The 113567-nt window shown below is 65.8% G+C and carries 99 protein-coding genes, 2 tRNA genes, 2 pseudogenes and 1 riboswitch (1 of these 104 only partly in view); of the genes and pseudogenes, 42 read left to right on the plus strand and 61 right to left on the minus strand.

Going from position 1 to position 113567, the window contains the following annotated elements:
• Positions 1-103: 103 nt before the first annotated feature.
• From AWJ14_RS18875 to AWJ14_RS18955, 16 genes are all read right to left on the minus strand, one after another.
• On the minus strand, positions 104-1453 hold the full coding sequence (locus tag AWJ14_RS18875) for a DUF3631 domain-containing protein (RefSeq protein WP_210183570.1): 1350 nt from the start codon (positions 1451-1453) through the stop codon (positions 104-106).
• Positions 1450-1626: a helix-turn-helix domain-containing protein gene (locus tag AWJ14_RS18880; protein WP_066183033.1), complete on the minus strand. Its 177-nt coding sequence runs from the start codon at positions 1624-1626 to the stop codon at positions 1450-1452. The genes AWJ14_RS18875 and AWJ14_RS18880 overlap by 4 nt, the downstream gene beginning before the upstream one ends.
• A gap of 109 nt (positions 1627-1735) precedes the next feature.
• Positions 1736-2386: a hypothetical protein gene (locus tag AWJ14_RS18885; RefSeq protein ID WP_210183571.1), complete on the minus strand. Its 651-nt coding sequence runs from the start codon at positions 2384-2386 to the stop codon at positions 1736-1738.
• A 715-nt stretch (positions 2387-3101) separates the two neighbouring features.
• Positions 3102-4079 carry an acrylyl-CoA reductase (NADPH) gene (gene acuI, locus AWJ14_RS18890; RefSeq protein ID WP_066183037.1) on the minus strand — a complete coding sequence of 326 codons (978 nt, stop codon included), beginning with the start codon at positions 4077-4079 and terminating at the stop codon, positions 3102-3104.
• A gap of 5 nt (positions 4080-4084) precedes the next feature.
• On the minus strand, positions 4085-5314 hold the full coding sequence (locus tag AWJ14_RS18895) for an NADH:flavin oxidoreductase/NADH oxidase (RefSeq protein ID WP_066183040.1): 1230 nt from the start codon (positions 5312-5314) through the stop codon (positions 4085-4087).
• Positions 5304-6128, minus strand: coding sequence for an enoyl-CoA hydratase/isomerase family protein (locus AWJ14_RS18900; RefSeq protein ID WP_066183045.1), 825 nt, complete (start codon positions 6126-6128; stop codon positions 5304-5306). Before AWJ14_RS18900 ends, AWJ14_RS18895 begins: the two co-directional genes overlap by 11 nt.
• Positions 6129-6165: 37 nt before the next feature.
• Entirely contained in the window at positions 6166-7392 is a 1227-nt protein-coding gene (locus tag AWJ14_RS18905) for an MFS transporter (protein ID WP_066183047.1), read from the minus strand.
• A 5-nt stretch (positions 7393-7397) separates the two neighbouring features.
• Complete coding sequence (locus AWJ14_RS18910; protein WP_083220369.1) at positions 7398-8621, minus strand: ABC transporter substrate-binding protein; 1224 nt, start codon at positions 8619-8621, stop codon at positions 7398-7400.
• A gap of 136 nt (positions 8622-8757) precedes the next feature.
• A complete protein-coding gene (locus tag AWJ14_RS18915; protein ID WP_066183050.1) occupies positions 8758-9492 on the minus strand; it encodes a GntR family transcriptional regulator in 735 nt (244 codons plus the stop codon).
• On the minus strand, positions 9489-11612 hold the full coding sequence (locus AWJ14_RS18920) for an acetate--CoA ligase family protein (RefSeq protein ID WP_066183558.1): 2124 nt from the start codon (positions 11610-11612) through the stop codon (positions 9489-9491). The genes AWJ14_RS18915 and AWJ14_RS18920 overlap by 4 nt, the downstream gene beginning before the upstream one ends.
• 19 nt (positions 11613-11631) lie before the next feature.
• Positions 11632-12393, minus strand: a complete 762-nt coding sequence (locus AWJ14_RS18925) for an enoyl-CoA hydratase/isomerase family protein (protein ID WP_066183053.1) — start codon at positions 12391-12393, stop codon at positions 11632-11634.
• A gap of 4 nt (positions 12394-12397) precedes the next feature.
• Positions 12398-13132: an ABC transporter ATP-binding protein gene (locus tag AWJ14_RS18930; protein WP_066183056.1), complete on the minus strand. Its 735-nt coding sequence runs from the start codon at positions 13130-13132 to the stop codon at positions 12398-12400.
• On the minus strand, positions 13129-13881 hold the full coding sequence (locus AWJ14_RS18935; protein WP_066183058.1) for an ABC transporter ATP-binding protein: 753 nt from the start codon (positions 13879-13881) through the stop codon (positions 13129-13131). Before AWJ14_RS18935 ends, AWJ14_RS18930 begins: the two co-directional genes overlap by 4 nt.
• Positions 13878-14888, minus strand: a complete 1011-nt coding sequence (locus tag AWJ14_RS18940; protein ID WP_083220370.1) for a branched-chain amino acid ABC transporter permease — start codon at positions 14886-14888, stop codon at positions 13878-13880. Before AWJ14_RS18940 ends, AWJ14_RS18935 begins: the two co-directional genes overlap by 4 nt.
• On the minus strand, positions 14885-15751 hold the full coding sequence (locus tag AWJ14_RS18945; RefSeq protein WP_066183061.1) for a branched-chain amino acid ABC transporter permease: 867 nt from the start codon (positions 15749-15751) through the stop codon (positions 14885-14887). Before AWJ14_RS18945 ends, AWJ14_RS18940 begins: the two co-directional genes overlap by 4 nt.
• A 594-nt stretch (positions 15752-16345) precedes the next feature.
• A complete protein-coding gene (locus tag AWJ14_RS18955; protein WP_066183065.1) occupies positions 16346-16984 on the minus strand; it encodes a TetR family transcriptional regulator C-terminal domain-containing protein in 639 nt (212 codons plus the stop codon).
• Positions 16985-17149: 165 nt separating this feature from the next.
• On the opposite strand from AWJ14_RS18955, the gene AWJ14_RS18960 reads away from it, so the two are divergent.
• From AWJ14_RS18960 to AWJ14_RS18995, 8 genes are read left to right on the plus strand one after another with little or no spacing between them, the layout of a single operon-like run.
• Positions 17150-17998 (plus strand): uracil-DNA glycosylase family protein, encoded by an 849-nt coding sequence (locus AWJ14_RS18960; RefSeq protein ID WP_139112703.1) that lies wholly within the window; start codon positions 17150-17152, stop codon positions 17996-17998.
• Between the two features lie 5 nt (positions 17999-18003).
• On the plus strand, positions 18004-19638 hold the full coding sequence (locus AWJ14_RS18965) for a GMC family oxidoreductase (RefSeq protein ID WP_066183568.1): 1635 nt from the start codon (positions 18004-18006) through the stop codon (positions 19636-19638).
• Positions 19635-19994 (plus strand): NIPSNAP family protein, encoded by a 360-nt coding sequence (locus AWJ14_RS18970; protein ID WP_066183068.1) that lies wholly within the window; start codon positions 19635-19637, stop codon positions 19992-19994. The genes AWJ14_RS18965 and AWJ14_RS18970 overlap by 4 nt, the downstream gene beginning before the upstream one ends.
• Complete coding sequence (locus AWJ14_RS18975; protein ID WP_245304368.1) at positions 19991-21037, plus strand: BMP family ABC transporter substrate-binding protein; 1047 nt, start codon at positions 19991-19993, stop codon at positions 21035-21037. The genes AWJ14_RS18970 and AWJ14_RS18975 overlap by 4 nt, the downstream gene beginning before the upstream one ends.
• Positions 21038-21045: 8 nt before the next feature.
• Positions 21046-22647: an ABC transporter ATP-binding protein gene (locus tag AWJ14_RS18980; RefSeq protein ID WP_066183071.1), complete on the plus strand. Its 1602-nt coding sequence runs from the start codon at positions 21046-21048 to the stop codon at positions 22645-22647.
• Positions 22644-23675 (plus strand): ABC transporter permease, encoded by a 1032-nt coding sequence (locus AWJ14_RS18985; protein ID WP_066183074.1) that lies wholly within the window; start codon positions 22644-22646, stop codon positions 23673-23675. The genes AWJ14_RS18980 and AWJ14_RS18985 overlap by 4 nt, the downstream gene beginning before the upstream one ends.
• 3 nt (positions 23676-23678) lie before the next feature.
• A complete protein-coding gene (locus tag AWJ14_RS18990) occupies positions 23679-24566 on the plus strand; it encodes an ABC transporter permease (protein ID WP_066183077.1) in 888 nt (295 codons plus the stop codon).
• Positions 24563-26089, plus strand: coding sequence for an amidohydrolase family protein (locus AWJ14_RS18995; protein ID WP_066183082.1), 1527 nt, complete (start codon positions 24563-24565; stop codon positions 26087-26089). Before AWJ14_RS18990 ends, AWJ14_RS18995 begins: the two co-directional genes overlap by 4 nt.
• A gap of 52 nt (positions 26090-26141) precedes the next feature.
• Here the strand turns inward: AWJ14_RS18995 and AWJ14_RS19000 are convergent, their stop codons facing one another.
• Genes AWJ14_RS19000 through AWJ14_RS19015 form a run of 4 tightly spaced genes read right to left on the minus strand, consistent with a single transcriptional unit; the run spans position 26142 to position 30758 of the window.
• Positions 26142-26921, minus strand: a complete 780-nt coding sequence (locus AWJ14_RS19000; RefSeq protein WP_066183087.1) for an ABC transporter ATP-binding protein — start codon at positions 26919-26921, stop codon at positions 26142-26144.
• On the minus strand, positions 26918-27919 hold the full coding sequence (locus AWJ14_RS19005) for a FecCD family ABC transporter permease (protein WP_066183090.1): 1002 nt from the start codon (positions 27917-27919) through the stop codon (positions 26918-26920). Before AWJ14_RS19005 ends, AWJ14_RS19000 begins: the two co-directional genes overlap by 4 nt.
• Complete coding sequence (locus AWJ14_RS19010; RefSeq protein WP_066183093.1) at positions 27916-28773, minus strand: ABC transporter substrate-binding protein; 858 nt, start codon at positions 28771-28773, stop codon at positions 27916-27918. The genes AWJ14_RS19005 and AWJ14_RS19010 overlap by 4 nt, the downstream gene beginning before the upstream one ends.
• 2 nt (positions 28774-28775) lie before the next feature.
• On the minus strand, positions 28776-30758 hold the full coding sequence (locus AWJ14_RS19015; RefSeq protein WP_066183095.1) for a TonB-dependent receptor plug domain-containing protein: 1983 nt from the start codon (positions 30756-30758) through the stop codon (positions 28776-28778).
• 186 nt (positions 30759-30944) lie between these two features.
• A riboswitch (cobalamin riboswitch) is annotated at positions 30945-31149 on the minus strand.
• A 368-nt stretch (positions 31150-31517) separates the two neighbouring features.
• Between AWJ14_RS19015 and AWJ14_RS19020 the strand changes: the two genes are divergently transcribed.
• Positions 31518-32939 carry an amidohydrolase gene (locus AWJ14_RS19020; protein ID WP_066183097.1) on the plus strand — a complete coding sequence of 474 codons (1422 nt, stop codon included), beginning with the start codon at positions 31518-31520 and terminating at the stop codon, positions 32937-32939.
• A 64-nt stretch (positions 32940-33003) separates the two neighbouring features.
• Here the strand turns inward: AWJ14_RS19020 and AWJ14_RS19025 are convergent, their stop codons facing one another.
• Genes AWJ14_RS19025 through AWJ14_RS19035 form a run of 3 tightly spaced genes read right to left on the minus strand, consistent with a single transcriptional unit; the run spans position 33004 to position 35700 of the window.
• On the minus strand, positions 33004-33774 hold the full coding sequence (locus tag AWJ14_RS19025; protein WP_066183100.1) for an aldolase/citrate lyase family protein: 771 nt from the start codon (positions 33772-33774) through the stop codon (positions 33004-33006).
• A 52-nt stretch (positions 33775-33826) separates the two neighbouring features.
• Positions 33827-34657, minus strand: coding sequence for a shikimate dehydrogenase family protein (locus AWJ14_RS19030; RefSeq protein ID WP_066183103.1), 831 nt, complete (start codon positions 34655-34657; stop codon positions 33827-33829).
• A complete protein-coding gene (locus tag AWJ14_RS19035; RefSeq protein ID WP_066183574.1) occupies positions 34654-35700 on the minus strand; it encodes a Gfo/Idh/MocA family protein in 1047 nt (348 codons plus the stop codon). The genes AWJ14_RS19030 and AWJ14_RS19035 overlap by 4 nt, the downstream gene beginning before the upstream one ends.
• Before the next feature lie 152 nt (positions 35701-35852).
• Between AWJ14_RS19035 and AWJ14_RS19040 the strand changes: the two genes are divergently transcribed.
• From AWJ14_RS19040 to AWJ14_RS19055, 4 genes are all read left to right on the plus strand, one after another.
• The gene (locus AWJ14_RS19040; protein WP_139112704.1) at positions 35853-36563 is read left to right on the plus strand and encodes a GntR family transcriptional regulator; all 711 of its coding nucleotides are present in this window, start codon (positions 35853-35855) and stop codon (positions 36561-36563) included.
• A 98-nt stretch (positions 36564-36661) separates the two neighbouring features.
• Positions 36662-37666 carry a TRAP transporter substrate-binding protein DctP gene (dctP, locus tag AWJ14_RS19045; RefSeq protein WP_066183105.1) on the plus strand — a complete coding sequence of 335 codons (1005 nt, stop codon included), beginning with the start codon at positions 36662-36664 and terminating at the stop codon, positions 37664-37666.
• 190 nt (positions 37667-37856) lie between these two features.
• Entirely contained in the window at positions 37857-38399 is a 543-nt protein-coding gene (locus tag AWJ14_RS19050; RefSeq protein ID WP_066183580.1) for a TRAP transporter small permease, read from the plus strand.
• Entirely contained in the window at positions 38396-39691 is a 1296-nt protein-coding gene (locus AWJ14_RS19055; RefSeq protein ID WP_066183107.1) for a TRAP transporter large permease, read from the plus strand. Before AWJ14_RS19050 ends, AWJ14_RS19055 begins: the two co-directional genes overlap by 4 nt.
• A 4-nt stretch (positions 39692-39695) precedes the next feature.
• Here AWJ14_RS19055 and AWJ14_RS19060 read toward each other — a convergent pair whose 3' ends face one another.
• The 7 genes from AWJ14_RS19060 to AWJ14_RS19090 form a co-directional block, all read right to left on the minus strand.
• On the minus strand, positions 39696-41123 hold the full coding sequence (locus tag AWJ14_RS19060) for a phosphohexomutase domain-containing protein (RefSeq protein WP_066183113.1): 1428 nt from the start codon (positions 41121-41123) through the stop codon (positions 39696-39698).
• Between the two features lie 53 nt (positions 41124-41176).
• Positions 41177-43432 carry an AGE family epimerase/isomerase gene (locus AWJ14_RS19065; protein ID WP_066183116.1) on the minus strand — a complete coding sequence of 752 codons (2256 nt, stop codon included), beginning with the start codon at positions 43430-43432 and terminating at the stop codon, positions 41177-41179.
• Positions 43433-43574: 142 nt separating this feature from the next.
• Positions 43575-44579, minus strand: coding sequence for an NAD(P)H-dependent glycerol-3-phosphate dehydrogenase (locus AWJ14_RS19070; RefSeq protein ID WP_066183119.1), 1005 nt, complete (start codon positions 44577-44579; stop codon positions 43575-43577).
• Between the two features lie 117 nt (positions 44580-44696).
• The gene (locus AWJ14_RS19075) at positions 44697-46055 is read right to left on the minus strand and encodes an FAD-binding protein (RefSeq protein WP_066183122.1); all 1359 of its coding nucleotides are present in this window, start codon (positions 46053-46055) and stop codon (positions 44697-44699) included.
• On the minus strand, positions 46043-47482 hold the full coding sequence (locus AWJ14_RS19080; RefSeq protein WP_066183125.1) for a UbiA family prenyltransferase: 1440 nt from the start codon (positions 47480-47482) through the stop codon (positions 46043-46045). Before AWJ14_RS19080 ends, AWJ14_RS19075 begins: the two co-directional genes overlap by 13 nt.
• Positions 47483-47650: 168 nt before the next feature.
• Positions 47651-47726 (minus strand) — tRNA-Ala (locus tag AWJ14_RS19085).
• Between the two features lie 168 nt (positions 47727-47894).
• A complete protein-coding gene (locus AWJ14_RS19090) occupies positions 47895-48299 on the minus strand; it encodes a TIGR02300 family protein (RefSeq protein WP_066183131.1) in 405 nt (134 codons plus the stop codon).
• 219 nt (positions 48300-48518) lie between these two features.
• Between AWJ14_RS19090 and aroA the strand changes: the two genes are divergently transcribed.
• The 5 genes from aroA to rpsA all read left to right on the plus strand — a co-directional run bounded on the left by aroA (position 48519) and on the right by rpsA (position 53735).
• Positions 48519-49877, plus strand: coding sequence for a 3-phosphoshikimate 1-carboxyvinyltransferase (gene aroA / locus AWJ14_RS19095; protein ID WP_066183134.1), 1359 nt, complete (start codon positions 48519-48521; stop codon positions 49875-49877).
• Positions 49874-50515, plus strand: a complete 642-nt coding sequence (locus AWJ14_RS19100) for a 2-hydroxychromene-2-carboxylate isomerase (protein WP_066183136.1) — start codon at positions 49874-49876, stop codon at positions 50513-50515. The genes aroA and AWJ14_RS19100 overlap by 4 nt, the downstream gene beginning before the upstream one ends.
• 87 nt (positions 50516-50602) lie before the next feature.
• The gene (locus tag AWJ14_RS19105) at positions 50603-51238 is read left to right on the plus strand and encodes an FMN-binding negative transcriptional regulator (protein ID WP_066183139.1); all 636 of its coding nucleotides are present in this window, start codon (positions 50603-50605) and stop codon (positions 51236-51238) included.
• A 10-nt stretch (positions 51239-51248) separates the two neighbouring features.
• A complete protein-coding gene (cmk, locus tag AWJ14_RS19110) occupies positions 51249-51893 on the plus strand; it encodes a (d)CMP kinase (RefSeq protein ID WP_066183142.1) in 645 nt (214 codons plus the stop codon).
• A 135-nt stretch (positions 51894-52028) separates the two neighbouring features.
• Positions 52029-53735 (plus strand): 30S ribosomal protein S1, encoded by a 1707-nt coding sequence (rpsA, locus tag AWJ14_RS19115; protein WP_066183145.1) that lies wholly within the window; start codon positions 52029-52031, stop codon positions 53733-53735.
• Between the two features lie 61 nt (positions 53736-53796).
• On the opposite strand, the gene AWJ14_RS19120 is transcribed toward rpsA, so the two are convergent.
• Both AWJ14_RS19120 and AWJ14_RS19125 read right to left on the minus strand, forming a co-directional pair.
• Entirely contained in the window at positions 53797-54765 is a 969-nt protein-coding gene (locus AWJ14_RS19120) for an SDR family oxidoreductase (protein WP_066183148.1), read from the minus strand.
• Positions 54766-54947: 182 nt separating this feature from the next.
• Positions 54948-55370: a DUF7282 domain-containing protein gene (locus AWJ14_RS19125; RefSeq protein ID WP_066183151.1), complete on the minus strand. Its 423-nt coding sequence runs from the start codon at positions 55368-55370 to the stop codon at positions 54948-54950.
• 59 nt (positions 55371-55429) lie between these two features.
• Here AWJ14_RS19125 and AWJ14_RS19130 point away from each other — a divergent pair, with 59 nt between their 5' ends.
• Complete coding sequence (locus tag AWJ14_RS19130; RefSeq protein WP_245304369.1) at positions 55430-55906, plus strand: DUF6665 family protein; 477 nt, start codon at positions 55430-55432, stop codon at positions 55904-55906.
• A 118-nt stretch (positions 55907-56024) separates the two neighbouring features.
• On the opposite strand, the gene AWJ14_RS19135 is transcribed toward AWJ14_RS19130, so the two are convergent.
• The 4 genes from AWJ14_RS19135 to AWJ14_RS19150 form a co-directional block, all read right to left on the minus strand.
• A complete protein-coding gene (locus AWJ14_RS19135) occupies positions 56025-56648 on the minus strand; it encodes a ribonuclease D (RefSeq protein WP_066183154.1) in 624 nt (207 codons plus the stop codon).
• A 126-nt stretch (positions 56649-56774) separates the two neighbouring features.
• Positions 56775-57767, minus strand: coding sequence for a BMP family lipoprotein (locus tag AWJ14_RS19140; protein WP_066183157.1), 993 nt, complete (start codon positions 57765-57767; stop codon positions 56775-56777).
• A 204-nt stretch (positions 57768-57971) separates the two neighbouring features.
• Positions 57972-58625 (minus strand): peptide-methionine (S)-S-oxide reductase MsrA, encoded by a 654-nt coding sequence (gene msrA, locus AWJ14_RS19145; RefSeq protein WP_066183159.1) that lies wholly within the window; start codon positions 58623-58625, stop codon positions 57972-57974.
• Positions 58626-58698: 73 nt separating this feature from the next.
• Positions 58699-59016, minus strand: a complete 318-nt coding sequence (locus AWJ14_RS19150; RefSeq protein WP_066183160.1) for a hypothetical protein — start codon at positions 59014-59016, stop codon at positions 58699-58701.
• 329 nt (positions 59017-59345) lie between these two features.
• On the opposite strand from AWJ14_RS19150, the gene AWJ14_RS19155 reads away from it, so the two are divergent.
• Positions 59346-59435: transfer RNA gene (locus AWJ14_RS19155), tRNA-Ser, on the plus strand.
• A 23-nt stretch (positions 59436-59458) separates the two neighbouring features.
• Here AWJ14_RS19155 and AWJ14_RS19160 read toward each other — a convergent pair.
• The 4 genes from AWJ14_RS19160 to AWJ14_RS19175 form a co-directional block, all read right to left on the minus strand.
• Positions 59459-59686: a hypothetical protein gene (locus AWJ14_RS19160; protein ID WP_066183163.1), complete on the minus strand. Its 228-nt coding sequence runs from the start codon at positions 59684-59686 to the stop codon at positions 59459-59461.
• A 200-nt stretch (positions 59687-59886) separates the two neighbouring features.
• The gene (locus AWJ14_RS19165) at positions 59887-60672 is read right to left on the minus strand and encodes a DNA alkylation repair protein (RefSeq protein ID WP_066183165.1); all 786 of its coding nucleotides are present in this window, start codon (positions 60670-60672) and stop codon (positions 59887-59889) included.
• Complete coding sequence (locus tag AWJ14_RS19170; protein WP_066183168.1) at positions 60669-61199, minus strand: MarR family winged helix-turn-helix transcriptional regulator; 531 nt, start codon at positions 61197-61199, stop codon at positions 60669-60671. The genes AWJ14_RS19165 and AWJ14_RS19170 overlap by 4 nt, the downstream gene beginning before the upstream one ends.
• Positions 61200-61382: 183 nt before the next feature.
• Complete coding sequence (locus AWJ14_RS19175; protein WP_066183171.1) at positions 61383-62615, minus strand: benzoate/H(+) symporter BenE family transporter; 1233 nt, start codon at positions 62613-62615, stop codon at positions 61383-61385.
• Between the two features lie 108 nt (positions 62616-62723).
• Here AWJ14_RS19175 and pdxR point away from each other — a divergent pair, with 108 nt between their 5' ends.
• From pdxR to AWJ14_RS19190, 3 genes and pseudogenes are all read left to right on the plus strand, one after another.
• Positions 62724-64217 carry a MocR-like pyridoxine biosynthesis transcription factor PdxR gene (gene pdxR / locus AWJ14_RS19180; RefSeq protein ID WP_066183173.1) on the plus strand — a complete coding sequence of 498 codons (1494 nt, stop codon included), beginning with the start codon at positions 62724-62726 and terminating at the stop codon, positions 64215-64217.
• A 235-nt stretch (positions 64218-64452) separates the two neighbouring features.
• Positions 64453-65673: pseudogene (gene glyA, locus AWJ14_RS19185) on the plus strand (serine hydroxymethyltransferase); the annotation flags it as partial.
• A 26-nt stretch (positions 65674-65699) separates the two neighbouring features.
• Positions 65700-66485, plus strand: a complete 786-nt coding sequence (locus AWJ14_RS19190) for a YggS family pyridoxal phosphate-dependent enzyme (RefSeq protein WP_066183179.1) — start codon at positions 65700-65702, stop codon at positions 66483-66485.
• 106 nt (positions 66486-66591) lie between these two features.
• Here the strand turns inward: AWJ14_RS19190 and AWJ14_RS19195 are convergent, their stop codons facing one another.
• Positions 66592-67395, minus strand: a complete 804-nt coding sequence (locus tag AWJ14_RS19195; RefSeq protein WP_066183182.1) for a DeoR/GlpR family DNA-binding transcription regulator — start codon at positions 67393-67395, stop codon at positions 66592-66594.
• Between the two features lie 405 nt (positions 67396-67800).
• Between AWJ14_RS19195 and lsrF the strand changes: the two genes are divergently transcribed.
• From lsrF to AWJ14_RS19235, 8 genes and pseudogenes are all read left to right on the plus strand, one after another.
• The gene (gene lsrF / locus AWJ14_RS19200) at positions 67801-68688 is read left to right on the plus strand and encodes a 3-hydroxy-5-phosphonooxypentane-2,4-dione thiolase (RefSeq protein WP_066183185.1); all 888 of its coding nucleotides are present in this window, start codon (positions 67801-67803) and stop codon (positions 68686-68688) included.
• Positions 68689-68757: 69 nt separating this feature from the next.
• Positions 68758-70710 (plus strand): SDR family oxidoreductase, encoded by a 1953-nt coding sequence (locus AWJ14_RS19205; protein ID WP_066183188.1) that lies wholly within the window; start codon positions 68758-68760, stop codon positions 70708-70710.
• Positions 70711-70829: 119 nt separating this feature from the next.
• Positions 70830-71330, plus strand: a pseudogene (locus AWJ14_RS23145) (sugar ABC transporter substrate-binding protein); the annotation flags it as partial.
• Between the two features lie 118 nt (positions 71331-71448).
• On the plus strand, positions 71449-71991 hold the full coding sequence (locus tag AWJ14_RS23030; RefSeq protein ID WP_066183197.1) for a substrate-binding domain-containing protein: 543 nt from the start codon (positions 71449-71451) through the stop codon (positions 71989-71991).
• Positions 71992-72048: 57 nt separating this feature from the next.
• On the plus strand, positions 72049-73587 hold the full coding sequence (locus tag AWJ14_RS19220; RefSeq protein WP_066183199.1) for a sugar ABC transporter ATP-binding protein: 1539 nt from the start codon (positions 72049-72051) through the stop codon (positions 73585-73587).
• Positions 73584-74558: an ABC transporter permease gene (locus AWJ14_RS19225; RefSeq protein ID WP_066183202.1), complete on the plus strand. Its 975-nt coding sequence runs from the start codon at positions 73584-73586 to the stop codon at positions 74556-74558. The genes AWJ14_RS19220 and AWJ14_RS19225 overlap by 4 nt, the downstream gene beginning before the upstream one ends.
• A 1-nt stretch (position 74559) precedes the next feature.
• Positions 74560-76071: an FGGY-family carbohydrate kinase gene (locus AWJ14_RS19230; protein WP_066183205.1), complete on the plus strand. Its 1512-nt coding sequence runs from the start codon at positions 74560-74562 to the stop codon at positions 76069-76071.
• On the plus strand, positions 76058-77791 hold the full coding sequence (locus tag AWJ14_RS19235; protein WP_066183208.1) for a glycerol-3-phosphate dehydrogenase/oxidase: 1734 nt from the start codon (positions 76058-76060) through the stop codon (positions 77789-77791). Before AWJ14_RS19230 ends, AWJ14_RS19235 begins: the two co-directional genes overlap by 14 nt.
• Positions 77792-77829: 38 nt before the next feature.
• Here the strand turns inward: AWJ14_RS19235 and AWJ14_RS19240 are convergent, their stop codons facing one another.
• Together AWJ14_RS19240 and AWJ14_RS19245 are read right to left on the minus strand one after the other, a co-directional pair.
• Entirely contained in the window at positions 77830-78567 is a 738-nt protein-coding gene (locus AWJ14_RS19240; RefSeq protein WP_066183210.1) for an IclR family transcriptional regulator, read from the minus strand.
• An 85-nt stretch (positions 78568-78652) separates the two neighbouring features.
• Positions 78653-79411: an SDR family NAD(P)-dependent oxidoreductase gene (locus tag AWJ14_RS19245; protein WP_066183213.1), complete on the minus strand. Its 759-nt coding sequence runs from the start codon at positions 79409-79411 to the stop codon at positions 78653-78655.
• Between the two features lie 153 nt (positions 79412-79564).
• On the opposite strand from AWJ14_RS19245, the gene AWJ14_RS19250 reads away from it, so the two are divergent.
• From AWJ14_RS19250 to AWJ14_RS19280, 7 genes are all read left to right on the plus strand, one after another.
• Positions 79565-80815, plus strand: coding sequence for a sugar ABC transporter substrate-binding protein (locus tag AWJ14_RS19250; protein WP_083220374.1), 1251 nt, complete (start codon positions 79565-79567; stop codon positions 80813-80815).
• A gap of 18 nt (positions 80816-80833) precedes the next feature.
• A complete protein-coding gene (locus AWJ14_RS19255; RefSeq protein ID WP_066183223.1) occupies positions 80834-82363 on the plus strand; it encodes a sugar ABC transporter ATP-binding protein in 1530 nt (509 codons plus the stop codon).
• Positions 82364-82378: 15 nt separating this feature from the next.
• A complete protein-coding gene (locus AWJ14_RS19260) occupies positions 82379-83368 on the plus strand; it encodes an ABC transporter permease (RefSeq protein ID WP_083220375.1) in 990 nt (329 codons plus the stop codon).
• 27 nt (positions 83369-83395) lie between these two features.
• On the plus strand, positions 83396-83821 hold the full coding sequence (locus AWJ14_RS19265; RefSeq protein ID WP_066183226.1) for a cupin domain-containing protein: 426 nt from the start codon (positions 83396-83398) through the stop codon (positions 83819-83821).
• Positions 83822-83859: 38 nt separating this feature from the next.
• Complete coding sequence (attM, locus tag AWJ14_RS19270; RefSeq protein WP_245304371.1) at positions 83860-84648, plus strand: AttM family quorum-quenching N-acyl homoserine lactonase; 789 nt, start codon at positions 83860-83862, stop codon at positions 84646-84648.
• A gap of 119 nt (positions 84649-84767) precedes the next feature.
• Complete coding sequence (locus AWJ14_RS19275; RefSeq protein WP_066183229.1) at positions 84768-85622, plus strand: fumarylacetoacetate hydrolase family protein; 855 nt, start codon at positions 84768-84770, stop codon at positions 85620-85622.
• An 11-nt stretch (positions 85623-85633) separates the two neighbouring features.
• Complete coding sequence (locus tag AWJ14_RS19280; RefSeq protein WP_066183233.1) at positions 85634-86413, plus strand: SDR family NAD(P)-dependent oxidoreductase; 780 nt, start codon at positions 85634-85636, stop codon at positions 86411-86413.
• Positions 86414-86537: 124 nt separating this feature from the next.
• Here AWJ14_RS19280 and AWJ14_RS19285 read toward each other — a convergent pair whose 3' ends face one another.
• The 8 genes from AWJ14_RS19285 to AWJ14_RS19320 form a co-directional block, all read right to left on the minus strand.
• Entirely contained in the window at positions 86538-87506 is a 969-nt protein-coding gene (locus AWJ14_RS19285; protein WP_066183236.1) for an ABC transporter ATP-binding protein, read from the minus strand.
• Entirely contained in the window at positions 87503-88558 is a 1056-nt protein-coding gene (locus AWJ14_RS19290; RefSeq protein WP_245304374.1) for an ABC transporter ATP-binding protein, read from the minus strand. Before AWJ14_RS19290 ends, AWJ14_RS19285 begins: the two co-directional genes overlap by 4 nt.
• 1 nt (position 88559) lies before the next feature.
• Positions 88560-89441, minus strand: a complete 882-nt coding sequence (locus AWJ14_RS19295; RefSeq protein WP_139112706.1) for an ABC transporter permease — start codon at positions 89439-89441, stop codon at positions 88560-88562.
• Between the two features lies 1 nt (position 89442).
• Positions 89443-90402, minus strand: a complete 960-nt coding sequence (locus tag AWJ14_RS19300; RefSeq protein WP_066183241.1) for an ABC transporter permease — start codon at positions 90400-90402, stop codon at positions 89443-89445.
• Positions 90403-90419: 17 nt separating this feature from the next.
• A complete protein-coding gene (locus tag AWJ14_RS19305) occupies positions 90420-92009 on the minus strand; it encodes an ABC transporter substrate-binding protein (RefSeq protein WP_066183243.1) in 1590 nt (529 codons plus the stop codon).
• Between the two features lie 44 nt (positions 92010-92053).
• Complete coding sequence (locus tag AWJ14_RS19310; protein ID WP_066183246.1) at positions 92054-92992, minus strand: 2-hydroxyacid dehydrogenase; 939 nt, start codon at positions 92990-92992, stop codon at positions 92054-92056.
• Between the two features lie 135 nt (positions 92993-93127).
• Complete coding sequence (locus AWJ14_RS19315) at positions 93128-93520, minus strand: rhodanese-like domain-containing protein (RefSeq protein ID WP_066183250.1); 393 nt, start codon at positions 93518-93520, stop codon at positions 93128-93130.
• Between the two features lie 62 nt (positions 93521-93582).
• Positions 93583-94770, minus strand: a complete 1188-nt coding sequence (locus tag AWJ14_RS19320; protein ID WP_066183254.1) for a mandelate racemase/muconate lactonizing enzyme family protein — start codon at positions 94768-94770, stop codon at positions 93583-93585.
• Between the two features lie 202 nt (positions 94771-94972).
• Between AWJ14_RS19320 and AWJ14_RS19325 the strand changes: the two genes are divergently transcribed.
• Entirely contained in the window at positions 94973-95707 is a 735-nt protein-coding gene (locus tag AWJ14_RS19325) for a FadR/GntR family transcriptional regulator (RefSeq protein ID WP_066183257.1), read from the plus strand.
• A 71-nt stretch (positions 95708-95778) separates the two neighbouring features.
• A complete protein-coding gene (locus tag AWJ14_RS19330) occupies positions 95779-97686 on the plus strand; it encodes a propionyl-CoA synthetase (protein WP_066183260.1) in 1908 nt (635 codons plus the stop codon).
• Between the two features lie 55 nt (positions 97687-97741).
• Here the strand turns inward: AWJ14_RS19330 and AWJ14_RS19335 are convergent, their stop codons facing one another.
• The 10 genes from AWJ14_RS19335 to AWJ14_RS19385 all read right to left on the minus strand — a co-directional run bounded on the left by AWJ14_RS19335 (position 97742) and on the right by AWJ14_RS19385 (position 110900).
• On the minus strand, positions 97742-98929 hold the full coding sequence (locus AWJ14_RS19335) for an aminotransferase-like domain-containing protein (protein ID WP_066183263.1): 1188 nt from the start codon (positions 98927-98929) through the stop codon (positions 97742-97744).
• A gap of 4 nt (positions 98930-98933) precedes the next feature.
• Positions 98934-100220, minus strand: a complete 1287-nt coding sequence (locus AWJ14_RS19340) for a TRAP transporter large permease (RefSeq protein ID WP_066183266.1) — start codon at positions 100218-100220, stop codon at positions 98934-98936.
• Between the two features lie 17 nt (positions 100221-100237).
• Positions 100238-100777 (minus strand): TRAP transporter small permease, encoded by a 540-nt coding sequence (locus tag AWJ14_RS19345; protein WP_171904907.1) that lies wholly within the window; start codon positions 100775-100777, stop codon positions 100238-100240.
• Positions 100778-100903: 126 nt separating this feature from the next.
• Complete coding sequence (locus AWJ14_RS19350) at positions 100904-101941, minus strand: TRAP transporter substrate-binding protein (protein ID WP_066183272.1); 1038 nt, start codon at positions 101939-101941, stop codon at positions 100904-100906.
• Positions 101942-102251: 310 nt separating this feature from the next.
• Positions 102252-103712 (minus strand): FAD-binding oxidoreductase, encoded by a 1461-nt coding sequence (locus AWJ14_RS19355; RefSeq protein WP_210183572.1) that lies wholly within the window; start codon positions 103710-103712, stop codon positions 102252-102254.
• Positions 103709-104935, minus strand: a complete 1227-nt coding sequence (locus tag AWJ14_RS19360; RefSeq protein WP_066183275.1) for a trans-sulfuration enzyme family protein — start codon at positions 104933-104935, stop codon at positions 103709-103711. Before AWJ14_RS19360 ends, AWJ14_RS19355 begins: the two co-directional genes overlap by 4 nt.
• 97 nt (positions 104936-105032) lie before the next feature.
• Complete coding sequence (locus AWJ14_RS19365) at positions 105033-107426, minus strand: 1-deoxy-D-xylulose-5-phosphate synthase N-terminal domain-containing protein (RefSeq protein ID WP_066183278.1); 2394 nt, start codon at positions 107424-107426, stop codon at positions 105033-105035.
• Positions 107427-107648: 222 nt separating this feature from the next.
• Positions 107649-109157 (minus strand): FGGY family carbohydrate kinase, encoded by a 1509-nt coding sequence (locus AWJ14_RS19375; RefSeq protein ID WP_066183284.1) that lies wholly within the window; start codon positions 109155-109157, stop codon positions 107649-107651.
• 11 nt (positions 109158-109168) lie between these two features.
• Positions 109169-109843 (minus strand): class II aldolase/adducin family protein, encoded by a 675-nt coding sequence (locus AWJ14_RS19380; RefSeq protein WP_066183287.1) that lies wholly within the window; start codon positions 109841-109843, stop codon positions 109169-109171.
• 4 nt (positions 109844-109847) lie between these two features.
• A complete protein-coding gene (locus AWJ14_RS19385; RefSeq protein WP_066183290.1) occupies positions 109848-110900 on the minus strand; it encodes a 2-hydroxyacid dehydrogenase in 1053 nt (350 codons plus the stop codon).
• Positions 110901-111157: 257 nt separating this feature from the next.
• On the opposite strand from AWJ14_RS19385, the gene AWJ14_RS19390 reads away from it, so the two are divergent.
• Both AWJ14_RS19390 and AWJ14_RS19395 read left to right on the plus strand, forming a co-directional pair.
• Positions 111158-112609: an NAD-dependent succinate-semialdehyde dehydrogenase gene (locus AWJ14_RS19390; protein WP_066183293.1), complete on the plus strand. Its 1452-nt coding sequence runs from the start codon at positions 111158-111160 to the stop codon at positions 112607-112609.
• 63 nt (positions 112610-112672) lie between these two features.
• On the plus strand, positions 112673-113567 hold the 5' portion of the coding sequence (locus AWJ14_RS19395) for a molybdopterin-dependent oxidoreductase (protein WP_066183296.1). The gene runs 1430 nt beyond the window's last position; 895 of the gene's 2325 nt are visible here — the first part of the coding sequence; it begins with the start codon at positions 112673-112675; the stop codon falls past the right edge of the window.

Consider the following 113567-nt stretch of genomic DNA (forward strand, 5'->3'; position numbering starts at 1 on the left):
TTGGTTCAAGACTATCAGAAGGGGCAAAGTTGAACTTCTCCCGCCCCTTCCGAAATTGCCGCCACAAGCGCCACACCGCAACAGTGGCTAAAATATTGGGCTTTCAGTCTTCCTGTCCGGCAACATCTTCGTCAGTGCCGCCACACGGCTGCGATGCAGTTTCGTCCGCCACATCGGAAGCCACTGTTTTATCAAGGCTTTCCTGATTTGTGGCGTCTGTTGCGCTTGTTGCATCTGTTTCAAGAGGGGGCAGGTAGCATGTCCATGCATCATGGAATGCTGCACGCTTGTAACCTTTCGGTGTCGAGCCACCCGGCATTCTGATCGTGGTTGATTTGATGCCGTATTCGCCCAGCATTTCAGCCAATATGCGCGGCGTAATTTTCCTGCCTCTGAGATCGCCCCAAGGGGCCTCTTCATCTTCGAGAAGCTTGTCCAGCAGATCGGCGGTTGGTAGTCGATCCTCGCCACCAAAGCAGCCCCGAATATCAGCCAGCAACCGAACGCCGAGCGAAGGCCTGATATTGGACTTTGCTTTCTGCATTGTCTCTATTGCTGCTTTCCGAACCAACGCAGGCCATTCACCACCGGCAAGGTCTGCGACTATGAATAGCGGTTCCCAGACATCCGCATCTCTGTCGGCAATGCCCTCCGGGAAAACGGGTTGGGCTGTCTCTGCGATATCGAACACGCTTGTCGACCATGTCGCCAGTTCATTACACAAGGCGCTGGCAGGCGGCTCATGAAGGTAGGGCCGGAAAGGTTCGACTTCCTCGCCCGGTCCCCTTTTCCTCATCCTGATAATGACCGACCGACCCATGATCGTATCGGGCAAATTGCCGAGACCGCCCAAGGCAACGGCGGCATAGGTCGCCAGTTGCTCCGTCAATACCTTGCCCTTTTCCATGTAGCAGCGACCAATCACAGCCCCACGTCGATAACCTGCATTGATCATCGACCGCAGGTCTTCATTGCCCCGAGCGTTGGGGCCAAAGATCGCATCAATTTCATCATACAGCACGGTGGGCCGGTTCTCTTGATCCGCTATCATCCGCAAGATGAATGAAGCCGACGAGTTCACCGACAGCAACGAATTAGGCACGAGCAGCGCCGTGATTTCCAGCACCCTCGATTTTCCACTACCTGGCTCTGGTGACAGGACCGCAAGGCGTGGGGTGGAAAACCACGCATCCATGAGGTGGGTATGGGCAATCCATAGCGTATGCACGATGCTTGCCGTTTCAGACGGGTAGCAGATGAAGCGGCTTGCAAAGTCCCTGACGCGGTTCAGCAGTTTTGCACCGTCGATGCCAATCACGCCGGAAGTGTCTATTTCTGGCGTTGGTTCTTCATTCATGGTAGGTGGAAATGCCGGGCCGGAAGCTTTGGCATCATCAAGGCCGGTGGCTGTTGGCGCAGCACCGGCTTTTTCGTTCAGGTCCACATCGCTCATGCTGCATCACCGCGTTCGATCAGCGCCTTGATGCTGTCCATCTTGACCAACCGTCTTGACCCGATCCGCATGGATAGGATTTGGCCCTTGGCGAGCATGTCATAGATTTTCGTTCGTCCGACGCCGAGCAGTTTTGCTGCTTCGGAGACAGAGCAAAGATATTGATCGTTCATCGCTTTTCATCCTCTGCTCCCGTTCAGCGCGGTCTACGCTGGCTTATGGCGGGGGCGGATAAATCACTACGAACTTTGGGCCGAGGTTTCGGCTGGTAATGGTTGGAAACTAGTTTCCGGCCTTTTCGTCTCTGGAAATGGCCTTCATGATCGCACTTGCGCGTTTCCGTATTTCGCTTGGAGCCGGTGAATTGCCGGTCTTCTGCATGAACCACTCGCTGATCATTTTCTCGATTTGCGCTTGCGCTCCTCGCTCCGTCGGAAGGCCATCCGGCAAGTTTGCTTTGGCGATGAGATGAATCAACACGTCTTCCCATTTCCATTCGGATGGCCGACCGCCTTTGTTTTTGGAACCAGAGAAGGAAGAGCGGTGGTTTTCAAGGCTCTGATATAAGCGCTGTCGAGCTGCATCAAACCGCGTGCTGACCACTTTGAGCGTGGCGGGAGACAGGGCAAGCCCGCTGCCTTTTTCTACGGTTCTCTCCAAGTCTAGCAGGTGGGCTGCTACAGCATCATGAACCAGAGGGAATGCGTCCGGTGCTTTTGAAATGGATAAAGACCCCGAAACGGCATTCCCGAGCAGGCGGCCAGCATTTTCTTCGGCCAATCTGACTGCTTCGTTCACGATGCTGTCCGGTATGTATCTCGGGTCATCAGCAGAGGCATAGATTTTCATCACCTGCATTTTAAAGGCTTTCAGAGCGTCCGCCCTCAATGCGGCCAACAGGGTTATGATGCTATCGGTTGTCTTTGTGTCCATGCTGCACAGATGACCTTGGCAGTGATTTGCGGAGGAATTTTTGATTGCTTGAGTTCCATCTCTGCCGCAAAATGGCAACATAGGGTGTGGATAAATCGACGCGTATAAGAAAATTATCGCCCATGCTGTTCGTTCATTGACGTTCGCCGTTGAGCCGGAGCAGCCGCAGATTTTGTTGGTATATCTGTTGGTATGTTGTCGTTTTTCTGAAATTTTAATACTTAAAAATCAATAACTTAATTGTTTGAATCGATGCCTCTTCTGGCACCAATTTCTTTTTCGGCTCTGTCCGGAATCAAGAACCCCGCGGAAGCGGGGTTTTTTGTTGGGTTTCTTTCGGTCCGCTTGACGAGCCTTTCCGCCGGCCGCTCCGGCTGGCGCCAGCGCGCTTGACGGCTGCATCGATCGCGTCACCGGGCGGCCGCGCCACGGCTCCGGGCCGGACGCCTGCCCATGCCCTTCCTGACTTCAACCTTCCGACGACCGAAGCGGGCCAGACTTCGGATCGAGGCGCTGGGACTGACCGGTTGGTGGGCGCATGGCCGCCCCGCCGGGGCGGCCATTGACGAGAAGCGGCGGATCGACAGGTCCGGACCATCCGCGTTCCGCCAGCGCCCCCAGGCTGTCGCATCCGCTCAAACGGCTGGATCACCGGGCAGTCAGGGGCACATTTCTCCGCCCTTGGCAAAGCGGGCGCGCGCGCCCGGCGGCTGCCTTACAGGGAAACCACGATACGGCCGCGGACCTTGCCGGCGATCAGGTCCTCCGCCGCATCGCACACATCCTCGAGCGCGATCTGGCGGGAGACGTCCGCATAGAAACGCTCCGGCAGTTCTTCGGAAAGGCGATCCCATGCCTGCTGGCGCAACGGCTTGGGACACATGACGCTGTCGATGCCGACCAGCGTTACGCCCCGGAGAATGAACGGCGCCACGGTCGCGGGAAATCCCATGTCCTCGGCAAGGCCGCAGGCGGCAACGGTGCCGAGATAACGGGTCGCCGCACAGACATTCGCCAGGGTGTTGCCTCCCGCAGTGTCCACCGCGCCGGCCCACCGTTCCGCCGCCAGCGGCTTGCCGGGCGCCGACAATTCGGAGCGGTCGATGATGTCGCTGGCGCCGAGTGCCAGAAGATAATCGCGTTCGCTTGCCTTGCCGGTCGATGCGATCACCTCGAAGCCACGCCCCGCCAGCAGCTTGACCGCGACGCTGCCCACCCCGCCGGTCGCACCGGTCACCAGCACCGGTCCGTCCGCGGGCTTGACGCCCTGTCGCTCAAGGGCGAGCACGCAGAGCATGGCGGTAAGGCCTGCCGTTCCGAGAGCCATGGAGCCGCGCAGGCTCATCTTTTCCGGCAACTTGACCAGCATGTCGCCCTCGACGCGTCCACGCTGCGCGTATCCGCCCCACCGCGTTTCGCCCATGCCCCAGCCGGTCATCACCACCTGGTCGCCCGGCCGGTAGCGGCTGTCGCCGGATTCATGAACCCGACCGGCGAAATCGATACCCGGCACCATGGGGAAGCGTCGCACGACGCGGCCCTTGCCCGTGAGCGCCAGCGCATCCTTGTAGTTCAAGGTCGACCATTCGATGTCGACGGTCACGTTGCCGTCCGGCAACTGTGATTCGTCGACCTCAGTGAGATTTGCGGTGTATCCGTTGTCACCGTTTTCGATCAGCATCGCCTTGATCATGGGTCTTACTCCTTTTTGGGTTTTGCAGCGGAAGTGTTCCCGGGCACGCCCGCGCCGGTGAGGCCGATCGCTTCCAGTCCCGGCCGTCTTTTCGCAAGCCACCACCCGGCGGGGAGATCCCAGCGGTCGAAATCCGGATCCACGCCCAGCTGCTGCGCCGCATGGTGCACAAAATAGGGATCGTAGAGCGCCTGCCTGCCGATGATGACGAGATCTGCGGAGCCGGCCTGGAGGATCGCCTCGGCCTGTCGCCCATCGAGGATGAGGCCCACCGCAGCGGTCGCCACGCCCGCCTCGCGCCGGATCGTGCGCGCATACTCGACCTGATAGCCGGGAAAGCGGCTCGCGTTTTCGATCGCGGTCGAACCGCGAAGGCCACCCGAGGAACAGTCGACGAGGTCGACACCGCGCGCTTTGAGCTCTCGCGCCAGCGCGACCGAATCCCCGAGGCTCCAGCCGTCGGGATGACCGTCGACGCTGGACATGCGAAAGAACAGCGGCTTGGTCCGCGGCCAGCGCTCCCGGACGGCCGCCGCCACCTCAAGCGCAAGCCGCATCCGTCCGGCAAGGTCACCCCCATAGAGGTCGCGCCGCCTGTTGATGACGGGCGTGAGAAAGCTCGCGATCAGGTAGCCGTGGCCGCCGTGGATCTCGAGAATGTCGAAACCTGCCGCTTCCGCACGTCCCGCGGCATCGGCAAATTCGCAAAGGATCTTCGGGATGTCCTGCGCATCGAGCGCGTGAGGCACGACATGGCCCTCGCCGAGGGCCTCGCTCGTGGGTCCCACCAGCGGCCAGGGCAGGTCACCGCGCGCGGCGTCCGCGTCGGCAAGCGCGCCAAAGCCGTCCCACGGGCGCTGGGTGGAGCCTTTTCGGCCGGAATGCCCGAGCTGCATGGCGCTGGCGGCGCCACGGCTCCTGAGATAGGAGGTCACCCGCTTCAGCCCGGCAATGTGATCGTCCGACCAGATGCCGAGATCGCCCGGGCCGATGCGGGCCGAGAGGGAAACGGCGGTCGCCTCGGTCGTCACGATCCCGAAACCGCCCAGGGCGAATTTGCCCAGATGGACCAGCAGGCCATCGTCGGCATGGCCGTCGATGGCGCTGTGCTGGTTCATGGGAGCGAGCATCAGCCTGTTGCGCATGGTCACGCCGCGCAGGGTGAGCGGCGTGAAAAGCAGCGGCCCGTCCCGCGGTCTGTCGTTGTCTCGGCTTGCCGGTCCGTCAGCGGGCATCGTCGCCCATCCGGCTTTCCCGCCACGCAAGCGCGGAACCGAGCCCCTGCTCCCGCAGCACCTTGAGGAAGCCCCGCTTGAGGTCGGTGCCTTCACCCTCGATCAGGATATCCGCGTCGAGCGCGGCACGAAGCGCATTCTGCATCCCCATCAACTCATAGGTGCGATGCATGGTTTCCTTGGTCCGGCGCATGACCATAGGATCCAGGCGGGCGAGCTTGGCCGCCAGCGCCATCGCCTCGTCCATCAAGCTGTCGGGCTCGACAATGCGGTTGATCAGCCCCCAGTCGAGCGCCTGGGCCGCGGTAATGCCGTCCTCGCCGGTGAAGATCACCCCCTTGGCGATCTTCGGCGTGACGTACCAGGGCAACAACATGGCCACGATCCCGGCGCCGAATTTCAGCTCCGGCTCCCCGAATGTGGCACTGGGGACCGAAAGCGCCAGGTCACAGCCCATCATCAGTTCGAAGCCACCCGCAAGGGCGGGGCCATTGACCGCCGCGATCGTCGGGATCGGCAGGTTCCAGAACGACATGATGCCCTCGAAATCGGCTTCGAGCACCGGCGTCCACTCCTTGACGCCCTGCGGCATGGCCGCCGCCTGCGCCTTCAGGTCGAACCCGGAACTGAAGACCTTGCCGGCACCGGTGACGACAACCGCACGCAACCCGGCATCGCCCCGGATCTCCCCGCAGACCTCCCTGAGCTCCGCGAGCATGTGCTGGTTCATGGCATTGGCGGCCTTGGGGCGGTTGAAGGTGACGAGCCCGATCCGCGGTTCCGGTCGTTCGAAAGTCAGGGTTTCCCAGGTCATGACGGGTGCTTCCTTTGTGGTTGAGAAGGGGGGCAGGTCACCGGCGGCCGTGGGCCAGGCGAACGGATTCGGGGTCAAGCCTCAGCCGCCACATGGCGACGACGCCGAGCATCGGGCCGATCGCCAGCACGATGAAGGCATGGCTCCAGCCCACCGCGTCGATGACGAGGGGCATGCCCTGGATGACGAGGAAGGTCAGGAGAAAGCCCATCGAGGTCTGCAGCGTCAGCATGGTTCCCACCAGATGCGGCTCGGCGAGTTCGGCGACGCTGGCCGAGAACTGGGCCGAATCGGCGACCACCGCGAACCCCCAGACCAGCGCCACGGCGATCACCGCAAACCCGCCGACATGCGGAAGAAATCCGATCGTCGCGGCACAGCTGCCGCTGACGACCATGGCGGCGATGGTGACCGTGGTCCGGCCGATGCGATCGGCGAGCAGGCCGGCGAGGACCGAGCCGGCAGCCCCCACGGCGATCACCGCGAAGGTGATCAGGCCGCTCTTCTGGGCGAGAGGCGAGCCGGCCTGGTCCAGCGCCCATTCGAGAAACAGGCCGATCCACGCCCACATGGCATAGAGCTCCCACATGTGTCCGAGATAGCCTGCATTGGCGAGCAGCATGGAGCGGCGGCGGAGTGCCCCCAACGCTTCGGTCAACCGAAAGCGGGCGGCCTGCCTGTGCCCCGGCCCAAGCCGGGAAAGCGAGATCGACAAGACCGAAAGCACCGCGCAGCCCGTCGACAGGACAATGGTCGACTGCCATTCGAGACCGGTCACGGCATTGAAGAGATAGGGCAGCGAAGAGCCGAGCGTCAGCGCCCCGACGAGCGTGCCGATCATCAGGCCGACGGCTTTCTCGGTCCAGGCCGCCGCCATCTTCATCCCCACCGGATAAACCCCGGCCAGCATGGCGCCGGTGACGAAGCGCAACAGTACCGTCAGCGCCGTGTCAAAGCCGGTTGCCAGCAGCAGTGCGTTGGCAAGCGCGCCGGTCAGGGCGCAGGCGGCGAAGAGCCGGCGCGGATCGAACCGGTCGGAAAGCCCCCAGCCTGCGCTGACGAGAGTGCCGGTCACGAACCCCAGCTGCACGGCGCCGGTCAGCAGGCCGGCCTGTTGACCTGACAGGGCTCCCGCCGCGACCAGGGAGGTCGCGGCGGCAGTGCCCGAGAACCACAGCGCCATCGCCGCGATCTGGCTGAAGACGATCAGCGAGATCGAGACGGCTTTGGAAGCGGTCAGATGCTGCGGTTGCACGCGGGCCATGGTGATCAGAGGCCCTTGCAGCCGCTTTCCGCGGGCTCGACATTGACCTGCTCCCAATCAAGGTGAGACAGCGTCTTCCAGCCGACGGTGGCGCCGAACCTGGGCTCGTCCAGCTTGACGGCCTCCGCCACGTAGGAGCCCTGCATCCCCTGATGATCCTCTGGCCGGATCTTCAGGGTTCCGACCACCGTGTCAGCGGCTGTCGTCTCGAGCGCCTTGATCAGGCTTTCCGGCGACAGGTCATCGGCCGCTTCCATGGCCGCCAGCGTGAACTGCAGTCCGGCATAGGCCTGTATCGCCTGATACCCGGGCACGATGCCATAGGCGTCATGGTAGTCCTTCACCAGCTGGGCAATCTTTGGATTGTCGGCCTCCTGCATCCAGGATGCCGTGAGACCGCCCGCCATCATGCCGACGCCGTTGTCGCCCAGGGCCTGCAGCATCGTGTCGGGAATGCCCACCGGGGTGAGCACCGGAAAGGTGATGCCGTAACCGCGCAGCTGGTTGACGAATGCGGTGAGGTCGTCGCCGACGGCAAGCGCGATATAGACGCCGTCCGCATCCGACGACTGGATCTGCGAAATGGCGCTCGACCAGTCGGCGGTCCCGACCGGACGACCCGCCTCGCCGACGATATTGATACCCGGGATCTTGGCGAACTCGGCCTTGTTGGACAGCCCGTAGGCGAAATCGTGATAGACCACGAACCATTTCTTCTCGAGCATGTCCTTGCGCTCGGAGAACATGGCGGCGCTGGCCTTGGCGGAATTCCCGTCATGGGGAACGGTGCGGAACAGGAACTTGCCGCACTGATCGCCGGTGATGGCCACCGCCTGACCGTTGGTGGTGATGATCGGAACGTTCAGCCGTGCGGCCTGCGCGCCGATGCCGAGAGTGACCGCACTGCTCGCCCCGCCGATGAGCAGCTTGACCTGGTCCTCGAGAACCAGCTTCTGCGCCTTGCGCAAGCCGTTGGCCGGGTTGGCGGCGGTATCCTCGATGATCAGCCTGACCGGCTCGCCCTTGACCGTCGCTCCCCTCGCGGCAAGCTCGAAACCGTTCTTCATGTCGTTGCCGAGCGGGGCCAGCACCCCGGTCGTCGGGACGAACACACCGATCCTGACGTCTTCGGCCTGCGCCGTACCCATGCCCAGTCCGGCGGTGAGCAGACCCGCTGTCAGGGTCGCGGCAAGGCGACCAAAGCTCCGGAACGCTGAATGTTCTGACATATCACTCCTCCAACTTCACGGTATGATCTGCCGGCGCATGGCTCCTCCAGAACCGCCGGCAATTGCCCTCCCCCGTGGCAGGAGAACCAACCCTTCAGCGCATCGGTGCCCGCGGCAGCGCGCCGCCACACGCGCGCTACTCGTAAATCGCGACCGCCGCCTTGCTGGTGTCGTCGAGAAGCCGCCGCACCGACTGGCGGGCGCGGACCGGATCCTCGGCCCGGATGGCTTCGGCGATTTCCTTCCAGTCGGTCGCCCACATCAACCGGTGTTCGGGGACTTCGAAGACACGCCGCGTGATCGAAAGCGTCTGCCGGCCGAGCGAGAACAGGATCGACTTGGCGATCTCGTTGCCGGAGGCTTCGGCGACATACATGCTGACCTGGTAGACCACGACGAGGAAGCCTGCGACGTCCCCTGCCTCATGGGCGACGAACAGGGCCCGCGTCCCCTCATCCAGAGTCGATTGCACCTCCGCGGATTGATGCCTGGCCAGTTCCTCCGCGCAGATGCCCATCAGGGCCGAGCGCACGGAGAAGATATCCCGCAGGTTCTTGCTCGTCAGTTGGGTCACCGCCGCTCCCTTGCGCGAGGCCATGGTGACCAGGCCCTCGCGCTCGAGCAGGCGAAGCGCCTCGCGGACGGGCCCCCGGCTGACCGAGAATTGTTCGGCGAGACCGACCTCGTGCAGCCTCTGGCCCGGTTCGAAGACGCCATTGATGATCAGTTCGACGAGTTTCTCCGCCAGTTGCTCCGGCAAGGTCTTGATGACATTGGGGCCGGAGGCGAAGGAATTCGAAAAGGTTCCCGCGACATCGATGCGGACACCGAAGCGCTCGTTCGTCGTCACCGGCTGCTGTGCGTGTTTCATTGCTCCACCTGCGCGTTCTCGTTGCACACGAGACGTGCTTGTGCACGAACGGCACGGGTTGTCGAGGGGTAGACGGAAATGCCCTTTTCGAGGAAACGCAGCCGCTGGTCGCGGAGGAAATCGTCCTGCCAGCGGTCTCCCGATGTCCGCAATGCCAGCGACACCGGCACACCGCCGGCCTCGGCGCGCGCGATGGAATCACAGATGCTCTCAAGCACCTTGAGGCCTTCCTCGTCGCTTTCGGCGAAATCCATCACCCAGCCCATCTCGACGAAAACCACGATGCGGTCGACATGGGCATCGGTCTTCAGAAGGTTGATGATTTCCTCGAATATGTAGCGGTCGCCGTCCTTCAGGCCCCAGACCGGGATGTCGATCGGGTTGGCGACGCTGGTTCCCGGAATTCCGAAGCGGCGCAGCCTTTCTCCGGTCTGCTCCGTCAGTTCCAGGATGGAGAGCCCGACCCGTTCCGCGGTATCCGACGTGGTCACGCTGACGCCGCCGCCCGATCCGAACAGGGCAAGCCGGTTGCCGGGGCCGCGGCCATGCAGCGACAATGCAAGCAGGGTGTCCATGAGTTCCTCGGTGCTCGACACCTGGATCACGCCGGAATGCGCCAACCCCGCCTGCCAGAGGAGCCGGTCCGTGGCCAGGGCTGCCGTGTGGCTGGAGGCGGCGACCTGTCCCTGCTCCGTTTGCGCGCCACGCAACATCACCACCGGCTTGCTCATCTGCCGCGCGACACGGAAGAACAGGCCCGGATCGCGCAACGATTCGACATAGAACGCGACGATCTCCGTGTCGGGATCGTTCTCCGCGAAAAGCAGGTAATCGAGCATGTCGAGATCGAGGCAGTTGCCGCAAGACAAGGCCCTGCCGAGCGGGAGCCCCATGACCTGGGCGCGCCGGACCACGTCCCCCGCATAGGTGCCGCTTTGCGAGAAGAAGGTGATGGACCCGCCTTCCGCCGGATTGTAGCGCGCCGCGCCGACAGGCATGCGCGTGCTTGCCGAGAAGGTGCCGATGCAGTTGGGACCGATCATCCGCATCCCGCCGGCGCCGATCTTGTCCATCAGTTGCCGCTCGAGATCGGCGCTGTCATCGGAGAATTCCGAAAAGCCGGCGGTGAGCACCTGCGCCACCTTGACGCCCTTTGCGGAGCACTGCTCCAGGATCGCCGGCACCTGACCGCTGCCGACCGCGATATAGGCGCGATCGACAGGCCCGGGAATGGCCTCGACAGAGGGATAGACCTTCAACCCGCAGATCTCGTCGGCCTTCGGATGGATCGGGTAGATCTCTCCCGTAAAGCCGAATTCCAGCATGTTGCTGATCAGCTGATAGCCGAGCTTCTCCTTGGCGTTGGAGGCCCCGATGAAGGCGACCGCCTCCGGATCGAAGACGGCGCGCATGCCGCCGAGACGGCCGCGGCGGCCGGCGATGGCGGCATCCATCTCGTCCTGATTGCGATAGGTCTCGCCCTCTCCGGCCTCGCCGACGACCGCGTCGACCGCGATGAGCCGGTCTCCGGCGAGGATGAGCGGATTGATATCGAGTTCCCCAATATCCTCCTGCATCAACAGGCCGTCGGGACCGCCGACGGCCATCAGGCAGTGCGCGAGCCGGTCGCGACCGGAGCCGCCGCCGTTACGAAAGTGCTTCGGAAACACAGCATCCACCATCGCAAGCGCGGTCGCCGTGTCGAGCGGCGCCAGCGCCGCCACGGGTTCGCTGCCCTGTTCGACGCCCGAGCCGCCCGGCCCGAACAGGACCACCGGCCCGTAATGCGGATCAAGCCGCGCGCCGATGAAGATTTCGAGGCCGGCGGGCACCATCTCCTCCACCAGAACCCCGTCGAGCCGCGCGGCGGGGTGGGACCGGCGACAGGCCGCCAGAATGGCCTCGAAGGCGGCGCCGGCGTCCTTTTCCGAGACCGAAAGCCGGACGCCGCCGGCATCGACCTTGTGGACGATGTCCGGCGATACGATCTTGAGCGCGCAGGCCCCGCCGGCCTCGGCAACGAGGGCGCGGGCGCGTTCCGCACTGTCGGCCAGCCGCGGCAGCGTCGTGGCAATTCCGTAGCGGGCAATCAGGCTCTTGGATTCGATCTCGGTCTTCATCATCAATCGCTTTGTTCAGTTACTGGAAAACGGGGCTGCGCTTTTCGAGGAATGCGCGCACGCCCTCGTCGGCATCGGGTTCCGACTGCATCCTGCCGCCCTCGGCCCATTCGAACCGGGTGGCCGCCGCCTCGCCTTCGGCGATGCGCAGGTTGAGACCGCGCTTGATGGCGGCGACCACTCTGGGGGAGTTCGAGGCGATCTGGCGGCCGATGGCGAGGCCGTCCTGCATCGCGCATCCGGGGGCGGAGAGGAGATTGACGAGCCCGAAGCGGCACGCCTCCGCGGCGCTGACACGCCGGCCGGTCGCCAGCATCTCATAGGCAAAGCCGAAAGGCACCAGCGCCGGCAGACGGCTGATCTGCCCGCCGATCGGCAGAAGGCCGATCCGGGCGCCGGGCGCGGCAAAATTGGCAGTCTCGGCGCAGACGCGCAGATCGCAGGACAAGGCAAGGATGAAGCCGCCCGCATGCGCTGCCCCGTTGACGACGGCGATGGTCGGCGTGGTCATCGTCCTGGGACGGCAGAAGGGCGCGTTCAGCGCTTCATCGGCGGCATGATCCCTGTCGGAGAGCAGTTCGGAGAGATCGTGACCGCTGGAAAACGCCTTGTCGCCGGCCCCCGTCAGCAGCACGCAGCGGACTTCCGGATCGGCCTCGGCCTCCTCCAAGACAGACCCGAGCGCTTGCGTCATCGCATGCGTGAACGCGTTTCTCTTCGCCTCGTTGGCGATGGTCACGATCAGCAGCGAACCGTCGCGGCGGGAGTGGATCTCGGCCATGGTCTCACTCCACCGTCAGCGCTTTTTCGATGCGTTGCGCATCGGCCAGCGCTTCTTCGCGTCCCAGCGACTGGATGATCTGGCCGTTCTCGATGATATGGAACCAGTCCCCGACCGCAAGCGCCAATGGCAGGCTCTGCTCCACGAGAATGATGCCGATTCCGCGATCACGCGCAGCCCTGATCGAGGTCGCGATCGCCTCGACATAATTGGGCGCAAGACCTTCGGTCGGTTCGTCCAGCATCATGTAGGCGGGGTTGGCGAGCATGGCGCGGGCGACGACGAGCATCTGCTGTTCGCCGCCCGACAGGGTTCCCGACTTCTGGTTCATCCGCTCGCCGAGACGCGGAAAGATCCTAACCGCATCCTCGAACGTGAAATCGTCCGCCGCCCCCGTCGGCCGCCGCGCGACCTCCAGGTTTTCCGCGACGGTGAGATTGGCGAAGACCTTGCGATCCTCGGGGACCAGCGTCACCCCCATCTGCGAGCGCTTGAATGTCGGCCCCCTGACCTCCCGGCCGTTGAGCGTGATCCGTCCTTCGGTCCGGTCCACCAGGCCCATGGTCGCCCGCAGCGTGGTGGTCTTGCCCATGCCGTTGAGACCGAGCAGGCAGACGACCGAGGCCGCGGGCACATCGAAGGACAGACCGTGAAGGATCTGGCTCGTGCCATAATAGGCATTGAGGTTTTCGTAGCGCAGCACCGCATCGGCGCCTGCGGGAAGGGCGTGGGCGTTCATTGTGCGAAATTCCCGTGCAGATAGGCATTGCGAACCGCTTCGTTTCCGCGGATTTCGGCCGGCGGCGCATCGGCGATCACGGTCCCGTGCTGCATCACCGTGATGCGGTCCGACAGGCGCATGACCATGCCGACATCATGCTCGACCACGACGACGGTCAGCCCGAGCGTGTCGCGCAGCATGGTAATCAGGCTGGCCACCGTTTCGCGGTCGCCACGCGACATGCCTGCCAGGGGTTCGTCCATCAGGATCAGGGCGGGGTTCAGGGCAAGGCCGATGGCGATATCGAGCGAACGCTGGTAGCCATGGGCCAGATTGCCGGCGAGCACGGCTTCGCGCCCCCGCAACCCGACCTTGGCGAGAATGTCGGTGGCCTCGTCCCTGACCCTGCGCTCCGCTGAGGCCGGTTGCCAGACCGATGTCGTCATTCCCTCCCGGGAGCGGATGGCAAGCGCCACGTTTTCGAGCACATCCAGCCGGGCATAGATGCTGGTCCGCTGGAAGGTCCGGGCCACGCCGAGCTTGGCAAGCCGCTGCGGAGACCAGCCGGTGATGTCGCGATCCCGAAACCGGACCGAGCCGTCGACCGGTTTGATCGACCCGGTGATCAGGTTGAAGAGCGTCGTCTTTCCTGCGCCGTTCGGGCCGATGATCGAATGGATCGTTGCCGGCGCGATGGCGAGGTCGACCTTGTTGACGGCCCTGAGCCCGCCGAAATTCTTGGTGAGTTGGCTGACACTGAGGATCATTGCGCGGCCTCCCGGCTTGCTGCGCCACGGGTCCAGATGCCGCTGAGCGCACCGAAGATGCCGCCGGGGGCGACGATCACCATGAGGACGAAGAGCCCGCCGAAATAGATCAGCCAGGCATCGGTGAAGCTGGAGACGTAGTGCTCGGCCACGGTGAAGGCGATCGCACCGAGTATGGGGCCGACAAGGGTGCCGACACCGCCCAGCACCACATACATCAGGATCTTGCCCGACTCGAACCAGCTCAGCAGATCCGGCGACGCGGCACCGTTGAAGAGCACGAACAGCGCACCCGCCACCGCGGCAAGCGTCGCCGACGAGGAATACGCTATCAGCTTGAGGCGATTGACGTTCATGCCAATGAAGCTCGCGCGTTCGGCATTGTCACGGATCGCCAGCCATGCCTTGCCGAGCGGCGAACGGCGCACATGGAGCGCGAAGGCGAGCGATATGACGAGCACCCCGTAGAAGATCCAGAACCAGACCTCCGGCTTGAAAACCTGCAGACCGAAGAAGGTCGGGACCGGGATACCCTGAAGCCCGTCCTCTCCGCCGGTCAGGCCTGAAAAGACGAACACGATCGCGAAGATGATCTGGCTGAAGGCGAGCGTCAGGATGGCGAAGGTCTTGCCGATCTGACGCACCAGCACGGCACCGATCAGGGTCGCGATCACGGCCGTTGCCAGCATCGTCATCAGCACGAGCAGGACGATGTCGGACGTCACCGTTTTCGACAGAAGGCCCGCCGCATAGGCACCGAAACCGTACCAGGCGGCATGGCCGAACGACAACAGGCCGGTGTTTCCCGTCAGCAGGTCGAGACTGAGCGCAACGATCGCCGCGGTGAGCGCGTAGGAGGCGAGCATCAGCAGAAACGGCTCTCCGGCCAGCAGGAAGGGAAACACTGCGCCGACGGCGGCAACGGCGGCGATGACGAGAATGGCCTTGCCACGGCGGGGCGGCTGGCCGGCAATCACGCCGGCATCCGCGGTCAATTGCTCTCTCATTCGACTCTCCCTTCGCCGAAAAATCCGCGCGGCCAGTTGATGAGCATTGCCATCACCATGGAAAACAGCGCCATCAGCGCGGCCTGGCCACCGAAATACCCCTCTCCGAAGACGATGATCATGCCGACGACATAGGCCGCGACCACCGCACCCCGCAGGCTTCCCAGCCCGCCCAGAATGACCGTCATGAATGCAAGAATGAGGATCTTGTCGCCAACCGTCGCATAGGCGGTGAAGATCGGCGCTCCGGCCACGCCTGCAGCGGCGGCAAGGCCCGCACTGACCCCGACGACCGAGTGCATCAGGCGTTCGCGGTCGATTCCGAGGCAGGCTCCCATTTCCGGGTTGTCGTTGGCCGCCCGGACCCGCAGGCCCCAGCGCGAATTCTGCAGGAACAGGATCAGCGCGACCGTGAGCACGATGGCGACGACAGACACGAAGATCCGGTAGACCGGAAGCGAGAGCCCGCCGACCGCGGCCACGCCGCCAAGGGCCCCGGGGACGGGCATGATCTGCACCGTCCGGCCGCCGAATTCGTAGAGAATGCCCGTGATCAGCAATGCCAGCCCGAAGGTCAGCAGCAGGCTGTCGACCATCGGCCGATCGCGGATGCGGGCAAGGATCGCCCAGTCGATGAAGACGCCGACGAGACCGACGGCAATGGGGGCGACGATCAGGGTCAGCCAGAAGGGGAGCCCCAGTTGGGTGCACCAGACGCCGGTCATGGCGCCAAGGCTGAACAGGGCGCCGTGGGCGAAGTTGACAACCCTGCCGACACCGTAAATCAGCGTCAGCCCGAGACTGAAAAGCAGCAGTATCGACCCCAGAACCACGCCGTTCAGGGCAAGTGACATAGCTAGCATTGCGGCTCCTCCTCCGAACGCTATCAGGATGGCTCGATCATCAATTGTAGATTATCTTAATGTCAACAATCTAATTTTTTAAAAAATATCAAATTTTTAATAGACTGAAATAAATGGACTTTATGTGTTTCTCGCCCCATCACCTGGCGACGAAGGAGCCGGGACAAGCCGGCTCGCTGCTCAAGCAGCACCGCGTTCAGCGGCTGACCATCTCAGGCAGCGAGGCAGCCGAAGGTCTGCCGACTGGCAGGCTCCGGCTGCGCATTCGGCCATTCTCCGGGACCGGGCAGCGCGGCTCAGGGCCGAGATGAGCCCGGACCTGCAGCCGCCAAACCAGATATCCGCTGACCCCATCGCCGGATTGCCTGCTTTGAGTGATGGCGCCGGCGGAAGCGCCTGAGGCATGATCCCGCTGAAAGCCATCCGCATGGATGAACCCGAGCGGGCAAATGTCCATCACCTCCAAGCCGGCGTCCCCCGCACGAAAGTGCCGACAACCCCGGGTTGGCGGAGGCGGTTTTGAGGCTGCACTTGAAACGGCTCAACAAGGAAGCCGCCCGCCGTGCCGTCGCCGGACGGGGGCCGCGCCGCGGCTCAGAAATGAATGGCCTTGAGGATCTGCTCGGCGGCGTCATCGAAGTCGGCCTTGCGCAGGCGCGGCACTTCCAGCGTGGCGGCGACGACCGGCGCGAAGTCGGCATAAAACTGGGTCGTGGCCCAGATCATGATGAAGAAGTGCCGCGGATCGAGCGCCGGAAACCGGCCTTCGGCAATCCATTGCTCGACCGCCGCGCAGGCTTCGCGGGTGACGTCGCGCATGTGCTGCCGCTGGCCGCGCGAGAGAAACCTGCCGCCGCGCAGCAATTCGCCGGCGAAGAAGCGCGACTGCGCGGCGTTGCGGCGCGAGCTCTCGAGCTTCTCGCGGACATAGTCGCCAATGGCCTCTCGCGGCTCCCGCTCGGGTCGGATATGGCGCAGCGCCGCGTCCCAGTCGTCAAAGACCTCCGCGATCAGCCGCTCGTAGATCGCGGCCTTGGTCTGGAAATAATAGTAGACATTGGCCTTGGGCAGACCCGATTCCTCGGCGATTTCCGAAATCGTGGTGCCGTCGAAGCCCTTGGTGGAAAAAAGCCGGACCGAGACTTCGAGGATCTTTGCCTCGTTGCGGGCGCGAATCCGGCCCTCGTTGTCTCCTCCCGACTTCCTGCGTTCGTCGCCAGATTGCCGTGCCATGCTGAACCGTCCGCTTTCGATGCCCTGTCCGCTTCTCATATCACCTTCGCGTGCAGGGGCAAGAACGACCCGTACAAAACCTGACGATGCCGTCAGGTTCTCGAAAAATAAAACTTGACGAAAACGTCAGGATTCGCTTCCTTTTCGGCCAACACGGAGGAGACGATGGCAACGACGTTGCGCGATGCGCTGTGCGAGACGACCGCAGGCTGGAAGGAAGATCTCGCCCCCGACTGGCGCGCGGTGATGGCCGATGTCGCGCTCGGCACCGCCGCTGTCGCCCCCGATCTCGAGCTCGAGGCCTGGGAGCCGATCTTCCCCGCACGCCGCGGCCGGACCTTTCCCGGTGCACCCGCGGGCGCACACATGCTGCGCGCCTTCGATGAGGTGCGGGCCCGCGACGTGCGCGTCGTCCTGCTGGGGCAGGATCCCTATCCCGAGCCGGCGGCGGCGACCGGCCGGGCCTTCGAGATCGGCAATGCGCTGGTCTGGCGCGACCTCGACCGGATGTTCTCGAAGTCGATCCGGGCCTGGACGCAGATGCTGATGGCCGCGCGCCATGGGCGGCCCGAGCTTTCGCAAAGCTTCGACGCCTGGCCAAAGATGCTCGCCGAAATCGAGAGCGGTGCCCTTGCCATCGAGGCGCCGTCCGACCTTGCCGGCCGGCAGGAAGCGGAGGGCGTGCTCCTGCTCAATTCCTCCCTCACGCTCAGCCGCTTCCGTCGCGATATCGATCCGCACCAGTCGCAGGGTCACGTGCGCTTCTGGGCGCCGGTGATCCAGGCGGCGCTGCGCCATGTCGCAGGCCAGGGCCGCCCGGTTGTGTTCATCGCGCTGGGGCAGGCCGCCGCAGACAATCTCGAGGCGGCAGGCCTCCTGCCCGCCACGGATCCGCACCTCTCGCTGGTCCTTCCTCACCCCGCCTATGCAGACGATTTTCTCGCCTGCGCCAATCCCTTTCTTGCTGCGAACGCCCATTTCGAACGCCTGGGCGCGCAGCCGATCAACTGGTAGACATGATGGCAAAGACCTACGATTTCATAGTGGTGGGTGCCGGTTCCGCGGGCGCGGTGCTGGCCAACCGGCTGAGCGCCGACGGACGCCACCAGGTGCTGCTTCTCGAAGCCGGCGCCAAGGACCGCAACCCGCTGGTGCGGCTGCCGATGCTGATGGGCAAGCTGTTTCACTCAGGGCTCTACAACTGGCACTACCACACCGAGGCCGAGCCGCATCTCAACGGGCGCAAGCTCTACTGGCCCCGCGGCAAGGTGCTGGGCGGAACCTCCACCATCAACGGCATGATCTATGTGCGCGGCAACCGGCATGACTACGACCGGTGGGCGCAGCTGGGCCTGCCGGAATGGAGTTACGACAAGGTGCTGCCGGCCTTCCGGCGCTCCGAGAGCAACCCGCAGCGCGGCGACACCGCCTACCATTCCACCAAGGGTGAAATGACGGTGTGCCGCGCCCGCTCGGACAACCCGCTGTTCGACACCTTCATCGAGGCCGGGCGGCAGGCCGGGCTTGCGTTCAACGACGATTTCAACGGCGAAAGCCAGGATGGCGTCGGCCGCTACGACTTCACCATCCGCAACGGCCGCCGCTGGTCGACGGCGTCGGCCTTTCTCAAGCCGGCCGCCAGGCGCCCCAACCTGACTATCCTGACCGGCGCCCACGCGACCGGCCTGGTCTGGGAAGGCAATCGCGTCACCGGCGTCGAGTGGGTGCGCGCGGGCCGCCCGGAAAAGGCGAGCGCGGCGCGCGAGGTCATCATTTCCGGCGGCACCGTCAACTCGCCGCAGCTGCTCATGCTTTCGGGCATCGGCCCCGAGGCGCATCTGCGCGACCATGGCATCACGGTGCGCCGGAACCTGCCGGGGGTCGGCCAGAACGTTCAGGATCACGTGGACTGCGTGATGAGCTGGGAATGCCGGCAGCCGGTCACGCTCTACAGCGACCTGCGCTTCGACCGCCTGACCCTGTCGATGATACAGGCGATGCTGTTCGGAACCGGCGTGGTCACGACCTTTCCCTATGAGGGCGGTGCGTTCCTGCGCACGCGGGAAGGCCTGGAAGCGCCGGACGTGCAGCTGCATTTCATGCCGGCGCTCGAGAAGACGGCGAACCTTCATTTCCCCAACCCGTTCCGCAGGCAGCGCGTCGAAGCCAATCATGGCCTCACGCTGCGCGTCGGCCCGGTCAATCCCGCAAGCCGCGGCGCCATAGCGCTTGCATCGGCCGACCCCTTCGCCGCGCCGAGCATCCGGCCGAACTATCTCGCCGACGATTTTGACATCCGCACCATGATCGACGCCATCCGCAAGACCCGGGATATCATGTCCCAGGCGGCATTCGGACCGTTCAAGGGCATGGAACTGGCACCCGGAGAGGCGGTCGACAGCGACGAGGACCTGACGGCTTGGCTGCGGGCCACGGCCATGACCACGTTCCACCCGGTCGGAAGCTGCAAGATGGGGCCTGAGGGCGATCCGATGGCCGTCGTCGACGGACGGCTCAAGGTCCACGGCGTCGACGGGCTGCGTATCGCCGACGCCTCCATCATGCCGATCATCTCATCCGGAAACACCAATGCACCCGCCATCATGATCGGCGAGAGGGCTTCCGATTTCATTCTCGAGGACGCACGCACATGATTGTTGAACACCGCACCTATACGTTCCGGCCGGGAACCGTGAACGGCTGGATGGAAAAATACCGCAAGGAAGGCCTGCCGATCCAGTTGCGGCATCTCAACACCTTCGTGGGGCTCTGGCAGGCCGAGCTGGGCCGGCTGCACACCACGGTGCTGGTCTGGGCCTATGACAGTCTCGCCGACCGGGAAGCGCGTCGCGCCGCGATGTATGCCGACCCGGACTGGCAAGAATTTATCGCATCGATCTGGGCACTCGATGTGATTACCTCGCAGGATGTCATGATCATGACGCCTGCGGACTTCTCCCCCACGCCAACGAAAAATACGCCCACCACGAGAGAGGAACAACTCACATGACGCACATGACCAGCCATCCATCCTGCATCAGCCGACGCCAACTCCTGCGCGGAGCGGCCGGCGCCGTTGCGGCCGGCGCTCTCCTCGCAGCCCTGCCGGCCAACGCCGCCGGCGGACTTGTCGCCCTCGTCCACACCCAGGCGGCGGGCGATGCGGGTCCGGTGGACTCGATGATCGCCAAGCTCAACCAGTTCGCCCAGGAACACGACATGAGGGCCCGCGCCATCTATGCGGAAGATCCGTCGACCTACGAGACCATCTTCACCTCGCTGGGCGAGGCCGGCGCGGCCATTGTCGTCTCAACCTTCAACGAGGTGGCCGAACCCTTCAAGGCGGTCGCCCCGAAATTCCCCGACACCAAGTTCATCCAGCTTTTCGCGGATCCGTTCGAACCGACGATGCCGAACGTCATGACCGTGTCCTACGACTATTATCTGGGCTGCTACCTCTCGGGGATTTTTGCCGCCAGGGTGTCCCGCTCGGGCAAGCTCGGCTTCATCGGTGGCATCTCGATTCCGCCGATCAACGCGGACTACAACGCGTTCAAGGCCGGCGCGCTTTCCGTCAATCCGGACCTGAAGGTCTCGGTGGCCTTCGCCGGCAGCTTCCAGGACCCGGCCAAGGGCCAGGAAATCGCGACGCAGATGTTCTCGGACGGCATCGACTATATCCAGACCGATGCCGCGGCCACCGATTTCGGCATCATCGCCGCAGCCGGGGAGAACGAAGGCCGCGTGGTCTCCACCCTCGACCCCGCCCAGTTCCCGCTCGATCCGACATCCGTGATCTCCATCGTCGGCCTCGATTTCGGCACCTCGCTCTACAACGAGGCCACCAAGGCGCTTGATGCCGGATGGGCCGGCGGGCACGAGGCCACGGGTCTCGGCACCGGCGTGATCGATTTCATCCCCTCGCCGCTGTTTGCGGAAAAGGGACCGGAAGAGATCAGGAAGCTGGCGGAAGAGGCGCTTCCGGCTGTAAACGAGGCCAGAAGCAAGATCCTCGATGGCTCGCTCACCGTGCCTTTCGACACCAATCTCTGAGGCAGAGAATGAACCCTGATCACCTTCAGCAGGGGGCGGGCGCTTCGGCGCCTGCCCTGGCCGCCGACGCCGTGACGGTCCGGTATGGGGACGTAACCGCGCTTTCGGCGGTCCGTGCCCGGTTCGAGGCCGGTCGCATTCACGCCGTGCTCGGCCAGAACGGCGCCGGCAAGACCACGTTCGCCCGCGTCGCCGCCGGGCTCGTGCAACCTGCCGAAGGATCGATTTCAGTGTTCGGCCGGCACCTGGCGGGCGGCGACGTGGTCGCGGCCCGCCGCGCCGGCGTGGAACTGGTCCACCAGAGCTTCGCCTTGCCGCCCTCGTTTACGGTGGCCGAAGTGCTCCAGTTCGTCGGCCCGAAACCGGGCCTGTTTACAAGGCGCGGCATCGAACGCCACTGGCAGGGCTGGCTCGACGGGCTCGGACTGGGCCTCGATGCCGGCGCCCGCATCCGCGATCTTCCGATCGAGATGCAGCAATCCGCCGAGATCGCGCGGGCGATGGTGTCCGATGCCCGCCTGCTGATTCTCGACGAACCGACCGCCGTCCTGTCGCCGGAAGGAACCGAGCGGCTGTTCGCCAGGGTGCGCGAACTCAAGCGCCAGGGCGTGACCGTGATGCTGGTGCTGCACAAGATCCGCGAAGTGCTGGCGATTGCCGACACCGTGACGGTCCTGCGCGGCGGGGAACTCGTCGCCGGCCCGCTCGAGGCACAGGACCTGACCTCGGAAGCCCTTGCCGAACTCATCATCGGCGACGGTGCCGCGCGCCTTGACGCCGGCGACCGCGCCGCACTTGTCGGCGCGGCAGCCGAGCAGCATGAAAGCCATTCCCTGCCGGACGCGCCACCGGCGCTGGTGCTCAAGCGCGTGTCGACCGCCCCCGAGGCCGGTGGCAAGGGACTGAGCGAGGTCGACCTGACCATCCGCGCCGGCGAGATCGTCGGCATCGCCGGCGTCGAAGGCAATGGCCAGCGCGAGCTGGTCGCGGCCATCGCCGGTCTCGACCCGCTCACCTCCGGCGAGATTTTCCTGGCCGACCGGCGCATGGACAAGGCGTCCCTGGCGGCCCGTCGCGACGCCGGCCTGCGGGTCATTCCGTTCGAGCGCAATGTCGAGGGCCTGTCGCTTTCAAGCCCGCTGTGGGAAAACTGGAGTGCGGCGCAGCTCGTCGGGGGCTCGCTTCTTGCGCAGGTCAGCCCGCGCGCGCTCCGGTCGGCGGCGGAACAGGCCTTTCAGGACTGGGATGTCCGCTTCAACGATGTCGCGCAGAGGGCGGGCTCGCTCTCCGGCGGCAATGCGCAGAAGGTGATCCTGTCGCGCGAAATGGATTCCGGCGCGCGGCTGATCCTTGCCGCACAGCCGACGCGCGGTCTCGACATCGGCGCGACGATGGCCGTCTGGAAGGCCTTGCGGCAGGCGCGAAGCAACCATGCCGGCATCTTGCTGGTTTCCTCGGACCTCGACGAGCTGTTCGACATCTGCGACCGCATCGTCGTCATGGTTTCCGGGCAGGCGGTGGCGACATTCACCACGCCCTGGGACATTCAGGCCGTCGGACGGGCAATGACAGCCGCCCACAAAAATCGTGCCGAGGAGGCGACCCGATGACTTCACGGCTTTACCCCGTCCTCCAGACGGGCGCCTTCATCCTTCTCGCGCTGGTCCTGTGCAGCCTGATCTTCGCCGCGGTCGGCCTCTCGGCCACCGAAACGCTGGGCGCCATCGTGGACGGGGCCTTCTTCCGCCCCAATGCCCTCGCCCATGTCCTGCGCTGGGGCCTGCCGCTGCTGATCACCGCCGTCGGCGTGGTGATCAGCTTTCGCGCCGGCTATTTCAACATCGGCGCGCAGGGGCAGTTCTATCTGGGCGCGATCTGCGCGGCCTTCGCCGCCGAATGGATGAGAGGCAGTCCCGCCCTCGTCGCGGTTCCGGTCTGCATGCTGGCCGGCATGGCCGGCGGAGCCCTGTGGGCGCTCTGGCCCGCATTGCTTCGCGTCAAGGCGGGGGCGGACGAGGTGATCACCACGATGATGGGAAATTTCATCGCCGCACAGCTTCTCGTCCACGTCACCTCCGGCCCGCTCAAGGACCCCTCCGGATCGGGCCAGCAGGCGTCCTCGCGCCCGGTCGAGGCGGCCTGGCGCATTTCGGAATCGAGCGGAAGCTCGCCGGTCATCATCGCCATCGCCGCACTCGTGGTGCTGCTCGGATGGTGGCTCGTCAACCGGACCTCCTTCGGCATCCTGTCGGGACTGGCCGGGCGCAACCCGGTGATGGTGACCTGGCAGGGCGCAAAGGTGCAGCGCATCGCCATCAGCGCCTTCGTGCTTTCGGGCGCGCTTGCCGGCCTTGCCGGATCGGTCGAACTGATGGGGCCGAACGGCCGGCTGGCGAGCGGCTTCCTGCCCGATCACGGCTTCACGGCCATCCTGATCGCGCTGGTGGCGGGCATGTCGGTGATTGCCGCGGCCTTCATCGCGCTGTTTTTCGGCGCGCTCACCTCGGCCGGCCTGTGGCTGCCGGTGATGACAGGCCTGCCCTCCTCGGCGATCGACATCATCCACGCCTCGATCGCTCTCTTCATCACGGCGAAGGCTGGTGTCTTTCGCGGTCTTTTGGCCCGCTTCGGGAGATAGAACATGGAAGACCTGATCGTCGCCTTCCTCCGCTCGGGAACGCCCCTCGTCTATGTCACGCTCGCCGGCGTGATCGCCCAGCGCGCCGGTATCTGGCATCTCGGTCTCGAAGGCATGATGATTACCGGCGCCTGCGCCACGATCCTCGGCATCGTGCTCGCGCAATCGGTCGTGGTCGGCCTGCTTGCCGGCGCGGTGTTCTGCTGCCTTCTGGCGCTGCTGTTCTGGTTCGTGGTGGAAGTGCTCAAGGCAAACCAGATCATCGCCGGCCTCGGACTGACGGGCCTTGGCCTGGGTGGCACCGCGCTGGCGCTCACCGCCATCTTCGGCAGCGAAGGCGCAGTCAGCGCGTCCTTCGGGCTGCCGCGCCTCGGCCCCGCCTTTGGTGCCTTCGGCGGATTGTCGGTCCTGGTCGCGGCCATGCCCTTCGTGGTGTTCGCCTGCTGGCTGCTGCTCTGCCGGACCCGCTTCGGCCTGCGCCTTGCAGCCTGCGGCGAGCATCCGTTCGCCGCGCGCGCGACCGGTGTCAATCCCGGCACGATGCGGCTGGTGGCGCTGTTGCTCGGCGGGCCGCTCTGCGCCCTCGGCGGCGCCGAACTGGCGGCCGGAAGCCTGCAGATCTTCTCGGTCAACATGACCGCCGGCCGCGGCTTCATGAGCTTCGCCGCGGTGATCTTCGGGGCAGGCCATCCGCTCGGAGCGACGCTTGCCTCCTTCTTCTTCGCACTGGTGGGCGCGCTCGGCATCCGCGCGCAGCTGAGCTATGGCGACCGGATCCCGAGCAGCCTCCTGCTGGCGCTTCCCTATGTCGCCACGGTGGCGGGACTCTGGCTGTCGGCGCGCATGCGCGGCGGCAATGCAGCCTCGAGCCGGGAGCTGGGACAGCAATGAGCGCCCCCCGTCCGGAGACGATCCTGATCCGCGGCGCGGATGTGCTGACCATGGCGGCGGGGGACAACCCGGTTCCGCGCCGCGCCGACCTCCTGATCGAAGACGGACGGATCGCCGGACTGGGGGAGGTGCTGCCGGTCCCCGACGGCGCGCAGATCGTTGAGGCGGCCGGCCGGCTGGTGATGCCGGGGCTCGTCAACGCCCACCTGCATTCCAGCGAGATGTTCTACCGCGGGCGCTACGAGCGGATGCCGCTCGAAAGCTGGCTGTGCTGGTCCTATCCGTTCCTGGGCTCCTCCCCCGTCGACCTCGAGATGCTGCGCCTGCGCAGCCTGCTGGTCGCGATCGAATCGCTGCGCTCGGGCGTGACGATGATCTCGGACGATTTCTTCGATCCGCCGACCCAGGACATCGAACGCCTGGGCACGGTGTTCAAGGCCTATGAGGATGCCGGCATCCGCGCCAATGTCTCGAGCGGGCTGATGAACCTGCCCTATCTCGACACGCTCGCCCATGCCCGCGACGTCTTTCCCGAAGAGGTCCAGGCGCAGCTCGATTTCCCGCTGACCGGCGCGGCCGACTATGCCGCGTTCTGCAACGAGGTCTTTCAGAGCCTGCACGGACGTGGCAATGGCCGGCTGCGCTTCATGCTGGCCCCGTCAGGCCCTCAACGGTGCAGCATCGACCTGATGCAGGCCTGCCGCGATTTCGCCCGCCGGTGGCAGGTTCCCTATCACACCCACGTGCTGGAAACCCGCACACAGGCGGTCACGGCCGACAAACTCTTCGGCGGCTCGATTGTCCGCTTCATGCGGGATCACGATCTGCTCGGCCCGGAAGTGCTGATGGCCCATGCCGTCTGGGTCAGCGACGAGGATATCGCGCTGATGGCCGAGGCCGGGGTGTCGGTGTCCTGGAACGCGCTCGCCAATCTCAAGCTGGGCTCGGGGCTCGCGCCGGTGCGGCGCATGCTGGATGCCGGCATCAATCTCTCGCTCGGCACCGACGGCGCCTCCTCCAACGACACCATGCGCCTGTTCGATGTCATTCGCGTCGCCGGATTGATCTCCACCGCCACCCGCGCGGGACCGGCCCAAGGGCTGTCAGCCGGTGAGATCCTGCAGGCCGCGACGCTGGGTGGCGCCAGGGCCGCGATGCTCTCAGAGACCACCGGGTCGCTCGAAATCGGCAAGCAGGCCGATCTGATCCTGCTCGATCCGTCAGGCGGCACCGCCTTTACGCCCAGCTCGGACACCGCCCGGCAGCTGGTCTATGGCGAGAACGGCAGTTCCGTCGAAAGCGTCATGGTGGACGGGCGGTTCGTGATCCGGGACGGTGTGTTTGTCACGCTCGACGAAGCGGCGATCCTCGCCGAGATCCGGGACAGGATGCCGGCATTCCTCAAGATGCATGAGACGGTCGAGGCCGCGAACGCATTCCTCGTTCCCCTGTTCGAGGAGGTCATCGGCCGGTGCGACGGGGACCGCCTGTCCACCGAAGGCGAACGCCGCCTGCCTTGCTGATCCGGCCTCCGCACCGATGGCCTCGCGATGACGCCGCATCGGAGCGCCCGGGTCAGATGGGCGCCGACAGTCCCACGGGAAGCACGACCATGCCGCCTTCCGCCTCGCCGAAATAGGCGTTCACCCCGTAGACCGCGCGCAGGGTTTCCGGCGTGAGCACCTCTTCCGGCATGCCATCTGCGACCAGGCGGCCGCGGTCGAGCAGGATCAGCCGCGTGCAGCTTCGCGCCGCAAGGCCGAGATCGTGGGTCGAGACCAGCACACTGCGCCCTTCGTCGGCCAGGGTCCGGAAGGTCTGCATCAGGCCGATCTGGTGGGCCGGATCGAGGCCCGCGGCCGGCTCGTCGGCCAGAAGCAGCGGCGTGTCCTGGGCCAGCGCGCGGGCGGCCAGCACCCGCGCGAGTTCGCCGCCCGAGAGGGCGGTGGCCTCGCGCTGCCGATAGGCCGTGACATCCATCAGCTGCATCGCCCTGTCCACCGCCGCCTGGTCGCTTGCACGCATCGGCGACAGCCGCTCGAGATGCGGCAGCCGGCCGAGCGCCACCAGCGCCTCGACCGACATCGCCCAGGCCACCTCCCGCCTCTGCGCCATATAGGCGACCTTTCGGGCACGACCGCGCGACCCGAGGCTCTCGGCCCGCACCCCGTCCAGCCGGATCTCGCCCTTGCTCCGCAGCAAGCCCATGATGGAGCGCAGCAGCGTGGACTTGCCCGCGCCGTTGGGTCCGATCAATCCGACCAGTTCCCCGGCGCCGACCCCGAAGCTGACGTCATCGAGCACCTGCCTTTTGCCGAGCGATGCCGACAGATGCGAAACGGCGAGACGCGTCATGCCGCCTTCCTCCGCTCGCGCCAGACCAGCCAGAGGAAGAAGGGGGCGCCGACGGTGGCGGTGAGCACGCCAAGTTTCAGGTCGCGCCCGGGCGCGAGCACGCGCACCAGGATATCGGCCGCGAGCACGACCGAGGCACCGCCGAGCGCGCTCGCCGGCAGGAGCCGCGACGGCCGGCCTCCCGCGAGCGGCCTGAGCAGATGCGGCACCACCAGGCCGACAAAGCCGATGGCCCCGGCCACGGCGGTGGCGGCGCCCACGGAGGCGGCCGTTCCGAAGATCGCCAGCGCCTGTACCCGGCGCATGTCGATGCCGAGGCTCGCGGCGGTCTCGCCGCCGAGCGTCAGCGCGTCGAGCGCCCGCCCGAGCATCATGAGCGCGCCCCATCCCGCCAGCATGAACGGCAGCGCCAGCCACACATGCGTCATCGACCGATCGCTCAGCGAGCCCATCATCCAGAAGATGATCTCGAGCGCGGCGAAGGGATTGGAGGACAGGTTGAGCGCCAGCGACGTCATCGCCGCGGCGAAGCTCGACACGGCGACGCCGGCAAGGATCAGCGTCAGGGTGCTGCCCTGCGCGCCCGCCATCGCCTGCACGATCACCACCGCCACGCCCGCCGCCGCAAGCGCCGACAGCGGAAGGGCAAGCGGAAAGAGCGCGCTCAGCCCGGTATAGATCGCGATCACCGCACCGAGCGACGCCGAGGCGCTGACACCGATCAGTGCCGGCTCGGCCAGCGGGTTGCGCAGATAGCCCTGCAGAACCGCGCCGGAAAGCCCGAGCGTGATCCCGATCATCAGCCCGAGCAGGGCCCGCGGCAAGCGGATCTGCTGCATGACGAGAGCGACCGCATCGCCGCGCTCCGACACCAGGGCCGCGAGACTGTCGGCAAAGCCGATGCCGGCCGGCCCCACCATCAGCGACAGACAGAACAGCACCAGCGTCGCCAGGCCGAGACCCGCGAGCGTGAAGCGGTAGAGGCGCGCCTCGCTCATCGGGTTGGCGCCCCGCGGGCATCCGCGCCCCCGGCCAGCGCCCGCACCGCCTCCGCCGTAAACGGCGCGCCGCAGACCGTGTAGCGCGAGGCGATGTCGACCAGACCGCTGAGCCGGGCCTGGGCCCGGAAGGCGGGATGGTCGAAGCCCTGCTGCGCGAGCGCCGGCGCCATATAGCCGCGGTCGGCGGTCACCAGAAGGTCGGGCGCGGACATCAGCAGGAGTTCGAGCGGCAGCCGCGCCATGCCGGCATAACCGAGCCGGTCGGCGATGTTGGTCAGCCCCGCCCGTTCGATGACGGCGTCGACCAGCGTGCCGCTGCCGGACGTGTAGCTGTTGGCGTACCAGGCAGCGACCGTCATGCCCTCATGCCCGTCGGTCGCGATCGCGGCCAGACGCCGGTCGAGCTCGGCCATCCGCGCGGCTGCCCGTTGCGGCTGCCCCAGGATTTCGCCCATGCGTTGGAAATTCTCGCGGATGTCGTCGAAGGAGCTTTCCGGCGCGAACTCCTCGACCCGGATTCCGAGTTGCCGGAGAAGCGCGACGGTGGACCGGGTCGTATAGGTCCCGGCCAGCACCAGGTCGGGACGCATCAGGAAGATCTCCTCCGCCGATCCGCGATTGGCGACAAAGGCGCCCGCCTCGGCGGCAAGTGCGGAGGAATTCGGGTCCGACGCCACGTGCGAGACCGAGTGGAGCTGGCCGGGCGCCGCCACGAGCATCGCCATCTGGTCGGTGCAGACATTCATCGACACCACGCGCCGCGGCGGCCCGGCGGCATCGGCGGCGGAACCCGCGCCCGCCAGCAGCACGAGCGCCAGGCCGATCCGCACGGGAAGCGCCGCCGCGGCCATGGTCAGAAGCTTCCCTTCAGGCCGAGATAGGCCGTACGGCCGGGCGTGTTGTAGCCGAACACTTCCTCGTAATCCTCGTCGAACAGGTTCTCGATGCGGACATAGCCTTCGAGATGCTCGGTGAACCGGAAGCTGCCGCCGACATTGACGACGGTGAAGCCGTCGAGCGTCACCCGCGAGGGCAATGACGGCACGAAGGCGTTGTCGATCATCTCGCCGTTGAACGTGGCCTCGCCGAAGATGCGGGCGCGCTCGTCGAGGAAGCTGTAGGCCGCGTTGAGCGAACCCGCGTGCTTGGGGCGCCGGGCTTCCCGGATCCGGGGACCACCAATGGCGGCCTGCTCGGTGGAATCCGTGTAGGTGTAGCTCGCACCGGCCGTAAACCCGTTCTGCAGGTCGAACCGCACCGACACTTCCACCCCCTGCCGCTTGCTCACGCCATCGAGATTGACGGAAGACGTATAGGCGGCGTCATAGGCAATCTCATTGGTCAGGTCCTGATTGAAATAGGTCACGTCGAGCACCAGTCTCCGGTCGAGGAAGCCCTGCTCGATGCCAATGTCCCAGCCCTTGCTTTCCTCGGGCTTGAGATCGGGATTTCCGATGAAATAGCCCGGATTGTAGCCGAACTGCTCGTAGAAGGTGGGATTGGTGACGCCCTTGCCGTAGGAGGCATGCAGCCGGGTCTCCGAGCCGGGGATCCGCCACGAACCGCTCAGGCTGTAGGTGGTGGCATCGTCGAAGCGGTCGTTGAAGTCCTGCCGCAGCGCCGCATTGATATTGAACTGGTCCAGAAACTCGCCCCGGTATTCGCCGACCACCGCATCGGTCCGCCGGGTGTAGTTGACGCCGTTGTGGGAGGGCTTGAAGCTTTCCTTTTCCCACTCGTAGCCGCCGGTGATCCGGTGGCGGGCGTCGAAGAGGCCCGGCGTGTCGAAGCTGTAGCTCGCCTGGTAGGTGGCGGTGTAGCGGTCGCCGTCATCCGAAGTGTAGGCCGGATCGAACGCGCCGGGCACGTCATTGGCGCTGGCGTAGCTGTCGCGGTGGGCGGTTCTGGCGGCAAAACGCATCTTCTGCGTGAGCGCTCCGTCGAGCGATGTCAGCGTGGCCCCCACCGACCCCGTCAGCTCGCGGCTCTTGGTCCAGTCGGGCGCGTCGATGATGCGCCCGTAATTCGGCCCCGGCAGATAGTCCGGGAAGCCCGATGTCGAGAAATCCTGCGGGTCGGTCTCGTTCTTGCGGTTGACGTAGCGCAGCGTGCCGTCAAGCGTCAGGCTGTCGGTCACATCGATATTGAAGCGCCCGTTCAGGGTGGCGTTGCGGTCGCCGTCTTTTTCGGTGCCGAAATCGGAGATGTTGTAGCCTTCGTTCTGTCGGACCACGCCCGACAGCGCCACATCATAGTTCTCGGCGCCGCCGGACAGGGAGACGCCGCCGAGAAACGTGCCGTCGGTGCCGGTCTCGGAGCGGGCCTTGACGCGCCAGCCGTCGCGGCTGCCCCGCTTGGTGATGATATTGACCACGCCGGCGGTTGCATTGGAGCCCCAGAAGGCGCTCTGCGGCCCACGCAGGATCTCGATGCGGTCGATGTCGTCAACCAGGAGACCGCCGAAATCGAACTCGCTGCTCCAGGTGTCGCCGGCCTCGACCCCGTCAATCATCACCAGAAGATGGTTGGCTTCCGCCCCGCGCACGCGCACCTGGGTGAAGCTGCCATTGGGTCCGCTTCGCGAGACGGCGAAGCCCGGAACCTGCCTCAGCGCATCGGTGACATAGCGCACCTGATCCTTCTCGAGTTGCGCGCCGCTGATGACCGTGAACGCCCGGCCGGATTTTTCCTGTTCGATCGGGGTCAGGCCATCGGTGACGAGGATCGTCTCGAGCTGTGTCGGCTGGTCCCGATCCTGCGCAAGCGCCTGCCGTTCAAAGACAAGGGTGGTCGTTGCCAGCGCAGCCGCGCCGGCCAGATAAATCGTTCGGTGCATAAAAATCACGTTTCCCGTTTCAGGGAGCGGCGCAAAACCGCTCCATTGCCTCTTCAACCGCGAAGAGGGGAGAAACCGGGTTCGAATCACAAGACACGATGCACCCTTGGCTCTTCCCGCACGCGGCAACACTCTTCCTGTGTCACCGCAACGGACTGCCGCGCCTGACCACCCCTCGTGGCTAGGCATGGGTGACTGGAACTGGCAGGTCTCCTGACTTCCGTGTCGTCACCCCCATCCGCCTTCCCGAACAGCGACGCTGGCCAGTGGCATGTGGATGGAGGCTCTACGGTTACAGTTGCGGGGGCAGTCGCGGATTTGGCTGACACCCAGCCTCACCGCGTTCCCTTTTCATCCGTCTCGCGACGGAACCGGCTCCGGCGCGGACATTACCGGGCGATCAAAAGACCTGTCAACAGCATGCCGTTGGGCCCGCGCGCCCGGGGGCCGGCAAGCCAGGCCCGCAGCCACCGGCGCAAAGGCGCAGAGTTGGTCCTCCGACGGCCCGGACAAGGGCGAAACGGGCCGCCCCGCCCCGGCAACGGCACCTCGCCGGGCGGCACCCGCCCCGCGTCGCGACACCGTCGCGGCACTATGGCGCAGCTTGCCGGCGCAGATCGTCCGCCCCCCCACGCCTTCCGGCCAAATACCGTGAGCCGCGTCCCCGGAGACGCGTCAGGCAGCCCAAATCAAGCTCTTGCCAAGCCCCCGGCGATCGGCTCATCTGGCAACCTGCATCATCCTTCAGAGACCTCCTCCATGCGCAACACCCACACCGTCGTCGACCTTGTCGACCATCACCGCTCCGATCTCACCGCACTTGCCGACCGCGTCTGGGGCATGCCCGAAACGCTCTATGCCGAGTACCGCTCCTGCGCCGAGCACACGGCCATGCTGCGCGAGAAGGGCTTTGCCGTGACCGAAAACGTCGCTGGCATTCCGACGGCGGTGATGGGCGAAGCCGGCGAAGGCGGGCCGGTGATCGCGATTCTCGGCGAATACGACGCCCTGCCGGGACTGAGCCAGGTCGCGGGCATCGCCGAGCCGATGCCGCTGGAGCCGGGCGGGAACGGCCACGGCTGCGGCCACAACCTGCTCGGCAGCGCGGCGCTGCTTGCTGCCTGCGCGCTCAAGGATTGGCTCGCCGAGACCGGTACGCCGGGCCGCGTGCGCTATTACGGTTGCCCGGCCGAAGAGGGAGGGGCGGCCAAGACCTTCATGGTGCGTGACGGCGCGTTCGCCGATGTCGATGCCGCGATCACCTGGCATCCCGACTGCATGACCCGCGTCGACGATCCCGAGAGCCTTGCCAACACGCGCATGGATTTCAGCTTCTCCGGCCGGGCGAGCCATGCCGCAGCCTCGCCGCATCTCGGCCGGTCGGCACTCGATGCGGTGGAACTGATGTCGGTGGGGGTCAACTATCTGCGCGAACACGCCGTGCAGGACGCGCGCATCCACTACGCCTATCTCGATGCCGGCGGCACTGCGCCGAACGTGGTGCAGGCGCAGGCGAAAGTGCGCTACTCGATCCGCGCGCTCAAACTCGCCGACATGCTGGCGCTGGTCGAGCGGGTCAAGAACGTGGCGCGCGGCGCGGCGCTGATGACCGACACCCAGGTGGAAATGCAGGTGTTTTCGGCGGTCTCGAACAATCTCGTCAACGAGACCATGGACCGGGCCATGCACCGGGCGCTCGAAGAACTCGGCGGCGTGCCGTTCGACGAGGAGGACCGGGCCTATGCGCGCGCGATCCAGGCGACGCTGTCCGAACACGACATCGCAGCCCCTTACCGGATCGTGGCGATGCCGCCGCGCAAGGGCGAGGTGCTGTGCGACTACATCGTCCCGCTCCGCCCCGGCGGCGAGAAGATGGTAGGCTCCACCGACGTGGCCGACGTGACCTGGGCGGTGCCCACCACCGAGGTTCTGGTGGCGACCCATGCGATCGGCACGCCGGCGCACAGCTGGCAGATCACCGCGCAGGGCAAGTCGCCGGCCGCCCACAAGGGCATGACCCATGCGGCCAAGGCGATGGCCCGCTGCGCCGAGATGCTGTTTGCCGAGCCGGGCCTGCTGGCCGAAGCCAAGGCGGAGCACGCCGCCCGCCTTGCCGAAACGCCCTATACCTGCCCGCTGCCGCAGGACCTCAAGCCGCCGCTGGTTCCGCGCCCGGTCTGAGGCGGACACGGCTCAGGCCGGGTCCCCGATGTCTCACGCCCGCGTCCGACATCAAGCCACGGAGTCAGTCCTCTGACTTGTATCTGCGCGCAATCTCCGTCGCGCCCTTCAGCAGGATGTTGGCGTCGACATCGACGGCAGTGAAGGTGGTTCCCAGCCCGATGCAGCGTTCGACGAATCCCGGGTCGAGCGAGAGGATGCCGGCGGGCTTGCCCGCGGCGCGGATGCGCGCGATCGCATCCTCGATGGCGGCGACGACGTCGGGATGGGCAGGATTGCCCGGATGCCCCATCGAGGCGGCGAGGTCGGCGGGGCCGATGAAGATGCCATCGACGCCATCGACGGCGGCGATCGCCTCGATTTCGCCGAGCGCATCGGCGGTTTCGACCTGGACCAGCAGGCACAGCTCTTCCTCGACGCGGGTGGCGTAATCCTCGACCGTGCCGTAGCGGGTGGCGCGGGTCAGCCCCGCAAAGCCGCGCAGGCCGCGCGGACCGTAGCGCATCGCCTCGACCGCGGCGCGAGCCTCGGCCGCATTCTGGACATAGGGGATCAGCAGCGTCTGCGCGCCGGCATCGAGCAGACGCTTGATCACCGCGATGTCGTTGCTCACCGGCCGGACCACGGCGCTGACCGGATGCGGCGCCACCGCCTGCAACTGCTCGAACACGGTCATCGGATCGCCCACCGAATGCTCGGTGTCGAGCAGCAGCCAGTCATAGCCGCAGGTCGCGAGCGCCTCGGCGGTAAATCCGGACGGCAGCGTGACCCAGAGGCCGATCTGCTGGCGGCCTTCGGCGATGGCATGCTTGAAGTCATTGCGGGGCAGTTTCATTCATTTGCCTTTCCGGACAGGCGCGGCGCTCAAGCCGCCCTTTCCTGGGTTGCTAGGTCAGTCGCGCGACGCGGCGCAGCTCATCTGCCGTCGCCGCCGGGTAGCCGAAGAATTCGAGATAGGCCGGAATCTGCTCGAACAGCATGTCGGTGCCGATCTGCGTCAGGCAGCCGCGCCGGCGCGCGGCAGCGACGAACGGGGTTTCGTCCTGTTTCATCACCACCTCGCCGACAAAGGCCGCGGGGTCGATCCGGTTCACGTCCACCGGCAGCGGGTCGCCGTCGGTCATGCCGAGCGGGGTGGCGTTGACGACGATGTCCCAGCCGGCCGGATCGCGCACACCGGTGGACAGGGCGATGTGCGGGTAATGGTCGCGGAGCCGGTCGCCGAGCCGTTCGGCCGCGCCCGGGCGGGTATCGGCCAGGCCGAGTTCAGCGGAACCGGCGGCCGCGAGCGAAGCGGCGATCGCCGAGCCGACACCGCCGCTGCCGATCACCAGGGCCCGAGCGCCCTGCGCCCTGCGCCCCTTGCGCTGCATGCCGCGCACAAAACCCTCGCCATCGAACATGTCGCCGACAAGCCGACCCTGTTCGTCGCGGCGGACGGCGTTGCAGGCGCCGCAGATCCGGACGGCAGCGCTCGCCCGGTCGAGCAGAGCCACCGTCGAGACCTTGTGCGGCATCGTCACCAGCGCGCCGCGGATGTTGCGCAGCCGGAACAGGAGCGGCAGGAACGCGGCGTAATCCTCGGCTTCGCAACCCATCGGCACCACCCGGGCATCGATGGCTTTCGCTTCGAACCACGGATTGTAGATCAGCGGCGCGCGAAAGGACTCCGTCGGCACGCCGAGATGGGCGATCAGCTCGGTGGTTCCGGAAATCACAGCGTCACCGCCTGGTCGGTCGCTGCCGAACGCCTGAGCGCATCGATCACGCGCAAGGTCGCAAGCCCTTCGCGCGCGGAGACCAGCGGCGCTTCGACGCCCCTGACGACACGGGCGAACTGGGCGATCTGGCGGACCAGCGGGTCTTCGCGCCCGACCGGATGCGTGGTGGTTGACAGGGGTGCTTCCCAGCTCGCCGCGCCGGGATGGGACCAGACCCGCCCGTCCGGAAGCTGCAGCGAAGCCTTGGTGCCGCCGATGAAATAGCAGGACTGGCCGGTGGGCGGATAGGCGGGATTTTCCGCCGCGGTCAGCTCCCAGCTCCAGGGCGCCACGACCGTGTCGGAGAGGCTGAAGCTGCCGAGCGCGCCGCTTTCGAAGCGGAGCAGCATTGCCGCCGTGTCCTCCACCGCCCCGCCGCGCACGGCATTGGAGGCGAGCGCCCGCACCCAGACGATCTCGCCCACGAGATGGCGCAGGAGATCGATGTCGTGGATCAGGTTGATCATCAGCGGCCCGGCGCCCGGCTCGCGGCGCCAGGCGGTGTCGAAATAGTCTTGCGGCTTCATCACCCAGAACATGCCGTGCACCGCGACGATCGTGCCGAGGTCGCCTGCCGCAAGCCGTTGTCGCGCAGCCTCGATCAGCGGATTGTGGCGGCGATGGTGACCGACGGCCAGGGGCACGCCCGCGCGCTCGCCGGCGGCGACGAGCGTCTCGGCAGTCTCGAGGTCGCTTGCGAGCGGCTTTTCGATCAGCGCCGGAATCCCGGCCGCCACGCAGGCGAGCCCGTTCTCGACATGCAGCCGGTTCGGGGTGGCGACGATCACGCAGTCGGGCCGCACAGCCGGATCACCATGCTCCAGCATATGCCCGAGCGACGCGTACCAGGGCGCGCCGATCTCACGCGCAAAGGCCCGCCCGGCGTCCGAAGGGTCGACAATCGCCTGCAGCACCACCCCCGGGACCGCGGAGATGGCGGCCGCATGGCGCCGGCCGATCAGGCCCGCGCCGGCAATTGCCAGTCGCACGGGCTGCGTCATGGCCGCGCCCAACCTGTCGTCCGGCGGGTTCCGGCAGTGCGTGGAGGCAAGGGAGACATCAAGACGGTTGCCCTTTTGATAAAATTGCCTATGATTTGCCTTATGTCCTATATTCATGAAAACAGTCAAGCTGAAGCAACGGAGACCATGCGGTGATTTCGGCGGCAGAGCATGACACGATCGGCGACAATGCCTATCGCACCATCCGCAATGACATCATCTTCGGGCAGTTGCGCCCGAGCGAGAAGCTGCGGCTGGAAAACCTGCGCAAGCGCTACAATGTCAGCGTGACGACCCTGCGCGAAATTCTCAACCGGCTGACCTCGGACGGGCTGGTCGTGGCCGAAGGCCAAAAGGGGTTCGAGGTCGCCAGCATCTCGGATGCCAATCTGCGGGAAGTCGCTGAACTGCGGTTGCTGGTCGAGGGACACGCCGTCACCCGCTCTTTCGCGGCAGGCGATCTCGACTGGGAATCCCAGGTGGTGGCGGCGCATCACAAGCTCAAGCGGCTCGAAGCCCGCATGATTGCCGGCGACGCGTCGGCGCGGGACGACTGGAAGCGCGCCGACTGGGGGTTTCATCACGCGCTCATCATGGCCTGCGGGTCGGAAACGCTGATGGAGTTGCATGAGCAGCTGTTCGACAAATATCTGCGCTACCAGATCCTCACGCTCGCGTTCCGGGGAGAGAACGCGGCAAGTGAACACGCGGACCTGCTGCAGGCCGCCTTCGACCGCGACAGCGAGAAGGCAAAGGAAATCCTCGCCCGCCACATTCTCGGCGGCGTGGAATTCATCATCAGTTCGCGCAAAACGACGCAGGCCGAGGAAGCTGCGCGCGAGCCGGGACCAAATGCCCTATAGAACGAAGAACATATGTTGAAGTAACTGGGGCTTTGTGACAGTTTTTCTGCATCCGGCGGCCCGAAAACCGCCGGATCAACATTGGGAGGACACAATCTATGACACGTTTCACACGCCGCATGGTGCTTGCTTGCGCCGTTTCGGCCAGCGCGCTGTGCCTGGCACCCGCCGCCTTCGCGCAGGACAAGCTGACCTTGCGCATGTCGACGCCGGCTTCCGACTCCGACCAGCGCTCCGTCGCGCTGGCCACCGTTTTCGCCCCTGCCGTCGCCGAGTTCGCCAGCTATGAGCCGCATTACAACGGCTCGCTGATCGCCCAGGGCGCAGAACTCGAGGCCATCGCCTCGGGCGACCTGGAGATGTCGATCGCCTCGGCCCAGGAACTGGCGACCTTCTTCCCCGAATTCTCGATCTTCGCCACCGGCTATGTGCACCAGAGCGCGGCCCACCAGGTCAAGGTGTTCAACGACCCGCTGATGGACCCGTTCAAGAAGAAGGCCGAGGACGAACTCGGGGTCAAGCTTCTCGCGGTGATGTATCTCGGCCGCCGCAACGTGAACCTGCGCCAGAGCAAGGAAGAGCTCACGGTGATGACGCCCGAGGACCTGGCGGGCGTGAACCTGCGCATGCCCGGCACCGACGCCTGGCAGTTCCTCGGCAAGGCGCTCGGCGCCAACCCGACGCCGATGGCCTTCACCGAGATCTACACGGCGCTGTCGACCGGATCGGTCGATGGCCAGGACAACCCGCTGCCGACCGTGGTCGACGCCAAGTTCTACGAGGTCACCAAGCAGGTGGTCCTCACCTCGCACCTGGTCGACCTCAACTATATCGCCTTTTCCAAGGCCACATGGGACAAGCTGACCCCCGAACAGCAGGCCACGGTGCAGAAGGCCGCCGATGACGCCGCCGAAAGCGGCCGCCAGGCGCAGCTGAAGAAGGAGGAGGATCTGGTCTCCTTCCTGCGCGACCAGGGGCTCGACGTCTACGAGCCCGACCTCGCGGCGTTCCGCACCCACGTCCAGGCCCAGTATACCGGCTCGGAATTCGCACAAAGCTGGCCCGAGGGTGTCCTCGAAAAGATCAACGCGCTCGGCGACTGACCGTCCCGCCGTCCCTGCGGCGCCGCGCGTTTCAAAGCAAGTGCGACGGCGCCGCAATTTTCCTGGAGGCATCCATGCGCGCGTTCCCGTGCCGGAAACGATATGAGGGCGGCTGCAGCAAGGCCGCGCCGGCGCCGTGATTCGCGGTCTGGCCCAAGGACTGCGGCGCGCAGGCGAATTCGTGGCGGCCATGATGATGGCCGCCATGTTCCTGACCTTCATCTTGCAGATCGCCATCCGCTACTCCGCCAAGCTCGACTGGATCGCCGAGGCGGTGCCGATGCTGGAACCCAGCCGCTATGGCTGGACGCTGGAATTCTGCCTGGCGCTGTGGGTATGGATCGTGTTCTGGGGCGCCGCCTTCGTGGTGCGCGAGCGCGATCACGTGACCTTCGACATCCTCTACAGCCATGTGAACCCGCGCCAGCGCCGCTGGTTCGCGGTGATCGGCGGGCTCGCCGTGTGCGCCGGGCTGTTGTGGTCGCTGGAGCCGACCTGGTCGAAATTCTACATCCTGCGGCTCAAGAAGACGGCCACGCTGTCGGGCCTGCTCGGTGACTGGGTCAGGATGCGTGACCTCTATGTGATCTATGTGGTGTTTCTGGTGGTGGTCGCCGCGCGCTACGGCTGGCGGGCGCTCGAAGCGCTGCGCCACGGCGCCGATCTCGATCGCCCGGACGCCAAGCTCGACGCCAACCTCGACGCCGACCTTGGGGAGGGCGCCAGCAAATGAGTCTTGCCTTTGCGCTGTGCCTGCTCGCGCTGTTCGTGCTGGCGGGGATCGGGGTTCCGGTAGCCTATTCGATCCTGGTGGCGTCCTTCGTCTATCTGGGCCTGAACGGCCAGGGCGTGGGCATCGCCGGCAAGGTGCTGATGGACGGCCTCTACCAGAGCTTCATCCTGCTCGCGGTGCCGCTGTTCATCATTGCCGCCAACATCATGAATGCCGGCACCATCTCGGAGCGGTTGCTGCAGTTCTGCGTGGCGGCCGTGGGCCGGTTCCGCGGCGGGCTCGGCCACGTCAACATCGTCGCCTCGCTGATCTTTTCGGGCATGTCGGGCTCGGCGGTGGCCGATGCCGCGGGCATCGGCAAGATCATCATCGGCATGATGACCAAGAGCGGCCATTACACCCGCGGCTATGCCGCCGCCATCACCGCGGCCTCGGCCACCATCGGGCCGATCATCCCGCCCTCGATCCCGATGGTGCTTTACGCGCTCGTCTCCAACACCTCGATCGGCTTCCTGTTTCTGGGCGGCATCGTGCCGGGCCTGTTCATGGGCGTGGTGCTGATGGCGATGAATGGCTGGATCTCGGTGCGGCGCAATTTCGCGCTCGAAGAACCGGTGCCGCTCAGGGACCTGCCGCGCCACACCGCCAACGCGTTTCCGGCGCTGTTGATGCCGGCGATCCTGCTCTACGGCATCTATGGCGGCGTCACCACGCCGACGGAGGCCGCCGCGGTGGCCGCGGCCTATGCCCTGCTGCTCGCAAGCCTGTTCTACCGCGCCCTGTCGTTGCGGGCGCTCTATTCGATCCTCATCGAAAGCGCGCGGTCCTCGGCCGCCGTGGGCCTGGTGATCGGCGGCGCGCTGATCCTCAACTACGTGGTGGCCTCCGAGAACATCCCGAACCTCGTCGCCCAGGCGCTGGTCGGCCTCGACGTCTCGCCGCTCACCTTCCTGATCGGGGTCAACATCCTGTTTCTGCTCCTGGGCTGCGTGCTTGATGCCACCACCATCATCCTGGTGATCATTCCGCTGTTCCTGCCGAGCTGCCAGCAGCTCGGGATCGACCTGGTGCATTTCGGCGTTGTGGCGGTGGTCAATTGCATGATCGGCCTGATCACGCCGCCCTACGGTATCCTGCTGTTCGTCATCAACGCCGTCACCCAGATCCCGCTGCGCGAGATCATCGCCGAGATCTGGGCGTTTCTGGCGGTGCTGGTGGCGGCACTGGCGGCGCTGATCCTGTTCCCGGGCCTGGTGCTGTGGCTGCCCCGGATGTTCGGCTATCCGGGATAGGCCGCTATCCGGGATAGTCCGGGGCGACTTCGCAAACCCTTGCCGCCGTGCGAGCGATCAGGTCCAGCGCCAGCTCTTCGCTCGGCGCCTCCGAATAGATCCGCAGTTCCGGCGCATTGCCGGACGGACGCAGATGCACGATCGCGCCGCTGTCGAGCGTGACCCTGAGACCATCGGTCAGATCGGCGTTCACGGGCCGACCAAGCGGTTCAAAGAACCTGAGACGTCGATCCTCGTCGCCCGACAGATCCGCGACCAGCGCCTGGCCGGTGGCGGTCGGGAAATGCTCGATCCGGTCGCTCGCGGCCACGGGCAGCGCGAGCTCGGCGACATGGGCCGACAGCGTCTCGCCGGCCGCGCGGGCCGCGGCGAAGGCGCAGAGGATCGGCAGCACGCTGTCGCGCGTCGGCAGGGCCGCAAGCCGGGCCGAACCGACCGCCACCGGGTTTGCGGTCAACACGCCGCCATTGGCCTCGAAGCCGATGACGCGCTGGCGGCCTTTCTGCAGAGCTTCGGTCATGCCCGAAATCACATAGGGCGAGCCGACCCGGGTGCGGATGGCATCGGCGGTGCAGCCGGCTTCGATGCCGGAATTGGAGGTGATGGGCGTGACCACTGCGTCGGCGTCGAGATGGCGCGCGACGATCAGGCCCAGCGCGTCGCCGCGGATCACGCGGCCGGTCTCGTCGACCACCATCGGCCGGTCGCCGTCGCCGTCGGCGGAGACAAGGCCATCGAGCGAAAGCTCGGCCACCCAGTCCCCGGCAAGACGCCGGGTTTCCTCCGACACGGCCTCGGTGTCGACCGGAATGAAGACGCTGGAAGGCCCGAGCCCAATCACCTCGGCGCCGGCTTCGCCGAGAATGGCGGCAAGCGCGGCACTTGCCGCGGAACTGTGCTCGTAGAGCCCGATGCGCAAGCCGGCGAAAAGGCCTTCTGGCACGAAGCCGCGATAGCGGGCGACAAAGCCCGCCAGGGCTGCGGCGGAGTCGTCACGCAGGATCGCGGCAGGCGTCGGCGCGTCCGAAACCAGTCCGGGCGCGAGCCCGGCGATCGCCGCCTCGTCGTGTTTGTCGATCTCGCCGTCGGGGCGGTAGAACTTGACGCCGTTGCGGTCGTCGGGAATGTGCGAGCCGGTGATCATCAGCGCCGCAGCGCCCCGGCCCATGGCATGCAGCGCAAGCGCCGGCGTCGGCAGCACGCCGCACTCGACCGGCTTGAGGCCCTCGGCCACCAGCGCCGCCGCGCACTGGCGCGCAATCTCCGGGCTCGAGGCGCGCCTGTCGCGGCCGAGATAGATTTGCGCCCCGCGGGCGGCCTGTCCGGTTTCGATCAGGTGACGGGCAAAGGCGCGCGCATGGGCGGCGGCCGTGCCGTCCGTCAACTCTCCGACCAGGCCGCGCAGTCCGCTGGTGCCGAATTTCGCTGCCATCTGTCCGTTTCTCCAGTCTGTCCGGGCGTGCCGACCTTGCTTCCGGCGACGGCTCAGCCGTGCGCGGGCAACATGTCTTCCTGCCTGAGATATTCCACCAGTGCACAGAACACATGGTAGAAGGTGCTGGCCGGCATGTCCTTGGAAATCACCCGGCCCTTGGGATCGATCTGATCGTACCAGCCGCCGGCCGCGGGCGTTGTGAGATACCGGTTGAAGATCACGTCGAGCATGCGGATGAACAGGGTTTCGTCCCCCGGCAGCCCTTCGGCGCGGGCGAGCAACCCGGCCTTCAAGGCTTCGGTCTGGCACCAGAGCCGCGCCGTTCCGAGCATCGCCGAGCCGTCGGGCGCCATCGAATCGCAGACCGCATCGGTGCCGCGGGCGTGGCCGAAGGCATGGCTTGTGGCATAGAGCTTGCGGCAATATTCCTTGAGTTCCGGCTGATCGGCAAAGCGCGCCTGCCGGAGCAGCAGCCACACCCATTCATAATGGTGGCCGGGTTCGACCCGGGCGGGACGGTCGGTGCGCACCGACCAGTCGCGCTCGAAATGCTCGGTCACGCTCCAGGTTTCGGGATCGAAGAACACCGATTTGAACAGCTCGACCGCCGTCTGCGCCCGGTCGAGGAAGGCCTGCTCGCCGGTCACTTCATACCAGGCCTGCATCGCCTCGAGATAATGCATGTGCGGATTGGCGCGCCTGTAATCGAGCCGCAGGCTCGATTCGTAGAAGCCGCCCTTGGCGTGGTCGATCAGATGCGCGTCCATATAGGCGATGGTGCGGTCGGCCCATGCCCGCGCCTCGGGCCACTTGGTCGCCTGCCACAGCCAGGCCAGCGCCAGGAGCACGAAGCACTGGTCGTAGGTGTCGCGCTGCGGGTCCTTCACCGTGCCGTCGGTGTTCCACAGATGGATCCAGCCGCCGTCCGCGTGCCAGCCGGTCGAGGTGAGCGTGTCGAAGCAATGGGTCAGCACCTCGCGCGCGTTCCCCTCCCAGCCCAGGAGCTCCGCATTGGCAAAGCAATAGATCTGCCGGGCGAGCACCCGCAGCCGCTTGAAGCCCAGATCCGCCGGAGAGCCGTCATGCTGCAGCGCCTCGTGGACGCCGCCATGCACCCGGTCGACGCCCGCGCCGGCCCAGAGCGGCAGCGCGGTGTCGAACAGCCAGTTGCGGATCGCCCGCGGCGAGGGCACCGGGCGGCCGGAATGGGCGACGGCCAGCGGCGGCCATTCGCCGGTGGCCTTGACCCGGCCGGCGATGTCCTTGACCAGATGCGACTTGTCGCGATGGACGATCAAGAGCGCGTCGGGCTGCGAGACGACGATGATATTGTCGAGCCCCGCGACGGCGAGCAGCCGGTCCTCGGACCTCAGATAGCTGTCGGCAACATCGATGGTGAGCACGTCGCCGAAGCGGGCATTGCCGGCCTCGTCGAGCGGCGAGCCGTCATGCAGCTGGTTCCAGGAGCCGAGATCGTTCCAGTCGAACCGCGCCGGCACCACGCCGATACGGCGCGCGTTTTCCATCACCGCATAATCGATCGAGACCTTGGGGCTCGCGGCAAAGGCCTCGGCATCGAGCCGGTGGCATTTGCCGATCACTTCAGCACGGGCGACGGCGAGCTTCGCCTGCGCCCAGACCTCAGGCTGCTGGCGCGCAAGCTCGGCGCCCATTTCACCGGCGCGAAACATGAAGATGCCGCCGTTCCAGAAGAACCGGCCGGAGGCGAGAAATTCCTTGGCCGTCTCCAGATCCGGCTTTTCGCGAAACCGGGAGACATCGAACACGGCGCCGTCTGCCGCCCCGCGCTCGATATAGCCGTACTGGGTTTCGGGCCGGGTCGGCGCAATGCCGATGGTCATGATGCCGCCGCGCCGGGCGAGCGCCTCGGCACCGGTGCGAATCACGTCGAAAAAGGCCGGCACGTCGGAGATCTGGTGATCCGACGGCAGCACCAGCACCATCCGCTCCGGCTCGCTCTCGGCAAGGTCGGCGATGGCGGCGGCAATCGCCGCGGCCGTGTCGCGGATCAGCGGTTCGAGCACATAGCGCTCGACCTCGACGCCGCCGGTCTCGCCCTGTTCGACCAGCAGCGATTCGAACTCGATGCCGCCGACGATCCGGGTCGGCAGATAGCGCAGGCCTTCGCCACGGAAATCGACGCGTTCGAGCGTGTTGGCGAGCAGGGTCTTATCGTTGACCAGCTTATGGAACTGCTTGGGCTTGGACTCCCGCGACATCGGCCAGAGCCGGGAGCCGGCGCCGCCGCACAGGATGACGGGCGTGATGGTGTGCTGTGTGTCCATGACGTCTTCCGATTTGCGCCTATTGCCGGCCAGGGGTGTGCAACCCGTCGCCGCACCGGGAAACCATCAATTGGTCAGTGCGGCAACTCATGCGATGCATCCGTGACAGTCCGGACATTCGGATTCCTGTTTCTGCGCAGGCTCAGGCCCGCGCGTTGGTTTGGTGTTGCAGGCTTTCCGCCTTGACCGGACGCGACATCAGCGCGATGCGCGCTTCCTCCGCCGACATCCTGCCCGACAGGACCAGCCCGGCGGTCTGCATCACCGGGCAGGAAATGGCGTGCTTCTGCGCAATCTCGTTGGCGATGGTGACGGTGTGCACCCCTTCCGCCAGCTTCATGCCCGAGACATCCTGGCCCTTCCCCACGGCAATGCCGTAGGCGAAATTGCGCGACAGCTCCGACGAGCAGGTCAGCACCAGATCCCCCAGGCCCGACAGTCCCATCAGGGTTTCGGGCCGGGCGCCCATCGCCACGCTGAGCCGGGCAAGTTCGGCATAGCCCCGGGTGATCAGCGCCGCCTCGGCGCTCGCCCCCATGCCGCCGCCCCGGCAGATGCCGACGGCGATCGCCATCACATTCTTGAGCGCCCCGCCGATCTGCACCCCGAGCACATCGTCGGATGCGTAGAGCCTGACGGCATCGCCCGACATCGATTCGGCGAGCGACTGCGCCTCTTGCAGCTGCGGCATCGCCAGCGTGACGGCGGTGGGCAGGCCGCGCACCACGTCGGCGGCAAAACTCGGGCCCGACAGCACGCCCACGCGGTGGTCGGGCAGCGCCGCCGCAATCACCTCGGTTTGCATCCGGCCGGAGCGGTTGTCGATGCCCTTGGCGCAGGCAATCAGCACCGCATCAGCCGCAAGAGCTTTTGCCGCCCGGGCGGCAACATCGCCCGTCGTCTGGGCCGGAACCACGAACAGCACGGTCGTAGCCCCCTCGAGCGCTTCGACCATGTCGGCGGTGGCGCGAAGCGCGTCGGGCAGCCGGGCCTCGCCCAGATAGGCGCGATTGGTGCGCGCGGTGTTGATTTCCGCGCAGGCGGCAGCGTCGCGGCCCCAGATCGTGACCTCATGTCCCTGGCGAACAAAGGCTGCGGCCAGGGCGGTGCCCCAGGCGCCGGCGCCGAGAATGGAGATGCGGGACATGCGATGGCGGCCCTTCGTGCGTGTGGAGCGGCCGGATCCGGCCCCTGAAATCAAGTCTCATCCCTTACCGGCAGCCATCCGGGGTGGCAAGCGCCGGCCCCGCTCGACCTCGCCCTCTCACCGCATCCCGGCAGCGCGGCGTGCGGCCTTTTCGGACGTATCGAGCGCGCCCGCGGTGCGACGCCAGAAATCGGACATCAGCGCCGGATCGCGATTGGCCTCCAGGGCGCGCCACTGCGGGAACGACGCCTCGAACAGGCACGGCGACATGCGCTGGTCCTTGTAGGGATTGAGCGCGCCGCCGGCAGCAAGCACGATCTCGTCGAGCGCGTCGAGCATCTTGAGCGTCTGCGCGCCGGAATTGGCGAAATCGAGCGTCAGCGTGAAGCCGGGCCGCGGAAACGACATCAGGCCTGGCGAGCGCACGGTACCAAACCGCTTGAGCACGGTCAGGAACGAGGCCGCCCCGTGGGACTGGGCACATTCCAGCAGCGCGATCGTGGTCTCCCGGGCACGGTCGGCCGGATAGACGCTCTGGTGCTGGTAGAGGCCGCGCGGTCCGTACAGCCGGTTCCAGCCGGTCACCGCGTCGAGCGGGTGGAAATAGGAGGCCCAGGAGACGATGCCCGTCGCCTCCCGCTTCGGCGCGCGCAGGTAATAGGCGGCGTTGAAGGCGGAGAGCGTGAGCCGGTTCAGGAGATTGACCGGCGGCGCGAACGGCACCGCAAGCTTCGGCGGCGATGGCGCCCGCGCCGGGCCGCCGTCCTCGGCATGGTCGCCGGCGAGCATCACGCCGCGCCCGAGGCGCGCGCCACGGGCCAACTGGTCGATCCAGGCGACCGAATATTCATGGGCGGCGTCGATCGCGTCGATGCGATCGAAATAGCCATCGATGGAGCCGAAGCGGAACACGGTCTGGCGCACATTGGCGGAGGGCACCCGCATCAGCCGGATGGTGGCCGATTCGATCACGCCAGTAAGCCCCATGCCGCCGATGGTGGCCTCAAACAGCGCATGGTTCGCATCGGATGAGCAGAGCCTGGCCTGCCCGTCGCTGGTCATGAGCAGAAAGGAGATCACGGAGCAACCGAAGGTGCCGCGGCGGTGGTGGTTCTTGCCGTGAACGTCGTTGGCGATGGCCCCACCAAGGGTGACCTGCGCCGTTCCAGGCGTGACCTCCAGGAAATAGCCATGCGGCATCACCAGCGCCAGGATCTCGGAGAGGAGCACGCCGGCATCGGCGGTCAGAACCCCGGTTTCGGGATCGAAGCTGCGGATGGCGGCGCCAGGCCGCAACGGGATCAGACGGCCGCCATCATTGTGGCAACTGTCGCCATAGGAGCGTCCGTTGCCGAAGGGCAGGAGCCCGCCGGGGGCCGCCCCCTTCAGGGCCTCGAGCGACGCCGCCTGGCGCGGGTGGCGGACCACCCGGCCCCAGCTTTCATATCGACCCGCACCCGCCATCACATTTGCCATGCGGCCATGAGCACCAGCACAGCGCCGGCGACAGTGGTGATCTGGCTGCGCCAGTCGCGCATGATGAACACCACCGGATCATCATGCATCTGCGAGCGGCGGGCGAGGATCCAGATCCTCAAGAGCATGTAGAGGATCAACGGGCAGAGCGGCCACAGCAACGCCGGTTGCGCGTACATCGAGGCCACTTCCTTGCTGTCGACATAGAGCGCCAGAACCATCGCCGCCGAAAACGCGGAGGCCACGCCGGCCTGGCCGATCATGTCCTTGTCGGAGCCGACATAAGAGCGGCCCTTGAGCCGGGTGCCGTCATCCTCGGCGAGTTCGTCGAGCTCAACATAGCGCTTGACGAGGGCCAGGCTGAGGAAAAAGAAGATCGAGAACGCCAGCAGCCAGAACGACAGGTCCACACCGGTTGCCGCAGCGCCTGCGACGATGCGCACCGTGTAAAGCGTGGCGAGCGTGAACACGTCCACCAGCAGCTTGCGCTTGAAAATGAAGGTGTAGAGCGTGGTGATCACCGCGTAGAACACCAGCACGATCCAGAAATCCGGCGGCAGCAGGCTCGACAGCCCGACCGAACCCATCAGCAGTGCCGCCGCCGTAGCGCAGGCCACCGGGATCGACACGGCGCCGCTTGCAAGCGGCCTCAACCGCTTGCGCGGATGCTGCCGGTCGTTGGCGAGATCCGAGATGTCGTTGACCACATAGACCGCGGAAGCCAGGAAGCTGAAGGCGAAGAAGGCTGCGACCGCCGCCAGCACCAGGCCCATATCGGCATATTCGTGGTTGAGAACCAGCGGCACCGCGATCAGCACGTTCTTGAGCCACTGGTGCACGCGGATGGACTTGAGAATGGCCAGCGGCGAGACCCTGGCCACCGGCAGGACTTCGGCACCATGGCGCGCGCCCCAGCGCCGGGCCGCGGAATCGGGCGCGACGATGATGGCACGCCGGGCCGCATCGAACACCTTGAGGTCGTCGCGGCTGTTGCCGGCATAATCGAAGCCGCCGTCGCCGCAGAGCGCCACCAGCCGGTCGCGCTTGCGCCCGGAAGTCAGGTTTTCGCTTTCGGAGGAATGCAGCACGCGGTCGAACAGGCCGAGATGGGAGGCGATGGCCTGGGCGGTCGATTCGGCTGCGCCGGTCACGAGCCAGACCGGCTGGCCCTGTTCGCGCGCGATCCGGATGCGTTCGATCACCTCGGCGCGGTAGGGCCAGTCTCCTCCAGCGCTCTGATAGCGCGCGGCGACTTCGCGCTTGAGCACCGCCTTGCCGGCGATCGCCCAGCCAATCGCCGCAAAGATCAGCCAGGGCCGCCGGATCAGGATCGACGCCAGCCCTTCCCACAGCGTGTCGGTGGCAATCAGCGTCCCGTCCAGATCGATACAAAGCGGCACATGCCGGTTGTCGCTCACAGCGTCCATGATTGTGTCCCTGCCTCTGTCTGCACCGACATGTGGCGGAAAACACTTCACTTCCGGTAAAATCTTGCCTGAGCGGAGAGAAAACGGCACTCAATGGCACCGGTTTTACCCGATGTGGTTAGCAAAACCTTGCGCATTGCGGCGATGGGTTTTCAAAGAGAAAAAAGTTGGTGGAGCCAAGCGGGATCGAACCGCTGACCTCCTGCATGCCATGCAGGCGCTCTCCCAGCTGAGCTATGGCCCCGGGACGCGAAAGAAAGATGCGAGCGCATCACCTTCCGCGAGGCGCCGGACCCGAATTCTGTCCGGCAGGTGCGGCTTCATACTTCTGCAGCCGCACAAGATCAAGATGAAAATTCAATCCTTTTGCAGTTTTGCAAAGCGGGCGGTTTTTCCCCGCCCATGAATTTTCCTACTGGTCGTCGTCGTCGTCATTGACGCCGATGATGTCGCTCACATCGTCGTCATCGTCATCGTCGTCATCAGCCAGGAACGTGTCATCGTCGTCGTCGTCGATTTCCACGTCGTCGTCATCGATATCGGGAAGATCGTCGGACTTGCCGGTGCTGGAGGCATCGTCATCCGCCTCTTCCAGCGAGACCATTTCCACGTCAGCGGATTCGCCATCGACTTCCGCGACTTCTTCCTCTTCCTCTTTCACCTTCTCGATCACGGCAACCTTGGCCGTCTCCTCGAAATAGGAAATCGGATATTCCTTGCCCGTGTAGGGCGATACGATGGGATCTTTGTTCAGATCGTAGAATTTGCGCCCGGTTTCGGGGCAAACGCGTTTTGTTCCAAGTTCCGGTTTTGCCACTGTCGAAGCCTCATGAACTGGCGGGAAGGTTGAAAGCTCAAGCGCCCCTCCTCCCGTTTCGGCGGTTCGGTCCCCATAATGATGTTGAACGCGGCTGTCAAAGCCATTCTCACGGAAAATCGGCCCAATCCGGATGACGCGCCCCCCGAGCCTGTGATAGTCACCCGAACGTATCAGAAAGGGCGGATCCCCCGCCCCGACCAGCCGGAACCCCTTTGGATGGGACACGCCAAACATTCGCCCCGACCCGCCACGGCCTCGGCAAGTCCGGGGCTCAGGGGCGAGATCCGCGTGCCAGGCGACAAGTCGATTTGCCACAGCGCGCTGCTGATCGGCGCGGTGGCCGACGGCGAGACGCGGATCACCGGCCTGCCCGAGACTTCCGATGTGCGCGCAACCCAATTGGCCGTGGAGGCGGTGGGCGCTTCGCTCCTCTCCCAAGGCGATGCGCTGATCGTCCACGGCACCGGCAATGGCTGCCTGCTCGCCCCTGATGCGCCGCTCGATTTCGGCGATGCCGGCCCCGCCTGCGCGCTTTCGATGGGGCTGCTGGCGCCTTACGATTTTCCGTCGACATTTACGGGCGGTGCCAGGCTGTCGCGCCGGCCGATGGACCGGGTGCTCGATCCGCTGCGGCAGATGGGCGTCCAGGTCGAGGCCCAGGCCGGGGATCTGCTGCCGGTGACCCTGCGCGGTCCGCGCTGGCCCGCGCCGATCGGCTGCCGCCTGCCTGTCGCCTCGGCGCAGGTGAAATCGGCGCTGCTGCTTGCCGGTCTCAACATTCCCGGCATCACCACGGTGACAGAACCGGTTGCGACGAGAGACCACACGGAACGAATGCTGGCCGGCTTCGGCGCCACCCTCGACATCGAAACCGCGGCCAATGGCGGCCGCACCATCAGGCTCGAGGGGCGCGGCCGGCTCCGGGGCCAAACCGTCACGGTGCCGGCCGATCCTTCTTTGGCGGCATTTCCGCTGGTGGCCGCGCTGATCGTGCCGGGGTCGGACATCCTGATCCGCAACGTGCTGATCAATCCCGACCGCGCCGGCTTGGTCCGGACGCTTCAGGAGATGGGCGCCGACATCGAAATCCTCGACCCGCGCCGGTCCACAGGCGAAGAGATCGCGGACCTCAGGGCAAGAAGCTCGGACCTGACCGGGGTCACGGTGCCGGCGGAACGCGCCGCCTCCCTGGTCGACGACTATCCGGCGCTGGCGATTGCGGCAAGCTTCGCCTCGGGCGAGACGGTGATGCAGGGCCTTGGCGCAGTCAGAGCGGAACAAGGAGAGCGCATCGCCGCGATCGCGCAGGGGCTCACGCTCAACGGCGTCGATTGCAGCCAAGGCGAAGGCTGGCTTTCGGTCCGGGGCCGGCCCGGGGGCAAGGGGCTGGGCGCGAGAAAGCGCGACGCGGTGGTCGCAACCCGCCTTGATCATCGCATTGCCATGAGCTTTCTTGTCATGGGACTTGCGAGCGAACATCCGGTGCATGTCGATGACTGCGCGATGATCGCCACCGGCTTCCCGGATTTCATCGGCCTGATGACGGGCCTCGGTGCGGAGATGGAAGAAAGATGAGCGAGCGGACCGTCGAATTTCACTATGACATTCTCTCGCCGTTTGCGCATGTGGCGCTCAAACGCATGGAGACGCTGCCCCCGCACGTGAAGGTGCGGCCGGTGCCGGTGCTGCTCGGGGCGATTCTCGCGCATTGGGGGCAGCGCGGGCCGGCGGAGATTTCCGCCAAGCGGCTCCACACCTACCGGCTTTCGGTGTTCCTGGGCCAGCGCCAGGGGCTCGCCATGCGCTTTCCGCCGCGCCATCCTTTCCATCCGCTGAAGGCGCTCAGGCTGCTCGCCGGCGCGGATGCGGATCTCGCCACCGTGCGGCGCGCCTTCGATTTCGTCTTTTCCGAGGGCCGGGCGCCCGACACCGACGACGGGATTGCCGCCTTTGCCGAGGCAACAGGCATCCCGCTCGCGCTTGCCAGTGACGAAGGCGCCAAGGCCGCGCTCAGGGCCAATACCGACCGGGCGATCGCCTGCGGCGTGTTCGGGGTTCCGAGCTTCGTCGCGGCCACCGCAACCGGGCACGAGGTGTTCTGGGGCGTGGACGCCTTCGACATGCTGATGGCCTGGCTTGCCGACGAAACCCTGTTCGCGCACGAGCCCTATTCGCATCTCGGCGGCGTGACCATCGGGATAGAACGCGCATGAGCGCGTACCGCCGCCCTGGCTGCCGGAAATGCCAGCGGCGGCAGGACGCAAGCCAGTCCCCTTAACCCCAGTCCAGGACCCAGGCCGATGTATTTGCCCCCGCATTTCGCAGAAACCGACGAAACCGTCCTGCGCGCCCTGATCAGGGCGCATCCGCTCGGCCTTCTGGTGTCCTCGTCGGACACGGAGCTGCTGGCAAACCCGGTGCCGTTCCTGCTCAGCGAGCGGGACGGCGCAACCCTGTTGCGCGCGCATCTGTCGAAAGCCAATCCGCAATGGCGCCACATCAAGGACGGCGCCCGGGTGCTGGTGGCATTCCAGGGCGGCGACACCTATGTGACGCCCTCCTGGTATGCCGGCAAGGCCGAGCACGGCAAGGTGGTACCGACCTGGAACTATGCGATGGTGCAGGCGCGGGGCGAGGCGCGCGTGCATGAAGGCGCCGACTGGCTGCACCCGCAGGTGAGCGAACTCACCGACACGCACGAGGCCGCGCGGCCGGCGCCCTGGGCCGTGAGCGACGCGCCGGAGACCTTCGTGGCAGCCCAGCTGCGCGGGATCGTCGGCATCGAGATCGAGGTCAGTGAGTTGACCGGCAAATGGAAAGTCAGCCAGAACCGGCAGGAAGCCGACCGCCGCGGGGTCGAGGGCGGCCTGCGCCACGAAGGGCAGGAGGCGATGGCCGACATGGTCGCGCGTCATGGCGGGCTTGCAGATACATGAGGCATAGGAAATGAACACGCAGACACATTTCGTCATCGCGGTCGACGGGCCGGCGGCTGCGGGCAAGGGCACGCTCTCGCGCAAGCTCGCGCATCACTACGGGCTCGGCCACCTCGACACGGGGCTGACCTATCGCGCCACTGCCAAGGCGCTTGTCGACCGGGGCCTGCCCTTCGATGACGAGGCTGTCGCCGCTGCGGTCGCCGCCGAACTCGACCTTGGCCATCTCGACCGGTCGGTGCTTTCGGCCCACGAGATCGGCGAGGCCGCGTCCAGGATCGCGGTGATGCCGGGCGTGCGCAGGGCGCTGGTGGAGGCGCAGCGGCGCTTCGCGCTCACCCCGCCGGGCGCCGTGCTCGACGGCCGCGACATCGGCACCGTCGTCTGCCCCGACGCGCCCGTCAAACTCTACGTGACCGCGAGCCCCGAGAGCCGGGCACGCCGGCGCTATGACGAAATCATCGCCGGCGGCGGCACGGCCGACCTGGGGGCGATCCTCGCAGACATCGAAAAACGCGACCAACGCGACAGTTCGCGTGCCGATTCGCCACTCAGACCGGCAGCGGATGCGCACTTGCTAGATACAACCGAAATGGGTATAGAGGCCGCGTTCGAAGCCGCGCGCGTTCTCGTGGATGCTGCGCTCGAACGCTGAACCAAGCCAGCGAGCCTGTCCCGCGCCATCTTGTCCCGCCCCGATCCGAGGCCAGGGACAGACAGGCATCGCCGGTACGATCAACACCAGCCAGGCGCACCCGGCCGCGGGACCAAGCGGCCTCCAGGAGAATTCATGTCACAAACCCAAACCATGACAGAGGATTTCGCATCCCTGTTCGCCGAGTCCATTGCCACGCAGGACCTCGCCGAAGGCTATGTCGCCAAGGGCATCGTCATCGCCATCGAGAAGGACGTCGCCATCATCGACGTCGGGCTCAAGGTCGAAGGCCGCGTTCCGCTGAAGGAATTTGGCGCGAAGGCCAAGGACGGCACGCTCAAGGTCGGCGATGAAGTCGAAGTCTATGTCGAGCGGATCGAGAACGCACTCGGCGAAGCCATGCTGTCGCGCGAGAAGGCTCGCCGCGAGGAAAGCTGGGTCCGCCTCGAAGAGAAGTTCAACGCGCAGGAACGCGTCGAAGGCGTCATCTTCAATCAGGTCAAGGGTGGCTTCACCGTCGATCTCGACGGCGCCGTGGCCTTCCTGCCGCGCAGCCAGGTCGATATCCGCCCGATCCGCGACGTCTCCCCGCTGATGCACATCCCGCAGCCCTTCGAAATCCTCAAGATGGACAAGCGCCGCGGCAACATCGTGGTTTCGCGCCGCACCGTGCTGGAAGAAAGCCGCGCCGAACAGCGCTCGGAAATCGTCCAGAACCTGGAAGAAGGCCAGACCGTCGAAGGCATGGTCAAGAACATCACCGACTACGGTGCGTTCGTTGACTTGGGCGGCATCGACGGCCTGCTGCACGTCACCGACATGGCTTGGCGCCGCGTCAACCATCCGTCGGAAATCCTGTCGATCGGCCAGACCGTCAAGGTCCAGATCATCCGCATCAACCAGGAAACCCACCGCATTTCGCTCGGCATGAAGCAGCTCGAAAGCGATCCGTGGGATGGCATCGGCGTGAAGTATCCGGCCGGCAAGCGCATAACCGGCACCGTGACCAACATCACCGACTACGGCGCGTTCGTCGAACTGGAGCCGGGCATCGAAGGCCTGATCCACGTCTCGGAAATGTCCTGGACCAAGAAGAACGTGCATCCCGGCAAGATCCTGTCGACCTCGCAGGAAGTCGACGTGGTCGTGCTCGAAGTCGACCCCAACAAGCGCCGCATTTCGCTCGGCCTCAAGCAGACGCTCGAGAATCCGTGGGAAGTGTTCGCCCAGAGCCATCCCGCCGGCACCGAAGTCGAAGGCGAAGTCAAGAACAAGACCGAATTCGGCCTGTTCATCGGCCTCGAAGGCGATGTCGACGGCATGGTTCACCTCTCCGACCTCGACTGGAACCGGCCGGGCGAGCAGGTCATCGAGGAGTTCAACAAGGGCGACGTCGTCAAGGCTGTCGTGCTGGACGTCGATGTCGACAAGGAACGCATCTCGCTCGGCATCAAGCAGCTTGGCAAGGACTCGATCGGCGAAGCCGCCGCTTCGGGCGAACTGCGCAAGAACGCCGTCGTCACCGTCAAGGTGACCGCAGTGACCGATGGCGGCCTGGAAGTGGCGCTGGTCGATCACGAAGACTTGTCGTCGTTCATCCGCCGCTCGGACCTGTCGCGTGACCGCGACGAGCAGCGCCCCGAGCGCTTCTCGGTCGGCCAGGTGCTCGACGCCCGCGTGACCAACTTCTCCAAGAAGGACCGCAAGGTCGGCCTGTCGATCAAGGCCCTGGAAATCGCGGAAGAAAAGGAAGCCGTGGCACAGTTCGGCTCGTCCGACTCGGGCGCCTCGCTCGGCGACATCCTCGGCGCAGCTCTCAAGAAGCAGAGCGGCGACGAATAAGTCGCGCTTCCTTCGAAGCCAGACAATCAGACCCGCCGGAGCGATCCGGCGGGTTTTTTCGTCAATAGCCGCCGATCACCGGCAGGATCTCACCGGTGATGTAGCTCGAAGTCTGCGGCGAGGCGAGGAAGACGAAGGCAGGCGCGATTTCCTCGGGCTGCGCCGGACGCTTCATCGGCGCCTGCTTGCCAAAATTCCGGACCTGCTCATTTGGCCTGTCGGACGGATTGAGCGGCGTCCAGACCGGACCGGGCGCCACGCAATTGACGCGGATGCCCTTGGGCATCAGGTTCGATGACAGCGCGCGCGTGAAGGCGTGGATGCCACCCTTGGTCATGGAATAGTCGACCAGTTCGCCCGAGCCGTCGATGCCGGTGGTCGAGCCGGTGTTGATGATCGCAGAGCCGGTGCCGAGATGCGGCACCGCTGCCTTGGCCATGTTGAAATAGCCGTAGAGATTGGTCTTCAGCGTCTCGTCGAAATGCTCATGCGTCAGGTCGTCGAAATCGAAGGCGTGGTACTGGAAGGCGGCATTGTTGACGAGGATGTCGAGCTTGCCGAAGGCCTCGACGGTGCTTGCGACCGCGGCCTCGCACTGGGCGCGGTCGCGGACGTCGCCGGACAGCAGGATGCAGCGGCGGCCCTCCTTCTCGACCATCGCCCGTGTCGCCTCCGCGTCCTCGCGTTCGTCCAGATACAGGATCGCGACATCGGCGCCTTCGCGGGCGAACAGCACCGCCACCGACCGGCCGATACCCGAATCGCCGCCGGTGACGATCGCCGACAAGCCTTCGAGCTTCCCCGACCCGCGGTAGAACGGCGCATCGTACAGGGGGGCGGGGTCGAGCGCATGCTCGGCGCCGGGCTTGCTCTGGTGGCCTTGGGGGAACGGCGGCACAGGATAGGTCCGTGCACCAGCCTGCATGGGGCCCGGTTCCGGCGCTTCCGATCGCGCATCCACCGCGTCGACCTGGTCCTGGATGGCGCGCTGTGCCTCGACGGCATCTTCAACGGATCTGTTCTCGGTCATGGCTGTCTCCGTGGGTTTGTCGTGAAAGGGGATTTCCAGGACAACAGGACAGCCGGGACTTTGGTTCCGATCAAGAACGGCCAGACCGGGACACGCGCCAGGCCGGTGGAAGGCCACCCGCCGCAGCGGCCCGGCGGGTGGCTTGCGCGGGACGCGCGCTCTCTCGCGTCCTGCAACCTTGATTACTTGGCGGTGATGACCGTCATGACCAGCTTGTCGTCGACCCGGACAGGTCCGTCTTCCTTGGCGCCGAGCGTGTATTCGAAAACACCGGTCTGGCTGCCGCCTTCCTCGCCATGCAGCATCAACATGAGCATCTCGCCGCTCTTGACCGGTTCCGTCAGGATCGCGGTGACATCGCTGTTCGCGCCCGCCTTGAGCGGCGCATAGCCGACCACCGGGCCGGGCTTCATGTCGGCATCGGTGCGATGCACCACCATCCAGCCGTTGGCGCCGGCGGTGATGCTGGAGGCGGTAACGGTGCCGCCCGAGACGTCCTGGTCGTCCCCCATGACAGCCAGCTTGCCGTCACTCATGGCAAAGGCCTGGGAGGCGAACAGCACGGCGGCGAACAGGGTGGATGCGGTCGCAATTCTAGTTTTCATCTCGGAATGTTCCTCTCTTTTTCATGATGACGCGGATGCGCCGGCATCATGGGAGACGGATGCCTGGCAAGGAGAGTTTCAGCGAGCGCCGGTTTTTTTCGCTCCGGCAACGGCTTTGCGACACGCAGGCACTGCGCAAGGCGGCGCAGCTTGTCCGGCTTGCGCCATTGACGCAGCGCCCTGCCGGGGCCACATCCTGGAACATGGACATTTCGGACCGGCTGCGCCTGACGCTGAGACAGGGAAACGACCCGATCGACGCCTTCGCCTACGAGGCGCGGCAGGAGGCGGCGTCTGCGCTCGGCCGGATCGGCAGGCAGCTGGAGGAAGCGCTCGCCGCGCTCAAGCGCCATGACGAGACGCCGAACTCCAATCGCGACCGCGAGGACCTGCTGCAGGACGCCGCCGACCGGGTGCAGGCGCTGATCATCCAGCGCGAGGCTTTCGGGCTCTATGCCTCGCGCGACATCCAGAACTTCTACGGCGTACCCCGCGAGGTAATGCTGCGCATCGGCATCGTCAGGCTGAAGCGGTAACCGCCTTTGACGAGCCGGGGCGCATCATACTGAGTCAGTCCGCTGATGCGCGATCCCCTGCGGACTCATGTCAAGGCAAACACTTTCGGACAGCCTGCCCCGCTTGCCGCGCGCCAGCCTAGCTGTGGGCGAAGATGTCGGTCTCGTCCCAGCCCAGGAGATCGAGCTTGGCGCGGGTCGGCAGAAACTCGAAACAGGCCCTGGCATGGGCCTCGCGGCCGTCGCGAACCAGCCGCTCCGTCAGTTTCTCCGTCAAGGCATGCAGGTGCAGCACATCGGAGGCGGCATAATCGAGCTGGGCCTGGGTCAGGGTCTCGGCGGCCCAGTCCGAGGACTGCTGCTGCTTGGACAGGTCGATCTCGAGCAGCTCCCGCGTCACGTCCTTGAGCCCGTGCCGGTCGGTATAGGTACGGGTCAGTCGCGAGGCGATCTTGGTGCAGAACACCGGCGCGGCAGTCACGCCGAAGGTGTGATAGAGCACGGCGATGTCGAAGCGGCCATAGTGGAACAGCTTGCGCCGCTTGCGGTCCTTCAGAAGCTTGACCAGGTTAGGCGCACGGGTCTGGCCCGCGGCGATCTGGATCACGTCGGCGGATCCGTCACCGGGCGACAGCTGCACCACGCAAAGCCGGTCGCGGCGCGGCACCAGGCCCAGCGTCTCGGTGTCGATGGCGATGTCGCCCGTGTAAAGCGCCATTGCCTCGTCGGAAAGGTCGCCCTTGTGGGTGCGGATCTCGGCCATGGGTCATCCAATCTGTTTCAAGTTGCTCCGGCTATAGCCCGGGGCACCCTTGCAGGCAAGAAAACGGCCGGGCAAAAGCCCGGCCGCAGCATCGTTGCCGTCCTTGGACGTGGCCCCGGGGACGCCTCAATAGGGGCAGGCGTTGTCCGACATGTAGTCGTGCACGGTCACCTTGCCGTCGATGATGTCGGCCTTGGCGGCTTCCACCGCGGCCTTCATCTCTTCGGTCACCAGCGAGGCATTGTTGTCGTCCATGGCGTAGTCGACGCCGTCTTCGGCAAGACCGAGCGAGTTGAAGCCGTAGGAGAACTTGTCGTCCTTGGCGTCCATGAAGGCGTTGTAGACCGCCACGTCCACGCGCTTGACCATGGAGGTCAGAACATGGCCGGGCTGAAGGCCGTTCTGGTTGGAATCGACGCCGATGCCGAGCTTGCCGGCGTCGGCCGCAGTCTGCAGCACGCCGATGCCGGTGCCGCCGGCGGCGGCATAGATCACGTCGGAGCCCTGGTCCATCTGCGACTTGGCGATTTCGCCACCCTTGACCGGATCGTTCCAGGCGTCGGGCGTGGTGCCGGTCATGGCTTCGAGCACCTTGGCATCCTTGTTGGTGGCGAGCACGCCGCCCTTGTAGCCGCAGGCGAACTTGCGGATCAGCGGGATGTCCATGCCGCCGATGAAGCTCACGGTGCCGGTCTGCGACGCCTTGGCGGCCATCACGCCGACGAGGTAGGAGCCTTCCTGTTCCTTGTAGACCACCGAGCGGACGTTCGGCGCTTCCACCACCATGTCGATGATGGCGAAATCGGTGTCCGGATATTCCGGGGCGATCTTCTCAAGGGCAGCGCCCCACGAAAAACCTGCCATGACGATCGGATTGTTGCCGTCCCTGGCAAAGCGGCGGAGCGCCTGCTCGCGCTGGGCGTCGTTGGCGATTTCGAAATCGCGGTAGTCGATGCCGGTTTCGGTCTTGAACTTCTCGGCGCCGTTATAGGCGGCCTCGTTGAAGGATTTGTCGAACTTGCCGCCCAGATCGTAGATGATCGCCGGCTTGATGTCGGCGGCCATGGCGGTTGCCGACATGGCGGTCATGGCGAGGAAGCTCAAAAGCGTGCGTTTCATGATGTGCAGCCCTGTTGGTTATGTTGATCTTTGTGGGTCCTCCCGCATGCCCGAAAGGGCAGACCTGCGGAATGCGCCGGCCTGGCGCGACCGGAAGCCCGCATCCTTGCACGGCTTCACGCAGATGCCAACGTGGTTTTTTGGCACCCGCGGAACGGATCGGCCCGCCCGGGATCGCGCGGCAGGGTTGCGGCCGACTGGGCCTCAGGAGGCAACCGGGAAGGCCACGCCGGTGCCCTTCAGGGCGGACTGGTCGCCGGGGTTTCGCGCGGCATGCTGCTGGTGGTTGGCTTCGGCATGATAGAACGCCGCAAGCGGCGCGACCTCGGTGACGATCCGGCCGCTGTGGCCGGCCCCGACCAGCGCCTGCTGATAGATCGCGCGCGCCGCGTTCGCCTGGTCGAGCTGCTCCGGGTTCGTCGTGAAGATCGCCGAGCGGAACACCGTGCCGATATCGTTGCCCTGGCGCATGGACTGGGTCGGGTCGTGGCGCTCGAAGAACCGCGCGAGCAGGTCGCGGTAGGCCAACCTGGCGGGATCGAACACCACAAGCACGGCCTGGGCATGGCCCGTGAGGCTTGAGAGCACTTCCTGGTAGGTCGGGTTGGGCGTGAGCCCGCCGGCATAGCCCGCAGCCGTCACATGCACGCCCTCGAGCGGCCAGAACAGCTTCTCAGCGGCAGAGAACCGCCCCATGGCGAAACAGGCGCAGTCCATCCCCTCCGGGAACGGCGGCTTGAGCGGCCACCCGCTGACAAAATGATGCGGCGCCGTTTCGATCGGCTCCGGGCGCCCGGCGAGCGCCTCCTGGGGCGTCGGCATCGTCGTCTTGCGCTGGAACATTTCCACCAGAAACATCGGCCCTCCCTTTCACAAGGCGCGCCCGGCTACCGCTCCCGCGCCGTCGCTCACGCGTCCGGTCGCCAGCGGGTCATGCGGCAAAGCGGCCCGCCGGGCGACGCCGGCGATAGCCCAGCAGGTAAAACAGCAACGAAAATCCCAGGAACACGGCAAAGGCGGGCTGGTCGAGCAACCAGATCAGGACCGGGTCCCAGACCCAGTCCGGCAGGTTGTCGACCACCAGGCGCTCCAGCATGGCGAAGGTGTCGGAACTGTTGGTCGACCAGGAGGCCAGCAACGAGGTCAGCACCAGCTGGCCCGCCGCCACCGACTGGATCGCGTCGACCAGCCCGGCAATGACGGCGAACACCAGACAGATCATGCTCAAAACCCGCGCCAGAAACCGCATGCATGCCTCCAAAGACCCGGGCCACGCCCGGGCAGCAGCTCTCATCCTGCCCATGACATAAAGGCCGGGCTCCCTTCGCGCAATGCCCGCAGTGCCCGGGACCAGGCGCGACCGCAACCGGCCGGGCTGCCGCGCCGGGCGCCGGCTGTGCAATCGCGCGACATTGTCGCCGGGGGCAGCAAATAGCGGTTGCCAAGCAAGGCGTCTTGGCTATAGTGCCGGCCGATCCGGACCGGAGACTCCGCGGCGCAACACGCCAAGCGATTTCCGGCAGGGCGACCGCCTTGACAGCGACCGGCATGTCCGGGTACTTGCCCGGACCGAGATGCGGAGAGGTGGCCGAGTGGTCGAAGGCGCACGCCTGGAAAGTGTGTAGGCGGGAAACCGTCTCGAGGGTTCGAATCCCTCTCTCTCCGCCATAACCCTGCTGTCCGACTCGGGCTCATTCCGGGACATGGTTTATATTTGACACCGCAGAGCTTTTTGACACGCTCTTCAGCGCCAACGGGTTCTTTGCGGGTTCGGCCCTGTCCTTTTTGTCATCAAATAGGTCGATATCGCAGCCCATGAAGATGGCAATGCAGATGCGTCCGCAGCGCGTGGCATGCGCGGCGCGATCGCGCGGCAGGGTCAACGCCCTGGGCAGAATGGGCGGCCAGCGCATGCGCATTCAGAACCATGCCATCCTTTCCATCGCCATTCACGCCGGCGGCACCCCGATGGTGATGGGGCGGCGCAAGCCGGCTGGCTCATGTGGCGATGGCCGGCAAGCTCAAGTCCGGCGCACCGTCGATGCACGAGCCATCGCAGACACTCTCACCTGCAAACCTCCACCTCAAGCCAGATGGTGGCTGATGCGGTGCTTCCCTTTCAGGAGTGTGGGGCGGGCTTGATCGACCGGAGCGCGCGCTTGCAGATGCGGGCGGTGGCAGGAACCGGGCTTTCGAGGGTCCAGCGGGCGCAAAGCGCCTGCACCCATTCCGGCCGGTCCTTCGCGGCATCGTTGAGCCAGTTGCCAACCGAGTCCTGCACATAGAGGGAGGGATCGGCGCGAAGCGGCTCGAGAACCGCGAGCCCGAGGTGCGGCTCGTTCCTGAGCACCCCGATATGCGCGCACCAGACGCCGCGCGGCCGGATCGCCTCCGACGCGAATCGGCGAATGCGCTCCGAAGGATCCGCGGTCCATGCGGACAGCAGCGCGATCGCGCGGTCGAGATCGGCGGCAAGGTGCGGCCGCACGGCCATCCATGACCATTCCCGTACCCCGAAATGCCGGTCATCGGCATAGGGACGCATGGCCACGAGCCTGTCCGCCAGCGACATGTCGGAGGCCATGCCGATCAGGAAACAGGCCCAGCCGCGGGCCGTGTCGGACGGGTGTCGCTGAAGCCGATCCGCCGCGGCATCGCCCAACGCGTCGCGGATCAACCGCGCCGCAAGCGCCATGCGCCTCGATATGCCTGTCGCCGCGGCACGGTCCATCTCGGCCAGGGCATCCGCGCCGATTTCCGGCAGGACATTGCGCAGGAGCGCCGCAAAATCGACCGCGAGGCATTCCGTCAGCGTCGCGGCTTCGACAGTTCCGGCATTGAGACAGGCGAGGCGGTCCGGCGCGATATCCCTGACGCCCCGCCCTGGGGTCTTCGTTCCGCTCATCCGCTGCCATCCACATCAGGGCCCAGCCGCCGATTTGCGGCATCGAGATTGCGCCAGACGCGCTGCAGCAACCCGCTCAGCGTCTTCCGCTCGTTCACGGTAAAACCTTCGAACAGGGAGGCGACCCATTGGGCATGTTCGCGGAACAGATCGCTCGCCATCTCTTGCCCAACGGGTGTCAATATGACGGCGATCTTGCGCCGGTCATCGAGGCCCGCGCGCCGGGCGATGAAGCCGTCCCGCTCCAAGCCGTCGAGAAGTCCGGTGATCGTCGCGCGTGTCACCCCCGCGCGTGCGGCCAGTTCATGCGGCGACAGGCCATCGGGCTTGTCGTGCAAGAGAAACATCAGCACGAACTTGCCTTCGGAGAGGCGGTGCCGCGCAAGCCGGACGGCACAATCACGGTCGATCGCACCGGTCAGCGCCAACAGTTCGAAACACGCACGGATATTGTCCGTGGGCGCGATCGACTGGCGCTCGGCTTCTTCCAGCAACGCCCGGTGTTTTTGCTCAAGCCTCTTTTCCATGTGGCGCCATATAATATGGTGCCTAATTTTCGTCAACCCATTGCGCGGACCACGGCGCCGATAGAGTGTTCCCCGCCCCCATCGGCTGCCCGCAACGGGTCACATCCGATCGCCATGCCATCCCGACCCGCGCCAACCGGGTCAAAGCTTCAGGCCCTAGAGCCAGGAGGCCCGGCACCGCCCTCACTCGGCCGGTTCCCCGCCAAGCGTCGCCGTGAGGCGGCGCCGGGGCGACCAGCGTCCGTTCAACACGCCATAGGCGAACAGGCCGATCACCAGTCCCCAGAAGGCGCCGCCGACCCCGAGCATGGTGATGTTGGCGGCCGAGGCGAGGAAGGTGATCAGCGCCGCTTCCCGCGATGCCGGGTCCGCCATGGCGCCGGCGAGGCTGCCGCCGATGGTCCCGAGCAGCGCCAGCCCCGCCAGCGTGGTGATGAAGGTCGCGGGGAAAGCCATGAAGATTGCCGCAAGCGTCACGCCGAAGATGCCGACCAGAACATAGAAGGCTCCCGCCGCGAGGCCGGCAATCCACCGTTTCGAAGGGTCCTCATGCGCCTCCCGGCCGGTGGCGATGGCGGCCGTGATGGCAGCGATGTTGAACGCATGCGAACCGAACGGCGCCATCAGAAGCGAGCCGAGGCCGGTCACGGTGACGATCGGGTTGGCGCTGGTCTTGAAGCCATCGTTGCGCAGCACCAGCATGCCCGGCATGTACTGGCCGGTCAGCGTGATGAGGAACAGCGGCAGTGCGACGCTCAGGGTGGCGTTGAGCGTGAACTCGGGCATGGTGAAGACCGGCAGGGCGAGCTTCAGTTGAAGGCCGGAAAAATCGATCCGATGCTGCAGGAGCAGGAACACAAGCCCGATCGCCAGGATGCCGACCACGGCATAGCGGGCGGACAGGCGCTTGAACAGCAGATAGGCGACCACGAGCAGCCCGACCAGAAGCGGGTCCAGGCTTGCGCCGCCGAAGGCGCCGATGCCGAATTGCAGCAAGATCCCCGCCAGCAGGCCCGAGGCAATGCTGGCCGGGATCAGCCGGATGACTTTCTCGAAACAGCCCGACAGGCCCAGCAGCACGAAGGCTGCGGCCGAAATCATGTAGGCCCCGACCGCCTCGGCATGGGAGGTGGTGGCAAGCGCCGTCACAAGGAAGGCCGCCGCCGGCGTCGACCAGGCGGTGATGATCGGCTCCCGGTAGCGCCAGCTCAGGATCAGGCCGGTCAGGCCGACACCGATCGAAACCGACCAGACCCAGGAGGCCGTCAGCTCCGGGCCAAGGCCCGCCACCCGGGCCGCCTGAAAGACCAGGATGAAGGTTCCGCCATAATTGACGATGACGGAAATCAGCCCGGCGACGACGGGATGGGCAAGATCCTTCAGCAGGAACGGCGACGGGGCTCGACTGGACGACATGGCTCTGGGGATCTCCGAAAGAGGGCGCGAAGCGGCTGCGAAGGCTTGACAACTAGCCGGCAAATGGCCTGTTGGGCCCTGCCATTGAAGCAACGAGGTCCAGACCATTTGTTCAAGCACTCTGAGCTCGATTCCGTGAAGGCATGGCTTGCCCATCCCGCTCATGCGGCAGCCCCGCTGCACGCGCGCATCCAGCGGGCGATCCGGCACCTGATCCTCGAGGGTGCGCTTGGACCGGGAAAACCGCTTCCGGCATCGCGCCCGCTCGCCAAGTCGCTGGGGGTCTCGCGCGACACGATCGAAGCCGCCTATGCGCAGCTTCACGCCGAAGGCTTCATCGAGCGCCGCGTCGGCAGCGGCAGTTTCGTGGCGGAAATGACGGAGTTCGCGCCCGGATACCGGCGTGCCCGGCGCGATGCGCGCCCGCGCGCCGAGGCCGCGAACCTCAGCCGCAGGGGCGAGGCCGCATTCCGCAGCGGAGGCGTCCGGGAGAATTTGCTGCCCCGCCCCTTTGCGCCCGGGGTGCCGGACACGCGCGGTTTTCCGCTTCCGCTCTGGGAGCGTCTGGAACGGCAGGTGCTGAAGGAAACCGGCACGCAGGCGCTGCTGCACGGCGATCCGCAAGGCGCGGAGCCGCTGCGGCGGACGATCGCGGATTATGTGAACCTCGAACGCGGCGCGCGGGCCACGGCCGATCGCGTGCTGGTGCTGACCAGTTCGCAGCAGGCCATGACCCTGTGCGCGACCATGCTGCTCGATCCCGGTGAGGCGATCTTCATGGAAGACCCGGCCTATTACGGCGCGCGCAAGGCGTTCGACGCCGCCGGGCTCGACTGCGTGCCCGTCCGCGTCGATCACCAGGGCATCGCGGTCGAGCCGATCCTGGCAGAACCGCGCCGGGCACGGGCCGTCTACCTGACGCCCTCGCACCAGTTCCCCACCGGCGCGACGCTGGCGCTCGACCGCAGGCTGGCGCTGATCGAATGGGCGGCCGGGCAGCAGGCGTGGATCATCGAGGACGATTACGACAGCGAGTTCCATTACGCGGGCAAGCCCACCGCCTGCGTGCAGGGCCTCGATCCCCATGACCGGACCATCTATATCGGCACCTTCACCAAATCGCTGTTTCCGGGCTTGCGCATCGGCTATGTCGTGCTGCCGCCGCAGCTGGTGCAACCGATGACCGTCGCCCGCACGCTGCTGGACGGGCATACCGCCTCCATGGCGCAGCTGACGCTCGCCCGCTTCATGGAAGGCGGCCATTTCGGCGCACATGTGCGCAGCATGCGCGGCATCTACGCGCAGCGGCGCGATGTGCTGTCCGGGCTGGTCCGCAAGCATTTGTCCGATTTCGTGAAGCCCAGGGTCCCGGTTGGCGGTATGCAGATGCCCTGCGTGCTCACCTGCGGCATGTCCGAAGCTGCGGCCCTCGATGCGGCCCGCCGCGCGGGTGTCGACCTGTTGGGCCTTTCCGCCCTGCATGCGGCCGGCGACGGCGAGGCCGGCTTGCTGATGGGCTTCGCCGCCTACACGCCGGCCGAACTCGAGATCGCGGTCCGAAAACTCGCGAACGCGCTGCGGTCGGTGAAGTCCCGGGCATGATCGGCCTGAGCATGAATGGTCTGGGCATGAATGGTCTGGATATGGCGAAGATAGTGGATGGGAATCCCAGACCACTGCCGTGATAGGGACCGGCAGTCGCAGGATATTGCTGCGGCACGCATTCCTGCCGGACCCGCAGTGGAGATCAGCCATGGCACCATCGACAGCCACCCCCTTCTGCCCACCCCCCGCCGAAGGTCGTGCCGGACACGCCAGGCTGCCCGATGGCGACAATCCCGTGTTTGCCGCCATTGCCGCCGAACGGGACCGCCAGCGCAGCAGCATCGAACTGATTGCATCGGAGAATTTCGTCAGCCCCGCCGTGCTCGAGGCCCAGGGCTCGGTCCTCACCAACAAATATGCAGAAGGCTATCCGCATCGCCGCTATTATGGCGGCTGCGCCAATGTCGATGTGGTCGAGGACCTCGCCATCGAGCGCCTGAAGCAGCTGTTCGGCAGTGCCCATGCCAATGTGCAGCCGCACTCGGGCAGCCAGGCCAACCAGGCGGTCTTCCTCGCGCTTCTCATGCCCGGCGACACCATCCTCGGCCTCGATCTCAAGGCCGGCGGCCACCTGACCCACGGCGCGGCCGTCAATCTGTCAGGCCGCTGGTTCAATGTCGTGAGCTATGGCGTGGATCCGGAGAGCCACGTGATCGACATGGACCATGTCGCAGAGCTTGCGCGAAAGCACCGCCCGAAACTCTTGATCGCCGGCGGATCGGCCTATCCGCGCATCCTGGATTTCCCCCGGTTCCGCGAGATCGCGGACGAGGTGGGCGCGGTCCTGATGGTCGACATGGCGCATTTCGCCGGGCTGGTGGCCGGCGACGTCTATCCCTCGCCGATCCCCTTTGCCGATGTCGTCACCTCGACCACGCACAAGACCCTGCGCGGGCCGCGCGGCGGCTTCGTCCTGACCGATGATGCCGGCATTGCAAAGAAGATCAACTCGGCGCTCTTTCCCGGGCTGCAAGGCGGCCCGCTGATGCATGTGATTGCCGCCAAGGCCGTGGCATTCGGCGAGGCGCTCGACCCGTCGTTCAAGACCTATGCGCGGGACGTCGTCGAGAACTGCCGCGTGCTGGCGCAGACGCTTGCGGACGGAGGGCTTGCGATCACCAGCGGCGGCACCGACTGCCATCTCGCCGTGGTCGATCTGCGCCCCTTGGGCGTCACCGGCAACATTGCGGAACAGGCGCTCGAATCGGTCGGCATCACCCTCAACAAGAATGCGATCCCAAACGACCCCGAGAAGCCGATGATCACGTCGGGCATCCGGGTCGGCAGCGCGGCGGGAACCTCGCGCGGGTTCGGCGTGGCGGAATACAGCCAGATCGCAACCATGATGCTCGACACGCTGCACGCCGTGCGCGGCGGAACGCTCGACGCCGAGAGAGAGCGCATCGCCGGCCGGGTGTGCGCCCTTGCCGGGCGCTTCCCGCTGCCCTACTGACCCTGAAGCCGGGAGCCTGATCCGATATGACAGCATCCTTGCATGTCGCGCTTTCTGCCGGGGATATCGCCCGTTTCGGCCCCGACCCCGCCGCAGCCTTTGCCGCCAACCTGCAAGCCGTCAGGACCCGCATCGCGGCTGCCTGCGCAAGATGCGGACGGGCCACAGATGACGTGCGGCTTCTTCCGGTCACCAAGACGGTTCCGGCCCATGTCCTCAAGCTCGCCTATCAGGCCGGGATTTCGGACTTTGGCGAAAACAAGCTCCAGGAAGCGCGTGACAAGCAGGCGGAGCTGAGCGACCTGCCGATCCGCTGGAGCATCATCGGTCACCTGCAGACCAACAAGGTGAAGTATCTGGTTCGGCTGGCAACCGAGTTTCACGCGCTCGACAGCATCCGCCTTGCGGAGGAATTGAACCGCCGGCTCGACGCGCTCGATCGCAATCTCGATGTGTTCGTTCAGGTGAACACCTCCGGCGAGGCCAGCAAATACGGCCTGCATCCCGACGACCTCATCGCATTCGCAAAACGCCTGCCCGACTATCCCCGGCTCCGGCCGCGCGGCCTGATGACGCTGGCGGTCTTCAGCGGGGACACTGAGCGGGTTCGGTCCTGCTTCCGCCTGCTGCGCACCCTGAGGGAAGAGGCCATGGAAGTTCATTCCGGCCTGTCGAGCCTCTCCATGGGCATGTCGGGCGATTACGAGATCGCCATCGAGGAAGGGGCCGATGTGGTGCGCGTCGGCCAGGCCATATTCGGCCCGCGCCCGACCGGTGCCGAGCTGTACTGGCCCGGCGCGGCCCCGGCCTGATCGCCGACGGACCGCCCGGCCGTCATCCAAGGCCGCGCCGGTATCGGTGCTGGCGAGCATCCGGATGGTTTGGCCGGATCAGGATGCGGATTCGCAAATCCGCGTCCTAGACGATCTCGACATTGACGTTGGATGCGCGAAACAGCGCGAGCGCATCGGCCGGTATCTCGCCGGTCAGGATGACGAGATCGAAATCGGTGATCTCGGCCACATAGTTCAGGGCGCTGAACTGGAACTTGGTGGCGTCGGCAAGCAGGATGCGCCTGCGCGCGACCTGCATCATCGTCTGCTTGGCCCGGACAACGATTTCATCGGGCGTATAAAGCGAGAGACCCTGGATCGTTGTGGTCGACAGGATCGCCACATCGACATGGTAGGAGCGGATCGCCTTTTCGCAATTGGCGCCGAAATAGCCGTGATAGCCGGGATGGTAGCGACCACCGGTCGAGACCAGATCGATTTCCGGCGTATGCCGCAGCCGTTCGAGGATGGGCGCGGCATTGGTCACCACCGTCAGGGGGGCCACCTCATGCAGGTAGTCGCTCAGGTGATAGGTGGTGGTGCTGTCGTCGATCAGGACGGCGTTGCCGGGCTCGAGATGGGCCAGGGCCGCGCGCGCCAGCCGCCTCTTGTCCTCCACGTTCTTGCGTCCGCGGTAGTTGTAGCTGCTTTCGAACAGCAGCGACTTCTCTGCCGACACCGAGCCGCGCAACCGGCGCACCAGCCCCTCCCGCTCCAGCACGGAAAGGTCGCGATGAACGGTCATCAGGCTGACATCGAGCATTTCGGCCAGATCGCGGATCTGCGTCGAGGATCCGCCCATCAGGACCTGGATGATTTTCGTGCGCCGTCGCTCCGCCTTGGAGGGCGCGGCATCGGCGTCAGCATCCAAATTGTTATGATCGCGCATTGCTTCTCCCATCCAATTTAACATTTTCCTGTATCGGACAATTTCTGATCGCTGTCTAATCATTTCTGCCAGCTTCACCACCCCTGATAAATATTCATAAATTTCAAATGTTTAGTGATTTTTCGGAGCATTTTCAGGCGCAACACATCGTTCGTGCCACTTTGCACCTGCGGTCACAAATGTCGCAATGCAACATATATTTCGGTATATAAAACAAATATATTGATATCTGTAACGTGCGCTGCTAGCGTTTGGCCTTCCGGTTCGGACAGGCTCCGAGATCAACCGGACCCCGTCGAGAGACGGGACCATGCGCCCCCCGGCATCCGCACGATGTCGTTCGGTCCGGCAGGGAGGCGCGGATCGGCAAGATGGCCGCGACTGCGCGGCGAGAGTGAGGGTGACATGGCAGATCTGGACGACATCAAGGACGGCAAGGACTGGGGCCGGGAGCAGCCGGCGGACACGTCGCGCTTCTTTCTGAAAGGCAATGCGCATCATGACTGGGGCATGAAGGCGCGGCTTTCGCAGATTTTCCGCCCCGACACGGGCCGCACCGTCATGCTCGCCTTCGACCATGGCTATTTCCAGGGGCCCACCACCGGACTGGAACGGCTCGACCTGACGATCGCGCCGCTGGCCGCCCACGCGGATGTGCTGATGTGCACGCGCGGCGGCCTGCGCAGTTCGATCCCGCCGGAGGCGGGCAAGCCCGTGGTGCTGCGCTGCTCGGCCGGCAACTCGATCCTGACCGAACTCTCCAACGAACTCGTCAGCGTCGAAATCGACGATGCCATTCGCCTGGGCGCCTCCGCGATGGCCGCGCAGGTCTATATCGGCGCGGAATACGAACACAAATCCATCGCCAATGTGGTCAAGCTGATCGACACCGGCACCCGCTACGGTATCCCCACCATGGCGGTCACCGGCGTCGGCAAGTCGATGGCGCGCGATGCCCGCTATTTCGGACTGGCCACCCGCATCGCCGCCGAAATCGGCGCGCAATTCGTCAAGTCCTATTATGTCGACGAAGGGTTTGAGCGCATCACGCTCGGCTGCCCGGTGCCGATCGTCATCGCCGGCGGCAAGAAACTGCCGGAGCGCGAGGCGCTGGAAATGGCCTACCGCGCCATCGACCAGGGTGCCGCGGGCGTCGACATGGGTCGCAACGTCTTCCAGTCGACCGATCCGGTGGCGATGCTGGCCGCGCTTGCGGCGGTCGTGCACGAAGGCAAGACCGGCGAAGAAGGCTTTGCGCTGTTCCAGGATCTGCGGAGCGACACTTCCGCCTGATGGCACCGGCGCCCCCGCGCCGGGCCTCCCCCCTTGCTGGCTCCGGAAACCTGATATCAAGGACATCGCATGAAGAACCTCTGGAACGAGGCCGAGGCCGCCAAGGCGGAGACAGGCCTGGACCTGCGCGCCTATTCATCGCGCCTGATCGGGCGCGATCCGGCGCTCGTCCTGCACGGTGGCGGCAACACGTCCTACAAGGGGACTGCCACGGACCGCTTCGGCGTCTCCAGACAGGTCATCTGGGTCAAGGCCAGCGGCTTCGATCTGGGGACCATGGGCGTCGAGGGCTTTACCGCCCTCGAACTGCCCGCGCTGCTGGCGCTGGCCGAGCTCGAGACCCTGTCGGACGGCGACATGGTGGCGGAGGTCAAGCGCGCGCGCCTCGACCCGCAGGCCGCGGCCGCCTCCATCGAGGCCATCGTCCATGCCCTGGTGCCCGCCACCTATGTCGACCATTCCCACGCCGACGGCGTGCTGACGATCTCCAACAGCGTCAACGGCACTGCCCTGCTGCGCGAGATCTACGGCCTCCGCGTGATGATCCTGCCCTATGTCAAGCCGGGTTTCGACCTGGCGCGGCAGATGCGGGAGGCGATCCTCTCGCCCGGCTTTGCCGATGCCGAGGCGATCATCCTCGAGCATCACGGGGTTTTCACCTGGGGCGAGAGCGCGCGCGAAAGCTATGACCGCATGCTGGCAATCTGCGCCACGGCGGAAGACTGGCTGTCGGCGCATGTCCCGCCGCTGCCCGCGGCGGCAGCCCCGGGGACCGATCCGGTCGCGGTGGCCCGCCTGCGCGGCCATGTCAGCCGGATGGCCGGACGCGCCATGATCTCGCGGCCCGCCTCCGCGCTGCCGGTCGGGGAGATCGAGGGCATCGCCACGCTGTCGCGCCACGGCACGCTGACGCCGGAACATGTCATTCACAACAAGCCCTTCCCGCTCGTCGTCGGCGACGACCTCGAACGCGCGCTCGAAACCTTTGCGGCGGAGTACAACGCCTATGTCGCGCGCGGCGACGATCGTCTGACGCCGCTGCCGCCGCACCCGCACTGGGCGATCCTGCCCGACGGCGCAGTGCGCAGCTTCGGCCCTGGCCTGGCGCGCGCCACGGTGTCGGCCGATGTCGCCGCGGCCAATCTTCGGGCCTTGCGCCGCGCCGCACATCTCGGCGGCTGGCAGGGCCTTGAAGAAAGCGACCTGCGGGCGCTCGAATACTGGGAACTGGAACAGGCCAAGCTGAAGGCCCAGGGCACGCCTCCGCCGCTGGCGGGAAAGATCGCGGTGATCGGCGGATGTGCCGCCGGCATCGGCCGCGCCACGGCGGAAGCCTTGCGGGAGCGCGGCGCAATCGTGGTCGGGCTCGACATCAATCCCGCCGTCGAGGACTTCATGAACCGCCCGGATTTCCGCGGGGTCACGGTCGACCTCACGGACGAGGCGAAGGTCACCGCGGCCCTGCACCAGGCGGTCGCCGATTTCGGCGGGCTCGACATTCTCGTCTCGAATGTGGGGATCTTCCGCGCGGGCGCCACCATCGAAGTGCTCGAGGACGCGGCCTGGGAGGCCTCCCTGGCGGTGAACCTGACCTCGCATCGCAAGCTGCTCAAGCAGGCGATCCCGTTCCTCCGCCACGGTGTCGATCCGAGCGTCGTCTTCATCGGATCGCGCAATGTCATGGCGCCGGGCGCCGGCGCGGCCGCCTATTCCGTCTCCAAGGCCGGGCTGACGCAGCTGATGCGGGTGGCAGCCCTGGAACTGGCGCCCGAGGGAATCCGGGTCAATGCGATCCATCCCGACGGCGTCTTCGACACCGACCTGTGGACGCCGGAAGCTTTGGCGACCTCGGCACGGCGCTACGGGCTGACGATCGAGCAGTACAAGGCGCGCAACCTGATGCAGACCGAGGTCGCGTCGCGGGATGTGGCGCGCGCCGTGGCGGCGCTGGCAGACGAGACATTCTCCCGCACCACGGGAGCGCAGATTCCGGTGGATGGCGGCAACGACCGGGTCATTTGACCCCGAAGGGCCGCGGGCGGAAGCAGATGGCGGCTTGACGCCGGCCATCAAAGAATGTCGGCAGGATGGTCCTGTCGTCGAGCAAGCTCTAGAAGGAGGATATGATGCGAAGCTTACTTATGGGATGCACGGCTCTCGCCGCGCTGTGGCTGACCGCAGGATCGGTCTCTGCCAAGGACTACAAGGTCGCCGTCATCCGGTGGGACCCGAACGACATCTATTTCAACGGAGTGGCGCTCGGCCAGGAGCAGGAGGCGAAGCGCATCCAGGCCGAGAACGGCGATACCATCACCTTCAACGTCTTCGGCGCCAATGACGCCAGCGAACAGTTGAAGGCGCTGCAGGCGCAATTCGACAGCGGCGTCGACGGCGTGCTGCTGACCCCCTGGCGCGGCGAGGCCATGCGCAGCATCGTCAAGCAGCTGCAGGAAGCCAATGTCCCGGTGGTCACCACCAACGCCTGGGTTCCCGGCGTGAAGCAGACCTTCGTGGCCTTCGACAACGAAACCGCCGGCCGCCTTGGCGGCGAAGCCCTTGTCAACCGTCTCGACGCGCTGCGCGGCGAGGGCTGGAAGGACGAAGGCGGCGTCTTCATCGAGCTGCGCTGCATCATCACCGCGTCGTTCGACATCGCCCGCCACACCGGCTATCGCTCGGTGCTCGATCCGATCGCCAAGGACCATCCCAACGTGAAGATCGGGAAGATGGCGGAAGCGATCAGGAGGGGCCGCGCCCAACGTGAAGATCGTGGAGCAGGAAGCCGGGTGCGACGGCGGCAAGGCCCGCAAGTTCGTCGACGACGTGATTTCGCGCGAGGGCGCCGACCGGATCCTGGGCGTCGCCAGCATCGACGGCACGATGGGGATCGGCGGCGCCGTTCCCGCCTTCAAGGCGCAGGACCTGCTCGCCCCGATCGACGATCCCAAGCACATTCCGGTCGCCACGATCGACGGCACCGTGCCGGAATTCCAGTCGATGGCGCGCGGCGAGATCGACCATATCTCGGTTCAGCCCGCGACCGGCGAAGGCGTCGTCTCCATGCGCGTCCTCTACGCGCTGATGGCCGGCAACGACCTGCCGGCCGAAGGCAATGTGCTGCGTTCGGACGAGGATCCGCTGTGGGCGCCTGTCAAGGTGCTGACCCCGGAGGCGATCGAGGGCGCATGGTACCAGACGCAGGCCTACAGCGTGCCCGGCGATGCCGGCTACGATGACCCGCGCAACTGGGCCAACGAGATGTCGGTCGAACAGACCGGCAGCATGCCCGACTTCGGCAAGTAACATCCCCGGGCTGCGGGCGCGCAGGCGCTCGCAGCCCTTTCTCGAACGGGAATTCAAATGACTCTGGATCCTTCGCTGAGCTTTGCCGTGCAAGGCGTGACGCGCCGGTTTCCGGGCGTCCTGGCGGTCGACGCCGTCGACCTGGGTGTCCGCAAGGGCGAGATACATGGCCTGATCGGCAAGAACGGCGCCGGTAAATCGGTTCTGGTTTCCCTCGTGGCCGGCTTGCTCGCACCGAGCCAGGGCCGGATCGTGACCGGGTCCGGCGCGCTCACCCCGACGCAGTCCGGGCCCTCGCGCGCCAAGAAGCTCGGCATCGCCCTGGTGACCCAAGAGCCGGCCTTCGCTGCCGACCTTTCGGTCGCCGACAATCTTTTCATGGGACGCCACCCCGGCGGGCGGTTCAACTTCCTGTCGCCGTCGGTGGCGCGCCGGGAATCGGCCTTCGTGATCGCGCAACTGGGCCTGCGCGCGCGCCCGGAAGCCCGCATGGGCGACCTGCCGCTGGAAACCCAGCAATTGCTGGCCTTCGGGCGAGCCGTCTTCATCGAGAAGGCGTGCACCATTCTGCTCGACGAGATCACCGCGTCGCTGACCAACGAACGCAAGGAAAGCCTGCTCGGCCTGTTGCGCCGCCTGATCGACGACAGGCCCGAGCTCTCCTTCGTTCTGATCTCGCACCATGTCAGCGAGGTGATGGGCTTCACCGACCGGGTGTCTGTCATGCGCGACGGCAAGCGCGTCGCCACGCTCGACACGGCACAAACCAACGCCAGGGAACTCGCCGACTGGATCGTCGGCGATGTCGCCCCGGCCGAAATCAACTATGCGGCGCAGCCCGAACTTGCCGCGCCGCCGGTGCTGACGGTCTCAGGGCTCACGGCGGGCAGGAGCCTCCGCCGTCTCGACCTGGAGCTTCGCCGCGGCGAGGTGCTCGGCTTCGCCGGGCTGGAAGGGTCGGGCAAGGACGACGCCATCGAGGCGCTCTACGGGCTGGCGCCGAACCACGGCGGCAGGATTTCGATGGATGGCACCGAGGTTGACCTCAAAAGCCCCAAGGCCGCGCAGGCCGCCGGCATTTCCTTCCTCCCCAAGCACCGCGAGGAACAGGCGGTGATCCAGAACCGCTCCGTGCTGGAGAACGCGATCATTGCCGGACTGCCGGCGCTGACGAACCGACTCGGCTTCGTGCGCCGCGCGGAATGCAGGCAGGTCGCGCAATCCATCGTCACCCGCCTCGAGGTCAAGACCCCGGGTCTCGATGTGCCGATCGACGGCCTCTCGGGCGGCAACAAGCAAAAAGTCCTGCTCGGCCGGCTGTCACTGACGGCGCCGAGCCTGGTGCTGCTCAACGAACCGACGCGGGGCGTGGACATTTCCGCAAAGCCGCACATTCTCAAGCTGGTGCGCGAGGATCTGGCGCGCGAGGCCGGCGTCATCATGATTTCCGAGAGCGAGGAAGAGCTCGTCGAAATCTGCGACAGGATCCTGATTTTCTATCAGGGAGAAGTCGTCCGTGAATTGAAGCGCGGCATGCCGGGCTTCGACGTCGAGACGATCTACAAATCGATACAGGGCGTGGAGGTGCCGGTATGACTTCAGTGAACAAATTCGTTTTCCTCGTTCTGGAAAAGCACCTGATCTGGGCCCTGCTTGCGCTGTTGTGCCTGGCCGGACTGACCGTTCCGGGCTTTTTGTCGACCCGCAACATTCTCAACGTGATGTGGGCGGCCGCGCCGCTCGGCTGCATGGTGCTGGGCCTGTTCTTCGTGCTGCTGACGGCCAATGTCGACCTGTCGCTCGAATCCACCTTCGCGCTCGCGCCTGCGCTGGCCGTGGTGTTCTTCTTCCAGGGGCTTTCGCTCGAAAGCTACCCGGTCCTGGCGGTTTTCGGCACATTGGCCTTCGGCGCGCTGTTCGGGCTGGTCAACGGCGTCTTTTCCGTCAAGCTCCAGGTCAGTTCGTTCCTCGTCAGTCTCGGCACCATGCTGCTGATGCGGGGCATCGTCGTCTACCTGATCCCCGAAGGCGTCTATTACCTGCCGGAAGGCTATGTCTATCTCGGTTCCTCCAAGCTGTTCGGGGTTCTGCCGGTGGCGGTCCTGGTCTGGGGCGCGATCCTGCTGCTGGCCTGGCTTCTCATCGACCGTCACCGCCTGGGCAAGGACATCCTCGCGCTCGGCAACAACGAACACGCCGCCTTCGTCGCCGGGGTGAACATCGAGCGCACCAAGATCATCTGCTTCGTCATTGCCGGCTTCCTCGCCGCGCTCGGCGGGTTGCTCGAGGTCGGACGGATGGAATCCGTCGTCGCCGACATGGGCCAGGGCGACATCATGATGGTGTTTGCCGGCACCATTCTCGGCGGCACCGCGCTCACCGGTGGCAAGGGCAATGTCGGCGGCGTGTTTGCCGCGGTGCTGGTGATCTCGATCATCGAGAACCTGATGAACCTGCACGGCGTGCCGCCGTCGATCCGGCAGGTGGTGTTCGGCGCGGTGCTTCTTGTCGCGATCTATCTGGCGAGCCTGCAGGAAAGACTGCGCCACGCCCGGCTGGAGTCGTGACATGCCGGTCTATCTTCTCGGCCTCGACAGCGGACTGACCGTCACCAAGGCCGTGGTCTTCCGCGACGACGGTTCGGTCGTCGCCACCGCCACCCGCAAGATCGGCCAGATCGAGGCCAGGCCGCGCCATGTCGAGCGCGACATGGCGGACCACTGGCAGGCCTCTGCCGCCGCCATCCGCGAGGCCCTGGACGCCGCCGGCAGCAAGGTCGGACACACGGTGGCACCGGCCGCCGTTTCGGTGACCGGGCATGGCGACGGGCTCTACCTCGTCGACCGCGCCGGGGCGCCGCTCGGCCTCGCCGCCACCTCGCTCGACAGCCGGGCCCAGCCGGTGCTGCAGCACTGGGACCAGACAGGGCTTTCGGCGCAGGCGCTGCCCCTGACGGGACAACGCCCCTTTGCCTCCTCGCCCGCACCGCTGCTTGCCCATCTGCGCGAGCACGATCCCGAGCGCTTCGGCCGCATCGCCGCCATCCTGTCGTGCAAGGACTGGCTGCGCTATTGCCTGACCGGACGGATCGCGACCGATTTCACCGAGGCGAGCGTCGCCTTCACCGACATCCGCACCCAGCGCTACAGCAGCCAGGCGCTGGAGCTGTTCGGACTGTCCGCGATCGCCGGCGCGTTGCCTGAGGTGCTGATGCCCGACGAGATCGCCGGGCATGTGAGCGACGAAGCCGCCCGCGCCACCGGGCTTGCCGCCGGCACGCCCGTTGCCGCCGGGCTGCATGACGTCACCGCCTGCGCGGTCGGTTCCGGCGTCATCGCCGCGGGCGCGATCGCCATTGTCGCCGGCACCTACTCGATCAACGAGATGCTGGTCGATGCGCCGGAAGTTTCGCTCGGCTGGAACGCGCGCAACGGATTGCGCCCCGGCCAGTGGATGAACATGTCGGTCTCGCCGGCCTCCAGCGCCAATCTCGACTGGTTCCTGCGCACCGCCGCCAGGGATGCGCTGCAGGACGGCGATCCGTTCGCGCAGCTCCAGGCGGAACTTGACGCCGTGGCCGATGATCCCTCCGAGATCGTCTATCTGCCCTATCTCTACGGCTCGCCGCACGCGCAGGACGTTCCCGCCTGTTTCCTGGGATTGCGCGGCTGGCACGGCCGCGGGCACATGCTGCGGGCCGTGGCCGAAGGCATCGTCTTCAACCACCGGCATCATGTCGACCTGCTCGACCCCGATGGCCGGATCGACCGCGTCCGCTTGACCGGCGGCAGCAGCCGCAATCCGTTCTTCGGCCAGCTCTTCGCCGACGTCCTCGACCGGGTCGTGGAAGTTCCGGAAATGCCCGAAGCCGGCGCGCTCGGCGCCGCCATTGCCGCCGGGATCGCCGCCGGCGTCTACACGGACTGGGAGGAGGCGCGACGGCGCACCAACCCGGACTTGCGCACCTACCGGCCCGGCAAGGCCGTCACCGGCCTGCGCGCGGGATATGAGCGCTATCGCGATGCGGTGGACCTCTTCATGAACCGGAACGGAAAGGCGCAGGCCGATGAACAGGGGTGAAGCGACGCGCGAAAGCCGGCTCGGGATCCTGCGCAACACCAGGCATGTGCCCGTCCTCATCGTGGGCGGCGGCATCAACGGGGTGGGCACGTTCCGCGACCTCAGCCTGCAGGGGGTGGATTGCCTTCTCGTCGAGAAGGACGATTTCTGCGCCGGCGCCAGCCGCGCGCCCTCCCGCATGATCCACGGGGGGCTGAAATACCTCGAAACCGGCGAATTCCGCCTGGTGCGGGAATCGGCACAGGAGCGCAACAGGCTCTTGCGCAACGCCGCCCATTACGTCAGTCCGCTCGAGATGATCATTCCGATCCATTCGTGGATCGGGGGTATCTTGCCAGCCTTTCTCAGGATGCTGCGCCTGCCGGCCAGGATGAAGGAGCGCGGCGCGCTGGTCATCAAGATCGGCCTGTGGCTCTACGATCTCTACGGCGCGCTCCACCGGGTCATGCCGCGCCATCGCATGATCGCCCGCCAGGATATCCTGCGCGAAATCCCGGACCTGGACCCGAGTCTGAAGATCGCCGCCTCCTATTATGACGCGTGGATCACCTCGCCCGAGCGGCTTGTGGTCGAACTCGCGCTCGACGGCATGGCCGCCAATTCCGGCAGTCTCGCGCTCAACCATCTGCGCTTCACTGCCGTACGCGGCAATCTGGTGGAATTGCAAGACGCCGAAACCGGCGAGATCTTCACCCTCACATGCGACGTGATGGTCAATGCCGCCGGCGCCTGGATCGACCGCGTGAACGGGGCCTCGGGCGCCGGCCGCAGGATGATCGGCGGCACCAAGGGCAGCCACCTGATGCTCGACCTGCCCGCCCTGGCGCAGACGCTGCAGGGCAGGATGATCTATTTTGAAGCCGAGGGCGGACGGATCTGCATCCTGTCCAATTTCATGGGACATGTGCTGCTCGGCTCCACCGACATTCCGGTCAACGATCCGGACGGCGTGATCTGCGACGACGACGAGGTGGACTATCTGCTCGACGCGTTCCGCCGGCTTTTCCCGAAGGTCCCGGTCGACCGCTCCAGCATTTTCTTCAGCTATTCCGGCGTGCGCCCCCTGCCGGCCAGCGATGCCGCCGATCCGGGGGCTGTCAGCCGCGACCACTCCATGCCCGAGCTTGCCCCGCAGGGCGACCGCAGCTTCCCGATCCTGTCGCTGGTGGGAGGCAAATGGACCACCTTCCGCGCGTTCTCGGCAGAAGCGACCGACACGATCCTCGACCGCCTGGGCCGTCGCCGGACCCAATCAACCGCGGATATCGCGATCGGCGGCGGCGAAGGCCTGTCCCAGGCCGCCGCCCCCACCGAGGCCCTGCTGTCGGCGATCACCGGGGAAACCGGGCTGGCACGGGCGCGGGCGCAGCAGCTTGTCGCCCGTTACGGCACCCGCGCGAAAGCGGTGGCGAAGGCGGTTGCGGAGGGAGAGACATTCCTCGTCGCCCTGCCCGAGTTTTCGCGCGAGGAGATCGCCTTCATCTGCAAGACCGAACTGGTGCTTCATGCCGAGGACTTCCTGTTCGGCCGAAGCTCGGTGTTTCTGGAGCGCCCGCTCGGCCGCGAGGCCCTGGTGGAACTGGTGGAGGCGATCGGCGCCTGCTCCGGCTGGGACGGCGCGCGGCAGACAGAGGAAGTCGAGCGGCTGGCCGACCGGTTCCGCCGCCTGCACCGGATCGACGTTTCCGCCTCCGAAAACCGTAAACCACGCTTCGTTTAGACAGCGCAGGGACCGGTGGCGCGGCAGCGGCGCAAGGCTCACTGCCTCGAGAGCGAAATCCGCCTGGCCCCGTCGATGATCGTGTCGGCCAGTTCGGAGAGGCCGGGCTTGCGGAAGTGATCGGCGGCGTTGACCAGCACCAGGCAGCCGCGCACCTTTCCGTTCTCATCGAAGATCGGCGCGGCGATACCGCCGTTCTGCGGGTCGATCTCGCCGATGCTCAGCGAATAGCCGGCCTTGCGGATGGCCTTGAGGTTGGCCTGGAATTCCGACCAGTTCCTGCCGAGCCTGGCCGAGCGGATCTCATCGGCCTGGTTGACCATCAGGCTGCGCAGCCGGTGGTGCGGCTGATAGGCGAGGATCGCCTTGCCCGCCGCGCCCTTGAGCAGCGGCATCGCCCGTCCCCGGTCATAGCTGGTCATGATGGTGCGGTCCGGCCAGGCCTGGTCGATGCAGATGACGCTGCCCGCGTAATAGGCGCAGACCATCAGATTGCCATCCACCTTGGGCAGGAGTTCGGCCATCACCTCGCCGGAGCGAATCAGGAAGGGATCGCTCCGGCGCATGGCGCGGTCGAGCTGGATGATCCGGGGGCCGAGGCCGTAGCCTCCATCGACGGTCTGGGCGGCGAGGCCGGCGCTGGTCAGCGCGCGCAGATAGCGATAGGCCGTCGGCACCGAACACTCCAGCGCCGCAGCGATCTCGTCTATCTTGATCGGTCCCTCGGCGGCCTCCAACACGTCAAATATCGAGACCAGCCGCGTTACGGTGTCCAAACCTGTTTCTCCGGATTCCTGTCGCGCCCAGCCTAGCTTCTGGCGAAGCCGCCCCCCGGCGTCAAGCGGGCCGTGACGAGACGCCTCAATGCATGTGCATGCCCCCGTTCACGTCGATCGCCGCGCCGGTCACATAGGCGGACAGGTCCGAGGCCAGGAAGGCACAGGCACCGGCCACGTCGACCGGGGAGCCGAACCGGGCCAGTGGCGTGGCCTTGAGCATGGCTTGCCGGGTCGGTTCGTCAAAGGCGCTCTTGTTCATGCTGGTGATGATCACGCCGGGATTGACCGCGTTGACGCGGATGCCGGCCGGGCCCAATTCACGCGCCATGCTTTTCACCAGCGCCAGAACACCGCCCTTGGACGCGGCATAATGAGGACCACCCAGGAGCCCGCCCCCGCGTTGGGCTGCAATCGAGGCGATGCAGATGATCGAGCCGCCCCGTTCCATGCCGGGCGCCAGCACCTGGACTGTGTTGAGCATGCCATAGAGATTGACGTCGAGCGTGCGTTGCCAGTCGTCCCGGGTGATTTCGGAGAGCTTGCGCGCCTGGGCGATGCCGGCATTGTTGAGGATGACATCGAGACGGCCGAAGCTCTCCCGCACCGTGCCGGCCACCGCTTCGAGCGCCTCGCGATCCCGTACATCCGCCGACGCGGCGATGGCCACTCCAGGCCCGTTTTGCGCGCACAGGATTTCGGCGGCCTGTGCGCAGGCGGCTGCATCCAGGTCGACAATGGCAACGCGGGCGCCCTCCTGAACGAATTTTGTCGCTGTCGCGAATCCGATTCCTTCCGGATGCGCAGCACCGGTCAGGACCGCGGTTAAACCCTTCAACATCATGACACTTCTTCCTTTCATTGCGGCTCCGCCTGCGCGCTTGCCAGTCAGTTCACTGGCTTTCGGAGATGGAACGCCTCAGCAGCCGGATAAAAATTATTGACATATGATAATTCTAAAAATTATTGTCATGCAATCAATTTGGGAGGAAACTTGATGACCGAGGAAAAAATAGTCCGTGCCGCTCTCGCCATGCCTGAAGGCCTGCAGCGACGCGTCTTTCTGAAACTGGCCGGCATTGCCGGCATCTCGCTTGCCGCCACTCCGGCGCTGACGAGAATGGCCCAGGCGGCCGCGCGCGGAAAAATCGCCAACCAGGTATCGACCCCGGCCAACGACTACTGGAATGTCTGGACGCAGGCCTTCAACCGCGCGGCCACCGCCCTCGATCTCGACGCCCAGGAACTGTTCCACCAGAACGACACGGCGCGGCAGTTGTCCCAGGTGCGCAGCCTTCCGGCCAACGGCGCGTCGATGCTGATCGGCTGCGTCAATCCGGCGGGCTCGCTGCCGATGGTCGCGAAATACTGCCAGGAAAACCGGATCCATTACGTGCCGAGCTGGGAAGCACCGGCCTGGTTCACGCCCCCCGATGTCGGCGACTATTTCGTGTCCTTCGTGACCCCGAACTCGGTCGAGGGGGCCTATGAAGTCGCCAAGGCGCTGTTTGACAGCGTCGGCGGCGAGGGCAAGATCGTCCACATCGCGGGCCTTGCCACGCCCACGGACACCTATCGCACCGCTGGCCTGATGCAGGCGGCCAAGGAATATCCCGGCATCGAGATCGTCGGCGGCCTGCGAGCCGACTGGGATCGCCAAAAGGCGCGCGACGTGATGCTCTCGATGATCACGGCGCATCCCGACATGAAGGGCGTGTTCGCCCAGAACGACAACATGGCGCTTGGCGTGATCAGCGTCCTGCGCGAGCGCGGACTGGCCGATATCAAGGTCAGTGGCGTCGACGGACTCCCCGAAGGCCTGCAGGAAGTGGCCAAGGGCGAGCACATGGTCGCGACCCACACCTCGCTGCCGCCGTATGGTGCCGGCTTCACCACGGTGCTCGCCTTCGATGCCATGAACGGATGGAAGCCCACCCTGGGCGAACGCCTGTTGTTCACCGGCTCAGCCCTGGCGACGCCGGACAATGCCGGCGGCATTGCCGCCGCGATCTACGGGGAAGGCGACGATCCGTTCGACTGGGCGCTGATGAGCCGGACGCTCAATCCGGACAAATGGGATCCGCAGAACAAGATCACGGCCATCGACCCCGAGGTCTTCTGGGGGCCGTTCCCGGACAATCGTGACCAGCTCAATCCCGCCTACAAAGGCGCGGCCGCGGCCGGGGTGTTCGCCGACGTCGATGCGCTCTACGCGGAGCACTACAAGACCGGCCCGGTCAAGTCCTGATCCCCGCACGCCAGCCCCATGTCCAATTCCGAGCAAATCGCCCTCGAACTCGACCGCGTGTCCAAAAGCTATGGGCCGCTGGTCGCACTGCGGGATGCCTCCATCCGGCTCAAGCGCCACAGCGTGCTTGGGCTGGTGGGGGAGAACGGTGCGGGGAAATCGACCATAATCTCGATCGTCAACGGCACGCGGGCCCCCTCCGCGGGCACGCTCAAGGTGAACGGGACGGTCGCGCAGTTTTCCTCGCCGGCGGAAGCTGCCCGGCTTGGCATTGCCACCGTGTTCCAGGAACAGGGCCTGGTGCCCAACCTCAAGGTCTATGAAAACATCCTGCTGGGGCGCGAAAAGCAGTTTTCGCGCCTTGGCGTCCTCAATTCGGACGGCATGGCGGCTTTCGCCACACTCGTTTTCGACGAATTGGGGCTGCAGATCGATCCGCGCTGCCGCACCGGCGACCTGTCCTTCGGCCAGCGCCAGCTTGTCGAGATCGCAAAGGCCTTCTCGCTCGGCCATCTCTATCCGGTCGAACCCATCGTGCTGCTCGACGAGCCGACCAGCGCGCTGTCCGACCAGGAAACGGAAATCCTGTTCGCCTCGATCCGCCGATGGAAGGAAAAGGCCTCCATCCTGTTCGTCTCGCACCATCTCAGCGACGTCTTCGAAGTCTGCGACGATGTCGTGGCGCTCAAGGACGGCAGCGTGAGCGGACAGTGGCGAATCGAAGACACCGATGCCGACCGGATCCACGAGGCAATCGTCGGACGCCCCAAACTCGCCGGCTACTACAAGGAAGCCGAGCAGCGCCTTGTCCCGGGCGCTCCGGTCCTGGTGGCGGAGGGAATCACGGTTGCCGGCGAGCTCGATGACATCAGCTTCACCCTGCATGAGGGGGAAATCCTCGGCGTGGCCGGGGTTCTGGGATCGGGCAAGACAAGCCTTGCCGCCGTTCTGTCCGGAACCAAGGTGCCCTCGTCAGGCAGCATCCGGCTGCATGGGGAGCCGTTGAGCTTCGGCAACCAGGCGCAGGCGGTGGCGCGCGGCATCGGCACCGTGCCGGCCGAGCGCAACAGTTCGGGCGCGATCGGCGTGCATTCGGTGGAATGGAACATGGCGCTGCCGTCCTTGCACAAGCTGCGCCATGACAAGGCCCCGGTCCTGTCCGCTGCCCGATCGGCCAGCATGGCGCAGGGCTGGATCGAACGCCTGGGCATCCGCACGCCGGATAGGCATGTGCAAATCCGCAACCTCTCCGGAGGCAACGCCCAGAAGGTGGTCTTCGCCAAATGGATGGAACGCGGGGTCCGCGTGTTCGTGCTCGACGATCCGGGGCGAGGACTCGATGTCGGCGCCAAGGAAGAAATCTATGCCTTGTTGCGGGAACTGGCGGCCCAGGGTGTCGCCATCCTGCTGGTGTCGGACAACCTGCCCGAACTGATCGGGCTGTCGAACCGGATCCTCACCTTTCGCTCAGGCAGGATTACCTCGGAGATCGCAACGCCCCCCGCCGCCAAGCCGGACGAGGCCACCGTCGTGCGTGGCATGGTTTAATCAGGACTAGATACAATGAGCAGCAACGCCCCCACTTCGCCGGCTCGCACATTCTCGCTGTCAGACTGGCTGCGGCACAATGCGATTTCGCTTTACCCGTTCATCGTCATTGTGGTGCTTGTCGCCGCTTTCGGCATCCAAAACCCCTATTTCGCCACCTTCGACAATGCGATGAATATCGGGCGGCAATCCTCGGTGCTGCTTCTGGTGTCGCTGGCCGGCACCATGGTCATCATGATCGGCTCGATCGACCTGTCGGTGGGCTCGATCGTCACGCTCGCCGGCATTGTCGCAGCGCTTGCGCTGGATCCGTTTGGCCCTCTCACTGCCATCGCCGCGGGCGTGGGCATCGGCGTTCTGGTCGGCCTGATCAACGGCGCCATTCTGGTGCAGCTGAAAGTGCCGTCGTTCCTGGTCACCCTGGGCATGCTGTCGGTGCTTTCGGGCATCGCCAACATGATCGCCGGCGGCACCTCGATCATGTTCATGGACTTCTCCCTGACCGATTTCGTCAATGCCACCGTCCTGCTCGGTGTTCCCAACATCATCGTCATCGCGCTGCTGGCGGCCGCCATTCTCACCTTCGTCGCCTTCAAGACCGTGCTGGGACGCTATCTGTTTGCCATCGGCGGCGGCGAGCTGGTCGCCGCGAATGCCGGCGTGCCGGTGCAGCGCTACAAGCTGTTCGCCTTCATGCTGTCGGGAGGCCTGTGCGGCCTTGCCGGCGTGGTGCTGACCGCGCAGGTCGGCGCGGGCACTCCGACCGCGGGGGCGAACATGCTGCTCGATTCGATCGCCGCGATCGTGATGGGCGGAACGGCGCTGTCGGGCGGGATCGGCGGTCCGCACAGGACCATCCTCGGCGTCCTCGTCATCGCCATTCTGAGCAATGGCATGGACGTGGTCGGCGTCAACAGCTTCACCCAGGAAGTGGTCAAGGGCGCCGTCATCATCCTGGCCGTGGCCTCAACCATCGACCGCAAGAAATATCAGTTCATCAAGTAAGACGCTGTCAAACCAAGGAGACCCTTCATGGCTGCCGAAGACGTACCGGTGATCACCCGGAAGCACGAGTTGGACAACAATACCGGCCAGTCCGGCGATTGCGTGCGCAAATCGGGCGTCAGCCCGCAGCACACGCCGGCCACAAAGATCTGGTTCGGGCGCGTGTCCAACGAACCCGGCTTTCGCTCGCCGCCGCATCACCACGGCGAGGCCGAAACCGGCGGCTATGTGCTCAAGGGCAAGGGACGGATCTATTTCGGCAAGGACTTCACACAGTTCGTCGACATGGAGGAAGGTGATTTCGTTTTCGTCCCGCCGTTCATGCCGCATGTCGAGGTCAATATGAGCACCGAAGACGAGCTTGTCTGGCTGACCGCACGGACCCCCGACAATATCGTCGTCAATCTGCCGGATGTTCCGGACGAAGCCCTGGAAGGCTATCGCCGCGCCTGATCGCGGCAGCTATCAAGTTACCAAACGGGAGGCCAAGCATGAGCAACGACATCAGGCTCTACATGCTCGATACGGGCATACTGAAGTGCAACTACCACGACATCTACCTGAACGGGGCGGACAAGCCGCACGAGATCCCGGTTCCGTTCTATGTCATCACCCATCCCAAGGGACATGTGGTGATCGACGGGGGCACGCCGGTGGAGTGCGCAAGCGATGCCGCTGGCCATTGGGGGGAGGTGGCGAAGTTCTTCACGCCGGTGCTGACTGAGGAACAGGGCTGCGTCGCCCAGGTGGAGAAGCTGGGCCTGGCGCCGGAGGACATCCGGTATGTGGTGCTGTCGCACCTGCATCTCGACCATGTCGGGGCCGTGGGACGCTTTCCGAACGCCACACATGTGGTCCAGAGGGTCGAATATGAATATGCGCACGCGCCGGACTGGTTCGCCTCAGCCGCCTATATCCGACGTGATTTCGATCGCCCCGATCTCGACTGGCTGATCCTCGAGGATGCCTGGGGGGATTTCTACGACCTGTTCGGCGACGGCTCCGTGATCCTGATCCGCTCGCCCGGCCATACCTGCGGCCACCAGTCGATCCTCGTCACCACCTCCGCGGGCCAGTCGGTTCTGCTGGCGGTGGATGCCGCCGACACGCTCGACCATTTCGAGGAGAAGGTCCTGCCCGGTGCGCTGCATTCGGCCATCGATGCGGTGCGCTCGGTCAAGAAGCTGCGCGCAGTGCAGCGCAAGACCGGTGCGCTTGTGGTCGCCGGCCACGATGCGCAGCAGTGGTCGGAGCTGAAAAAGGCGCCCGACTATTACTAGCAACGGATGGGGCGAGCCCCGTCCCTGAACGCTTCTTGCGTCTGGTGTGGCGCGCGGGACCTTCATCCCGAACAGCCAGGGCCTGCGCCACACCGGACCATTCGAACAAGGCAAGATCCATGAAACTTCTCAGAATAGGCGCGTCTGGCCAGGAACGCCCGGCGGCCCTCGACGGCGAAGGCCGGCTGCGGGACCTCTCCGCGCATGTCGCCGACATCTCCGGCGAAGCCTTGTCGGAGGAGGGATTGCAGCGCCTCGCCGCGCTCGACCTCCGCTCGCTGCCGGAAATCGACCCGGGACAGCGCATCGGCGCCTGTGTCGGCGGCGTCGGCAAGTTCATCTGCATCGGGCTCAATTATATCGACCATGCGCACGAGACCGGGAAGCAGGCACCGCCGGAGCCGATCGTGTTCATGAAGGCGACCAGCGCCGTGTGCGGACCGAACGATCCGATCGAGATGCCGCAGGGCTCGGAAAAGCTCGACTGGGAAGTCGAACTGGGCGTGGTGATCGGCCGCCGTGCCAAATATGTCGCCGAGCATCAGGCGCTGGCGCATGTGGCCGGCTACTGCGTCGTCAACGACGTCTCGGAGCGCGGCTTCCAGTCCGAACGCGGCGGGCAGTGGACCAAGGGCAAAAGCCACGACAGTTTCGGGCCGATCGGTCCCTGGCTCGTCACCCGCGACGAGATCGCGGATGTCCAGGATCTCGACCTCTGGCTCGAGGTCGATGGCCGGCGGATGCAGTCCGGCACCACCGCCAACATGATCTTCTCCGTGGCGCATCTGGTCTCCTATCTCAGCCGGTTCATGACGCTGGAGCCGGGCGACATCATCGCCACGGGCACCCCTGCCGGCGTCGGCATGGGCCGGTCTCCGCAGCTGTTTCTGAAACCGGGCAACGCCCTTTCACTCGGCATCGACGGGCTCGGTCGGCAATCGACCAGCGTCGTCGCCGCAGCCCAGCAGACGTGAGGAATCCCGTGATGATCGAACTGGTTGGAAAGACGGCGATCGTGACCGGCGGGGCGCGCGGCCAGGGGGCGTGGGAGGTGCGCAAGCTGTCGGAAGCGGGCGCGGCCGTCATCATCGCCGACATTCTGGAGCAGGAAAGCAAAAGCCTCGCCTCAGGCCTTGCGGCGGAAGGCCGGCAGGTGCGGTTCTGCGCGCTCGACGTTGCCAGTCCCGATCAGTGGCAGTCGGTGGTCGAAGAGATGGAGGCCTGGCAGGGTCGTCTCGACATCCTGGTCAACAATGCCGGGATCGTGAACCGCAAGTCCATCATCCAGATGGATCTGGAGACCTGGAACCGGGTCATCTCCATCAATCAGACCGGCGTGTTCCTCGGGCAGAAGGCGGTGGCCGACCTGATGCGGCGCTCGGGCGGTGGCAGCATCATCAACATCGCCTCCAACAGTGCCTTCACGGCCCATCAGGACCCGGCCTATACCGCCAGCAAATGGGCTGTCCGGGGACTCACGCGCAGCGCGGCTTCGGAATTTGCGGCATGGAACATCCGGGCAAACGCGATTTGCCCCGGCCTCGTCGTGACCGACCTCAACCGCGGCGCCCCGCATCTGCAGCCGATGATCGCGGCGACCCCCTCCGGGCGCGCCGTGGAAGCAGAGGAAGTGGCCAATCTGGTGCTGTTCCTGGCCTCCGACCTCGCGACCTCGATTACCGGCGAGGACATCCTGATCGATGGCGGCTTCAGCGCCCTGAGCGCCTATCGCGGCGTGCAGCAGGCGGGGAAGACCGCCGTCTGACAGGCCGGCCGCCCGGCGCCGCGAAGCCGCCAACCACGCGGCCATGCGGAGGGTCGCGCCGTACGGCTCCGGTCGTTTCACGATGCCATGCGCCGTTCGCCGGGTTGGCTCGGCGCGGGCCGGCTCAGACGTCGCGGATGCAGGCCTTGAAGTGGCCGGGCTCGACCTCTTCGAGGGGCGGCACCTCCGCGGCGCAGCGGTCGATCGCATGTGGGCAGCGGGTCCTGAAGACACAGCCCGAAGGCGGGTTGGCGGGATTGGGGATGTCGCCCTGCAGCACCTGCTGGCCCGAGCGGTCGGCATCCGGGTCGAGGCCGGGGACCGCGGAGATCAGCGCCCGTGTATAGGGGTGCCGCGGCGCCTTGAGGAGCGTTTCGCTGGAAGCGATTTCCATGATCCGGCCGAGGAACAGCACGATGATGCGGTCGCAGACATATTCGACCACGCCGAGATCGTGCGAGATGAACAGCATCGTCAGATTGTTGCGCTGCTGGAGCGACCGCAAGAGATTGATCGTCTGCGCCTGCACCGACACGTCGAGCGCGGAAACCGGCTCGTCGGCGACGATCAGTTCCGGCTCCAGCACCAGGGCGCGGGCGATGCCGATGCGCTGCCTCTGCCCGCCGGAGAATTCGAACGCGTAGCGGTCGAGCGCATCCGCCGGCAGGTCGACCGAGGCCAGCGCGTCGAGCGCCATCTGCCGCCGCTTCTCCCGGCCGCGCACGCCCTGCAGGACCAGACCTTCAGTGAGGATCTCCCCGATCGTCATCCGCGGCGAGAGGCTGGCATAGGGATCCTGGAAAACATACTGCATGCGCTTGCGGAACCGGCGCAGCGCGCGCGGCGACAACGCCGTCACATCGGTGCCGTCGAGCAGCACCTGCCCCGCCGTCGGTTCGATCAGGCGCAGGATGGCGCGGCCGATCGTGGTCTTGCCGCTGCCCGATTCTCCCACCAGCCCGACGGTCTCGCCGCGCGCGACCGTGAACGAGACGTCATCGAGCGCATGCACGGTCTGCCTGCGGCCGATGCCCCGCTGGACATAGTGCTTGGTCAGGCCGCGGACGCTCAGGAAATCCGTTTGCTCACTCATATCTCGTTCCACCTGATGCAGCGCGCGATGTTTCCGGTGTCGGTGGTCTCCAGCGCCGGCGTCGCCTCGCGGCACCGCGCTTCGGCGTGGACGCAGCGGGCGGCAAAGCGGCAGCCGCGCGGCATGTCGCGCAGGCTCGGCACCATGCCGGGAATGGAGAACAGGGGCGTGGCCTGCTTCTTGTGTTCCGACGCGGTTCCCAGTTGCGGCACGCAGGCGAGCAGGCCGCGCGTATAGGGGTGACGCGGCGTCTTGAGAACCTGGCGCACGGTGCCGTGCTCGACGATCTGCCCGGCATACATGACGCTGACGTCGTGGGCGATCTCGGCGACGACGCCGAAATTGTGGGTGACAAACAGCATCGCCATGCCCTGCTGCTGCTGCAGGCTGCGCAGCAGGTTGAGGATCTGCATCTGCACCGTGACGTCGAGCGCGGTGGTGGGTTCGTCGGCGAGCAGCAGGACCGGGTCGCAGGCAAGCGCGATGGCGATCGTCACCCGCTGGCGCATGCCGCCGGAAAACTCGTGCGGATACTGCCGGGCCCGCTCGGCCGCGCCGGGAATGCCGACACGGTCGAGCATCTCTATGGCGCGCTGCATGGCGGCGCGCCGCGACAGGCCCATGTGGATGCGGATCGGTTCGGCGATCTGTTCGCCGACCGTCAGCACCGGATTGAGGCTCGTCATCGGCTCCTGGAAGATCATGCCGAGATCGTTGCCGCGCACCGCTTCGAGGGCCGGCTCGTCGAGCTCGACCAGGTCGCGCACCGCGCCCGCCTTGTCGCGCAGCGCGATCCGGCCCGAGACGATCCGGCCGCGCGCCGCCAGCAGGCGGATCACCGCAAGGCTGGTGACCGACTTGCCACTGCCCGATTCGCCGACCAGCGCCAGCGTCCGGCCGGGGGAGATGTGCAGGCTGATGTCCTCGACGGCAATCAGCCTGGTCTGGCTGCCGCCGAAGCCCACCTTGAGGCCGTCAACGCGCAGCGTCGGCTCCGGGGCGGCGTCCGCCGGAGGGGCGGCCATCGGTTCGGTCATGGGCGAAAGCGGCATGTCATGCTCCTTCCGAACGCGGATCGAAGGCGTCGCGCAGGCCGTCGCCGATGAAGTTGATGGCCAGCACCACCACCACCAGCGCCAGGCCGGGGAACATCCACTGCCACGGATAATTGGTCAGCACCGTCGTGCTGCGCGCGGCAAAGAGCATGTTGCCCCAGCTGGCATCGGGGGGCGGCACGCCGAGCCCGAGGAAGGAAAGCCCGGCTTCCAGCAGGATCGCGCTGGCCACCTGCAGGGTGGCGAAGACCACGAGGATGTCGATCGAGTTGGGCAGCGCATGGCGCCAGATGAGATGGCCGAGCCCGGCTCCCATGCCGCGCGAGGCGACGACGAAATCGCGCTGGCCGAGTTCAAGCAGGCGCGAGCGGACCAGCCGCGACAGGACCGGCCAGGACAGAAGCGAGATGACCAGGATCGTCGGCCCGATGCCCGGGCCGGTGATCGACGCCAGCACCAGGAGCAGGATGACCGGCGGCAGCGTCATCGCCACGTCGACCGAGCGCATCGCGATGGCGTCGGCAATGCGGCCGCCGAGACCCGCGACCGCGCCGATGAGGAAACCGATCACCAGCGAGGCGACCGAGGAGGTGACGGCGACCAAGAGCGAGATCCGTCCGCCCTCGAGCAGGCGCGCGAAGACGTCGCGCCCGACCCCGTCGGTGCCGAGCCAGTGGCTCGCGCTGGGCCCCTGGTTGATGGCGCGCAGGTCGATGGTGTTGGGCCCGATTCCACTCACCAACGGGTGGACCAGCATGAGCAGCAGCAGGCTCGCAAAGACCGCAAGCCCGATCATCGCGCCGGGCTTGGAGCCGAAGCGGCCGAGCGCGCGCCGGGCAGGGCTTTTGGCGCGCGGATGGGAAATAGGTGTCGTTGCCATGTCAGCCGACCTTGATGCGCGGATCGATGAAGGCATAGGCAACGTCGGTGAGGATGTTGGCCAGGATGACCCAGGCCCCCACCGCCAGCGTTCCGCCCATGATCAGGGGATAGTCACGGGCCTCGACAGCAGTCACCATCATCAGGCCCATGCCGGGCCAGTTGAACACGCTTTCGATAAAGATCGCGCCGCCCACGGCGAGCCCCAGCGTCGAGCCGATCAGGGTGACCACCGGCAGCAGCGCGTTGCGCACCGCATGCTTGAGGATCACCTTGCGCCGCGGAACGCCCTTGGCGCGGGCGGTGCGGATGAAGTCCTGGTGCAGCACTTCGAGCAGCGAGGAGCGCATGTAGCGGGCAATCAGCGCGGTCTGGCCAAAGGCGAGAATGAGGGCCGGCAGCGCGAGATGCGACAACAGCCCCGACAGCGTGAACGGCATGCCCGGTTCCTGCATTCCGCCCGCGGGCGCCCAGTGCAGCACGCCGGAAAAGACATAGAGGCCGACGAGCGCCGTCAGGAAGGCCGGGCTCGAAACGCCGACCGAGGAGAGCGCGGCGAGAATCACGTCGGCCGGGCCGTCGCGGCGCACCGCGCCGACGATGCCGATGACGATGCCGAACAGGATCGCCAGCAGCGAGCCCGAGAGCATCAGCAGCATCGACGGACCAATGCTGGCCATGAGAAGCTCGCTGACCGGCTGCCCGTTGCGCTGAAGCGAACGCCCCAGGTCGCCGGTGATCGTTTCACCCAGCCAGTAGATATATTGGAACGGCAGCGGCTGATCGAGGCCGAGGCTTTGCCGCAGCCGTTCCATGTCCTGCTCCGTCATCGACACCATCGGGTCGATATAGGAGGAGAGTGGATCGCCGGGGGCCAGGCGCAGCAGGAAGAAGACCAGCATGCTCAAGGCAAGCAGCAGCAAAATCCCCGCGCCGATCCGGCGAACCACATAGAGCGTCATGTCCGGGACCGTCCCTGTCAGTTGGTTTCGAGTTCCCACAGCTCCGGGTGCATCTCGTAAGGTCCGCCACCGGGTGCAGGCTGCCAGTTGAGGTTCTTCAGCTTCGCCGATTCCACGCCGTAGCGCTTGGTTTCCCACAGCGTCGCCCAGGGCAGGTTCTCGTTCATCGCCTTGCAGACGTCGCTATAGGCCTTGTCCATGCCTTCGGGCGTGGTCTGCTTCATGGCCGTGTCGAAGGCCTCCGAGACGGCGGGGATGTCGACCCGCGTGTAGTTCGAACCGTTCGGCGGAATCTGCGCCGCGTTCAGGCCGATGTTGAGATTGCCCGGATTGGGGCCGTTGGTCAGGCCCGCATAGACGATCTGGAACTGCGACGGGTCGATCGGCTTGGCGTAGATGGTGGCGTTGTAGCCCGCCATGTCCACCGTGCGCGGGGCGATGTTGATGCCGACCTGGGCCAGCATCGCCTGCATGGCGGCCATCACGTTGTTGGCCTGGTCGTTGTTGTAATAGGTCAGCACCGAGATCGGCTTGTCGCCGTTGATCTCGCCCCAGCCGGCTTCTTCGAGCAGGGCGCGGGCCTTGTCCGGATCATAGGCATAGGTCTCGAGCCCGTCCGGCACCAGCCGGGCCGCGCTGTAGCCGCAATTGGCCGCGGTCGCCTTGCCGTTGTAGAGCTGCTCGATGATGGTTTCGCGGTCGATGGCGTACATCACCGCCTTGCGCACCCGGACATCGTCCCAGATCTTGGCGGCGAAGTTGAAGCCGAGATAATTGACGACCTGGGAATTGCCTTCGATCACGCGGAAGGCGCTGTCGGTCTGGAAGTTCTTGATGTCGTCGGCTTCGACATAGCTCACCGCGATCTCGCCCGCCTTGAGCGCCGCGACGGCTGCCGCCGGGGTCTTGAAGTAGCGGTTGACCAGCTGGTCGATCTTCGGCTTGCCGCGACGGTAGTCGGCGAATGCCTCGTATTCGATGTACTGGTTGGGCGAATACTGCTTGAAGCGGAATGCGCCGGTGCCGACCGGATCGGTGATCCAGTAGTCGTTGCGCGCCAGCGTGTCGGGCGCGATCCCGGCGAGCCGGTGCTCGGGCAGCATCATCACCTTGGTCAACGTGTCGAGCAGCGACGAGTTGGGTTGCGACAGCGTCAGCACCACGGTCTGGTCGTCCGGCGTCGCGATCTCGGCGATGGTGGAGAGCCGCGCCACATAGACCGAGCCGCTGGCGGTGTCCTTGGCGAGGTTGAGGGTGAAGGCCACGTCCTTCGAAGTGAAGGGCTCGCCGTCGTGCCACTTGGCGTCGGCGGCCAGCTTGAAAGTGTAGGTCAGGCCGTCCGGCGAGATCTCGAAACTGTCGGCCAGACGACCAACGACCTTTTCGATCTTCTCGTCGTAGATGACGAGCGGTTCATAGGCGAGCGTCAGCGCCATGTAGCCGGTGGTCGCCAGCAGCGGATTGACGTTGTTGGGAAAGCCGCCCGGGCCGACGTCAAAGCCGCCGACCAGGCGGGTCGGGGCATCCTGGGCGGCCGCGAATTGGGTCATTCCCCCGAATGCGATACCAGCCGTCAGCGCGGCTGCCATAATAGCTGTCAGTTTCATCTTTTCCTCCTGTTCAAGATGATTCGTCGGGCGAGTGCCCAATCTCAGTAGCCGGCCTCCGGCTTGTATCGGTTGGGCAAGGCGTCTCCCCACTCGAAAGCGGTGATGACGTCGGATGCGTAGCGGGCCCGGGACCGGCGCGAGGCGGTCGAGGCGAGATGCGAGGTGACCACGATCTTCGGATGCGACCACAGCGGGCTGTCCGCGGGCAGCGGCTCACGGTCGAACACATCGAGGAAGACGCTGGCCAGATGTCCGGAGTCGAGGGCCGCAATCAGGTCGGGCAGGACCACATGTCCGGCGCGCGCCACGTTGATCACCGAAGCCCCGGCCGGAAGCTGGGCAAGCCGTTCGGCATTCAGGATGCCCATCGTCTCCGGTGTCCCCGGCAACAGGCACACCAAGATGTCGGTCTGCTGCAGCAGCGTGTCGAGTTCCTCTTCGCCGGCAAAGCTCCTGACACCGGACAGTTCCTTCGGGCTCCGCGACCAGCCGGCCGTCGCAAAGCCGATGGAAGTGAGCATCGCAGCGGCGGCCGCACCGAGGCTGCCGAGCCCGAGAATGGAGACCCGCTTGCCCGCCACCGCGGTCGAAGGCAGGAACTTGTCCCAGGTGCGGGTCTCGCGCGCCTTGAGGATGCGCGGCAGGTTGCGGTGCGCCGACAGGCAGGCCCAGGCGACGAAATCGGCCATCTGTGCGGCTGTCTCCTCGCAGCCCATCCGCACCAGCGGAATGCTGCGCGACCAGCTCGGGTCGGCGACGATGCGCTCGACCCCGACGGAGGCCGCGCAGATCAGCTGCAGGTTGGGAAAGCTGCCGAGCCGGCCCGGCTCGGGATCGAAGCAGAACACATAGCGGACGCTCTCGGGGTCGACATCGGGGTCGTTCCACCAGCGGATGTCCCGGCCCGGCAGGAACCCGGCAAAGAGGGCGCGCCACTCCTCATACCCCTCTTCCCGGTCTGCTTCGATCAACAGCGTCATCGGATATGCGGTCCAGTTCGCGCCAGCGTTTCACCGTGCCCGCAGCCGGCCTTGCGGCGCCACGGACGATTTCAGCAGGCGGCAACCTGCCGCCCTATGTCTCGTTAAACCGGCGCTTCCGTCCGGTCGGACCGGCTATTTCGCGGCGACCGCTTCGGTCGCCATGCCGGCTTTCTTCCAGGCCGAGTAGCCGCCGGAAATGTGACTGACAGGCTCGAGCCCCATCTCCTGGGCCGTCCGCGTCGCCAGCGCCGAGCGCCAGCCGCTGGCGCAATAGAAGACGTAGGTCTTGCCTTCGGCGAAGACGGGCTTGTGATAGGGGCTTTCGGGATCGATCCAGAATTCCAGCATGCCGCGCGGGCAATTGAAGGCGCCCGGAATGCGGCCGTCCCGCTCCAGTTCGCGGCGGTCGCGCAGGTCGACGAAAACGACGTCGTCGCGCCCGTGAAGCGCCCCGGCCTGTTCGAGCGTCAGGGTTTCGATCTTTTCCTCGGCTTCGTCGATCAGCTGTCGGTATCCGCGTTTCATGACTGTCCTCTCGCGTTTGCAGTGCACATCTGCCGGAGCCTGCCGCCCCGGCGATTGCGCCCTCAGGCCTGGGTGACGGTCACTTTCGGCGACCGGTTGACCACGTCATCGTTCAGGTTGATGCCGAGGCCGGGACCTTCGGGCACCGTGAAATATCCGTCCACGGGCTGCAGGTCGATATCACACAGCTCGACATTGTAGTGTTTCAGCGCATGGCTGTGATGCTCGTGGATGAGGAAATTCGGTATCGCCGTCTCCAGATGCAGTGCGGCCGCGGTGGCGACCGGCGAGCCGCAGACATGGGCCTGGACGAGCACATCGTAGGTGTAGGCGTAGTCGCACATCTTCTTGGCTTCGGTGAGGCCGCCCACCAGCCCGATATCGGGCTGCAGCACCTCGATCGACCGATCCTCCATATAGGCGCGCATGCCGTTGCGACCGAAAATCCGCTCGCCGGCGGCCATCCGCAGCGGGCTGCGGCGGGAAACGATGTCCTGCAGCTTGCTGTCGTGATAGGCGACGGGCTCCTCGTAGTAATAGATGCCGTATTCCTCGAGCGCCTCGCCGAGCTGGAGCGCCGAGGGGATCGTCGTGGCCGAATGCACTTCCAGGATGATCTCGCCCGACGGCCCGAGCGCTTCGCGGATCGCGGCCATGCGCTCGCGGAACATCTCGATCTGCTCATGGGAGAAATATTTGGTGTGCGACGGGTGCCGCTTGCCCTGGCGATCCATCAGCAGCGGATCGACCTTCACGCAGGTGTAGCCGAGCTCCATCACCTTCTTCGTGACGTCGTAATATTCCTGCTGCTTGTAGAGGTGCTCGTATTTCTCGCTCCAGCCGAACTGGATCTGGCTGGCATAGCAGCGCAGCTTCTCGTTGGTCTTGCCGCCGAGCAGCTGGTAGCAGGGCACGCCCAGCGCCTTGCCCTGGATGTCCCAGAGCGCCATATCGATGGCCGACATGGCCGGCAGGATCAGCGGGCCGCCGCACTGGGCCCAGAAGCTCGACCGGTAGATCTTTTCCCAGAGCGCTTCGCGGTTCCAGACATTCGCGCCGATCACGAACCGCTCGGCGACCTCCTTGGTCGCCGCCGCGCCGGCGCTGTGGCCAGCGCCATAGGCGAGCGCGACTTCGCCGACGCCGGTCAGGCCTTCGTCGGTCGTCACCCGCACCAGCACCGGGTGCCACGGGATGATGATGTCCTCCTGCATCTCGATGTCAAAGATCTCGACGGACACGATTTTCATCCTGGTCATCCCCTGCTGTGCCCGTGGCATTGCGCTCGTCTGGGCTCGTTTTGCCTGTTGCGGCCCTAATGCGGCCACGGTCGGAAGGGATACACGAATTACTGAATGATACAAGTCTGTAATTTACAAATGATAAAATATGTAATATTGCCAGTTTCGCTGCCGCTTGTCAGAATGGGGCAAACCGGTAGAGGGGACACACATGCATGACACAGAGGCCAAGGTCGGCGGCGAGGAAGAGGTCAACAGCCCGCTTGCCGATCACGTCTATGGGGAAATTCTCTCGCAGATCCTGAGCGGTCCGCTCGATGTCGGCGCCAAGCTCCCGTCGGAAAACGACTATTGCCGCATGTTTTCGGTCTCGCGGCCGATCGTGCGGATGGCGCTGACGCGGCTCGGGGCCGACGGGATCCTGGAGCGCAAGCGCGGCAGCGGCACCTATATCAAGCGCCGTCCGTCCAAGCGGCTGGCGGATTTCGCCCAGCCCGGCGACGTGGCCGTGCTGCTGCAGTGCATCGAATACCGGATCGAGATCGAGGGCACGGCGGCGGCACTCGCCGCCCAGCGCCGGACCGACCAGCAGCTCGCCAACATCAAGGCGGCCTTCGAGCGGCTGAAGACCGAGGCGATTTCGGATTTCATCACGCCGGAAAGCGATTTCGGCTTTCACAACGCCATCGCCGTGGCGACCGGCAACATCTTCTTCATCGACACGATGCGGATGCTGCAGGAGCAGACGGTCCGGCTTCTCACCGTCTCGCTCGGGCTTACCAAGTCGAGCAACAAGGAACGCATCCGCCGCGTCATCGACGAGCATACGGAAATTTTCGAGGCGATCAGCGCCGGAGATCCCGTGCTGGCATCGGCCGCCATGCGGATGCATCTCGCGCGCTCGCGCCGCCGGCTGACGGACGGCACGCAGGACGCAATCAGCTGAACGGGCAAGGCCCGGCCATAGCCGGCCCGCGCGCGAGAGCGCCGACCGGCCCATTTTGTGCGGAGATTTGAATGGCGACTTACCAAGAGGTCTACCAGTCCTGGCAGGCCGATCCCGAAGGGTTCTGGCTGGATGCGGCAAAGGCCATCGACTGGGTCGAGCCGCCGCGGGCCGGACTGTCGAAGACTGCCGACGGCATCGACGAATGGTTCGCGGATGCGATGGTCAACACCTGCTGGAACGCGGTCGACCGCCACGTCGCCGCAGGCCGCGGCGACCAGACCGCCATCATCCATGACAGCCCGGTCACCGGCACCGTCACCCACATCTCCTTTGCCGAGCTTCAGGACCGCGTCTCCCGCCTTGCCGGCACGCTGGTCGCCAGGGGCGTCGGCAAGGGCGACCGGGTGATCGTCTACATGCCGATGGTACCGGAAGCGCTGGAGGCGATGCTCGCCTGCGCCCGCATCGGCGCGATCCATTCGGTCGTCTTCGGCGGCTTCGCCGCCAACGAACTGGCCGTGCGCATAGACGACGCCACGCCGAAGGCGGTGCTGGCCGCCTCCTGCGGGATCGAGCCGGGCCGGATCGTCCACTACAAGCCGCTGCTCGACCAGGCGATCGCCATGGCGCGCCACAAGCCCGATTTCTGCCTGATGCTGCAGCGCGAGCAGGAGCGGGCCGACCTGGTCGAGGGCCGCGATTTCGACTGGCACGAGGCGCAGCAGGGCGTCGCCCCCGCCGAGTGCGTCCCGGTCGAAGGCACCCACCCGGCCTATATTCTCTACACCTCCGGCACTACCGGCCAGCCCAAGGGCGTCGTGCGGCCGACCGCGGGCCAGCTCGTCGCGCTCTCCTGGTCGATGCGCAACATCTACGATGTCCATCCTGGCGACGTGTTCTGGGCGGCCTCCGATGTCGGCTGGGTCGTCGGCCACAGCTATATCTGCTACGGCCCGCTGATCAACGGCAACACCACCGTCCTGTTCGAGGGCAAGCCGGTCGGCACGCCGGATGCCGGCACGTTCTGGCGCGTCATCTCCGAGCACAAGGTGCGCAGCTTCTTCACCGCGCCCACCGCCTTCCGCGCCGTCAAGCGCGAGGACCCGCAGGGCGAGTTCATCGGCAAATATGATCTGAGCGCGCTCAAATATGTCTTCCTGGCCGGCGAACGGGCCGATCCCGACACCGTGCGCTGGGCCGAGGAAAAGACCGGCAAACCGGTGATCGATCACTGGTGGCAGACCGAGACGAGCTGGAGCATCGCCGCCAATCCGGCGGGCATCGAGCTTCTGCCGGTCAAGCGCGGATCGCCTTCGGTGGCCATGCCCGGCTACAAGATCGAGGTGCTCGACGAAGCCGGGCATCCGGTCGCACCGGGAACGCTGGGCGCCATCGCCATCCGCCTGCCGCTGCCGCCGAGCTGCTTCACCACGATCTGGAACGCCCATGAGCGCTTCGTGAAGTCCTATCTCGAGCATTTCCCGGGCTATTACGAAACCGGCGATGCCGGCATGATCGACGAGGACGGCTATGTCTACATCATGGCCCGCACCGACGACGTGATCAACGTGGCCGGGCACCGGCTGTCGACGGGCGGCATCGAGGAGGTGGTCGCCAGCCATCCCGACGTGGCCGAATGCGCGGTGATCGGCGCGGCCGACAGGCTCAAGGGCCAGGTGCCGGTCGCGCTGATCTGCTTCAATGCGGGCGTGACCCGCGATGCGGACGAGATCCGCAAGGAAGTCGTGGCGCTGGTGCGCGACCGGATCGGGCCGGTCGCAGCCTTCCGCCAGGTGGTGGCGGTCGACCGGCTGCCCAAGACCCGCTCGGGCAAGATCCTGCGTGCGACCATGGTCAAGATCGCCGATGGCGAAACCTACAAGGCGCCCGCCACGATCGACGATCCGGCGATCCTGGACGAGGTCACCGAAGCGCTGAAATCGCTCGGCCTGGCCCGGCCCGCCGGCGAGGCGTGAGACAAGCGCATCCGGCGCGGCGATCAGGCCGCGCCGGATGCAAGACCCCGGCCCTTCAGGCGCCGGACAGTTCGTCAAAGGCCTCGGCAAGCCGGCGCACGCCGCGCTCGAAATCCCCGGTCGGGCCGGTGGAGAAGCCCAGACGCATGTAGCTGCCGAAGCGATCCGCCGGACCGAAGGCGTTTCCGGGCACGAAATTGACGCCCTTCCCGGCTGCCAGCGGCAGCAGCTGCGCGGCCTTGAGCCCGCCTGCCAGTTCGACCCAGAAGAAGAACCCGCCCTCGGGCTTGGACCAGCGGCCGCGCGCCCCGAAATGGGCAGAGAGCGCCGCATCCAGCGCGTCGCGCCGGTCGCGGTAGACGTCGCAGGCTTTTGCCACGCTCGAGGCGAATCCTTCGGACAGCACCCGGGCGGCCAGTTGCTGCACCAGCGTGCCGCTCTGGATGTCCTGGATGTATTTGAGCACAGCGAGCCGGGCGATGATTTCCGACGGCCCGACCACCCAGCCGATCCGCAGGCCCGGCGCCACCGTCTTGGAGAGCGAACCCAGATGCAGCGTGCGCGCCGTCTCGATGGTATGGCGGCCGGCATCGATCTCGAGCAGGCCCGGCAGAGGGGCGCCATCATAGCGCAGCAGGCCGTAGGGGTCGTCCTCGATCAGGATCGCGCCCTGCCGATGCGCCGCCTCGACCCGCCTCATTCGGTCCGCAAGCGGCAGGGACGCCCCGGTCGGATTGTGGAAATTGGGAATCTCGTAGATCAGCGCCGGCTGCTGCGGGCCCGCGTCCGGATCGGCGAGGGCCAGCCCCAGCGCCTCGAACACCTGCAGCGCGCCGGTATAGGCCGGCAGGCTGGCAAGCACGGTCTCGCCGGGATCGGCAAAAGCGCTGGTGGCGAGAAACAATCCCTGTTGCGAGCCGTTGGTGATCAGCACGTTTTCGGGACCGCAGGCGACGCCGCGCTCCCGCATCAGGCCGCTGACCGCGGCGCGCAGATCGTCGGTGCCGGCGCCTGCCGAATATTGCAGGCTGTCGGCGGCGCTGTCCGGGTCCGACAGAAGCCGGCCGAGCTCTTCGCGCAGCCGTCCGGCCGGAAACAGGGCGGGGTCCGGGTGCCCCTTGCTGAAGGAAACCGTATCCGCGCGGCCGGCCTGGGCCGCGCGGATGCCGGAGGGTTTTGCCCGTGTTGCCAGTTGCGACAGGCGCAACGGCAACACGGTGTCCTGGGAGGGAAACTCGGCCATGTCGTCAGAACCCGAAATAGCGCGGCACCCACATCGTCAGCGCCGGAACCATGCCGATGATGATCAGAAGCACCGCCTTGACCAGCAGGAACGGCATCATCTCCTTGACCAGCTGGCTGAAGTCGAGCCGGACAACGCTGCACATGGCGAACAGGACATAGCCGATCGGCGGCGTCGCGAGGCCCACCGTCACGTTGACGATCAGCATGATGCCGAGCTGCAGCGGATCGACGCCGGCGCTGTAGGCGAGCGGCGCGACGATCGGGCCGAACAGGATCAGCGCCAGCGCGGAATCCATGAACATGCCGAGGATCAGGAACAGGGTGTTGATGATCAGGATCAGCAGGAACGGCGATCCGGCGGCGAAATCGAAGATGAAGGCCACCTTGCCGGCCAGGTCCTCGAGCGCGAAGATCCAGGTCATCGACAGCGCGCCGGCAATCATGAACAGGAGCCGCGCCGATTCGAAGGTCGTGTTCATGAAGATCTTGCCCACCTGCCTGAGGCTCAGGGCGCGGTAGATCAGGAGCGACACGACCAGCGCATAGACGACCGAGGCGGCCGCCGCTTCGGTCGGCGTGGTGATGCCGCCGACGATGCCGCCGATCAGGAACACCGGCATCAGCAGCGCAAGCGCGGCGTCGCGGGTGCCTTCCATGAAGGCGGGGAACGAGCGATCCACATCCGAAAGCGGAAAATCGCGCTTCTTGGCCTGGATGCGGATCACCAGCATGTCGGCCACCGCCATCAGCACGCCGGGAACGAGGGCTGCCAGGAACATGCCGCCCACGGAGACATTCATGATCGCGCAATACAGGATGATGATGCCGCTCGGCGGAATGATCGGGCCCACCAGCGACGAGGCCACCGTGACGGCGGCGGCGAAGTGGCGCGGATACCCGGCCTTCTCCATCGCCAGCACCTCGATCTTGCCGAGTGCGGCGATGTCGCCGACCGCCACGCCGGTGAGGCCGGAGAACAAGAGGCTCGCCATCACGTTGACATAGGCGAAACCACCACGGACGCGGCCGATCACCATGTTGGAGAAGTGCAGCAGCCGGTCGGCCATGCCCGAGCGGTTCATCAGTTCGCCCGCAAGCAGGAAGAACGGAATGGCGATCAGGATGATGTTGTCGAGACCCTCGAAGATCTTGGCGGGAAGAAGCTCGATGAGGACCGGCGTCGGGCCGGTGAGGAAGTAGAGGCCCGTCGTCGCCAGCATCGCGAACGAGATGGGCACCCCGATGAAGATCATCCCGAACAGGACGATCAGAACAATATCGATGGTCATCTGGTTATTCCCACATATCAGAGGTCGTCCTGGGTCCGGAAGGACCCGTCCATCACCTGGTCCTGGCGCGGGATCAGGGTGAGCTTGGCGCCGAACAGCGCGCCGATGTCCTGAACGAGCAGGATGAGGTTGAACACGAGCGTCAGCCCGAAGCCCGCGACGACCGAATAGGCCGGCAGCCCCATGTCGATCTGGAGACCCCAGGCGAACACGCCGCTCATGCCCTCGGCGAACTTGATGCCCTTGACGACGACGACGGCGCTGGTGGCGATCAGGATGATCCGCACCACGAAGTTCCTCAGGATCTTCAGTTTCGGGCTGAAATTGTCGGAGAACACCGTGAGCGTGATGTGGTCCTCAAACAGGGACAACACGCCGCCGCCGAGCATGACGAGCCAGATCATCGCGAACCGGGTCAGTTCCTCGGACCATGGCGGCGAATAGGAAAACAGGTAACGGGTAAAGACCAGGCTGGCCATGACGGACAGCATTGTCAGCAGCAGCACAAGCTGCACCCAAGAAATCATGCGACAAAGCGCCAGCAATACCTTTGCCATGAAGCCCCTCCCTCTGAGTGATTGCTGCAGGCCGCCGACAATCCGGCGGCCTGCCGATGAGATACATGCCCTGACGCCGGGGCCAGCTTTCCGCGGCCCGGTCATTCAACCCGGCCGCGGAAGGCTTCAGTTGGCCGTCTTGGCGTTGGCTTCCTCGGCTGCCGTCAGGAAGCACTGGAGGATTTCCGGATCGACGCTGTCCTTGATGTAGGCCAGCGCGGGTGCCTGGGTGAGTTCACGGAACTGCTGCTTCTGCTCGGGCGTCGGGTCGTAGATCTCCACGCCGTTGCTCTCGAGATAGGCCCGGTCCTCCTTCTCGGCCTTGGCCGAGATCTCGCGGTTCAGGTCGCGGAAGTTTTCCGATGCGGTCTTGACGATCTGCTGCAGGTCTTCCGGCAGGCTGTCGAGCCATTTCTGATTGAAGTAGAGCGCGCCCGGCGAATAGACGTGGCCATCCATGATGATGTGCTTCTGCACTTCCTCGAGCTTGGGAATGCGGAAGATCGCGAGCGAGTTTTCCTGGCCGTCGACCACGCCGGTCTGCAGCGCGGTGTAGAGATCCTGCCACGGAACCGGGGTCGGCGAGGCGCCGAGCGACTTGACGATTTCCATGTGGACCGGGTTGTTCATGGTCCGGATCTTCAGGCCCTTGAGGTCCTCGACAGAGGTCAGCGGCTTGTTGGCGGAGTAGTTCCGGTAGCCGCCGTTCTCGTGCCAGACCATCGCGCGCATGCCACTCTTCTTGGCAAGGCTGTCGGAGAGCTGCTGGCCGCACGGTCCGTCGAGCACCTCATAGGCCGCAGCGCGGTCGTTGAACAGGTAGGGAATACCCAGCACCTGGACGTTCTGGTCGTAGGGCGAGGCGAAGCCGTCGGCGCCCATTATGGCCTCGACGAGGCCGTTTGCGACCATGTTGACGACGCTGTCGGTCTTGCCGAGCTGACCCGACCAGAAGATGTTGACGGCCATGCGCCCGTCGCTCTTCTCCTCGATTTCCTTCTTGAAGGCACGCAGCGGGGTGTGGGTGAAATGCTCGCCCTCGATCTCGCTGTCGCTGATCGAGAACTTCATCGTGTAGTCGGCGGCAATCGCCGTCGACGCGGCCAGAAGGGCGATGCCGCCGATGGCGAGCCCCTTGAGCGTTTTGGTGGTCAGGTAAGACATGTGTTTCCTCCTCATGTTGAAGACCGTTTGTTGGGCCGGTCGGTACCTGTTTCACGTTTCGGCCGGCAGCTTCGGGATGCGTCTCCTCACGTCATCGCCTCTCCCGTTGGACCGGTCCGGCTGCCGCGGCATCCGCCCGGTCCACGCCTGCAAGCCTGGACATCTGCTGTTCCGGACGATCCGGATCTGGCCATCTCTGCGGACCCCGTGGCCCCGGCCTCTCCCGATCTCCGATGTCACTTCCTCCCCTGTTGGCGACCCCCTGGTCTGTTGATCGGCCGTGCCGCGCCGCGGCGTTCGGTATGCATGCTCACAGCGGCACCACCTTGCCCGGGTTCATGATCCCGAGCGGGTCGAGCGCATCCTTGATCCGGCGCATCAGCTCGAGCGCGAGCGGGTCCTTGTGCCTCGACATGCTGGCAAGCTTCTGCAGGCCGATTCCGTGTTCGGCCGAAAACGAGCCGGCATGGCGCATGGTCACGTCGTCGATAACGGCGCGGATGCGGCCAAGATGGGCCGGCGACTTGTCGGCCGGGCAGACGACCACATGCAGGTTGCCGTCGCCCAGATGGCCGACGGTCCAGTGCGGCGCATCCGCATCGGCCTCGCCCAAGGCGGTGTCGAGCGCTTCGGCGAAGTCGCCGATCCGGTCGAGCGGCACCGAGACGTCGGCCGCGACCACCGGCGTCAATCCGATGGTCAGTTCCGGCGCGATCTCGCGCAGCCGCCAGAAACCGGCGCGCTGGCCTTCGGTCTGCGCAACCAGCGCGTCCCCGATCAGTCCGTCCTCGATGCAGTCGCCGAGCACGTCGGTGAGACAGTTGACGAGCGGGACGCCGCCATCGGCGCGCGGCGCGCAGTCGTCGGGCGCACTGGAGGCCAGCTCCACCAGGATCGCCAGGGCGGGATCGCTCGCGAAGGGCGGAACGACCGGGGCGGAGCTGCGGCGCAGCTGCGCCAGATAGCGCGCGGGCATCACCTCGAAGGCCTCGATGGCGTTTCCGGCCACCCGCCTGAGCCGGTTGAGGACAGCAAGCCCCTCGTCAAACCCGTTTACGGCCAGAAGCGCGGTCGCCCGTCCGGCCGGCAGGTCGGTGAGCGTCAGCACCGCGCCGGTGATGATGCCGAGCGTTCCCTCTGCCCCGATGAAGAGCTGCTTCAAGTCGTAGCCGGTGTTGTTCTTGCGCAGTGCCACCATGTCGTCGAGCACGCGGCCGTCGGGCATCACCACCTCGAGGCCGAGGCAGAGCGCCCGCGTCATGCCGTGGGCCAGCACATTGGCGCCGCCCGCATTGGTCGACAGCACGCCGCCGATCATTGCCGATCCCTGGGCGCCGAAGGCGAGCGGAAAGCGGAGTTCGAGTTCGGCAAGCCTTGTGTTGAGATGCTCGACGATGACGCCCGCATCCACGGCGGCGGTGCGCCCGCTGGCGTCGATGGCGCGGATCCGGTTCATCCGTTCGAGCGACACGATCAGTCCGCCATCCGCCTTGGTGCCGCCGACGAGACCGGAATTGCCACCCTGCGGAATAACGGGGATCTGCCACTGGCTCGCTAGGCGCAGGATGTCCGACACTTCACCGGTCGAACCCGGCCGCACCACCGCAAGCGGGCTCGACGGATACTGCCCGCGCCAGTCGCGCCCGTAGCGCTCCGCCTCGGCCCCGGTCAGCACATTGGCCGGGCCGCAGAGCTGCCCCAGCCGCGCGATCATGTCCTCGCGCGGCGGAACGGCCTGGATTTCGCGGTCCTGGTCGGCGCCGGACATCATCCGCCGGTTCCGGTCCTGGCGCTGCCGATGCTCTCGAAGGCCCCGTCGATGTCGAGCAGCAAGTCCTCGATGTCTTCCAGCCCGACGGCGAGGCGCACGAGATCTTCGGGAATGCCGAAACGGCGGCGCTCCTCCTCGGTGTAGGTCGCATGTGTCATGCCCGCAGGCAGCTGCACCAGCGTTTCGGCGTCACCGAGGCTGACGGCGCATTTGATCAGCTTGAGCGCGTTGATGAAGCGCATGCCCATCTCGCGCCCGCCCACCAGCTGGAACGACACGACCGCGCCGCCGCCCGACATCTGGCTCCTGGCGAGCGCGACGTCCTTGAACCCGGGAAGCATCGGATAATGCACAGCGCGAACCGCGGGGTTGGCGGACATGTGTTCGGCAATCGCCAGTGCCGAGGCGCAATGGGCCTTCATCCGCAGGCTGAGCGTCTTCAGCCCGCGCAGGATCAGGAAGGCGTTGAACGGAGAAATCGTCGCGCCGGTGATCATGCGCAGTCCGGCATTGCGGATCGCGGCGATGGTCTTGGCGGACCCGACCACGATCCCGCCGAGAAGGTCGCCGTGGCCTCCCAGGAACTTGGTGGCCGAATGCACGACGATGTCCGCGCCGAGCGCGATCGGCTGCTGGATGATCGGCGAGGAAAAGGTGTTGTCGACGATGCAGAGCGCGCCTACGGCATGGGCCATCTGCGCGATCCGACGGATGTCGATGATGCGCATGTTGGGGTTCGACGGCGTTTCGAAGAACACCAGCGCAGGCTTTTTCGCAAACTCGGCCTCGAGTGCATCGGGATCGGTGAAGTCGGCGAAGACCACCTCGACGCCGAACCGGGTGATGTGGTTGGCGAAGAAGGAATAGGAGCAGCCATAGATGACCTGGTCGACCAGCACCAGATCGCCGGCCTTGGCGAGCGACAGGATCGTCGCGGTGATGGCGGCGATGCCGGAGGCCAGGGCGAGGCCGGCCTCGCCGCGTTCGAGATCGGCGATGCGGGCCTCGAGAATCGCCTGCGTGGGGTTGCGCGAGCGGCCATAGACATAGCCCGCCCGCTCGCCGGCGAAGGTCGCGACCCCGTCTTCCGCCGTTTCGAAGGCATAGGTCGAGGTCAGGTAGATCGGGGGCGTCAGCGCGCCGTTCTCGCTCGCCGGATCGTAGCCCAGATGGATGGCGCGGGTGGCGGGGCCGGCCCCGCCGAGCAGATTGTCCTTGGTCATCGTGTTCCCACCTTTTTGCTGATGTGGCCCGCAGGCCTGTCGCCGCTGTCCGGCCCGTTGACGCAGGGCCCGGCCGTGTCTCGATCTTTCCCGCCCGTCATGATACCACCCGGATGTAGCCCGGCCGGCCGGCCGTTAGTCCGTTCACCCGGTCGACGATCGCCTGGGCGTCGATTTCGAAATGGCGGCGCAGGTCGGCAATGGTTCCGGTCTGGCCGAAATGCTCGACCCCGAGCGGGATCGTGCGGTGTCCGTGCACGGAGCCGACCCAGGCGAGCGTTGCGGGATGGCCGTCGATGACGGTGACGATGCGGCAATGGGCGGGTAGATCCTGGAGCAGCCGTTCGATATGGCTCGCCGCATCCTTCACCCCGCGCGAGCGCACCCGCTGCGCCGCGGTCCATCCGGCGTTCAACCGGTCCGCCGAGGTCACCGCAAGGACGCCGATGTCGCGCCGGCATTCGCCGAGGATGCCGGCGGCCCGGATCGCTTCGGGCGCGACCACGCCCTGGTAGACGATCACCGCCTCACAGTTCGGTCCCGGCTCACGCATCCAGTAGGCGCCGGCGATCACGTGCTCGCGGAACCGCTCGTTCACCTCACGCTGCGGCTGTTCGAGCGGCGCGGTCGACAGGCGCAGATAGACAGACCCGCCGGTCTCGTCGCGCAGCCAGGTGCGCTCGTCGAGATCGGCCTTGCCGTCGCGCTGCATGTAGTCGAAAGCCCATTCCATGATGATGGCGAGTTCGTCGGCAAAGGCCGGCTCGAACGCGGCAAGCCCGTCCTGGCTCATGCCCACCAGCGGCGTGCCGATCGACTGGTGCGCGCCGCCCTCGGGCGCCAGCGCCACGCCGGAGGGCGTGCCCACCACCATGAAGCGCGCGTCCTGGTAACAGGCATAGATCAGCGCATCGAGGCCGCGGCAGACGAAGGGATCGTAGAGCGTGCCGATCGGGAACACACGCCGCCCGAACAGGGCGTGCGACAGGCCGGCCGCGCCGAGCGCGGTGAACAGGTTGTTTTCCGCGATCCCGAGTTCGACATGCTGGCCTTCCGGCAGGAAGTCCCATTTCGCCGTGGAAGGAATCCGCTCGGCGCGGAACACATCGGCCAGTTCCCGGCGGGCGAACAGCTTGCGGCGGTTCACCCAGGGGCCGAGGCTGGTGGTGCCGGTCACATCGGGCGAGAGCGTCATGATGCGTTCGGCCAGGCCGCTGTCGCTGCGCCCCAATGCATCCATGATCTTGCCGAAGGCGAGCTGGCTCGCGATCACCCGGTCGCCCGGCGTCTCGATCGAGGGCACCTCGATCCGGCGGTCGGAATAGCGCCGGCTGCCGGCGGCGAAGAAGGGCACCGCATCGAGGAAGGCGCGGAAGCCCGCCTCGTCCTCGACGCCCGCGAAGCGGTCCCACTCGGCGCCGTGCGGAATGCCCATGTGCTCCTGCCACTCGGCCATCTGGGCGACCGTCATCAGGCCGCCGTGATTGTCCTTGTGTCCGGCGATCGGCGTGCCCCAGCCTTTCACCGTATAGGCGAGGAAGCAGGTCGGCATGTCGTCATCGATCGCGGCGAAGGTCTCCGCCATGGTCTCCACGCAATTGCCGCCAAGACCTTCCATCAGGGCCGCGAGTTCATCGTCGCTGCGGCTTGCGATCAGCTTGGAGACATCGCCCTGGTCGCCGAGCGCATCCATCAGCCGCGCGCGCCAGGTCGCGCCACCCATATAGGTCAGCGCCGAATAGAGCTGATTGGGGCAGTCATCGATCCATTGTTTCAGGCGATCGCCGCCCGGCTCGTTGAAAGCCGCGCGCTGCAGGGCGCCATACTTGACCTTGACGACGCGCCAGCCGAAAGCCTCGAAGATCTTCTCGATCCGCTCCCAGAGCCCTTCCTGGACGATGCCGTCGAGCGACTGGCGGTTGTAGTCGACCACCCACCAGCAATTGCGCAGGCCGTGCTTCCAACCCTCCTGCAGCGCCTCGTAGACATTGCCTTCGTCGAGTTCGGCGTCGCCGATCAGCGAGATCATCCGCCCCTCGGGCTTGCCGCCCCAGGGCTTGGCCGAGATGAAGTCCTGGACGATGGAGCTGAACACGGTGATCGCCGCGCCGAAGCCGACCGAGCCGGTGGAGAAATCGACATCGTCCTTGTCCTTGGTCCGGCTCGGATAGGACTGGACGCCGCCATAGCCGCGGAAGCGCTCCATCGCGTCGCGGTCGAGATTGCCCATCAGATAGTGCATCGCATGGAACAGCGGCGAGGCATGCGGCTTGACCGCCACACGGTCGCCCGGCCGCAGCGTCGAGAAATAGAGCGCCGTCAGGATCGATACCATCGAGGCCGAGGAGGCCTGGTGCCCGCCGACCTTGATGCCGTCGGGATTGTCCCGCAGATGGTTGGCGTTGTGGATCATCCAGTGGGACAGCCAGAGCAGTCGCTGTTCGACGGTCTTGAGATGGCCTGCCGGGTGGGGGATGGTCACGTGTGTCATCGATTCAGCACCCTCGCGAGGCGGTCGAGGCGGGCGCCGAGCCAAGGGCCGGCGCCAGGCACAGGGCGACGCGGCGCCAACCGTCATTGCCGGACTGGCGCATCTGGTCAGGCGAAAGATCCGCTTTCGCGCTGAAAATCCCGGGCTTCGTAACCTTCATCCTATCCTCCCCATTGATCCCGGATCCCCCGGCGATCGATGCCGCGGCACGCGTGCCGCTCCTCACGCCAGACCTGAAGCGACCTCCTCCAGACCGGCGATATCCTCCCAGTGTCGCGAAACCTCATCCAGCAGGCGTTCGAAGATGGCGCGTTTGCGGCCGAGATAGCCTGCCACGGCGCCGCCCTCAGGTTCGATCTCCGCTCCCGCGGGCGCCAGATAGCTGCCGTTCGGCGCAGCTTCGTCATCCGAACCCGTATCGAGCGCGCCCGTGGCCACCGCCGCCAGGCCGCGCAGTGCGGTCTCGCCGCCCGCATGGGGCTGCACCGGGCGCTCGAGCACATTTGCCAGCAATTGCAGGAACACCGGATCGCGGGCCACGCCGCCGCCCACCGAAACCATTTCCCGGTCGTCCGTGCCGAGATCGGCATGGGCCATGCGGGTGAGGAAGGCCACGGCTTCGCGCGCCGCCCAGCTGATCTGCTCGGGCGTGGTCCGGGCGCTCACGCCGAAGGCCGCCGCCGAGGCAAAGGGATGGGCGATCGGGGCGCGCTCACCGCCCGGCTCGAAGAACGGGTGGAGCACGACGCCGGAATAGGCCGGGCGGTAGCCGGGCTGCATCTCTGCGCCCAGGACCCGGGCCGCATGCCGGAACACGGTGCCGCCGTTGAAGGCCGGATGGAAGCAGAGGAACCCGCCACCGCCGGCAAAGCGCTGGACCATGCCGCCCGAATGTTTCCGCGGAATGGCGGCGGCCTCGGCGAAATAGCGTCCGTGAATTGCACTGGTGCCGAAGATCGAGGCGCGCGTCAGCTCGAATCCGGGACCGACGCCCAGGCCGACAAAGGTCGACTGCACGTCGCCGGGACCGAGAATGACCGGCAGGCCCTCGGGCAGCGCCATCCGCCCGGCCGCCTGTTTCGACAGGCCGGCGATGCAGGACCCGACCGTCCCGATCGGGGGCAACAATTCGGTGCCCTTCTCGAGCCCGAGCAGGCCGGGAATATCAGGATGCGCTTCGCCGCTGCGCCAGTCGCCCCAGGCGGGGAGCACGCTTCCGGATTCCGCGCACAGCGTCCCGGTCATCCGGAAGAACAGCCACTCCTTGAGCCGCAGCGCGTGCCGGATCGAGGCGAAGCGCTCGGGCTCGTTTCGCTGCAGCCAGAGCAGTTGCAGCGTCTGCGACGCTGCCGTCGGCCGTGACGAGGTGATCGCCTCGACCGCATCGAGCGCAGCGGGCATGGAGGCGAGCAGCGCCGAGGCACGGCCGTCGAGCCATGTCATCGCCTTGCCCGCCGGCTGGCCCTCGCCATCGAGCGGCCAGAGCCCGTCGCCCTGCGCCGTCAGCGCGAAGGCGCAGATCTCGCCCGAAACCTGCAGAAGGCACTGGCTGACAGCGGCCTCGGCGTCGGCGATCGTGCGTTCCATGTCCTGCTCGACACGGTTGCCATGGCGTTCCAGCGCCGAATTTGGGATCTCGGCATGGGCCACGGCGCGGCCGTCCCGGTCAAAGACCGCGGCCTTGACGGTGGTTGTGCCGGAATCGAGGCAAAGGACGAGATCGGACGCCATGGCCTTGAAGGTCAGCCGGCCTTGAGCGCGCGTTCGGTGGCTTCCGACTGCTGCCCGTAGGTCTTGAACTTCTCCACCACATCGGCGATCTGCACATCAGTCAGAACCGGCGGCTCGCCCATCGGCAGGCAGTTCAGGTAATGGGTCGCCAGTTCCTCGACGCTGACGGCGAGCGAGAGCGCCCGGCCGATCGACACATGGGCCGCGATCACGCCGTGGTGGGCGAGCAGGCAGGCGCGCCGGCCTTCGAGCGCGACCAGGATGCGATCGGCCAGTTCCTGCGAGCCGAAGATCTCGTAGGGCGCGCAGCGGATGGTCGGGCCGCCCGCCGCGGCGATGGCATAGTGCACCGCCGGGATATCCTTGTTGAGGATGGAGACCGAGGTGGCGTTGGTCGAATGGGTGTGAACGACCGCATTCAGGTCCGGGCGCGAGCGCAGGATGTCGCGGTGAAAGCGCCATTCGCTGGAGGGGCGGACGTCGCCTTCGTATTCGGCATCCCAGTTCATCTGAACCACATGCTCGGGCACGAGCTTGTCATAGGGAATACCGGTCGGCGAAATCAGGAAGCCGTCGCCGTGACGAACGGAAATGTTGCCGGCGGTTCCCTTGTTGATGCCGAGCCCGTTCATGGCCCGGCAGGCCTCGATCAGTTCCGTGCGCAGTTTCAGTTCCAGGTCGGACATGCGGTTACCTCGCGCTATAGAGCGGTTGCTTGCCGTCAAGGATGCTTGCGACATCCGCGGCGATCATGTTGGCGGCTTTCGATACGCTGTATCGGGAGGCGCCGGCGATGTGGGGCGAAAGCGTCACGTTCGGAAGCTTCAGCAACGGCCAGTCGGCCGGCGGCGGCTCGGGATCGAAGGTGTCGAGAGCGGCACCGGCGAGATGACCGGACTTGAGCGCATCGTAGAGCGCCTCGTAGTCGAGCACTTCGCCGCGCGTGGTGTTGACGATATAGGCGCCCTTCTTCATCCGCTCGATGCGCTCGCGGCTGATCATGCCGCGCGTTTCGGGGGTCACCCTGGGGTGCAGCGTGACGACGTCCGCCGTGGCGAGCAGATCGTCGAGCTCGACCTTGGTGACGCCCAGCGCCCGGTCCTCGTCGGTGAGCTGCTTGAACGGGTCAGAGACGATGATGCGGCAGCCGAAGGGAGCCGCCAGACGAGCGACACGCGTGCCGATGTCGCCGTAGCCGACGATGCCCAGCGTCAGTTCGCCGAGTTCCGGGCCGACATGGTCGATATGGTAGAACTCGCGCCGGAACTCGCCGCTGACCACGTTGAGATGGCCGCGGATCAGGTTGCGGGTTTCGGCCAGCAGCGAGCCGATGGTGAATTCGGCGACGGCCGAGGCATTGCGGCCGGGCGTGTTGACGACCGTTACGCCGCGTTCCGCCGCCGCCGCACGCTCGATATTGATCGGCCCGCCGCGCGCGACCCCGATCACCTTGAGCCGGGGCGCATGGTCGAAGCTTGCAGCTGTGATCGGCGCCAGGTGGGTTACGAGGATGTCGATGTCGGAGAGGAACTCGAAATAGTCCTCGGGACGGCCGACGAATTCGCCGATCGGCAGCACCGGATCCTTCTTCGTCGACTTGACCGAAAGCGGCCAGCCGAGCTCCATTTCCTTGTAGGTCACCTGCCGGCCCGCCAGCTTTTCCTCCAGCGCCTTGCGGAAGAAGGACGGGTTCATGAATCCGTCGCCGATGATGCCGATAATCAATGGGTCAGTCCCCGTCATGCGCGCCGCTTTCGTTTTTCCAACCAACGGCATACCTCGCCCGGCGATCTGCCGGACATGCCGCAGCCATGTCTGTTTGAGGGAGGCCGGTCCGGATCGGGCAGCCTCTTCGAGGTTCAAACCAACTTGACATGTCTCTCCAATATTTACAACTATGAGGCCGCGATTTGTATAAATATTGAAAGGCGATTGTCAATGCGATTCTCGCCCCCCCCGCAGAACGCCCGGCCGGCCGGGCCGCCAGGAAGGAATGCCCCGTGGAAACCACCTATCCGGACACGCAGCTCTTTATCGACGGGACCTGGAGGGATGCCCGTGACGGAAAGGTCCTGGACGTCCGCAACCCGGCAACAGGTGCTGTCGCAGGCCGCGTGAGCCACGCCGGCAGGGCCGATCTCGACGCGGCGCTCGCCGCCTGTGCAAAAGGCTTCGCCGCCTGGAGGGACACGCCCGCCCTTACCCGCAGCAGCCTGATGCGGCAAGCCGCCGCCAACCTGCGCGAAATGGCAGAGGAGACCGCCCGGCACCTGACCATCGAGCAGGGCAAGCCCCTTGCCGAAGCCAGGCTCGAGGTGCTCGCCGCGGCCCAGACCATCGAATGGTTAGCCAAAGAGGCGCGGCGCAGCTACGGCACCCTGATCCCCGCGCGCGGCCCCGGGGTCACGCAGATGGCGCTGAAGCAGCCGATCGGCCCCGTCGCCGCCTTCACGCCCTGGAATTTCCCGATCAACCAGGTGGTGCGCAAGCTTTGCGCCGCGCTCGCCGCCGGCTGCTCCATCATCGTCAAGGGCCCCGAGGAAACGCCGGCCGCACCGGCGGCCCTGATCCGCGCCTTCGAAAGGACCGAAATCCCCGCGGGCGTGATCGGCCTGGTCTATGGCGATCCGGCCGAAATCTCGGACTATCTCATTTCGAGCCCCGTCATCCGCAAGGTCTCCTTTACCGGCTCGACGCCGGTCGGCAAGCATCTCGCCGCGCTGGCCGGGCGCCACATGAAGAAGACCACCATGGAACTCGGCGGCCATGCCCCGGTGATCGTCTGCGCCGATGCCGACATTGCCGATGCCGCAAGGCAGTTCGCCGCCTCCAAATACCGCAATGCCGGGCAGGTTTGCATTTCGCCGACGCGCTTCCTGGTGGAAGAGCCGGCCTATGACGATTTCCTCGGCGAATTCGTCGCGGCGGCGAGAAAGATCAAGGTCGGAGACGGCCTCGCCGAGGGCACGCAGATGGGACCGCTCGCCAACGAGCGCCGCATACCCGCCCTCGAAGCTCTGCTGACGGATGCGGTCCGGCACGGCGCGACGATCGCCACCGGCGGCGCCCGCATCGGCAATTCCGGCAACTTCTTCGAACCGACAGTGGTCGCCAACGCACCCGTCGAGGCCCGGATCATGAACGAGGAACCCTTCGGGCCCGTCGCCATCGTCAACCGCGTGGCATCGCTCGACGAGGCAATCGCGGAGGCCAACCGCCTGCCCTTCGGCCTCGCCTCCTACGCCTTTGCCCGGTCGGCCCGCAGCATCGAGCGGCTCGGCGCCGAGATCGTCGCCGGCATGACCACGATCAACCATATCGGGCTCGGACTGCCCGAAACCCCCTTCGGCGGCGTCCGCGACTCAGGCTATGGCAATGAAGGCGGCAGCGAAGCGATCGGCGACTACCAGGTCACCCGCTTCGTCACCCAGAAGACGCTCGACCCGGCCTGACCCGGGATCCGCCGGCCCGGAAGCCGGCAGCAAAGACCCACCCCCACGACGAAGGATCCCGCCTTGACCATCCGACAGCCTCTCTACCACAGCAGCCATTGGGGCGCGTTTTCAGCCATTCAGCAGGAGGACGGGCTGGCCATCGCGCCGTTTCCCGGCGATCCCGATCCCTCGCCGATCCTCAAGAACATTCCGGCTGCGCTCACCCATCCGGCACGGCTGTCGCGTCCGCTCATCCGCCGTGGCTGGCTCGAGGACGGCCCCGGTCCGGACGCACGCCGCGGCAGCGACGACTATGTCGAGATGGACTGGGAGCAGGCGCTGGAGCTTGCCGCAGGCGAACTCAAACGCCTCGGCGCCGGCGATCCGGACTCGCCGGCCGCCAATCACGGTCGCCACGTGTTCGGCGGCTCCTATGGCTGGTCCTCGGCGGGACGGTTCCACCATGCGCAAAGCCAGGTGCACCGCTTCCTCAACATGGCCTTCGGCGGCTATGTCGCCTCGGTCGATACCTATTCGACGGCGGCAGGATCGGTGATCCTCGACACCGTCGCCGGCAATTCCGGGCGGATCTCGCGCGAGGGCTGCTGGTGGGAGCATATCCGCGAGACCACCGAACTGGTGATCGCCTTCGGCGGCCTGCCGATCCGCAATCTCTCCGTGAGCCCGGGCGGCTCGTCCCAGCACATTGCCCGTGATTGCATCGCCGCGGCGCTCAAGCGCGGCTGCCACATCGTCTCGGTCAGCCCGCTGCGTGACGATATCGGCGGCGCCGACGAGATCACCCGCTACCAGCCGCGGCCGGCCACCGACGTGGCAATGATGATCGGCATGGCAGGCCACCTTCTGGCCCGCGATCTCGTCGATCATGCCTATATCGCCAAATACACCTCGGGCTGGGAGGCGTTCCGCGCCTATCTCGAAGGCACAACCGACGGCCAGCCCAAGACCCCGGACT

Source organism: Parahoeflea olei (assembly GCF_001703635.1).
GTDB classification, from domain to species: domain Bacteria; phylum Pseudomonadota; class Alphaproteobacteria; order Rhizobiales; family Rhizobiaceae; genus Hoeflea; species Hoeflea olei.

What these genes read in the sequence shown, in the direction of transcription:
- AWJ14_RS18875 (WP_210183570.1), bottom strand. Translation starts at nt 1,453, where the DNA reads ATGAGCGATGTGGACCTGAACGAAAAAGCCGGTGCTGCGCCAACAGCC.
- AWJ14_RS18880 (WP_066183033.1), bottom strand. Translation starts at nt 1,626, where the DNA reads ATGAACGATCAATATCTTTGCTCTGTCTCCGAAGCAGCAAAACTGCTC.
- AWJ14_RS18885 (WP_210183571.1), bottom strand. Translation starts at nt 2,386, where the DNA reads ATGGACACAAAGACAACCGATAGCATCATAACCCTGTTGGCCGCATTG.
- acuI (WP_066183037.1), bottom strand. Translation starts at nt 4,079, where the DNA reads ATGATCAAGGCGATGCTGATCGAAAACGGTGACAACGGATACACCGCA.
- AWJ14_RS18895 (WP_066183040.1), bottom strand. Translation starts at nt 5,314, where the DNA reads ATGCCCGCTGACGGACCGGCAAGCCGAGACAACGACAGACCGCGGGAC.
- AWJ14_RS18900 (WP_066183045.1), bottom strand. Translation starts at nt 6,128, where the DNA reads ATGACCTGGGAAACCCTGACTTTCGAACGACCGGAACCGCGGATCGGG.
- AWJ14_RS18905 (WP_066183047.1), bottom strand. Translation starts at nt 7,392, where the DNA reads ATGGCCCGCGTGCAACCGCAGCATCTGACCGCTTCCAAAGCCGTCTCG.
- AWJ14_RS18910 (WP_083220369.1), bottom strand. Translation starts at nt 8,621, where the DNA reads ATGTCAGAACATTCAGCGTTCCGGAGCTTTGGTCGCCTTGCCGCGACC.
- AWJ14_RS18915 (WP_066183050.1), bottom strand. Translation starts at nt 9,492, where the DNA reads ATGAAACACGCACAGCAGCCGGTGACGACGAACGAGCGCTTCGGTGTC.
- AWJ14_RS18920 (WP_066183558.1), bottom strand. Translation starts at nt 11,612, where the DNA reads ATGAAGACCGAGATCGAATCCAAGAGCCTGATTGCCCGCTACGGAATT.
- AWJ14_RS18925 (WP_066183053.1), bottom strand. Translation starts at nt 12,393, where the DNA reads ATGGCCGAGATCCACTCCCGCCGCGACGGTTCGCTGCTGATCGTGACC.
- AWJ14_RS18930 (WP_066183056.1), bottom strand. Translation starts at nt 13,132, where the DNA reads ATGAACGCCCACGCCCTTCCCGCAGGCGCCGATGCGGTGCTGCGCTAC.
- AWJ14_RS18935 (WP_066183058.1), bottom strand. Translation starts at nt 13,881, where the DNA reads ATGATCCTCAGTGTCAGCCAACTCACCAAGAATTTCGGCGGGCTCAGG.
- AWJ14_RS18940 (WP_083220370.1), bottom strand. Translation starts at nt 14,888, where the DNA reads ATGAGAGAGCAATTGACCGCGGATGCCGGCGTGATTGCCGGCCAGCCG.
- AWJ14_RS18945 (WP_066183061.1), bottom strand. Translation starts at nt 15,751, where the DNA reads ATGCTAGCTATGTCACTTGCCCTGAACGGCGTGGTTCTGGGGTCGATA.
- AWJ14_RS18955 (WP_066183065.1), bottom strand. Translation starts at nt 16,984, where the DNA reads ATGGCACGGCAATCTGGCGACGAACGCAGGAAGTCGGGAGGAGACAAC.
- AWJ14_RS18960 (WP_139112703.1), top strand. Translation starts at nt 17,150, where the DNA reads ATGGCAACGACGTTGCGCGATGCGCTGTGCGAGACGACCGCAGGCTGG.
- AWJ14_RS18965 (WP_066183568.1), top strand. Translation starts at nt 18,004, where the DNA reads ATGGCAAAGACCTACGATTTCATAGTGGTGGGTGCCGGTTCCGCGGGC.
- AWJ14_RS18970 (WP_066183068.1), top strand. Translation starts at nt 19,635, where the DNA reads ATGATTGTTGAACACCGCACCTATACGTTCCGGCCGGGAACCGTGAAC.
- AWJ14_RS18975 (WP_245304368.1), top strand. Translation starts at nt 19,991, where the DNA reads ATGACGCACATGACCAGCCATCCATCCTGCATCAGCCGACGCCAACTC.
- AWJ14_RS18980 (WP_066183071.1), top strand. Translation starts at nt 21,046, where the DNA reads ATGAACCCTGATCACCTTCAGCAGGGGGCGGGCGCTTCGGCGCCTGCC.
- AWJ14_RS18985 (WP_066183074.1), top strand. Translation starts at nt 22,644, where the DNA reads ATGACTTCACGGCTTTACCCCGTCCTCCAGACGGGCGCCTTCATCCTT.
- AWJ14_RS18990 (WP_066183077.1), top strand. Translation starts at nt 23,679, where the DNA reads ATGGAAGACCTGATCGTCGCCTTCCTCCGCTCGGGAACGCCCCTCGTC.
- AWJ14_RS18995 (WP_066183082.1), top strand. Translation starts at nt 24,563, where the DNA reads ATGAGCGCCCCCCGTCCGGAGACGATCCTGATCCGCGGCGCGGATGTG.
- AWJ14_RS19000 (WP_066183087.1), bottom strand. Translation starts at nt 26,921, where the DNA reads ATGACGCGTCTCGCCGTTTCGCATCTGTCGGCATCGCTCGGCAAAAGG.
- AWJ14_RS19005 (WP_066183090.1), bottom strand. Translation starts at nt 27,919, where the DNA reads ATGAGCGAGGCGCGCCTCTACCGCTTCACGCTCGCGGGTCTCGGCCTG.
- AWJ14_RS19010 (WP_066183093.1), bottom strand. Translation starts at nt 28,773, where the DNA reads ATGGCCGCGGCGGCGCTTCCCGTGCGGATCGGCCTGGCGCTCGTGCTG.
- AWJ14_RS19015 (WP_066183095.1), bottom strand. Translation starts at nt 30,758, where the DNA reads ATGCACCGAACGATTTATCTGGCCGGCGCGGCTGCGCTGGCAACGACC.
- AWJ14_RS19020 (WP_066183097.1), top strand. Translation starts at nt 31,518, where the DNA reads ATGCGCAACACCCACACCGTCGTCGACCTTGTCGACCATCACCGCTCC.
- AWJ14_RS19025 (WP_066183100.1), bottom strand. Translation starts at nt 33,774, where the DNA reads ATGAAACTGCCCCGCAATGACTTCAAGCATGCCATCGCCGAAGGCCGC.
- AWJ14_RS19035 (WP_066183574.1), bottom strand. Translation starts at nt 35,700, where the DNA reads ATGACGCAGCCCGTGCGACTGGCAATTGCCGGCGCGGGCCTGATCGGC.
- dctP (WP_066183105.1), top strand. Translation starts at nt 36,662, where the DNA reads ATGACACGTTTCACACGCCGCATGGTGCTTGCTTGCGCCGTTTCGGCC.
- AWJ14_RS19050 (WP_066183580.1), top strand. Translation starts at nt 37,857, where the DNA reads ATGATGATGGCCGCCATGTTCCTGACCTTCATCTTGCAGATCGCCATC.
- AWJ14_RS19055 (WP_066183107.1), top strand. Translation starts at nt 38,396, where the DNA reads ATGAGTCTTGCCTTTGCGCTGTGCCTGCTCGCGCTGTTCGTGCTGGCG.
- AWJ14_RS19060 (WP_066183113.1), bottom strand. Translation starts at nt 41,123, where the DNA reads ATGGCAGCGAAATTCGGCACCAGCGGACTGCGCGGCCTGGTCGGAGAG.
- AWJ14_RS19065 (WP_066183116.1), bottom strand. Translation starts at nt 43,432, where the DNA reads ATGGACACACAGCACACCATCACGCCCGTCATCCTGTGCGGCGGCGCC.
- AWJ14_RS19070 (WP_066183119.1), bottom strand. Translation starts at nt 44,579, where the DNA reads ATGTCCCGCATCTCCATTCTCGGCGCCGGCGCCTGGGGCACCGCCCTG.
- AWJ14_RS19075 (WP_066183122.1), bottom strand. Translation starts at nt 46,055, where the DNA reads ATGGCAAATGTGATGGCGGGTGCGGGTCGATATGAAAGCTGGGGCCGG.
- AWJ14_RS19080 (WP_066183125.1), bottom strand. Translation starts at nt 47,482, where the DNA reads ATGGACGCTGTGAGCGACAACCGGCATGTGCCGCTTTGTATCGATCTG.
- aroA (WP_066183134.1), top strand. Translation starts at nt 48,519, where the DNA reads ATGGGACACGCCAAACATTCGCCCCGACCCGCCACGGCCTCGGCAAGT.
- AWJ14_RS19100 (WP_066183136.1), top strand. Translation starts at nt 49,874, where the DNA reads ATGAGCGAGCGGACCGTCGAATTTCACTATGACATTCTCTCGCCGTTT.
- AWJ14_RS19105 (WP_066183139.1), top strand. Translation starts at nt 50,603, where the DNA reads ATGTATTTGCCCCCGCATTTCGCAGAAACCGACGAAACCGTCCTGCGC.
- cmk (WP_066183142.1), top strand. Translation starts at nt 51,249, where the DNA reads ATGAACACGCAGACACATTTCGTCATCGCGGTCGACGGGCCGGCGGCT.
- rpsA (WP_066183145.1), top strand. Translation starts at nt 52,029, where the DNA reads ATGTCACAAACCCAAACCATGACAGAGGATTTCGCATCCCTGTTCGCC.
- AWJ14_RS19120 (WP_066183148.1), bottom strand. Translation starts at nt 54,765, where the DNA reads ATGACCGAGAACAGATCCGTTGAAGATGCCGTCGAGGCACAGCGCGCC.
- AWJ14_RS19125 (WP_066183151.1), bottom strand. Translation starts at nt 55,370, where the DNA reads ATGAAAACTAGAATTGCGACCGCATCCACCCTGTTCGCCGCCGTGCTG.
- AWJ14_RS19130 (WP_245304369.1), top strand. Translation starts at nt 55,430, where the DNA reads ATGCCTGGCAAGGAGAGTTTCAGCGAGCGCCGGTTTTTTTCGCTCCGG.
- AWJ14_RS19135 (WP_066183154.1), bottom strand. Translation starts at nt 56,648, where the DNA reads ATGGCCGAGATCCGCACCCACAAGGGCGACCTTTCCGACGAGGCAATG.
- AWJ14_RS19140 (WP_066183157.1), bottom strand. Translation starts at nt 57,767, where the DNA reads ATGAAACGCACGCTTTTGAGCTTCCTCGCCATGACCGCCATGTCGGCA.
- msrA (WP_066183159.1), bottom strand. Translation starts at nt 58,625, where the DNA reads ATGTTTCTGGTGGAAATGTTCCAGCGCAAGACGACGATGCCGACGCCC.
- AWJ14_RS19150 (WP_066183160.1), bottom strand. Translation starts at nt 59,016, where the DNA reads ATGCGGTTTCTGGCGCGGGTTTTGAGCATGATCTGTCTGGTGTTCGCC.
- AWJ14_RS19160 (WP_066183163.1), bottom strand. Translation starts at nt 59,686, where the DNA reads ATGCGCATGCGCTGGCCGCCCATTCTGCCCAGGGCGTTGACCCTGCCG.
- AWJ14_RS19165 (WP_066183165.1), bottom strand. Translation starts at nt 60,672, where the DNA reads ATGAGCGGAACGAAGACCCCAGGGCGGGGCGTCAGGGATATCGCGCCG.
- AWJ14_RS19170 (WP_066183168.1), bottom strand. Translation starts at nt 61,199, where the DNA reads ATGGAAAAGAGGCTTGAGCAAAAACACCGGGCGTTGCTGGAAGAAGCC.
- AWJ14_RS19175 (WP_066183171.1), bottom strand. Translation starts at nt 62,615, where the DNA reads ATGTCGTCCAGTCGAGCCCCGTCGCCGTTCCTGCTGAAGGATCTTGCC.
- AWJ14_RS19190 (WP_066183179.1), top strand. Translation starts at nt 65,700, where the DNA reads ATGACAGCATCCTTGCATGTCGCGCTTTCTGCCGGGGATATCGCCCGT.
- AWJ14_RS19195 (WP_066183182.1), bottom strand. Translation starts at nt 67,395, where the DNA reads ATGCGCGATCATAACAATTTGGATGCTGACGCCGATGCCGCGCCCTCC.
- lsrF (WP_066183185.1), top strand. Translation starts at nt 67,801, where the DNA reads ATGGCAGATCTGGACGACATCAAGGACGGCAAGGACTGGGGCCGGGAG.
- AWJ14_RS19205 (WP_066183188.1), top strand. Translation starts at nt 68,758, where the DNA reads ATGAAGAACCTCTGGAACGAGGCCGAGGCCGCCAAGGCGGAGACAGGC.
- AWJ14_RS19220 (WP_066183199.1), top strand. Translation starts at nt 72,049, where the DNA reads ATGACTCTGGATCCTTCGCTGAGCTTTGCCGTGCAAGGCGTGACGCGC.
- AWJ14_RS19225 (WP_066183202.1), top strand. Translation starts at nt 73,584, where the DNA reads ATGACTTCAGTGAACAAATTCGTTTTCCTCGTTCTGGAAAAGCACCTG.
- AWJ14_RS19230 (WP_066183205.1), top strand. Translation starts at nt 74,560, where the DNA reads ATGCCGGTCTATCTTCTCGGCCTCGACAGCGGACTGACCGTCACCAAG.
- AWJ14_RS19235 (WP_066183208.1), top strand. Translation starts at nt 76,058, where the DNA reads ATGAACAGGGGTGAAGCGACGCGCGAAAGCCGGCTCGGGATCCTGCGC.
- AWJ14_RS19245 (WP_066183213.1), bottom strand. Translation starts at nt 79,411, where the DNA reads ATGATGTTGAAGGGTTTAACCGCGGTCCTGACCGGTGCTGCGCATCCG.
- AWJ14_RS19250 (WP_083220374.1), top strand. Translation starts at nt 79,565, where the DNA reads ATGACCGAGGAAAAAATAGTCCGTGCCGCTCTCGCCATGCCTGAAGGC.
- AWJ14_RS19255 (WP_066183223.1), top strand. Translation starts at nt 80,834, where the DNA reads ATGTCCAATTCCGAGCAAATCGCCCTCGAACTCGACCGCGTGTCCAAA.
- AWJ14_RS19260 (WP_083220375.1), top strand. Translation starts at nt 82,379, where the DNA reads ATGAGCAGCAACGCCCCCACTTCGCCGGCTCGCACATTCTCGCTGTCA.
- AWJ14_RS19265 (WP_066183226.1), top strand. Translation starts at nt 83,396, where the DNA reads ATGGCTGCCGAAGACGTACCGGTGATCACCCGGAAGCACGAGTTGGAC.
- attM (WP_245304371.1), top strand. Translation starts at nt 83,860, where the DNA reads ATGAGCAACGACATCAGGCTCTACATGCTCGATACGGGCATACTGAAG.
- AWJ14_RS19275 (WP_066183229.1), top strand. Translation starts at nt 84,768, where the DNA reads ATGAAACTTCTCAGAATAGGCGCGTCTGGCCAGGAACGCCCGGCGGCC.
- AWJ14_RS19280 (WP_066183233.1), top strand. Translation starts at nt 85,634, where the DNA reads ATGATCGAACTGGTTGGAAAGACGGCGATCGTGACCGGCGGGGCGCGC.
- AWJ14_RS19285 (WP_066183236.1), bottom strand. Translation starts at nt 87,506, where the DNA reads ATGAGTGAGCAAACGGATTTCCTGAGCGTCCGCGGCCTGACCAAGCAC.
- AWJ14_RS19290 (WP_245304374.1), bottom strand. Translation starts at nt 88,558, where the DNA reads ATGCCGCTTTCGCCCATGACCGAACCGATGGCCGCCCCTCCGGCGGAC.
- AWJ14_RS19295 (WP_139112706.1), bottom strand. Translation starts at nt 89,441, where the DNA reads ATGGCAACGACACCTATTTCCCATCCGCGCGCCAAAAGCCCTGCCCGG.
- AWJ14_RS19300 (WP_066183241.1), bottom strand. Translation starts at nt 90,402, where the DNA reads ATGACGCTCTATGTGGTTCGCCGGATCGGCGCGGGGATTTTGCTGCTG.
- AWJ14_RS19305 (WP_066183243.1), bottom strand. Translation starts at nt 92,009, where the DNA reads ATGAAACTGACAGCTATTATGGCAGCCGCGCTGACGGCTGGTATCGCA.
- AWJ14_RS19310 (WP_066183246.1), bottom strand. Translation starts at nt 92,992, where the DNA reads ATGACGCTGTTGATCGAAGCAGACCGGGAAGAGGGGTATGAGGAGTGG.
- AWJ14_RS19315 (WP_066183250.1), bottom strand. Translation starts at nt 93,520, where the DNA reads ATGAAACGCGGATACCGACAGCTGATCGACGAAGCCGAGGAAAAGATC.
- AWJ14_RS19320 (WP_066183254.1), bottom strand. Translation starts at nt 94,770, where the DNA reads ATGAAAATCGTGTCCGTCGAGATCTTTGACATCGAGATGCAGGAGGAC.
- AWJ14_RS19325 (WP_066183257.1), top strand. Translation starts at nt 94,973, where the DNA reads ATGCATGACACAGAGGCCAAGGTCGGCGGCGAGGAAGAGGTCAACAGC.
- AWJ14_RS19330 (WP_066183260.1), top strand. Translation starts at nt 95,779, where the DNA reads ATGGCGACTTACCAAGAGGTCTACCAGTCCTGGCAGGCCGATCCCGAA.
- AWJ14_RS19335 (WP_066183263.1), bottom strand. Translation starts at nt 98,929, where the DNA reads ATGGCCGAGTTTCCCTCCCAGGACACCGTGTTGCCGTTGCGCCTGTCG.
- AWJ14_RS19340 (WP_066183266.1), bottom strand. Translation starts at nt 100,220, where the DNA reads ATGACCATCGATATTGTTCTGATCGTCCTGTTCGGGATGATCTTCATC.
- AWJ14_RS19345 (WP_171904907.1), bottom strand. Translation starts at nt 100,777, where the DNA reads ATGGCAAAGGTATTGCTGGCGCTTTGTCGCATGATTTCTTGGGTGCAG.
- AWJ14_RS19350 (WP_066183272.1), bottom strand. Translation starts at nt 101,941, where the DNA reads ATGTCTTACCTGACCACCAAAACGCTCAAGGGGCTCGCCATCGGCGGC.
- AWJ14_RS19355 (WP_210183572.1), bottom strand. Translation starts at nt 103,712, where the DNA reads ATGATGTCCGGCGCCGACCAGGACCGCGAAATCCAGGCCGTTCCGCCG.
- AWJ14_RS19360 (WP_066183275.1), bottom strand. Translation starts at nt 104,935, where the DNA reads ATGACCAAGGACAATCTGCTCGGCGGGGCCGGCCCCGCCACCCGCGCC.
- AWJ14_RS19365 (WP_066183278.1), bottom strand. Translation starts at nt 107,426, where the DNA reads ATGACACACGTGACCATCCCCCACCCGGCAGGCCATCTCAAGACCGTC.
- AWJ14_RS19375 (WP_066183284.1), bottom strand. Translation starts at nt 109,157, where the DNA reads ATGGCGTCCGATCTCGTCCTTTGCCTCGATTCCGGCACAACCACCGTC.
- AWJ14_RS19380 (WP_066183287.1), bottom strand. Translation starts at nt 109,843, where the DNA reads ATGTCCGACCTGGAACTGAAACTGCGCACGGAACTGATCGAGGCCTGC.
- AWJ14_RS19385 (WP_066183290.1), bottom strand. Translation starts at nt 110,900, where the DNA reads ATGACGGGGACTGACCCATTGATTATCGGCATCATCGGCGACGGATTC.